106 protein-coding genes, 1 tRNA gene and 2 pseudogenes (2 of these 109 running past the window's edge) are annotated in these 111637 nt (G+C 62.8%); 61 read left to right on the forward strand and 48 right to left on the reverse strand.

All coding sequences use genetic code 11. The features are described from left to right. Positions 1–705, forward strand: the 3' portion of a protein-coding gene (locus ACMCNM_RS18775) for a phosphoethanolamine transferase CptA (protein WP_412765147.1). 1074 nt of this gene lie to the left of the window's left edge; 705 of the gene's 1779 nt are visible here — the last part of the coding sequence; the start codon falls outside the window, past its left edge; it ends in the stop codon at positions 703–705. Between the two features lie 54 nt (positions 706–759). Here ACMCNM_RS18775 and ACMCNM_RS18780 read toward each other — a convergent pair whose 3' ends face one another. Further along, positions 760–1971, reverse strand: coding sequence for an MFS transporter (locus ACMCNM_RS18780; RefSeq protein ID WP_412765148.1), 1212 nt, complete (start codon positions 1969–1971; stop codon positions 760–762). 103 nt (positions 1972–2074) lie between these two features. Between ACMCNM_RS18780 and ACMCNM_RS18785 the strand changes: the two genes are divergently transcribed. Both ACMCNM_RS18785 and ACMCNM_RS18790 read left to right on the forward strand, forming a co-directional pair. Continuing rightward, on the forward strand, positions 2075–2662 hold the full coding sequence (locus ACMCNM_RS18785; RefSeq protein ID WP_027596221.1) for a TetR/AcrR family transcriptional regulator: 588 nt from the start codon (positions 2075–2077) through the stop codon (positions 2660–2662). Positions 2663–2720: 58 nt separating this feature from the next. After that, positions 2721–3194: a hypothetical protein gene (locus ACMCNM_RS18790; RefSeq protein ID WP_412765149.1), complete on the forward strand. Its 474-nt coding sequence runs from the start codon at positions 2721–2723 to the stop codon at positions 3192–3194. Between the two features lie 35 nt (positions 3195–3229). Here ACMCNM_RS18790 and ACMCNM_RS18795 read toward each other — a convergent pair whose 3' ends face one another. Next, positions 3230–4135, reverse strand: a complete 906-nt coding sequence (locus ACMCNM_RS18795; protein ID WP_027596219.1) for a LysR family transcriptional regulator — start codon at positions 4133–4135, stop codon at positions 3230–3232. 500 nt (positions 4136–4635) lie between these two features. On the opposite strand from ACMCNM_RS18795, the gene ACMCNM_RS18800 reads away from it, so the two are divergent. Together ACMCNM_RS18800 and ACMCNM_RS18805 are read left to right on the forward strand one after the other, a co-directional pair. Then, a complete protein-coding gene (locus tag ACMCNM_RS18800; protein ID WP_027596218.1) occupies positions 4636–5022 on the forward strand; it encodes a VOC family protein in 387 nt (128 codons plus the stop codon). 85 nt (positions 5023–5107) lie between these two features. Next, positions 5108–5677: a hypothetical protein gene (locus ACMCNM_RS18805; protein ID WP_186703197.1), complete on the forward strand. Its 570-nt coding sequence runs from the start codon at positions 5108–5110 to the stop codon at positions 5675–5677. Between the two features lie 133 nt (positions 5678–5810). Here the strand turns inward: ACMCNM_RS18805 and ACMCNM_RS18810 are convergent, their stop codons facing one another. After that, positions 5811–7490 carry an MFS transporter gene (locus ACMCNM_RS18810; protein ID WP_412765150.1) on the reverse strand — a complete coding sequence of 560 codons (1680 nt, stop codon included), beginning with the start codon at positions 7488–7490 and terminating at the stop codon, positions 5811–5813. 199 nt (positions 7491–7689) lie between these two features. Here ACMCNM_RS18810 and ACMCNM_RS18815 point away from each other — a divergent pair, with 199 nt between their 5' ends. Next, positions 7690–8373, forward strand: a complete 684-nt coding sequence (locus tag ACMCNM_RS18815) for a helix-turn-helix domain-containing protein (RefSeq protein ID WP_412765151.1) — start codon at positions 7690–7692, stop codon at positions 8371–8373. On the opposite strand, the gene ACMCNM_RS18820 is transcribed toward ACMCNM_RS18815, so the two are convergent. From ACMCNM_RS18820 to ACMCNM_RS18830, 3 genes are all read right to left on the reverse strand, one after another. Next, positions 8356–9246 (reverse strand): sterol desaturase family protein, encoded by an 891-nt coding sequence (locus ACMCNM_RS18820; RefSeq protein ID WP_412765152.1) that lies wholly within the window; start codon positions 9244–9246, stop codon positions 8356–8358. The two genes, ACMCNM_RS18815 and ACMCNM_RS18820, sit on opposite strands and share 18 nt — an antisense overlap. Before the next feature lie 411 nt (positions 9247–9657). Next, positions 9658–10077 (reverse strand): VOC family protein, encoded by a 420-nt coding sequence (locus ACMCNM_RS18825; protein ID WP_412765153.1) that lies wholly within the window; start codon positions 10075–10077, stop codon positions 9658–9660. Between the two features lie 66 nt (positions 10078–10143). Continuing rightward, positions 10144–11070, reverse strand: a complete 927-nt coding sequence (locus ACMCNM_RS18830) for an alpha/beta fold hydrolase (RefSeq protein WP_186703201.1) — start codon at positions 11068–11070, stop codon at positions 10144–10146. Between the two features lie 185 nt (positions 11071–11255). Here ACMCNM_RS18830 and ACMCNM_RS18835 point away from each other — a divergent pair, with 185 nt between their 5' ends. Beyond that, a complete protein-coding gene (locus tag ACMCNM_RS18835) occupies positions 11256–16136 on the forward strand; it encodes an NEL-type E3 ubiquitin ligase domain-containing protein (protein ID WP_412765154.1) in 4881 nt (1626 codons plus the stop codon). A gap of 7 nt (positions 16137–16143) precedes the next feature. Here the strand turns inward: ACMCNM_RS18835 and ACMCNM_RS18840 are convergent, their stop codons facing one another. Next, a complete protein-coding gene (locus ACMCNM_RS18840) occupies positions 16144–18615 on the reverse strand; it encodes a UvrD-helicase domain-containing protein (protein ID WP_412765938.1) in 2472 nt (823 codons plus the stop codon). Between the two features lie 221 nt (positions 18616–18836). Between ACMCNM_RS18840 and ACMCNM_RS18845 the strand changes: the two genes are divergently transcribed. After that, positions 18837–19535: a pirin family protein gene (locus ACMCNM_RS18845; protein ID WP_027596211.1), complete on the forward strand. Its 699-nt coding sequence runs from the start codon at positions 18837–18839 to the stop codon at positions 19533–19535. Positions 19536–19765: 230 nt separating this feature from the next. On the opposite strand, the pseudogene ACMCNM_RS18850 reads toward ACMCNM_RS18845, so the two are convergent. Continuing rightward, positions 19766–19909 (reverse strand): annotated as a pseudogene (locus ACMCNM_RS18850) (transporter); the annotation flags it as partial. 1 nt (position 19910) lies between these two features. On the opposite strand from ACMCNM_RS18850, the pseudogene ACMCNM_RS18855 reads away from it, so the two are divergent. The 5 genes and pseudogenes from ACMCNM_RS18855 to ACMCNM_RS18875 all read left to right on the forward strand — a co-directional run. Next, a pseudogene (locus ACMCNM_RS18855) lies at positions 19911–20075 on the forward strand (helix-turn-helix domain-containing protein); the annotation flags it as partial. A gap of 222 nt (positions 20076–20297) precedes the next feature. After that, positions 20298–23090, forward strand: coding sequence for an amino acid adenylation domain-containing protein (locus tag ACMCNM_RS18860; protein ID WP_412765155.1), 2793 nt, complete (start codon positions 20298–20300; stop codon positions 23088–23090). A gap of 97 nt (positions 23091–23187) precedes the next feature. Continuing rightward, positions 23188–23718 (forward strand): sigma-70 family RNA polymerase sigma factor, encoded by a 531-nt coding sequence (locus ACMCNM_RS18865; protein WP_412765156.1) that lies wholly within the window; start codon positions 23188–23190, stop codon positions 23716–23718. 2 nt (positions 23719–23720) lie between these two features. Next, a complete protein-coding gene (locus tag ACMCNM_RS18870; protein ID WP_412765157.1) occupies positions 23721–24668 on the forward strand; it encodes a FecR domain-containing protein in 948 nt (315 codons plus the stop codon). Between the two features lie 96 nt (positions 24669–24764). Continuing rightward, complete coding sequence (locus ACMCNM_RS18875) at positions 24765–27215, forward strand: TonB-dependent siderophore receptor (protein ID WP_412765158.1); 2451 nt, start codon at positions 24765–24767, stop codon at positions 27213–27215. A 132-nt stretch (positions 27216–27347) separates the two neighbouring features. Here ACMCNM_RS18875 and ACMCNM_RS18880 read toward each other — a convergent pair whose 3' ends face one another. Continuing rightward, the gene (locus tag ACMCNM_RS18880) at positions 27348–27803 is read right to left on the reverse strand and encodes a hypothetical protein (RefSeq protein ID WP_027596198.1); all 456 of its coding nucleotides are present in this window, start codon (positions 27801–27803) and stop codon (positions 27348–27350) included. A 199-nt stretch (positions 27804–28002) separates the two neighbouring features. Between ACMCNM_RS18880 and ACMCNM_RS18885 the strand changes: the two genes are divergently transcribed. From ACMCNM_RS18885 to ACMCNM_RS18925, 9 genes are all read left to right on the forward strand, one after another. Then, entirely contained in the window at positions 28003–29337 is a 1335-nt protein-coding gene (locus ACMCNM_RS18885; RefSeq protein WP_186679808.1) for a lysine N(6)-hydroxylase/L-ornithine N(5)-oxygenase family protein, read from the forward strand. A gap of 167 nt (positions 29338–29504) precedes the next feature. Beyond that, positions 29505–30698, forward strand: coding sequence for a PepSY-associated TM helix domain-containing protein (locus tag ACMCNM_RS18890; protein ID WP_027596196.1), 1194 nt, complete (start codon positions 29505–29507; stop codon positions 30696–30698). Beyond that, on the forward strand, positions 30695–31234 hold the full coding sequence (locus ACMCNM_RS18895; protein WP_027596195.1) for a hypothetical protein: 540 nt from the start codon (positions 30695–30697) through the stop codon (positions 31232–31234). The genes ACMCNM_RS18890 and ACMCNM_RS18895 overlap by 4 nt, the downstream gene beginning before the upstream one ends. Then, positions 31231–31551, forward strand: a complete 321-nt coding sequence (locus tag ACMCNM_RS18900; protein ID WP_027596194.1) for a hypothetical protein — start codon at positions 31231–31233, stop codon at positions 31549–31551. Before ACMCNM_RS18895 ends, ACMCNM_RS18900 begins: the two co-directional genes overlap by 4 nt. A gap of 26 nt (positions 31552–31577) precedes the next feature. Then, a complete protein-coding gene (locus tag ACMCNM_RS18905; RefSeq protein WP_099428923.1) occupies positions 31578–32147 on the forward strand; it encodes a DUF6162 family protein in 570 nt (189 codons plus the stop codon). 16 nt (positions 32148–32163) lie between these two features. Beyond that, positions 32164–33066 carry a metal ABC transporter substrate-binding protein gene (locus ACMCNM_RS18910; RefSeq protein WP_099428922.1) on the forward strand — a complete coding sequence of 301 codons (903 nt, stop codon included), beginning with the start codon at positions 32164–32166 and terminating at the stop codon, positions 33064–33066. Further along, positions 33063–33812, forward strand: a complete 750-nt coding sequence (locus ACMCNM_RS18915; protein ID WP_412765159.1) for a metal ABC transporter ATP-binding protein — start codon at positions 33063–33065, stop codon at positions 33810–33812. The genes ACMCNM_RS18910 and ACMCNM_RS18915 overlap by 4 nt, the downstream gene beginning before the upstream one ends. Next, positions 33809–34708 (forward strand): metal ABC transporter permease, encoded by a 900-nt coding sequence (locus ACMCNM_RS18920; RefSeq protein WP_027596190.1) that lies wholly within the window; start codon positions 33809–33811, stop codon positions 34706–34708. The genes ACMCNM_RS18915 and ACMCNM_RS18920 overlap by 4 nt, the downstream gene beginning before the upstream one ends. Then, complete coding sequence (locus ACMCNM_RS18925; protein ID WP_412765160.1) at positions 34705–35574, forward strand: metal ABC transporter substrate-binding protein; 870 nt, start codon at positions 34705–34707, stop codon at positions 35572–35574. Before ACMCNM_RS18920 ends, ACMCNM_RS18925 begins: the two co-directional genes overlap by 4 nt. Positions 35575–35672: 98 nt before the next feature. Here the strand turns inward: ACMCNM_RS18925 and ACMCNM_RS18930 are convergent, their stop codons facing one another. The 5 genes from ACMCNM_RS18930 to ACMCNM_RS18950 form a co-directional block, all read right to left on the reverse strand. Beyond that, entirely contained in the window at positions 35673–36725 is a 1053-nt protein-coding gene (locus ACMCNM_RS18930; RefSeq protein ID WP_412765161.1) for a DUF1615 domain-containing protein, read from the reverse strand. A 26-nt stretch (positions 36726–36751) separates the two neighbouring features. After that, the gene (locus ACMCNM_RS18935) at positions 36752–37303 is read right to left on the reverse strand and encodes a hydrolase (protein ID WP_027596187.1); all 552 of its coding nucleotides are present in this window, start codon (positions 37301–37303) and stop codon (positions 36752–36754) included. A 57-nt stretch (positions 37304–37360) separates the two neighbouring features. Next, positions 37361–38080, reverse strand: coding sequence for a thioesterase II family protein (locus ACMCNM_RS18940; RefSeq protein WP_412765162.1), 720 nt, complete (start codon positions 38078–38080; stop codon positions 37361–37363). After that, positions 38077–38298 (reverse strand): MbtH family protein, encoded by a 222-nt coding sequence (locus tag ACMCNM_RS18945; protein ID WP_412765163.1) that lies wholly within the window; start codon positions 38296–38298, stop codon positions 38077–38079. Before ACMCNM_RS18945 ends, ACMCNM_RS18940 begins: the two co-directional genes overlap by 4 nt. A gap of 153 nt (positions 38299–38451) precedes the next feature. Further along, positions 38452–38853 carry a hypothetical protein gene (locus tag ACMCNM_RS18950; protein ID WP_186679829.1) on the reverse strand — a complete coding sequence of 134 codons (402 nt, stop codon included), beginning with the start codon at positions 38851–38853 and terminating at the stop codon, positions 38452–38454. Positions 38854–39198: 345 nt separating this feature from the next. Between ACMCNM_RS18950 and purU the strand changes: the two genes are divergently transcribed. Genes purU through ACMCNM_RS18980 form a run of 6 tightly spaced genes read left to right on the forward strand, consistent with a single transcriptional unit; the run spans position 39199 to position 46020 of the window. Then, on the forward strand, positions 39199–40065 hold the full coding sequence (gene purU / locus ACMCNM_RS18955) for a formyltetrahydrofolate deformylase (RefSeq protein WP_027596184.1): 867 nt from the start codon (positions 39199–39201) through the stop codon (positions 40063–40065). Beyond that, positions 40062–40973, forward strand: a complete 912-nt coding sequence (gene folD / locus ACMCNM_RS18960) for a bifunctional methylenetetrahydrofolate dehydrogenase/methenyltetrahydrofolate cyclohydrolase FolD (RefSeq protein WP_027596183.1) — start codon at positions 40062–40064, stop codon at positions 40971–40973. Before purU ends, folD begins: the two co-directional genes overlap by 4 nt. After that, positions 40955–42196 carry an FAD-dependent oxidoreductase gene (locus ACMCNM_RS18965; protein WP_412765164.1) on the forward strand — a complete coding sequence of 414 codons (1242 nt, stop codon included), beginning with the start codon at positions 40955–40957 and terminating at the stop codon, positions 42194–42196. The genes folD and ACMCNM_RS18965 overlap by 19 nt, the downstream gene beginning before the upstream one ends. Before the next feature lie 12 nt (positions 42197–42208). Then, on the forward strand, positions 42209–42514 hold the full coding sequence (locus tag ACMCNM_RS18970; protein ID WP_186679833.1) for a sarcosine oxidase subunit delta: 306 nt from the start codon (positions 42209–42211) through the stop codon (positions 42512–42514). After that, positions 42511–45414, forward strand: coding sequence for a 2Fe-2S iron-sulfur cluster-binding protein (locus ACMCNM_RS18975; RefSeq protein ID WP_412765165.1), 2904 nt, complete (start codon positions 42511–42513; stop codon positions 45412–45414). The genes ACMCNM_RS18970 and ACMCNM_RS18975 overlap by 4 nt, the downstream gene beginning before the upstream one ends. A gap of 3 nt (positions 45415–45417) precedes the next feature. After that, on the forward strand, positions 45418–46020 hold the full coding sequence (locus ACMCNM_RS18980) for a sarcosine oxidase subunit gamma (protein WP_412765166.1): 603 nt from the start codon (positions 45418–45420) through the stop codon (positions 46018–46020). A gap of 115 nt (positions 46021–46135) precedes the next feature. On the opposite strand, the gene ACMCNM_RS18985 is transcribed toward ACMCNM_RS18980, so the two are convergent. Next, positions 46136–47311, reverse strand: coding sequence for an MFS transporter (locus tag ACMCNM_RS18985; RefSeq protein ID WP_099428912.1), 1176 nt, complete (start codon positions 47309–47311; stop codon positions 46136–46138). A gap of 95 nt (positions 47312–47406) precedes the next feature. Here ACMCNM_RS18985 and ACMCNM_RS18990 point away from each other — a divergent pair, with 95 nt between their 5' ends. The 5 genes from ACMCNM_RS18990 to ACMCNM_RS19010 all read left to right on the forward strand — a co-directional run bounded on the left by ACMCNM_RS18990 (position 47407) and on the right by ACMCNM_RS19010 (position 53453). Continuing rightward, positions 47407–48336, forward strand: a complete 930-nt coding sequence (locus ACMCNM_RS18990) for a LysR family transcriptional regulator (RefSeq protein WP_085273121.1) — start codon at positions 47407–47409, stop codon at positions 48334–48336. Positions 48337–48460: 124 nt separating this feature from the next. Beyond that, a complete protein-coding gene (locus tag ACMCNM_RS18995) occupies positions 48461–49192 on the forward strand; it encodes an AraC family transcriptional regulator (RefSeq protein ID WP_412765167.1) in 732 nt (243 codons plus the stop codon). A 112-nt stretch (positions 49193–49304) separates the two neighbouring features. After that, complete coding sequence (locus ACMCNM_RS19000) at positions 49305–50795, forward strand: efflux transporter outer membrane subunit (protein ID WP_412765168.1); 1491 nt, start codon at positions 49305–49307, stop codon at positions 50793–50795. Then, positions 50792–51949, forward strand: a complete 1158-nt coding sequence (locus tag ACMCNM_RS19005) for an HlyD family secretion protein (protein ID WP_412765169.1) — start codon at positions 50792–50794, stop codon at positions 51947–51949. The genes ACMCNM_RS19000 and ACMCNM_RS19005 overlap by 4 nt, the downstream gene beginning before the upstream one ends. Then, positions 51939–53453: a DHA2 family efflux MFS transporter permease subunit gene (locus ACMCNM_RS19010; RefSeq protein WP_412765170.1), complete on the forward strand. Its 1515-nt coding sequence runs from the start codon at positions 51939–51941 to the stop codon at positions 53451–53453. Before ACMCNM_RS19005 ends, ACMCNM_RS19010 begins: the two co-directional genes overlap by 11 nt. Positions 53454–53512: 59 nt before the next feature. Here ACMCNM_RS19010 and adhP read toward each other — a convergent pair whose 3' ends face one another. Continuing rightward, complete coding sequence (gene adhP, locus ACMCNM_RS19015; protein WP_085273116.1) at positions 53513–54523, reverse strand: alcohol dehydrogenase AdhP; 1011 nt, start codon at positions 54521–54523, stop codon at positions 53513–53515. Positions 54524–54917: 394 nt separating this feature from the next. Between adhP and ACMCNM_RS19020 the strand changes: the two genes are divergently transcribed. The 3 genes from ACMCNM_RS19020 (at position 54918) to ACMCNM_RS19030 (ending at position 56720) form a co-directional block, all read left to right on the forward strand. Continuing rightward, positions 54918–55913, forward strand: coding sequence for a 5'-nucleotidase (locus tag ACMCNM_RS19020; protein WP_412765171.1), 996 nt, complete (start codon positions 54918–54920; stop codon positions 55911–55913). Between the two features lie 64 nt (positions 55914–55977). Continuing rightward, complete coding sequence (locus ACMCNM_RS19025; RefSeq protein WP_099454602.1) at positions 55978–56238, forward strand: Pathogenicity locus; 261 nt, start codon at positions 55978–55980, stop codon at positions 56236–56238. Further along, positions 56235–56720, forward strand: a complete 486-nt coding sequence (locus ACMCNM_RS19030; RefSeq protein ID WP_412765172.1) for an N-acetyltransferase family protein — start codon at positions 56235–56237, stop codon at positions 56718–56720. The genes ACMCNM_RS19025 and ACMCNM_RS19030 overlap by 4 nt, the downstream gene beginning before the upstream one ends. 161 nt (positions 56721–56881) lie before the next feature. On the opposite strand, the gene ACMCNM_RS19035 is transcribed toward ACMCNM_RS19030, so the two are convergent. Beyond that, positions 56882–57349: an anti-virulence regulator CigR family protein gene (locus ACMCNM_RS19035; protein WP_412765173.1), complete on the reverse strand. Its 468-nt coding sequence runs from the start codon at positions 57347–57349 to the stop codon at positions 56882–56884. A 391-nt stretch (positions 57350–57740) separates the two neighbouring features. Then, positions 57741–58427 (reverse strand): hypothetical protein, encoded by a 687-nt coding sequence (locus ACMCNM_RS19040; protein ID WP_412765939.1) that lies wholly within the window; start codon positions 58425–58427, stop codon positions 57741–57743. A 174-nt stretch (positions 58428–58601) separates the two neighbouring features. Between ACMCNM_RS19040 and ACMCNM_RS19045 the strand changes: the two genes are divergently transcribed. The 4 genes from ACMCNM_RS19045 (at position 58602) to ACMCNM_RS19060 (ending at position 63513) form a co-directional block, all read left to right on the forward strand. Beyond that, positions 58602–59426, forward strand: coding sequence for an AraC family transcriptional regulator (locus tag ACMCNM_RS19045; protein WP_186679890.1), 825 nt, complete (start codon positions 58602–58604; stop codon positions 59424–59426). A gap of 72 nt (positions 59427–59498) precedes the next feature. Then, positions 59499–59873 (forward strand): cupin domain-containing protein, encoded by a 375-nt coding sequence (locus ACMCNM_RS19050; RefSeq protein ID WP_099428897.1) that lies wholly within the window; start codon positions 59499–59501, stop codon positions 59871–59873. 192 nt (positions 59874–60065) lie between these two features. Continuing rightward, positions 60066–61229 (forward strand): AAA family ATPase, encoded by a 1164-nt coding sequence (locus ACMCNM_RS19055; RefSeq protein WP_186679892.1) that lies wholly within the window; start codon positions 60066–60068, stop codon positions 61227–61229. A 238-nt stretch (positions 61230–61467) separates the two neighbouring features. Then, complete coding sequence (locus ACMCNM_RS19060; protein ID WP_412765174.1) at positions 61468–63513, forward strand: TonB-dependent receptor domain-containing protein; 2046 nt, start codon at positions 61468–61470, stop codon at positions 63511–63513. A 72-nt stretch (positions 63514–63585) separates the two neighbouring features. Here ACMCNM_RS19060 and ACMCNM_RS19065 read toward each other — a convergent pair whose 3' ends face one another. Beyond that, positions 63586–65751, reverse strand: coding sequence for a methyl-accepting chemotaxis protein (locus ACMCNM_RS19065; protein WP_412765175.1), 2166 nt, complete (start codon positions 65749–65751; stop codon positions 63586–63588). Between the two features lie 1245 nt (positions 65752–66996). Here ACMCNM_RS19065 and ACMCNM_RS19070 point away from each other — a divergent pair. After that, the gene (locus ACMCNM_RS19070; RefSeq protein ID WP_412765176.1) at positions 66997–67239 is read left to right on the forward strand and encodes a hypothetical protein; all 243 of its coding nucleotides are present in this window, start codon (positions 66997–66999) and stop codon (positions 67237–67239) included. Positions 67240–67253: 14 nt separating this feature from the next. Beyond that, the gene (locus ACMCNM_RS19075) at positions 67254–67523 is read left to right on the forward strand and encodes a DUF3077 domain-containing protein (RefSeq protein WP_412765177.1); all 270 of its coding nucleotides are present in this window, start codon (positions 67254–67256) and stop codon (positions 67521–67523) included. Positions 67524–67690: 167 nt separating this feature from the next. Here the strand turns inward: ACMCNM_RS19075 and ACMCNM_RS19080 are convergent, their stop codons facing one another. The 4 genes from ACMCNM_RS19080 to ACMCNM_RS19095 form a co-directional block, all read right to left on the reverse strand. Then, the gene (locus tag ACMCNM_RS19080; protein ID WP_412765178.1) at positions 67691–68158 is read right to left on the reverse strand and encodes a lysozyme inhibitor LprI family protein; all 468 of its coding nucleotides are present in this window, start codon (positions 68156–68158) and stop codon (positions 67691–67693) included. 72 nt (positions 68159–68230) lie between these two features. After that, entirely contained in the window at positions 68231–68701 is a 471-nt protein-coding gene (locus tag ACMCNM_RS19085) for a lysozyme inhibitor LprI family protein (protein ID WP_186703218.1), read from the reverse strand. Between the two features lie 802 nt (positions 68702–69503). Continuing rightward, on the reverse strand, positions 69504–69722 hold the full coding sequence (gene trbK, locus ACMCNM_RS19090; protein ID WP_412765179.1) for an entry exclusion lipoprotein TrbK: 219 nt from the start codon (positions 69720–69722) through the stop codon (positions 69504–69506). Positions 69723–69882: 160 nt separating this feature from the next. Then, complete coding sequence (locus ACMCNM_RS19095) at positions 69883–70911, reverse strand: hypothetical protein (RefSeq protein ID WP_412765180.1); 1029 nt, start codon at positions 70909–70911, stop codon at positions 69883–69885. Positions 70912–71127: 216 nt separating this feature from the next. Between ACMCNM_RS19095 and ACMCNM_RS19100 the strand changes: the two genes are divergently transcribed. Beyond that, positions 71128–71388 (forward strand): hypothetical protein, encoded by a 261-nt coding sequence (locus tag ACMCNM_RS19100; protein ID WP_186680082.1) that lies wholly within the window; start codon positions 71128–71130, stop codon positions 71386–71388. Positions 71389–71465: 77 nt separating this feature from the next. Here ACMCNM_RS19100 and ACMCNM_RS19105 read toward each other — a convergent pair. From ACMCNM_RS19105 to thrS, 9 genes are all read right to left on the reverse strand, one after another. Next, positions 71466–71542 (reverse strand) — tRNA-Pro (locus ACMCNM_RS19105). A gap of 99 nt (positions 71543–71641) precedes the next feature. Then, positions 71642–71998, reverse strand: a complete 357-nt coding sequence (locus tag ACMCNM_RS19110) for a MerR family transcriptional regulator (RefSeq protein WP_008100384.1) — start codon at positions 71996–71998, stop codon at positions 71642–71644. Continuing rightward, entirely contained in the window at positions 71979–72281 is a 303-nt protein-coding gene (gene ihfA / locus ACMCNM_RS19115) for an integration host factor subunit alpha (RefSeq protein ID WP_003250679.1), read from the reverse strand. The genes ACMCNM_RS19110 and ihfA overlap by 20 nt, the downstream gene beginning before the upstream one ends. A gap of 4 nt (positions 72282–72285) precedes the next feature. Next, entirely contained in the window at positions 72286–74667 is a 2382-nt protein-coding gene (gene pheT / locus ACMCNM_RS19120; protein ID WP_412765181.1) for a phenylalanine--tRNA ligase subunit beta, read from the reverse strand. Between the two features lie 33 nt (positions 74668–74700). Continuing rightward, on the reverse strand, positions 74701–75717 hold the full coding sequence (gene pheS, locus ACMCNM_RS19125; RefSeq protein WP_027596148.1) for a phenylalanine--tRNA ligase subunit alpha: 1017 nt from the start codon (positions 75715–75717) through the stop codon (positions 74701–74703). A gap of 109 nt (positions 75718–75826) precedes the next feature. Next, positions 75827–76183, reverse strand: a complete 357-nt coding sequence (gene rplT / locus ACMCNM_RS19130; protein ID WP_003250671.1) for a 50S ribosomal protein L20 — start codon at positions 76181–76183, stop codon at positions 75827–75829. A 28-nt stretch (positions 76184–76211) separates the two neighbouring features. Beyond that, positions 76212–76406, reverse strand: a complete 195-nt coding sequence (gene rpmI / locus ACMCNM_RS19135) for a 50S ribosomal protein L35 (RefSeq protein ID WP_008100408.1) — start codon at positions 76404–76406, stop codon at positions 76212–76214. A 60-nt stretch (positions 76407–76466) separates the two neighbouring features. After that, on the reverse strand, positions 76467–77018 hold the full coding sequence (infC, locus tag ACMCNM_RS19140) for a translation initiation factor IF-3 (protein ID WP_016487884.1): 552 nt from the start codon (positions 77016–77018) through the stop codon (positions 76467–76469). After that, positions 77018–78940, reverse strand: a complete 1923-nt coding sequence (thrS, locus tag ACMCNM_RS19145) for a threonine--tRNA ligase (RefSeq protein WP_027596147.1) — start codon at positions 78938–78940, stop codon at positions 77018–77020. Before thrS ends, infC begins: the two co-directional genes overlap by 1 nt. Positions 78941–79274: 334 nt before the next feature. Here thrS and ACMCNM_RS19150 point away from each other — a divergent pair, with 334 nt between their 5' ends. Together ACMCNM_RS19150 and ACMCNM_RS19155 are read left to right on the forward strand one after the other, a co-directional pair. Next, the gene (locus ACMCNM_RS19150) at positions 79275–79577 is read left to right on the forward strand and encodes a hypothetical protein (protein WP_099454632.1); all 303 of its coding nucleotides are present in this window, start codon (positions 79275–79277) and stop codon (positions 79575–79577) included. 162 nt (positions 79578–79739) lie between these two features. Next, positions 79740–79952, forward strand: coding sequence for a cold-shock protein (locus tag ACMCNM_RS19155; protein WP_027596145.1), 213 nt, complete (start codon positions 79740–79742; stop codon positions 79950–79952). 61 nt (positions 79953–80013) lie between these two features. On the opposite strand, the gene ACMCNM_RS19160 is transcribed toward ACMCNM_RS19155, so the two are convergent. Next, positions 80014–80331 carry an I78 family peptidase inhibitor gene (locus ACMCNM_RS19160; protein ID WP_027596144.1) on the reverse strand — a complete coding sequence of 106 codons (318 nt, stop codon included), beginning with the start codon at positions 80329–80331 and terminating at the stop codon, positions 80014–80016. A gap of 288 nt (positions 80332–80619) precedes the next feature. Here ACMCNM_RS19160 and ACMCNM_RS19165 point away from each other — a divergent pair, with 288 nt between their 5' ends. Further along, positions 80620–80832 (forward strand): hypothetical protein, encoded by a 213-nt coding sequence (locus ACMCNM_RS19165; RefSeq protein WP_027596143.1) that lies wholly within the window; start codon positions 80620–80622, stop codon positions 80830–80832. Here ACMCNM_RS19165 and ACMCNM_RS19170 read toward each other — a convergent pair. The 7 genes from ACMCNM_RS19170 to ACMCNM_RS19200 form a co-directional block, all read right to left on the reverse strand. Next, positions 80804–81811: a nucleoside hydrolase gene (locus tag ACMCNM_RS19170; protein WP_412765182.1), complete on the reverse strand. Its 1008-nt coding sequence runs from the start codon at positions 81809–81811 to the stop codon at positions 80804–80806. The two genes, ACMCNM_RS19165 and ACMCNM_RS19170, sit on opposite strands and share 29 nt — an antisense overlap. Positions 81812–81962: 151 nt before the next feature. Next, positions 81963–82361, reverse strand: coding sequence for a D-ribose pyranase (rbsD, locus tag ACMCNM_RS19175; RefSeq protein WP_027596141.1), 399 nt, complete (start codon positions 82359–82361; stop codon positions 81963–81965). Beyond that, positions 82358–83266, reverse strand: coding sequence for a ribokinase (gene rbsK, locus ACMCNM_RS19180; protein ID WP_412765183.1), 909 nt, complete (start codon positions 83264–83266; stop codon positions 82358–82360). The genes rbsD and rbsK overlap by 4 nt, the downstream gene beginning before the upstream one ends. Positions 83267–83275: 9 nt before the next feature. Continuing rightward, entirely contained in the window at positions 83276–84298 is a 1023-nt protein-coding gene (locus ACMCNM_RS19185; RefSeq protein ID WP_412765184.1) for a LacI family DNA-binding transcriptional regulator, read from the reverse strand. 4 nt (positions 84299–84302) lie between these two features. After that, complete coding sequence (locus ACMCNM_RS19190) at positions 84303–85298, reverse strand: ABC transporter permease (RefSeq protein WP_186679988.1); 996 nt, start codon at positions 85296–85298, stop codon at positions 84303–84305. Beyond that, positions 85295–86848, reverse strand: coding sequence for a sugar ABC transporter ATP-binding protein (locus tag ACMCNM_RS19195; protein ID WP_099454637.1), 1554 nt, complete (start codon positions 86846–86848; stop codon positions 85295–85297). The genes ACMCNM_RS19190 and ACMCNM_RS19195 overlap by 4 nt, the downstream gene beginning before the upstream one ends. Positions 86849–86869: 21 nt before the next feature. Continuing rightward, positions 86870–87826: a sugar ABC transporter substrate-binding protein gene (locus ACMCNM_RS19200; RefSeq protein WP_412765185.1), complete on the reverse strand. Its 957-nt coding sequence runs from the start codon at positions 87824–87826 to the stop codon at positions 86870–86872. 403 nt (positions 87827–88229) lie between these two features. On the opposite strand from ACMCNM_RS19200, the gene ACMCNM_RS19205 reads away from it, so the two are divergent. Further along, positions 88230–89318 carry an asparaginase gene (locus ACMCNM_RS19205; protein ID WP_027596135.1) on the forward strand — a complete coding sequence of 363 codons (1089 nt, stop codon included), beginning with the start codon at positions 88230–88232 and terminating at the stop codon, positions 89316–89318. Between the two features lie 57 nt (positions 89319–89375). On the opposite strand, the gene hpaR (ACMCNM_RS19210) is transcribed toward ACMCNM_RS19205, so the two are convergent. Further along, a complete protein-coding gene (gene hpaR, locus ACMCNM_RS19210) occupies positions 89376–89798 on the reverse strand; it encodes a homoprotocatechuate degradation operon regulator HpaR (RefSeq protein WP_265967860.1) in 423 nt (140 codons plus the stop codon). Positions 89799–89973: 175 nt separating this feature from the next. After that, positions 89974–90879: a 4-hydroxyphenylacetate catabolism regulatory protein HpaA gene (hpaA, locus tag ACMCNM_RS19215; RefSeq protein ID WP_027596133.1), complete on the reverse strand. Its 906-nt coding sequence runs from the start codon at positions 90877–90879 to the stop codon at positions 89974–89976. 172 nt (positions 90880–91051) lie between these two features. Here hpaA and ACMCNM_RS19220 point away from each other — a divergent pair, with 172 nt between their 5' ends. The 8 genes from ACMCNM_RS19220 to hpaI all read left to right on the forward strand — a co-directional run bounded on the left by ACMCNM_RS19220 (position 91052) and on the right by hpaI (position 98434). Next, positions 91052–91711: a fumarylacetoacetate hydrolase family protein gene (locus ACMCNM_RS19220; RefSeq protein WP_099454640.1), complete on the forward strand. Its 660-nt coding sequence runs from the start codon at positions 91052–91054 to the stop codon at positions 91709–91711. A gap of 11 nt (positions 91712–91722) precedes the next feature. Further along, the gene (locus ACMCNM_RS19225) at positions 91723–92487 is read left to right on the forward strand and encodes a fumarylacetoacetate hydrolase family protein (protein WP_027596131.1); all 765 of its coding nucleotides are present in this window, start codon (positions 91723–91725) and stop codon (positions 92485–92487) included. A gap of 5 nt (positions 92488–92492) precedes the next feature. Then, entirely contained in the window at positions 92493–93953 is a 1461-nt protein-coding gene (gene hpaE / locus ACMCNM_RS19230; RefSeq protein ID WP_027596130.1) for a 5-carboxymethyl-2-hydroxymuconate semialdehyde dehydrogenase, read from the forward strand. A gap of 93 nt (positions 93954–94046) precedes the next feature. Further along, a complete protein-coding gene (hpaD, locus tag ACMCNM_RS19235) occupies positions 94047–94970 on the forward strand; it encodes a 3,4-dihydroxyphenylacetate 2,3-dioxygenase (RefSeq protein ID WP_412765186.1) in 924 nt (307 codons plus the stop codon). 59 nt (positions 94971–95029) lie between these two features. Continuing rightward, positions 95030–95440 carry a 5-carboxymethyl-2-hydroxymuconate isomerase gene (locus ACMCNM_RS19240; protein ID WP_186680005.1) on the forward strand — a complete coding sequence of 137 codons (411 nt, stop codon included), beginning with the start codon at positions 95030–95032 and terminating at the stop codon, positions 95438–95440. A 51-nt stretch (positions 95441–95491) separates the two neighbouring features. Further along, a complete protein-coding gene (locus tag ACMCNM_RS19245) occupies positions 95492–96799 on the forward strand; it encodes an MFS transporter (RefSeq protein WP_412765187.1) in 1308 nt (435 codons plus the stop codon). Between the two features lie 17 nt (positions 96800–96816). Next, positions 96817–97620: a 2-oxo-hept-4-ene-1,7-dioate hydratase gene (hpaH, locus tag ACMCNM_RS19250; RefSeq protein WP_412765188.1), complete on the forward strand. Its 804-nt coding sequence runs from the start codon at positions 96817–96819 to the stop codon at positions 97618–97620. Positions 97621–97630: 10 nt separating this feature from the next. Then, positions 97631–98434 (forward strand): 4-hydroxy-2-oxoheptanedioate aldolase, encoded by an 804-nt coding sequence (hpaI, locus tag ACMCNM_RS19255; RefSeq protein WP_412765189.1) that lies wholly within the window; start codon positions 97631–97633, stop codon positions 98432–98434. Positions 98435–98540: 106 nt separating this feature from the next. Here hpaI and ACMCNM_RS19260 read toward each other — a convergent pair whose 3' ends face one another. From ACMCNM_RS19260 to hpaR (ACMCNM_RS19270), 3 genes are all read right to left on the reverse strand, one after another. Next, positions 98541–99479: a p-hydroxyphenylacetate 3-hydroxylase reductase component gene (locus ACMCNM_RS19260; protein WP_412765190.1), complete on the reverse strand. Its 939-nt coding sequence runs from the start codon at positions 99477–99479 to the stop codon at positions 98541–98543. Positions 99480–99554: 75 nt separating this feature from the next. Then, the gene (locus tag ACMCNM_RS19265; RefSeq protein ID WP_027596123.1) at positions 99555–100724 is read right to left on the reverse strand and encodes a p-hydroxyphenylacetate 3-hydroxylase oxygenase component; all 1170 of its coding nucleotides are present in this window, start codon (positions 100722–100724) and stop codon (positions 99555–99557) included. 203 nt (positions 100725–100927) lie between these two features. Beyond that, positions 100928–101350 carry a homoprotocatechuate degradation operon regulator HpaR gene (gene hpaR, locus ACMCNM_RS19270; protein ID WP_085273095.1) on the reverse strand — a complete coding sequence of 141 codons (423 nt, stop codon included), beginning with the start codon at positions 101348–101350 and terminating at the stop codon, positions 100928–100930. A 240-nt stretch (positions 101351–101590) separates the two neighbouring features. Between hpaR (ACMCNM_RS19270) and ACMCNM_RS19275 the strand changes: the two genes are divergently transcribed. Continuing rightward, positions 101591–102889, forward strand: coding sequence for an NAD(P)/FAD-dependent oxidoreductase (locus ACMCNM_RS19275; RefSeq protein WP_085273094.1), 1299 nt, complete (start codon positions 101591–101593; stop codon positions 102887–102889). 30 nt (positions 102890–102919) lie between these two features. After that, positions 102920–103285, forward strand: a complete 366-nt coding sequence (locus ACMCNM_RS19280; RefSeq protein WP_027596120.1) for a cupin domain-containing protein — start codon at positions 102920–102922, stop codon at positions 103283–103285. A 143-nt stretch (positions 103286–103428) separates the two neighbouring features. Here ACMCNM_RS19280 and feaR read toward each other — a convergent pair whose 3' ends face one another. The 3 genes from feaR to ACMCNM_RS19295 form a co-directional block, all read right to left on the reverse strand. Then, entirely contained in the window at positions 103429–104370 is a 942-nt protein-coding gene (feaR, locus tag ACMCNM_RS19285; RefSeq protein ID WP_412765191.1) for a transcriptional regulator FeaR, read from the reverse strand. Between the two features lie 114 nt (positions 104371–104484). After that, positions 104485–105069, reverse strand: coding sequence for a DUF3156 family protein (locus ACMCNM_RS19290; protein WP_412765192.1), 585 nt, complete (start codon positions 105067–105069; stop codon positions 104485–104487). Further along, the gene (locus tag ACMCNM_RS19295) at positions 105050–106546 is read right to left on the reverse strand and encodes an APC family permease (RefSeq protein ID WP_027596117.1); all 1497 of its coding nucleotides are present in this window, start codon (positions 106544–106546) and stop codon (positions 105050–105052) included. Before ACMCNM_RS19295 ends, ACMCNM_RS19290 begins: the two co-directional genes overlap by 20 nt. A 276-nt stretch (positions 106547–106822) precedes the next feature. Here ACMCNM_RS19295 and ACMCNM_RS19300 point away from each other — a divergent pair, with 276 nt between their 5' ends. The 4 genes from ACMCNM_RS19300 to ACMCNM_RS19315 form a co-directional block, all read left to right on the forward strand. Further along, entirely contained in the window at positions 106823–108310 is a 1488-nt protein-coding gene (locus ACMCNM_RS19300; protein WP_412765193.1) for an aldehyde dehydrogenase family protein, read from the forward strand. Positions 108311–108498: 188 nt separating this feature from the next. Further along, a complete protein-coding gene (locus ACMCNM_RS19305) occupies positions 108499–109809 on the forward strand; it encodes a hypothetical protein (protein ID WP_412765194.1) in 1311 nt (436 codons plus the stop codon). A 258-nt stretch (positions 109810–110067) separates the two neighbouring features. Then, the gene (locus ACMCNM_RS19310) at positions 110068–111207 is read left to right on the forward strand and encodes a tyramine oxidase subunit B (RefSeq protein WP_099454650.1); all 1140 of its coding nucleotides are present in this window, start codon (positions 110068–110070) and stop codon (positions 111205–111207) included. A 29-nt stretch (positions 111208–111236) separates the two neighbouring features. Then, positions 111237–111637, forward strand: partial view of a RidA family protein gene (locus ACMCNM_RS19315; RefSeq protein WP_099428869.1) — the 5' portion only. 22 nt of this gene lie beyond the right edge of the window; 401 of the gene's 423 nt are visible here — the first part of the coding sequence; its start codon is at positions 111237–111239; its stop codon lies off the right edge, out of view.

Consider the following 111637-nt stretch of genomic DNA (forward strand, 5'->3'; position numbering starts at 1 on the left):
AACCAGAACGCCAGCCAGTACGACGAAGTGGTGCTGGACCCGTTCGAGAAAGCCCTGCAAGACCCTGCGCCGAACAAGTTCATCATCATCCATCTGCTGGGCACGCACATGGATTACCGCTACCGCTACCCCAATGCCTTCCAGCATTTCAGCGATCGCCAGGGCGTGCCGGCCAAGCTTTCGCCCAGCGAGGTGGAAACCTACAACTTCTATGACAACGCAGTGCGCTACAACGACCACGTGGTGTCGAGCCTGATCAAGCGCTACTCGGCCACCACCCCCAACGGCTTCTTGCTGTACCTCTCCGACCACGGTGAGGATGTTTACAGCTCGGGCGATCACGACCGCCTGGGGCGCAACGAAGGCGCCCCAACCCGGCCGATGTACACCATCCCGTTCCTGCTGTGGACCTCACCGAGCTGGCAAGCGGCCCACCCGCGCGACCTGCAGGCCACGGCCAACCGTGCCTACAGCAGTTCGCACCTGATTCACACGCTGTCCGATCTGGCCGGGCTCAGCTATGACCTGTACGAGCCTGCCAAAAGCATCGTCAACCCGCAGTTTGAGGTTGTGCCACGCTGGATCGGTGACCCCTACCGCAACAACGGCCTGCGCGAGTTCGACCACCTGCCACAGGACAAGGCCGAACGCGTGCAAGACACCGCCAGCAGCGCCAAGGTCCAGCCGGGCAGCAACATGAACTGATGCGCGCCTGCAGCCACTTGGGGCGGCCTTGCAACGTGCCCGGTTGCAGCCTGATCACCCAAGTGGCATTCGCCTTGCGAAGGCTACTGTGCCCAGCCGTCGGTAGCTGCATAGCGCCACCAACGCGACCGCTACACCCGCGACCACCGCGACTTGGTAACCCGCCTTGGCGCCCAGCAGGTCGACCACCTGCCCTGACGCCAACGCCCCCAGCGCGACACCGACATTCAACCCCGCCAGCAGCCAGGTCATGCCCTCGGTGAGCTGCTGTGCGGGCACACGGCGCTCCACCAGCGACATCGCCACGATCAGCGTCGGCGCAAAGAACAGGCCCGCCAGCAGAACGGCAGCAGCTAGGCCAAAGACGCTGTCAGCCAGCAGCAACGGCAAGGTCGTCACTGCAGTCGCCAGGCCGCCCAGCAACAGCAGCCGGTGCAAGGGCGTTGGCAATTTCAAGGCCCCGAATACCAGGCCAGCAGCGCAGGAACCGACGGCATAGCACGCCAATACCACGCTGGCCGCTGCCGGCATGCCGGCCTGTTCGGCAAAGGCCACGCTGACGATGTCGACGCTGCCGACGATCACGCCCATGGCCACCATCAGCAACGCCAGCAGCCGAACATCCCAGTGCTGCAACACCGAGCCCTGGCCTTTCGATGCACCCGCGTCTGCATCCACGGGCGGTTCGCTGCCGGTTTGAGCAACCAAGGCGAACACCCCGATCGCCAACAGCAGCGCCGCGACCAATGGCCCGGCCTGGGGCAGCACGCCCACGCAGAGCCCCACCGACACCGGTGGCCCAGCAATGAACGTGACCTCGTCGAGCACCGTCTCCAGGGAATACGCCACCTGCAACTGCGGCGTGCCCCGGTATAGCGCCGTCCAGCGCGCACGGACCATCGCCGACATGCTCGGCATGAAGCCTGCCAACGCGGCCCCGACGAACAGCCCCCAATCGGGCGCTTGCCACCAAGTACAGGCCAGCAGCACCAGCAGGCCCATTACACACAAGCCTGCAGCGGCGGGCAGCACACGGCGCTGCCCGTGCCGGTCGACCAAGCGGGAAACCTGCGGCGACATCAGCGCATAGGTCAATACAAACGTCGCTGCCACGGCCCCCGCCAGGGCATAGCTACCGCGTAGCTGCGAGAGCAGGGTGATGATGCCGATGCCCGTCATCGGCAAAGGCAAACGTGCCACCAGGCCTGCCAAGGCAAAGCCGGCCGTGCCTTTTGCCTGGAACAGCTGGCGGTAAGGGTTGAGCATGATCGACTCTCCGTATCGAAAAAAGCGGCTTACATACAAGCCGTATGATTAAAACCCTATTATCATACGCACTGAATGTAAAGCCGCATTTCCAGGAGCCCCAATGGTCAGACGTACCCGCGCCGACATGGAACAGACCCGCGCCACCCTGCTGGAGACCGCTCGCCAGGTTTTCAGCGAACGTGGCTATGGTGAGACATCGATGGACGACCTGACGGCCCAGGCCAACCTAACCCGTGGCGCCCTTTATCATCACTTCGGCGACAAGAAGGGCCTTTTGGCCGCCGTTATCGCGCAGATCGACGCAGAAATGGACGCGCGACTGCATGCGATCTCTGACACGGCCAGCGACCCCTGGGAGGGCTTTCGCAACCGCTGCCGCGCCTACCTGGAAATGGCCCGCGAGCCGGAGATTCAGCGCATCGTGTTGCGCGATGGGCGTGCCGTATTGGGTGCCCCTACCCCGCAAGCGCAGCTGCACTGCGTCGCCTCGCTGCGCAGCATGCTGGAGCAGTTGATGGCGCAGGGCGTGGTCGCCCAGGCCAATCCACAGGCGTTGGCGTCGCTGATCTGCGGGGGCCTGGCAGAAACGGCATTCTGGATTGCCGAAGAAGAGGGCCAAGGCCAACGGCTTGAGCAGGCCCTGGACGCCATGGAACTGATGCTCAAGGGGCTGCGCAACCCCTGCTGAAAATCCGCCCAGGCGGACTATCCTGTGAGAGGGGGTTCACGCCCACAGGAGGTGTGCCATGCATTCGCTCACATGGAGTTACCTGCTGGTGCTGCTGTGCACAGCACCTGCCGCCCAGGCGCAGTCAGTGGTACCGCTGAAAGGCCAGAGCAGCCAGCAGATGCAACTGGACATCAATGATTGCAATACCGTCGCCACCAATGCCGCGAACAGCGCCTCGACATCCAGCGATGCCCACGTCGGTGGCCGGGTGCGCGGCGCGGCAGCCGGCGCAGCTGCAGGTGCCGTGGGTGCGCAAGTCCGCGGCAATCAGCATGAAGAGCTGTATGACCGGGCCAGTGACGATGCCAAGCAGCAACACCGGCAAAACCGCGCCGGTGAAACCGCCGCTGCCGGTGCGGCAGTGGGGGGCATGCGCCAGCGCCAGGATCGCCGCCAGGACCGGCGTACCCAGGGCGAAGCACAGAGCTCGGCCCATGCCAGCGCGTACAGCGGTTGCCTGCAAGGGCGTGGGTACCAGGTCAACCCTTGAACGTTGATGCACCAAGGTCAGGCCGACGGCAGGCATTAGAACTTGGCCAGTTCTTCCCGGCAAAACTCGACGAACAGTTGTGCCGGTTTGGTCAACTGAACCCGCTTCAAGCGGGCTGCCGCCAGCCCCGACAGCGCCACAGGTTCGGCGATATCGACCATCGCCAAGCGCTGCCCGTCATAGGTGCATTCCGAATGTGGGCGGGTCACCAACAGCGAAAAACCGAACCCCTGCCCCACCATCCCGCGCACCATCTCGATCGACGGTGAGCTGAAGACGATGTTCGGGGTAAGGCCCATTTCGTTGAACAAGCTGACGAAGTAGGTCCGGCTGGGCGCCACGTCCAGCAAAATCATCGGCTCGGGGCAGAGATCGCGCAGCGAGACTTGGCTTTGCCCGGCAAAGCGGTGCTTTTCGGGCAACAGTACATAGGGTTTTTGCGGCGGCATCAGCGGCTCGGCCTCGATGGTGCCGTCCAGGTCGTGGTCGTAGAGAAACGCCAGGTCGAAGGTGCCGGCGGTCAGGCCCTGGATCAGGTCCTGCTGCTCGCCATCGCGCAGGCGGATGTCGACGCCTGGGTAGCGTTCGCGAAAGCCGGCGATCAGGCGCGGCAGGTACAGTGGCGCCACTGTCTCGAAACAGCCGATGTCGATTTGCCCAGCCACGGTGTCGTTGTCGGCCAAGGCGTTCTGCTCGAACTCATGGGCCATCTGCAGCAGCGATTTGGTCTTGGCGTAGAAGCGCTTGCCGCTGGGCGTCAGCGACACACCTTGGGCGTGGTGGCGGATGAACAGCTGCACGCCAAAGCTTTCTTCCAGGCTCTTGATGGCCGTAGAAATCGACGGCTGGGCGATGTACAGCTGGCGCGAGGCCTCGGCGACGCTACCGGCCTCCACGGTGGTGACGAAATACTTGAGTTGTCGCAAGGTATAAGAAGCCACAGGCACCTCTCCGGCGCCGCCTGGGCGCGCTGGTATTTTGCCTGTCACTTTAACGTGGCGCCTGGCTGCCGGGGGATTGGGTGATGAAGGATTTACCTATGGCTTGAGCATGTTTTTTAGTGGGGGGCGCCATGCGCCCCCCGTTACGCGGCTCACTCAAAGGGAATGTTCGCTAACACGCACTCGTCACCGACGCGCTTGTAGCCTGGTGCACAAGGCGCGCCGACTACAGGGGCTGCACCTCGGGTACGCCACGATACGGTTTTCTGAGTTACCACTTCCTCCACGTGCTCGAGGTGATCAAGGGATGGCGATTCGTTCTTCGGTTCATCTTGCATGGTCATTTCTCCGGTTTATGTGAACTGCCCATTCAAGCTACAACCTGCTTGCGCCCATACCCACCGGGAAATGCCCCAGCCCCTACACACTGAAATGAACCCCGGCGCTGCCCAAAAGGTCTTTAATGAAAGTGGACAAGTCCCAAAAAACGGTGTGCGCCTATGAAGATCGTTGTCACCAGTATTCTTGTCGACGACCAGGCCAAGGCCTTGGCTTTCTATCACTACGTGCTCGGTTTCATGCCCAAACATGACATCCCCCTGGGCCGGCACCGCTGGCTTACCCTCACCTCACCCCACGAGCCAAACGGCGTCGAGCTGCTGCTGGAGCCTGATGCCCACCCTGCGGCCAAAGTGTACAAGGCTGCGCTCAAGCAGGACGGCATCCCCGTCACCTCGTTCGGCGTGCGCGACATCCAGGCTGAATACACCCGTCTGTGCGCGGCCGGCGTGCAGTTCACTCAACCGCCAACCGCCGCAGGGCCAGTGACCGTGGCCGTGTTCGACGACACCTGCGGCAACCTGATCCAGATCGCACAGAAACACTAGCGGTCACCCCCGCCTGGCGGGCACGCGTGGCCCGCCCTCCGCTATAGTTGCCTTTGCTTACTTGCGCAGCCAACAAGGAAAACAAATGCGCCACGAATTCAGTGAGGTCCTCAACGACCTGATCGATTACTTCCTGGTCGGCGACATTCAGTTGCTCGAGCGTTTTAAGCAAGAGAACGATTTGGCGGACGACTTGGCCCACGCATTCACCCATGACGACAGCGGTGACAAGGCGGTGCGCGAAGGTGTGGTACTGCCCATTGCCGGCATCGATAACCTGCCCTACCGGATCATCTTCACCCTCGATGGCCACACCCCTGCCCTGCGCGAGCCGGGTAGCCGCCTGAAGCATCAGCGTTCCGGCTACGTACTGCGCGTTGAGCACCGCGCGTTGATGCTGTACACCTGGCGCATCCTGCAGCACTTCACCAACAAGGCCCTCGGTGATCTATTGGCACGCTACCAGGCGCCTGGGCGGCCGATCATCGAGCTGGACAACGGCTGGTATGACGTGGAGGTGCTCGGCGGTGCGGTGGTGCGGGACGGGTTGTACGAGCCGGCGTTCGAGTTCGTGTTGAAGAAGCGCTGGAGCCGCGGGGAAGCCACCGGGGTGGACACCGGGTACGCCTTTACCCTGCGAGGGTATTTTGACTGAGGCAGGTCATGCACGCTTCGGTAGGCGCAGCCTTGTGCTGCGAAGAGGCCGGGGATAGCAGCGAAGATCTTCGTTGTTATCACCGGCCTCTTCGCAGCACAAGGCTGCTCCTACACGGGTTTCATGGCCTGACTCAGGTGTGGCTGATATCGCGGTCCTTGGTCTCCGGCATGAAGAAGATCCCCAGCACCGCCGTCATCAGCGCAATCACGATCGGGTACCACAAGCCGTAGTAGATATCCCCGGTCGCCGCCACCATGGCAAACGCCACAGTCGGCAGGAAGCCGCCGAACCAACCGTTGCCAATGTGGTACGGCAACGACATCGAGGTGTAGCGGATGCGCGCCGGGAACAGCTCGACCAGCCAGGCCGCAATCGGCCCATAGACCATGGTCACGTAGATCACCAGGATGGTCAGCAGCAACAGCACCATCGGGTAGTGAATCTTCGCCGGGTCAGCCTTCTCGGGGTAGCCCGCCTCCTTCAGCGCCCCGACGAGGGTGGCGGTAAAAGCATCGCTCTGCGTCTTGAGGTCGGCTGCGGCCAGGCTGCGGCCATCAAAGCTCGGGATAACCCGCTCGCCAATACGGATCTGCGCCACGCTGCCGGGCTCGGCCTTCTCGTTCGAATACGGGATCGCCCGCTTGGCCAGCAGGCTCTTGGCGATGTCGCAGGAGCTGGTGAATTTGGCCTTGCCCACCGGGTCGAACTGGAACGCGCACTGGCCAGGGTCAGCCACTACCACGACCGGGTTCTGCTCCTGGGCGACGAATACGTCCGGGTTGCCGTACTCGGTCAGCGCCTTGAAGATCGGGAAGTAGGTCAGCGCGGCGATGATGCAACCGGCCATGATGATCTTCTTGCGGCCGATACGGTCCGACAGGCTGCCAAAGATGATGAAGAACGGCGTGCCGATCAGCAGCGAACCTGCGATGAGCAAGTTGGCAGTCTGCGGGTCGATCTTGAGCGTCTGCAACAGGAAGAACAGCGCATAGAACTGCCCGGTGTACCACACCACCGCCTGGCCGGCGGTGCCGCCAAGCAGCGACATGATCACCACCTTGAGGTTTTCCCAACGGGCGAACGACTCGGTCAACGGCGCCTTGGACGCCTTGCCCTCGGCCTTCATCTTCAAGAACACCGGCGACTCGTTGAGCTGCATGCGGATGTACACCGAAATAGCCAACAGCAGGATCGACAGCAAGAACGGAATGCGCCAGCCCCACGCCTCGAACGCCTCGGTGCCCATGGCCGTGCGGCAGGCCAGGATCACCAGCAGCGACAGGAACAGCCCCAGGGTCGCGGTGGTCTGGATCCAGGCGGTAAAGAAGCCACGCCGGCCCTTGGGTGCATGTTCGGCCACATAGGTCGCCGCGCCCCCGTATTCCCCGCCCAGTGCCAGGCCCTGCAGCAGGCGCAGGCTGATCAGGATGACCGGCGCCGCCACGCCAATCGAGGCATAGCTGGGCAACAGCCCGACCAGCGCGGTAGACAGGCCCATGATGACGATGGTGATCAGGAAGGTGTGCTTGCGCCCGATCAAGTCACCGAGGCGGCCGAACACAATGGCCCCGAACGGCCGCACGGCAAAGCCTGCGGCAAACGCCAAGAGGGCGAAGATGAACGAGGTGGTTTCATTGACGCCGGCAAAGAAGTGCTTGGCGATGATCGCGGCCAGTGAGCCGTACAGGTAAAAGTCGTACCATTCGAACACCGTGCCCAAGGATGATGCGAAGATGACCTTGCGCTCCTCCCGGGTGATACCGCGTTGGGGCGCGCTACTGCCCGTGGATGCGCTGTCGAGAACCGCCATGGGTTGCCTCCGTCTTGTTGTTATCGCAGGCCGGAGTACCTCACACCCATTTCACCGTCGCACCCAGGCCCTAGGGCTTGCATTGGTTGCGCGAAGCACGACGAGGCAGGCCGCCTCGAATCGCAGCAAGGTATCTGAAGCATAATCGGCTTTGCTGGGATATCCACTCGCTTGATGGCGAGCGGCCACAGGGGGATGCATGAGCGAACGGACAATAGGCTGGCAAGGCGAGATCTGGCTGGGCAGTGATCATTGCCTGCTGGTGAGTACCCTCGGCACTACCGACAGCCATGTCCACTATGCCCATCAGGTGCTGGTCGCCCTCGACGGCGAGGTCGAGGTACAGCTTGGCGATCAGTACCACAGCGGCGCGCTCGTCATGATCCCTTCGCAGCAACCGCATGCGATCATCAGCCAGGGCGTGCCTTGCCTGACGCTCTTCGCCGAGCCACTTGCCTTCGACCTGGCCGACCTTGGCCAGGCTTGCCGGCAAGCCGATAACAACCCTCAGCGCCTGGCCGAATGCCTGCGGCAATGGCCGCGCCGGGCCCTGGACCCTCGCCTGGCGAAAGCGCTGCAACGTGTGCGTGCCCTGGACGAACAGGCGCTTTCGGCACGTGAGCTGGCAAATACCGCGGCCTTATCGATCAGCCAACTGGAGCGGCTGTTCAGCGGCGCACTTAAATTGTCGGTCCGTCGTCTGGTGCTGTGGCAGCGCCTGCGCGTGGCGTTGCGCCTGGCACTAAGCGGCGTCAGCCTCACAGACGCCGCATTGGCCGCGGGGTTTGCCGACTCTGCGCACTTCGCGCGTAGCGTCCGCCGCCAGTTCGGGCTCAGCCCCAGCACCGCACTGCGCCAATTGCGCTTACGACCGCTTGCCTAACGCCGTGCGCAGTGCCGCAGGCAGTACCGCCGGCGGCTGGGCGTCGCCTTCGGCCCACGGCTCACGCAATTGAGCGAGATAGGCCTGCGGGTAATCGGGGCGGTCGCCAATGCCCATGTCATCGTCCGCCAGCGCATAGCCCGGCAGGTACAGGGCCGTACCGAGCAGGCGATCCCACAGCGGGAAGAACAGCGCGAAGTTGACGTCGCCGGCGCTGCCATACTTCAAGTGGTGCAGCCGATGCACTGGCGCCCAGGCGAACACATGGCGCAGCCAGCCGATGCGCATGTCCACATTGCTGTGCTGCAGCAGCAATTGGATAGACACGCTGAAAGCCAGCAACAAAGCCACGTCCCAAGGCAGGCCGACCAACAACAACGGCAGCGTGCCCGCCAGGGCTTCAAGCAGTTGGTGCAGGGGGTGTTTCATCAAGCCATTGAAACCGTACAGACGGGTCACACTGTGGTGCACCGCATGCAAACGCCAGAGCAATGGGCTGCGGTGGCTGGCGTAGTGCACCAAGGTAATCCCCAGGTCGGCCACGGCGATGGCCAGCAGCAACTGCAACGCAAGCGGCCACTGCGCAGGCCACAGGCCCGTCATCGGTAGCCAACCGGCCAGCAACGGAATGGTCGCCACACTGCCGATGTTGAGGCATTCGTTGACCAGGGCATGGCAAAGATCTCGGCTGCCCTCGCCTTGAGGTTGGTTCCAGGCTGGCTTGTACGGGAACAACCGTTCACAGGTGAAGGACAGCCCGACAGCAGCGGCCAGCAGCAGGAGCAACCATAAGGGGCTGGCATGACTGGCGACGAGCCAGAGTGCGGCGCTGATGAAACCGAACAAAAAGACCGGGGCATAGAGGGTACGCATGAGCGACTCCAGGAAAGTTGGAGCCGCCAGTGTTTAGGCAAGTGCCGGGGGAGCGCTTGAACGAACGGCGCAGATGCGCACTGTGTACATTATTGAAGATCAGGCAAAGGGAAGCGGCTGTAATGGGGCCCGCAACCTCTGACCTGGAATTTACCGCAGAAAGCGCCCGATTTCTGCCAACACCCCATCAGCCTGTTTCCGGTGTGGCACATGCCCACAGCCCGGTATCAGCCGCAACACGCCGGGGCCCGACGTAAGCGCGACAAGGCGCTCGGGGTGAGACTGGGAGCCGAACTCGTCATTATGGTCCGCGAATGATGGGGGCACCCTGCGCCTGCAACGGCGACCACTCTTGGGCGAACAGCGTGCCTTAAGTCGTGGCGATCCAGTGCTCGTGCGTCTGCAAACCCGTCATGACGCCTCCAGCACCGGCCCTTTGAGCTCGACCTGGTTGCCATCGGGGTCGAAGCAGTACAACGACGGCCCTTCGCCTTCGGCGCCGTAGCGTTTCTCGGCAGGCTCCACCGTTACACCCGCAGCGCGCAGGTAAGCGGCCAATGCCGGCTCATCGAAGGGCTCGATACGCAGGCACAAATGATGCAGGTTACGCCCCTCTGCGCCCGGCGCGGCGCCACCCGGCTGCCCCAGCACACCGTCCAGCGTGACCAGGTCGATCATGGCAGTGCCCGTCGCCAGGTGGACCATGCCCAGGTCTTCACGCACCTTGCTGACCGTGCAGCCCAGCACGTCCACATAAAAGGCGAGGCTGCGTGGCAGGTCGCTGACCCGCAGGACGAGGTGGTCGATGTGCTTGATGGCGAACGGTCGCATGCCGGGGACTCCTTGTGGCGTGTGCGCAGGTCAGACGCCACCATAGCCCACTATTCGGCGTGCTCGCTACTCATTGACCAAGCGCTGTAACTGGCCACCTTCATGACGTGCCAGCAGCCGCAGCAACTGATCGACCAACGCCCGGTCCGGTGCCTCAAGGTGGAAATGGTGCCCGCCAGGGTGCCATGAAACCCGCGCATGGCCAGGCAAAGCCGCTTCACGCTGGGCGTACGCATTGCCGCTAAAGGCCCCTTGTCGGCCGAACATCAGGTACAGCGGGCATTGGATCTGGCTGAGCAGGTCACAGGCTTCGCGCTCGGTCAACGGCATGGGTTCGGGCAGCACCAAGCGTGGATCGTGGCGCCAGCAATAGCCGTCGCCTACCTGCAGCAGGTCACGACGGGCCAGCAACCGCGCAGCGTCCTCCGACAGCTCGCCGTCCAGGCGCTGGCGGCGCTGCTGCAAGGCCGCTTCAATCGTGTCGAAGCGGCTCGCGTCGGGTTCGCCAAAACCCTGTAGCTGGCTGCGCTGGACCATCCGTTTAAGCCGGTAGGAGCGCGCCAGATGCTGCACGCGGTCATCCTCCGCGACCGTGAACGGCGCGCCCATGCCATCGAGGAAGGTCATGCTGGAAATGCCGCTGGACAGGGCGGCAAGCAACGAGGCGATGCCGCTGCCCATACCGTGGGCCAGCACATGGAAGTGCGCCAGGCCCAGGCTGTCAACCACCGCCAGCATATCCTCGGCATGCTCCCAGAGGTAATAGCCGCTGTCGTGGCGCCGATGGCTGGAGCGGCCATGGCCGACCAAGTCCGGCGCCACCACGAAACAGCCGTCGAGCAACGGCCCGAGCCGATCGAACGAGGCGGCGTTGTCCAACCACCCATGCAAGGCCAGCACCGGGATACCGTCTTCCGGCCCCCAAGTGCGTACCGCTATTTCAATACCGTCGAGGTCAAGCAAATGATCCTTGGGACCGCACAGCGAACGCATAGAAGCTCCCCTTGGCTGCAAACCGGCCGCCATGGCCTACCCCACCCTCTCGCAGATGCACCTGCACTGTTGGCCCCTCACCGACCCGTACATGCGCGAGACCGACCGCTGCCGGCAATTATCTACCGCACCCCGGCACACGGATGAGGGTCGACTACCGCCTCCCTGCTCAAGAGGTCGGTACCATGACAAGCACTCCACCCTTACATCACGCGCAGATCACGCGCACGCTGCCGCTATGGAGCAAAGCCCTGCACCCCGGCCATGCCGAACGCGTCGTGCAGCGGGTACGCAAGGATTACCTGGCGGCCGATGGCACGCCTTACAGCTGGTACGCCAGCGCCGAACCCGAGCAGCGCCAGCAACTGCGACTGCTTGTCGAGACCCGTAACACCTGCCTCGCCCAGCTCCGCCAGGCATTGCCCGGCTTCAAAGGCATCATCGAATTCTGCCGACCGCTGCTGACCGAGCGCCTAGGCCTGAACGTGGCGGTGGACCAGGCACAGTATGTGTTCCAGCCCTTCGAGCCCATCAGCAACCCATGGGTCGGCGTGCCCGACCCACAATACCCGTTGGTACCGGAGCAGCCGATAGACGTGCTCGCTACCCGCCCCGTCGGCGCGCCGCAACCGCGCAGCTTGTTGGAAGCCGCCCTGCACAACTTCGAGGGCCTCACGGAAGTCGGTGCCTATAGCCGGCTGACCCGCGGCGCCGGCGATGAGTCACCCTTGCAGGGCCTGACCATGGCCAGTTTCGTTCAGCAGTGCCGGGCGCTGGACCTGGGCCAACAGTACCAAGGCCACCTTAAGTCTACCCATGAAGGCGCGAACCGGCTGGAAGTCGAGCGCTTGTCGATTCAGGCGAGCCGCGAGTGCTTGCGGGTGCAGGCGCAGGTTGCCTGGCTCAAGGGCCTGCTGAGCGAACGCGGGCGCACCGCGCTGATGCAACTGTGCAGCAATGTCACCGCACCGACCTATGGTGAGCACAGGCTGCAGTGCTGGCGTTTCAGCCTGTTCGATATTCCTCTGCACGAAATCCTGCTTATCGGGCCTGATGCCCCAAATCAGAGCAACCCTTGCATCCTCTACATCCCGGACGACAGCGTGCACTCGGTGCGCGAGTTTGCTTCGGTCCAGGCGGTCGGGCAGCACCTGCGGCACCGGTTGCAGCGCAGCGAATTCCGCCGTGCGTTGCTGCAGTTCGCCTATAAAGACCGGCAAGTGGAACTGACGGCCAAACTGGAGCACGCGCTGTTCGAGGTGGATGCGGCCGGCAACCGCAGGCTGCGCAGCAATCCGCTTTTGCACGTTACCCCTTCGCCCTTGGGCAATGCGCCCTGGCCGACGCTGTACAGAGCGCACCTGGCACGCATGAAGGCCGACGCCAAAACCATCGCTGTGCCCACCGCCGAAGTTGACGCCAAAGCGCGTAACGCGCGCCTGCAACACTGGTTCGAACTGGGCATGAACGTACTCAACGTCGCCGCGTTCTTCGTCCCAGGGTTGAACACCGCCATGCTCGGGGTATTTGCCTATGACCTGATGAGTTCGGTGTTCACCGGTTTCGAAGCCTGGGAGGAAGGCGACACCGCGCAGGCGCTGCAGCAGGTGCAATCGTTGGCCATCAATGCCGCAGTGCTCGCCGGGTTCGCCGCCGGCGCCAAGGTCATCCAGGCGTCCGGTTTCGTCGATGCGCTGAAGGCAGTGTGGCAGGAAGACCGCGAACTGCTGTGGCACCCAAACATGGCGCCGTATGCCAGCAGTGTGGTGCTTGCCGAAGGTGCAAAGCCCGATGCACTCGGGCTTCACCAACACCAGGGCAAGGCCTACGTGGCGCTGGAGGGCACCCTGTATGAAGTGTTCCAGGACCCTGAACAGCACTGGCGCGTGCGTCACCCCGACTCCCCTCAGGCTTATGCGCCGCACGTGCGGCCGATCGGCGACGGCCGCTGGCAGCTGGCCCATGAACATACTCACGAATGGGACGACATACAGCTGCTGCGCCGTCTCGGCCATCGCAGCCACGGGCTGGACGATGCGCAATTACTCACCGCCCTACGCAGCACCGGCACCGACACGGCCAGCCTGCGCCGTGCCCATGCTGCTGGCGTACGCCCCCCAGCATTGCTGGTCGACACGCTGCTGCGCCTGCAACTGGACAACGAAGTGGGCACTCTCATAGAACACGTACGCCACGGCCTACCGCTCGCGGCCCACAAAAACTATGCCCTGCCCGAACTGCTCAACCTGCCGAAGTGGCCGCAGGATCACGTGCTCAAAGTCTTCGAAGGCCCAGAGCCGTGGGGCAAGGCAGTGCGCTACGGGCCGCCCGTCTCACCGGGGCAGATTGAGATCGAGATCACCCGCGCCGACCTCGACAGTGGCGCACTGAGCCAGACGGTGTTGGCGCAGATGGATGAGCCCACGGTGCAATCGATGCTTGGCGATACCCCGCACGCTCAACGCGCCTCGGTACTGAACGACACGCTTGCTGAGCACCTGGCCAACCGCCGCGGGGCGATATTCGACAGTTTGCAGCAAGGCCATCGTCAACCGCAGAGCCCAGCAGCGCAGGCCCTTGCCCGCCAGTTCCCAGGCCTGCCGGACAGCGCCCTCGACGAAATCCTCGACCATGCCAACAGCATTGAACGTCAGCGCCTGGCCGCAGGCCGAGTGCCCCTGCGCATCGGCGAAGAAGCCCGATTGCTGCAAGCTCGCGCCAGGCTGGACCGAGCCCTCATCGGGCTGTACCGGCACAGCCTGGCCAATGCAGACAGTGAACGATTGCAACAGGCCTTGCACGCCGAACACCCATTGGCCACTGCGGCCGAACGGTTCGAGATCGCGCTTGCCGATCGGCAGCACTGTGCCGCCCTGCTGGGTCAGCAACCGATCAAACCGGGGTTCCGCTCGCCCATGCGCCTGGCCAATGGCAGGCTCGGTTACCCGCTCAGTGGCCGTGGTCAAACAGGGGCGGCAGCGCGTCGTTTGCGGGCGCTATATCCAGAACTCGATACTGCGCAAATCAGCGCATTGCAATCCGAGCTGGCAGAGGCCGGCGACCTGGGCACAACGATCAACCGCTTGGAAGCTGAGCAGCGCAGCCTGGACCGTGATCTGGGCCGCTGGATCGAGAACGCGCACGACTTGGAAGACCGCCGAAACCGCCAGCAATGCGCCGAGCGCCTGATGAGCGCCTGCCGCCGTGAGGGCGGTGAACAACGCAACCTGTTATGGCTGGAGCGTATTCGCTTGCGCGAGCTGCCAACCCTGACTGCCGCCATGCCGCATATTCATGAATTGAGGCTCGACGGCTTGCGCCTGGAGCGCCTGGAAGGCGCTTTCCTGGCCAACTTCCCTCACCTGCAGGCATTGGACGTGACCAACAATCCGCACATGAATGCCGAAGCCTTGTTCGAGGCGCTGCGGTCCGCCCCCCGGCTGCGCGATCTGAACCTGACCGGCAATGCCCTGCGGGCTCTCACGCCTGCGGCTCGGCAAGCCATTGGCGCGATGCCGGGCCTGCGCATACTCAATTTGCGCAGTAACTTTCTGGAACTGGATGACGCCAGTTTGCAATTTCTGACCCGCCTGCGCCTGGACGCACTGGGCCTTGGGGACAACCACATCACCTTGGATCAAAGGCTTGCCGCACGCTTCCAGGACATGGTCCACCCTCAGGTGTTACACCTGGATTTCAACCCGCTACAAGTCGCCCCCGACCTGCGCTTCATGGCCCGCCTCAGCCACCTCAACCTGCACCGCTGCGACTTGCAGCAATGGCCCGAAGGCCTGACCACCCTGATGAGCCAGCCACAGTATCGGCTGCGCTACCTTGACCTGTCTTACAATCGCATCCGCAACGTGCCCGACCTGCCTGGGGTACTACGTACACCGTTTGCCCGTGATGTCTCAGCGCGTTTGCCTGAACGCCGCTGGCTGTTCAACTACAACAACCTGGAGGCCGAAACACGTACACGCCTGGGTGACAGCGGTGTCAACGTTTTTGAACACGCGGGGGCGATGCCCGAGTGGCAAGCGCTGTGGCGCAACCCGGCGAGCGACGCCCAAGAGCAACTGTGGCGCGATCTGTTCGAGCAGGGGGAGAACAACGACCTGCAAGGTGTCCTGGAACGCCTGAGCCAATCCGCTGAAGCACAGCGCGATGCGCAGAGCCTGCGCAACCGTGTCTGGGCGTTGCTGGAAAAAGCGGCTGGGGACAGTGCGCTGCGCGAACGCCTGAACACGGTGGCCCAAGACTTCCCGCCCACCTGCGGGGATGCCGGGGCCGACGCCTTCAGTGCCCTGGAGATCGAAGTGCTGGCTTACGAGGCGGCGGGCGGCGCCGGTACTCGCCCTGGCGAGTTGCTGGCGCTGTATCGGAAGCTGTACCGGCGCGATCAGGTCAACCAGTTGGCTGACCGCATCAGTGTCCGCCGGTCGCTACGCAAACAGGCGCTGCAAAACCATGAATTCGACGAAGCACTGCCGCCTCACGATGTGCTTGATGACCCCGCAGCGTTTCCCGACGGCGAATTGCAAAACGGCCTGGTGGACGATATCGAGCTTCGCCTGGCCTTGCGCCAATCCCTGGCCGGGCCGCTGGGCTTTCCCGAGCCTAGCCACGGCATGCGCTACCGTGACACGGCCCAAGTCAACCAGGTCATCATCGACAGGGTCGAGGCCGCCGTACTCGCCCTGGACGCCGACACCAATGCCCGGCTGCAATGGCTTATCGAACAGCCGGGGTGGGTAAGCTACCTAAAGCGCGAGTATGCCGCACAGTTCACGTTGCTCACCGACTTCTGGCGACAGGGCCACGACTACCTCTTCTACTGCCTGGATGAGACCCAGGAAGCCGTTACCCGTCTGGACAGTTCGGTGATACGTGCGTTGATCGAAGCCCTGCCAGCCTCGCCCGTGGACGAGCAAGGCAACCTTCACCGCGTGCCACTCAACGATGGGCAGTTCGACCGCGCCATGCGTGCATTGACCGCTGAACAGCAAGCGGTGGAAGCGGGCCTGCTGGCCAGCCTCACCCGACAGGCGCAAACCCTGGGCGGTTAAGCAGCACTCATTGGCCACGCAGGTCTTCGAAGAAGGCCTGCCGGCCATCTACCTGGCTCGAGGCACGCGGCGCCGCCGGCGCTTCACTGTTGGCCGCTTCCACGTGCCAGTAGCAGTGCCTGACCGCACGCGTGACCGCAACATAGGCCAAGCGCTGTACTTCTTCCTTCTGCGCGGTATCGAATGCCTGGGCATCACCGGCCTTACCTAGGCCGGCCAGGCGATAGACCTGGTTCTTGTAAGGCGAGCTGGTCAGGTACTGGCAGTCACCAAGCATGAACACCGCATCGGCCTGCAAGCCTTTGGCGCTGTGGTAGGTCAACTGCCGCAGCCGGCGTTGCTCGGCCGGCAGTGCTGCCTCAGCGTGCAGCACGGCCTGCAGGTGGTCGTTCATCAGGGCTTTGTCGCTGCCCTTGCGGTACAGCATCATCACCGTCTCACCCCGTTGATAATGCTCGATCAGGGTCTCGCCCAGCGCGGCCTCGTCGCGGTCGAACACCTTGACCGGCGAGCCCGGCAACTCGGCTGCCGGGCCACTGGCGCGGGCCTTCTTGCCGGTGATCGCGGGCGTGCCTTTGACCAGAAATTCCGCCGCATCGATGACCAGCTGCTGGCACCGGTAGTTCTCGACCATCATCACCCGCGTGTTGGCCGGTGACACAAAGGCCTTGGTGAATTCCATGAAGTACTTCGGCGAACTGCCGCGCCAGCCATAGATCGATTGCCAGTCGTCACCCACGCACAACAGCGACGAATGCTGGGCATTACGGCCGGTGTGCATCGACGGCCCACGCCGGCGGATCTCGGCAAGGCAGGCACGCAGCCAACTGACGATTTGCGGCGAAACGTCCTGGAACTCATCGATCATCAAATGCGCCAGGGGCCTGAGCAATGGGTCGGGCAGCAGTTGCAGATTTTCCGGGTTGTTCTCGCCAAACAGGGCAAACATGCGGTTGTAGCTCATCACCGGCGGCGACTGGTCCAGCAGGTGCGCCTCCAGGGCCTTCCAGTACAGCGCCAAAGCTTCGAAGAACAGGCCGTCGCTGTCGCCTGCCGGGAAGCTCATCGCCGCCACGGCGCTGTTCACGTCAAGCCCCAGGTTCTCGATGAAGTTGGCGGCACCGACAAAGGCATCGAGCAGCGGTGCCGGGGCCAGTTCGCCCTTGACCTTGTACTCGAAGCCGGGGCCAGCCACCGCATCACCGGCCAGGGAGGCAGCCAAGCGCCGCGCGGCGGCGTAGTTGTCCAGCCAGATCAGTGGTTTGTCGCAGAAGGCCTGCAGCAGGGTGCGCTTGACCGCCCACTCGGCGCGCACCGCCAGCTTGGCGCCGGGGCGCTGGTACTGGGCGCTTTCCGCGGGGTCGAAACCCAACACCACCCAAGGCCCCTGCCCCTCAAGGCGGCCATGCACATGGAAACGGCTGCCACGGATTTCGACCGTGTCGCGGCACGGCTCGATGCCTTTGATCGGCCAAGCGCCTGCGGCGAACCACAGGTCTTCGATGACATCGCACAGCTCTTCGTCGCGCTGGGCGGCCAACTGGGTCACCTGCGCACGCTTTTGCACGTCCGGGTGGTTAGGGTCCACCGGCTTGAGCTGCAACGCTTCGCTGCGCAGCAGGCCAATGAGTTCGGCAAAGCGCGGGTTATCGCCCAGCAAGGTGCTGTAGCAGAGGTTCAGTTGTTGGCGCTGTGCATCGTTCAGACGCAGGTCGAACAGGTTGCTCTCAGCTTCGGCCTCGCGGCCCGCCGGCATCTCGTTGCCCAGTGTCTCGAACGCGCGCACCTGGCCAAAGCCTGGCAGGCTGCGCACCAGCGGCAAGATGCGCGAATGGAAGGTGCGTACCAGCTCGCGGGCCAGCGCGGGCTGCAGGTCGATCTGCCACAGGGCGAACACCTGCAGCAGGCGTTTGATGAAGTCTTTGCGCGATTCGCGGGTGAAGGTGACCACGGTCATCGCGTCCAGCTCGTAGCCCAGGTAATGGCGCAGCAGCAGAATGCGCAACACCAGCGAGGTGGACTTGCCCGCCCCTGCCCCCGCCACCACACAGGTGGACGGCGTGTCGCTGAAAATCAGCTTCCACTGGGCCGCACTGGGTTGCGCCTCGGCAGGCAAGCGCTGGGCCACATCGGCCTTGAAGCGCTTCTTCAATTCGGCGGTCAACGGCAGGCGCCAATCGTCAAAGAGGTTGTCGTCCTGGCCGGGTACGGCGGCGGTGTCAGGGCGGGTATCGCGGATGACCAGCACCTGGCGCCCCGCCTCGTACCCTTCCACACGCCCGCGCTCGAAGCCTTCGCGCAACCCGTCGGCATGGCCACTGCGCTGGCCTATGGCGTGGCCGAGGAACCAGGAGTCGCGATGCTGGGCTTGCAAGCGGGTCAGGCCCCGCCCCAAAAGGCGGGCGGCCAGGCGGCGAAACCACGGTAACTGGGCAGGTGGGGTCAGGTCGGCAGGCGCCTGGGGATGCTCGTGGGCCACGGTCACTCCGATGGAATACAAAATCAGCGTGCCATGTTCGCCGCATCCACTGAAAATCACCAGCGAATGCTTGCAGATCAGTGGATTAGGCGATGAAACGGATAAAAATTCGCAGCCTTACAGATCTATCAATTCGATTGTTATAAGTCGATATTTACGCTTATTTTCGATCTTTCTTTGTCGCATCATGGCGTCATTCCACTGATTCAAGGAGCACGACCATGCTGCAACTGCGACCGTTCGAAAGCCTCGGCCACGCCAACCACGGCTGGCTTGATGCCCACCACCATTTCTCGTTTGCCGAGTACTATGATCCTGCTCGCATGCACTGGGGCAACTTGCGGGTCTGGAACGATGACCTGATCGCCGCCGGCAGCGGTTTCCCGCCGCACCCGCACCGTGACATGGAAATCATCACCTATGTCCGTGAAGGCGCGATCACCCACCAGGACAGCCTGGGCAACAAAGGTCGTACCGAAGCGGGTGACGTGCAGGTGATGAGTGCAGGCTCCGGCATCGTGCACAGCGAGTACAACCTGGAGGACGTCGATACGCGGATTTTCCAGATCTGGGTAGTGCCTGAGCGAGTGGGCGATGCGCCGACCTGGGGTACCCGCCCTTTCCCCACAGGCGAGCGTGGCGAAGGCTTCGTGACCCTGGCCAGCGGGCGTGAAGGTGACGAAGACAGTTTGCAGATTCGCACCGATGCCCGGCTGGTGGCCGCGACCCTGCGTGCAGGTGAAAGCGCCGAATACCGCTTCGATGCCGGGCGCCGTGGTTACCTGGTGCCGGCCAAGGGATTGGTAGAGGTCAACGGCCTGCAGGCCAAAGCGCGCGATGGGGTGGCGATCGAGCAAGAGGACGTGTTGCGGGTGACGGCCATCGAGGACAGCGAGATCGTGCTGGTGGATGTCGCCTGAATCTATTGCCTGCTCTGGCCTCATCGCAGGCAAGCCACACAGATGCGGCTCTAGACTTGGAGGCTACACAGTTCTGCCCGGAGCGGCGGTGCGGCGATCCGACTTGTCCCGCGAATGGGGCTACGAGGTGCATGGCACCGGCTTCGCCGGTGTTCGCGGGGCAAGCCCGCTCCCACGTCAATTTTTAGAAATTGCGCAAGACAGTTGCTCCCACAGGAATAACGCCAGCCTCAAAGTCGGCGTTGTACCTGTAGGAGTTGGCTTGTCGGGGCGCGGTTACGCACTTCGGTTTCCTTCGACCATTTCGCTGTCACAAACCACCCTCCCTCGCCGCTGTACTTGATCGACGGCCCGATGGCAAAGCTGCGCCCTTTGAGCGGCACCGGCCTGGATGCCGTCGAGGAGGCGCTGATGCAAGAGGCCGTGGCACGCTGCCGGCAAGACGTTTCGGAAGCGGCGCGGCTGCTCGGCATGACCCGCCCTGCCCTGGTTTATCGGCTGAAAAAGGCACCCGGCGAGAGCGTGGCCGGTAAGCCCTGAGCATTTGGGGCTGCTTGGCAGCCCATCGCGGCGCAAGGCCGCTCCTACAACAGAACGCATCCCCCTGTGGGAGCGGCCTTGCGCCGCGATGGGCCGCAAAGCGGCCCCAACATTTCAGCGCCCACGCAAATACCGCAAGCGTATTGGCGCCATTCGCTGCCCTGCACTAGCGTTGTGCTATCCAGCCAGCCACTTGCCGTTCATGCGGAGCGAACACACAACATGCCGGATCTGCGCCCGAACCCGACGCTGAGCCTTGAGTACCGTGCCGAACGGCCGATCTTCCAGGCCTTTGTGGAGCAGGCGAGTCGCTCGCCCGAGGCAATCGCGATCATTGCCCACGAAGCCACCTGCAGCTATCGACAACTTGAGCAGATCAGCCAGGGCATCGCCACGTACCTGCTCGAAAATGGCGCCATCGGTGCCGATCGGGTAGTGATTGTCGCAACTCGCGGCGCGGCGCTGGTCTATGCCATGCTCGGCGCCTTGCGCGCCGGGCTGACCTTTACCGTTGCCGACGCCGCGTACCCGGCTGCACGTATCGGCCAGATCATCCGCACCCTCGAACCTGCCTTTGTATTGCGCTGTGGCGACGCCGAGGTCGAACCTGGCCATGCGCACTGCGTGAACGTGCCGTACGCCCCCGCCGATGCCCTGCAACACTTCGCCAGCCAGCCAGCGCCCCTGCCCGCAGTGAGCCCTGCTCAGCCGGCCTACATCACCTTCACCTCGGGCAGCACTGGCGAACCGAAGGGCATCGTCACCCATCATGCGCCACTGGTGCACTTCGTCGACTGGCACGTGCAGCAGCATGGTTTTACCCAGGAGGACCGCTTTTCGCTGCTATCCGGCCTGGGCCACGACCCGGTTTACCGCGATGTATTCACGCCACTGTCGATTGGCGCCACCCTCATCTGCCCGGCCCAGTCCACCCTGACCGACCCGTCGCGCCTGGCTGCGTGGATACACGACCACGGCGTGTCCGTCATCCACCTGACGCCGCCTTTGGGCAAACTGATCGAAACCGGCGCACGGATGAACGGGCTGCTGTTCGAACGCTTGCGTTACCTGTTCTGGGGCGGCGATGCGCTCATCCCTACGCTGTACCAGCAGATGTGTGCGATTGCACCACACGCCACCAGCGTGAACTTCTACGGCACCACCGAAACACCACAGGCCATGGCCTTCCACGTGCTTGACCCGCACGCGGACAACAGCAAAATCCCGTTGGGCAAAGGCATAGGCGGCGCGCAACTGTTGCTCGTCAACGAAGCCAACCATCTGGTCGAAGCCGGCGAAGTCGGGGAAATCCTGATCCGCAGCCCCTACCTGTCGCTGGGGTATTGGGGCGACCCGGCACTGACCCAGGAAAAGTTCGTGGTAAACCCGTTCACCGGCGCCCCGGCCGACCGCTGCTACCGCACCGGCGACCTGGGCACTTACCTGGCCGATGGCAGCGCCACTTTTTTAGGGCGCGGCGACAGCCAGGTGAAAATCCGCGGCCATCGCATCGAACTGGCGGAGATCGAAAACGCCATCACTCGACAGCCGCGCATCAAGCAATGCGTGGTGCTGGCCAACCATGACAACGCAAGTGTCAGGCTGGTCGCCTATTGCGTCGCCGATCAGCCCATAGCGACCGCTGAACTGCGCCAGGCCATCGCAGGCATGCTGCCGGACTACATGGTGCCGGCGATGTTCCTGTTCGTGCCGAGCATTCCGCTCACGCCCAACGGCAAGATCGACAAGCGCGCCTTGCCTGCGGCTTTCGATGACAGCGCCTCCAGCACCCCGCAGGCGCTGTCACCGCTGGCGTTGAAACTGACCGAGGCCTGGGCGCAGATACTGCAGGCTCCGCACATCGATGCCCGCCTCACCTTCGTGGAGCTCGGCGGCGACTCGCTGTCCTTCGTCCGCGCCTCGATGGTGCTCGAAGCGCTGATTGGCCACTTGCCGGATCGCTGGGAAATGATCCCGGTACAGGACCTGGCCGACCTGGCCGAACCAGGCACCCCGGCCAACACGTGGTCGATGCGGGTCATGGAAGTGCCGGTGTTCCTGCGCATGGTCGCCATTTTGCTGATTGTCGTCGGGCATTTGAATGTGTTTTCCGAGTGGCGCATTGCAGGCGAGACGTCGGTGCTGTTCCTGATCTCCGGCATCAGCCTGGCCAGGTTCCAGTTCAAGGCCATCGATGAGCGCGGCGATGCGCGCATGCTGCTCAAGTCGCTAGCCGCCATCGCGGTGCCGACGATTCTGTACACAGTACTGGTGCAGGCGGTGTTCGACCGAGTCCACTGGCAATCACTGCTGTTGATCTCCAACTGGTTCCCGCCCGACAAGGTCGGCGTGTTCAATTACTGGTACATCGAAGTGTTGGTGCAGATGCTGCTGATCCTCGGTGTCGTGTTGTCGATCAAGCGTGTGCGCAAGGCGATCATCGCCAACCCGTTCCCCTGCCTGGTCATGGCCTCGTGCGCACTGGTGGCGGCGGATGTGCTGCTCAGCCGCTTCGTGTTCGACACCACAGCCCTGCTCAACCGGGTACCTCAGCATTACCTGGCCGTGATGGTGCTGGGCATGGCCATTCACTACGCCGATACGACGCTGCGCAAAGCGGTCGCCAGTGCGGTGGCGCTGCTGCTGATTGCCGAGCTCGACCTGGTGGCCCTTGCAGGTCTCGGCTGGCAGGCGTTTGCCCGTTACATCGATATCGCCCTGCCGGCGATGCTGGCCTTGATCTGGTTCCGGTCCGTGCCCGTGCCGGGCGTGATCGCCAGAGCGGGCGCGATGATCGCCTCGTCCACCTTGTTCATCTACCTGACGCACTTCCAGTTCCAGTCGCTGGCACGGCGCATCGTCGATCAGCCGTTGTTCGCGGTGGCCTTGGCCCTTGTCGGTGGCGTGCTGGTGACGTACTGCTGGAACACGCTGACCCGGCGAGTCATTACACGCGTTAGCGGGCGGCGCAAGACGCGTGGGGCACAGGCCGTGGAACGCGCGACCTCCCCTTGAAGGGGTAACCCTGTCGGCCCGCGGGTCATTGCCAAGCCTGAAACAGTTTGCATAAAATGCGAACCATTAACATTTGCAACTCTTTCAGGCGGCATGGATGAGCACCCCGGACGTAGCCCTCAACACCCAAGTCACCCAGCTCTACCGCGCGCAGAGCAAGTGGTTGCACGGTTGGCTGAAACCCCGGGTCAACTGCACCCACCTGGCCGCAGACCTGGTCCAGGACGTGTTCGTTCGGGTGATGTCGGCCGCCGACGCTGCGGCCAAGCTCGAAGCGGTACGTGAACCCAAGGGCTACTTGGCCACCATCGCCCGTCGCCTGATGATCGACCACCTGCGCCGCGTGCACTTGGAACGGGCCTGGTTGCAGGTACTGGCCGAGCAACCCGAAGCGTTGGACATCTCGGCAGAACAGCGTGTTGCCCTGCTGCAGACCTTGTTCGAGCTCGATGCGATGCTGGCAGCGCTCGGCACCAAGGTGCGTGAGGCGTTCTTGCTTTCGCAGGTCGATGGCCTGCCCTACAAACACATCGCCACCCAGTTGGGCATCTCTGAAGTGACGGTGCGCCGCTACGTTGCCAAGGCGGCCGAGCACTGCATGATCTACAGCCTGACGCACGGCCAGTGAGCATGGCCCTGAGTACCGAGCAACTCGCGGCCCTGCGCCAGGCCGCGCACTGGTACAGCCAGCTCAACAGCGGTGAGGCGCAGCCCAGTGAGTACAGTGCCTGGCAGGCGTGGCTGAACGCTGCGCCGGTCAATGCCTGGGCCTGGCAGCAAGCCGAGCGTTTGCAGACACGCATGAGTACGCCCCATGCCCCAGCCACCACGCGGGTGTTGGCCGTGGCCGCACACGGCCGCCACGCCTCCCGCCGCCGCGTGGTCAAGGCCGGCCTGGTGTTGCTTGGGGGCAGTGCCCTGGGCCTGGGCAGCTATCGCGAAATGCAGCACGCGCCGCTGTTGCCAGACGTGCGCAGTGGCGTGGGCGAACAGCGCTGGCTGACCTTGAAAAACGGCAGCAGGGTGCTGCTCAACACCGCCTCCTCCGTTGACATCGACGAGACCGGCGAACAGCCGTCGGTGCGGCTGCGCCAAGGCGAAATCATGGTCGAGGTGCCCGCGCAGCAACGCTGCAGCGTGATGACCCGGCACGGCACCGTAGAGGCTGGCCACAGCCGCTTTTCCGTGCGGTTGCTGGACGACGCCGGCAAGCTCGAGGTGTTTGGCCAACAGGCACGCGTGGTGCTTGCCGCTGGCCAGGCAATGGCGCTCAAAAGCGGCCAGGCCTGCCAGTTCAATGGCCAGGGCTTTTCTGCCGTGCAGGCCTTGGCCAGTGCCGCAGACGCCTGGAGCCGCGGCTTGCTAATCGTGAACGACCAGCGCCTCGACACCTTCATCAACGACCTCGCGCGCTATCGGCCCGGTTGGCTGCGCTGCGCGCCCTCGGTGGCCGGCCTGCGCATCAGCGGCACCTACCGGCTCAATGACACCGACCAGATACTGCGGGCGCTGACCACGTCCCTGCCGGTGCAGGTGCAGGCCCGCACCCGCTACTGGGTCACCGTCACCGCCGCATAAAAAAATGGCCAAGGCCTGATCACTTTACCGCGGCTCATCCGACTCATAGGTAACCCCAGCCCTGGCTGACTCTTTACCTTTCAGAGAACAACGACGATGACCTGCCGCTTCACTCTCAGGCCGTTCAGCGCGCCAGACCTGCGCACCTGCCTGTTGCTGACTGCATTGCTCGGCGGGCCAGGCTCAGCCTGTGCCGCGCAAGCGCATGACTACCACCTGCCGCAGGGCGACCTGGGCGAGACACTCACCCGGTTTGCCGCAGCGTCTGGCATCGTCTTGTCGTTCGACACCCAATGGACGCGCGGCAAACGCTCCCCAGCCTTGAATGGCCAGTACCCGGTGGACCAGGCTCTGCAGATGCTGCTGAGCGGCACCGGCCTGCAGGCCGCACAGGAAAGCGACGGCCGCTACTCGCTGCTGCAAACCCACCACCAGGGTGACGTGGTAGAGCTGGCCCCCAGCCGCATCGACGGCCAGGGCCTGGGCAACATTACCGAAGGCACTGGCGCCTACACCACCGGCGGTTCGACCACCGCGACCAAGCTGCCGCTGACCCTGCGCGAAACGCCGCAGTCCGTCAGCGTGATCACCCGCCAGGCCATCGACGACCACGGCTCGCAAGACATCGGCGAAGTGCTGCGCAATACGCCCGGGGTTTCGGTGCAGGCATATGACAGCGAACGTATGGAATACTCCGCACGCGGCTTTGCCATCACCAACTACCAGTACGATGGCGTCAACACCATCTATGACGGGGTTTATGACGAAGGTGCGACCCACGTCGACATGGCCGCCTACGACCGCGTCGAGGTCATCAAGGGCGCGACCGGGCTAATGACCGGCTCCGGTGACCCCTCCGCCACGGTCAACTTGATCCGCAAGAAGCCCACCCACGACTTCAAGGCCTCGATCACCGCCAGCGCCGGTTCCTGGGACAACTACCGCACCGAAGGTGATATCGCCGGCCCGCTCAACGCCAGCGGCAGCGTGCGCGGCCGCTTGGTCGGCGCGTACCAGGACCGCAAGTCTTACCTGGATCACTACAAACAGAAGAAGGACGTCTACTACGGCATTCTCGAAGCCGACCTGACGCCCGACACCCTGCTGACCTTCGGCATCGACAACCAGACCACCACGCCGCGTGGCGCTTCCTGGACTGGCAACCCGACCTACTTTGCCGACGGCAGCCGCACCGACTTTTCGCGGTCGCACAACCCCGGTGCCGACTGGAGCCGCCGCGACTTTCAGTCCACCACCTACTTCGGCTCGCTGGAGCAGGCCCTGGCCAATGACTGGAAGGTCAAGCTCAGCCTCAACCACATGATCAGCGACCATGACACCCGCCTGGCCTCGGCCAGCGGCGGCAACCCCAACCCCGCAACCGGCGAAGACATGTTCTTCTACTGGGGGCGCTGGGAAGGCCACCGTGTGCAGAACACCGCCGACCTGAATGTGTCCGGGCCCTTCACCCTGTTCGGCCGCCAGAATGACCTGGTCGCAGGCTTCATGACCTCGCATTCGCGCCAGACCGGCGACACCTTCGACGGCAGTGCCTTCGCCCAGGTACCGGGCTCGATCTTCGACTGGAACGGCAAGATTGCGGTACAGGACTTCCCGAAAAACGGCGACTACACCACCACCCAGAGCCAGAACGGCGCTTACGTGGCCACGCGCCTGAGGCCAACTGACAACCTGTCGCTGATCCTCGGTACCCGGGTCAGCACCTTCAAATACAACGACGACCAGGATTACTACCCGACCTCGTCCCTGGATGACACCCACGCCAGCTACAAGCAACACGGCGTCGTCACCCCGTATGCCGGCGTGGTCTATGACCTGGACGATACTTACTCGGTGTACGCCAGCTACACCTCGATCTACCAGCCGCAGGTGTACAAGGACGTCAATGGCGCCACCCTCGACCCGGTGGAAGGCGATGGTTATGAAGCGGGCATGAAGGCGGCCTATTTCGATGGTCGGCTCAACGCTACCCTGGCGTTTTTCCGGATCGAACAAGACAACGTCGCCTCCTCCGTCGGCACCAACCCGGTCACCAACGAGGGCATCTACACAGCGATCGACGGCGCCACGACCCAGGGCGTCGAACTGGAGCTGGCCGGTGAACTGGCCCCAGGCTGGAACATCACCGCCGGCTACACCTACGCCCGTACCCGCGACGCCGACGACAACCGCCTGTTCGGCTTCCCGCTGGCGACCACCAAGCCTGAGCATGTGGCGCGGCTGTTCAACACCTACCGGCTGCCCGGCGCGCTGGACCGTGTCACCGTCGGTGGTGGGCTACGTTGGCAGAGCGCGTTCTACGGCACTATCTACAGCCCGACGGCTGGCGACTACACGCGCATCAAGCAAGGGGGTTACACCTTGGTGGACCTGATGACGCGCTACCAGTACAGCGAGCACCTGAGCTTCACGGTGAATGCCAACAACGTGTTCGACAAGGTGTACCTGACCGGGCTGGGCAACTTCGACACCACCTACTACGGCGAGCCACGCAACCTGATGGTCACGACCCGCTGGGATTTCTGAGGCTACGGGTGTAGGAGCAGCCTTGTGCTGCGAAGAGGCCGGTGCATAAGGCCTAGATGTGAGGGGCCTGCACTGGCCTCTTCGCAGCGCAAGGCTGCTCCTACAAACAGCCCTAGGCCTGTCAGTTAGGGCCTAGGCCTGGGTACTGACCATCCCACCCGCGCTGCTGCCACCGCTCTCTTGCAGCGCTTCGAGCAGTTGCGCGGTCGCCTGCATGATTTGCCCAGTCAGGGTGGCGATGCTGGCCTGCTTGGCGCTCACCGCTGCGGCCTTGGCAGTCTCTTCCATCTTCGATGCCATCAATGCGGCCAACTGCTTCTGCTCTTCAGCCAGCTGCTTTTGCAGTTCCTTGATCATCTGCCGCAACTGCTGCACCGCTGCCGACTCGTCGCTGCTCTCGCTGCCTTGGGCCGACTCCGCCTGGCCACCGCCACCCACCTTCAAGGTGTCGCCACTGATGCTCAAAGGCCCGCCTTTTTCGCTCTGCGCGGCCTGCTTGGCCTGCTCGCGCTCGGCGGCCGCTGCGGCGCTCATCGCCTGGGCGGAAACTCCATTGATGTGGAGGTTACTCAAAGATATTGCTGTCATGCCGATTCCCTGCCTTCAGGTGAGTCCTTGCCTTGGCTCCCCTATCGGCCGCCGGACGCAGTTCTTTAGCCAGCGGTGACAAAACCCTCTAACCCCACCAGTAAATTCCCCCTCGTGTGGCTCGTTCCAACACATGTACTTGCGCAGGAGCCGGAGCCCCGGCGGGCGTCCACATTCGACCATTCAGGGAATCGCAGCCATGAGCCAGTCCTCACAGCAGGAAACAATCAAAGATCTGATCGGCGTGGGCTTCGGCCCTTCCAACCTGGCCTTGGCCATCGCCCTGGAAGAGCTCGCTCAGTCCCAGGGCCATGCCCTGGACGCGCTGTTCATCGACAAGCAGAAAGACTACCGCTGGCACGGCGAGACCCTGGCGACCCAAAGCGAGCTGCAGATTTCGTTTCTCAAGGACCTGGTCTCGCTGCGCAACCCCACCAGCCCTTACAGCTTCGTCAATTACCTGCACCAGAAGCAGCGCCTGGCCGACTTCATCAACCTCGGCACCTTCTACCCCTGCCGCCTGGAGTACAACGACTACCTGCGCTGGGCCGCCGAGCACTTCGCCACCCAGGCGGTGTATGGCGAAGAAGTGGTGCGTATCGAGCCCGAAGTGACGGCCGGCCGGGTAGAGCACCTGCGCTTGGTCTCGCGTGACCAACAAGGCCGCGAATACAGCCGCCGCACCCGCTCGGTAGTGGTCGGCAGCGGCGGCACGCCGAAAATTCCGGAAAAGTTCGGTGCCTTCAAAGATGACCCGCGCGTCTTCCACCACTCCCAGTACCTCAGCAGCCTGAACAAACTGCCGTGCACTGAAGGCAAGCCGATGCGCATCGCGGTGATCGGCTCTGGCCAGAGCGCCGCCGAGGCCTTCATCGACCTCAACGACAGCTACCCGTCGGTCAAGGTCGACATGATCCTGCGCGGCTCGGCACTCAAGCCGGCCGACGACAGCCCGTTCGTCAACGAGATCTTCTCCCCAGGCTATACCGACCTGGTCTACAACGAGCCGGCCGACCAACGCAGCAAGCTGCTGGGCGAGTACCACAACACCAACTACTCGGTGGTCGACCTGAACCTGATCGAACGCATCTACGGCATCCTCTACCGCCAGAAGGTCGCCCACCAGTTCCGCCACAACGTGCTGTGCCGGCGCCAAGTGGAAGCGGTGGTGGCCACCCGCGAAGGCCTGGAACTGACCCTGCGCGATCTCGCCACTGGCCAGTACCAGACCCACCGCTACGATGCGGTGATCCTGGCCACCGGTTACGAGCGCCGCTCGCACCGCGACCTGCTGGCACCACTGGCGGGTTACCTGGACGACTTCAGCGTCGACCGCAACTACCGGGTACTGGCCAGCCCAGACCTGCAGGCGTCGGTTTACCTGCAAGGTTTCTGCGAGAACAGCCACGGCCTGAGCGACACCTTGCTCTCGGTGTTGCCCGCCCGCGCCGCCGAGATCGGCCAGGCGCTGTACCAGGACCTGTCGCGCTTCAATGGCCGTTCGCAACCGGCTGTCGCCCTGACCAGCGCCTGATTCCCGCCTTCACTCGCCGGCCTGTCGCCCTGCGCGAAGGCCGGCTTGCGCTTTCTGAAACATTTGCTTGCATTTAAAACGGCAGGATTTCCATTCTCATTCGTCTTTATAAGTGCAGCCCTCTTGGTTGGGCACAAGCTCGACTACACATTTCAGAAGACGATCAGATGGCCAAATCCCCGAAAAAATCCAAATCCAAGTTGTGGTTCCTGGTCCACAGCTGGCTCGCCCTCCCGATCTGGTTCTTCGTGCTGATCGTCTGCTTTACCGGCATGCTCGCCGTGGTCAGCCAGGAGATTGTCTGGCTGGCCAACCCGGACGTGCGCGCCAGCAAGCCTGACGGCGATGCCGAACGCCTGAGTTACCAGCAGGTGCTCGATGCCCTGCACAAGGCCGAGCCGGACATGGCCGTTGAGTCGCTGAGGCAGCCGGATGGCTCGCACTTCGCCCTGACCGCCGATGTGACCTTCCCCGACGGCACCAGCCCAACGCTCTACGTCAACCCGTACACCGGGGCCATCCAGGGCAAGAGCCCGGACTTCAACTTCGAAGGCTTCACCCGCGCCTTGCATGGCTGGTGGCTGGTGCCCTTCACCAATGGCTTCAGCTGGGGTTGGTACCTGGTCTCGATACTCGGCCTGCCGATGCTGGCCTCGCTGGTCACAGGCCTGGTGGTCTACAAGAAATTCTGGAAGGGCTTCTTCAAGCCCGTTCGCACCGGCCATGGCTCGCGCATCTTCTGGGGTGACCTGCACCGGCTGGCCGGGGTTTGGTCGATCTGGTTCATCGCGGTCATTTCCATTACCGGTACCTGGTTCCTGATCCAGGCGATTTTGTTCGACAACAACATCAGCATCTCCAGCCGACCTATCGTGCCGGTCATCGCCCGTGAGGATGTGCCGCAGACAGCCGATGGCAGCCAGGCACCGCGCATCGATGTGGATGAAGCGGCGCGCATCGCCGGCTTGGCGATCCCGGGCCTGGAGATCAGCTCCGTCTCACTGCCGGCTACTGCCTACAGCCATGTCACCCTGGGTGGCCGCGGCTGGTACCCGCTGATGTTCCAGTCGGCCGCCGTCAACCCCTACACCAGCAACGTCGACAGCCAGTTCCTGATCAGCGACCGCTCCGCCCTGGAGTTCGTCACCGAGTCCATGCGCCCCCTGCACACCGGCGACTTTGGCGGCCTGGCGATCAAGCTGATCTGGTTCTTCTTTGGCCTGGTCCTCACCCTGATGGTGTTCAGCGGCCTGTTGATCTGGACCAAACGCACCGCCCAGGCGACCGCCGCCGCCCTCAAGCGCAGCGAGCGTGCGCCACGCGCGGCCAGCCGTGAAACCACCGTGGAGATCCGCCCATGAGCCAGGCCAAGACCCTGCCCGCCAGCCCGCTCAAGCAGTGGTGGCTGAAATGGCGCTTCCACCTGAACATCCTGCTGATCCTCATCCCGCTGGGTTTCATGCCCAAGTACTTCGAAAACGCCAGACTGTTCCGCGGCGACGCCGGGCTGGGGGCGAACGTGATCAGCGACATCCAGGTCGGCCCCTACAGCCTGAACTTGGCCGAACTGCGCGACGAGGCACCACGCGCCGACGGCCCCGCCGGCCATTTCAAGTCATTCAGCGCCTCGCTGTGCAAGGCCTGCATCAATGACGTCAAGGCCGTCTACCTGCGCATCGGCAAGCCGCGCAGCCTGCGCGCTGCTGGCACCATTTTCTTCGGCGCGCCGTACCGCATGGGCACCAACCTGCTGATACCGCCGCGCACCCAGCCTGATGCACAGATCTGGATCACCCTCGAAGGCTGGGACGGCAGCATGCACCAGGCTTCGGTCCCCCTGGCCAAGGCATCGCCCGCCACCGTGGCCTGGCTCGAGAAACAAGGAGGCAAGAAATGAAACACCTGATGCGTAAGCTCGCCCTGCCCTTGCTGGTACTGGCCGCAGGCCCTGCCCTGGCCCACAACCCGATGTGCGAATGCGAAGAAGTGGCCAGCGGCCAGGTCAAATGCACCGGCGGTTTCTCGGATGGCAGCGGCGCCCCTGGGGTGACCCTGGATGTGATCGGCTATGACGAGCAGGTGCTGGTCGGCGGCAAGCTCGGCGACGACTCGACCCTCACCTTCAAACGCCCCGACGGTGAGTTCTACGTGCTGTTCGATGCAGGCCCTGGGCATGTCGTCGAAGTCGACTACGCCGACATTGCCCAACCATGAACAGCCCGGCCATGAATAGCCCAGCCATGAACCGCGCCCAGGTAGTCCGCCCGGCCGGCGCCGGCCACGAAACCCTGTACGTGCTGCTGGTCAGCCTGCTGATCGTGGTGCTTGCCGCCACGGTGGTGATGCTGCGTGGCGAACGCGAGGACGAACAGACCATCGCCAGCCACCAGATCGACGCCCGCCGCGACCTGACCCCCGCCGAACAAGGCCTGTACACCGACCTGCGCGTGGCCTTCGACGAGATCCAGTTGCTGCGCGAGGAAACCGCCGCCGTGCCCAGCGTACAAGCCCTGGCCGACGACGGCTTGCCACCTTTTGTGGTCGATGCGGGCAGCCAGAGCCGCGGTGGCCACCAGTGGTCGTGGCTGGCAACTGGCGCCTACCTGGGCCGCAGCCAGGCCCCTCAGGTGGCCGGCAGCCTGCTGCTGATTCTGCCTGACGACAGCACTGGCCAGCCGGATGTGTGGCTACGCCGCGACAGCGCCGCCGTTACGCCGGACGACCTGGGCCACGCCGCCCTGATCGCCGCCGGCTGGCAACAGGTGGTCAGCCACTACGACGCCGGGGTCACCCGCGAACACCGTCACTGAACCCAAGGACTCCCCCATGTTCCGCTCCGCCCTCGCCCTGCTCCTGGCCCTTGCCCTGCCGGCACTGGCCCTGGCCGATAACGGCAAGCCCCTGCGCATCGGCATTACCCTGCACCCGTACTACAGCTACGTCAGCAACATTGTCGGTGACAAGGCCGAAGTAGTGCCGCTGATCCCGGCGGGCTTCAACCCGCATGCCTACGAGCCGCGCGCGGAGGACATCAAACGCATAGGCACGCTGGACGTGGTGGTACTCAACGGTGTGGGCCATGACGACTTCGCCGACCGCATGATCGCGGCCAGCGAAAAACCCGGCATCGCCACCATCGAGGCCAACCAGAATGTGCCGTTGCTAGCCGCCACCGGCATCGCCGCGCGTGGCGCCGGCAAGGTGGTCAACCCGCACACTTTCCTGTCGATCAGCACCACCATCGCTCAGGTCAACAACATTGCCCGCGAACTGGGCAAGCTCGACCCGGACAACGCCAAGCTCTACACGCAAAATGCCCGTGCCTATGCCAAACGCCTACGCGCCCTGCGCGCCGAGGCCCTGGCCAAGGTCACCGAAGCGCCCAGCGCGACCTTCCGCGTGGCGACCATCCATGCGGCCTACGACTACCTGGTGCGTGACTTTGGCCTCGAGGTCACTGCTGTGGTCGAACCGGCGCACGGCATCGAGCCAAGCCCGGCCCAGCTGAAAAAGACCATCGACCAGCTCAAGGCGCTGGACGTGAAGGTGATCTTCTCGGAGATGGACTTCCCGTCCGCCTATGTCGAGACCATTCAGCGCGAATCGGGCGTGCGCCTGTACCCGCTGACGCACATTTCCTACGGTGACTACACCAAGGAAAAGTACGAAGTGGAGATGAAGCGCAACCTCGACACCGTGGTCCGCGCCATCCAGGAGAACCGCGCATGACCGCCGCCGCCCACCTCGCCGCGGCCAATGGGCCGCGCATCGAGTTTGCCGGCATCGACCTGACCTTGGGCCGCACCCGCATTCTCGAACAAGTCAGCTTCAGCGTGGCGGCCGGCAGCGTGCATGCGATCGTCGGCCCCAACGGCGGCGGCAAAAGCTCGCTGATCAAGACCCTACTCGGGCAGATGCCGCACCAGGGCCAACTGACCCTGCACTGGCCGACCCCCCACGAAGTGATCGGCTACGTGCCCCAGGCGCTAGAGTTCGACCGTGGCCTGCCGATGACCGTGGACGACTTCATGGCCGCCATGTGCCAGCGCCGGCCCGCCTTCCTCGGCCTGTCACGCCGCGTGCAACCGGCCATCGATGCCGCGTTGGCCCGGGTCGGCATGCTCGACAAGCGCAAGCGGCGCATGGGCGCGCTGTCCGGCGGTGAACGCCAGCGCGTGCTGCTGGCACAGGGGTTGATTCCCGAGCCGCAACTACTGGTGCTGGATGAACCCATGTCGGCCCTCGACGAAGCGGGCATTCAGGTGTTCGAGCAGCTGCTGCACGGCTGGCGCCAGGCTGGCACCACCGTGTTGTGGATCGAGCACGACCTGGAGGCCGTGCTGCGCCTGGCCGACCGGGTCACTGGCCTGAGCCGCCAGGTGCTGTTCGACGCCCCACCCGCACAGGCCCTGACCCCAGAGCGCCTGCTTGGCCTGTTCTCCGTTCACCCGCGCAGCGAGAGCCTTGCCTCATGAGTTTTGAAGCATTTCGCCAACTGGTCCAAGAATGGGCCAACACCGGCTACCTGCCCGAGGCGCTGGCCTACGGGTTCGTGGTCAATGCCCTGTTGGCCGGCCTGATGATCGGCCCGGTGCTGGGCGGCCTGGGCACCCTGGTGGTGGTCAAGCGCTTTGCCTTCTTCTCCGAAGCGGTCGGCCATGCCGCGCTTACGGGGGTTGCCATCGGCATCCTGCTGGGTGAGCCGTATACCGGCCCTTATGGCAGCCTGTTTGGTTACTGCCTGCTGTTCGGCATCCTGCTCAACTTCCTGCGTAACCGCACCGGGTTGTCGCCGGATACGCTGATCGGCGTGTTCCTGTCGGTGTCCCTGGCCCTGGGTGCGAGCCTGCTGCTGATGCTGGCGGGCAAGATCAACGTGCACATCCTCGAGAACGTGCTGTTCGGCTCGGTACTGACGGTCAGCGCCCAGGACCTGGTGGTGCTGGGTATCGTCGCGGTGCTGGTGCTGGCGCTGGCCTTGCCACTGTACAACCGCATCATGCTGGCCAGTTTCAACCCGCAACTGGCGGCGGTACGCGGGGTGGCGGTGAAGACCCTGGACTACCTGTTCGTGGTGCTGGTGACCCTGGTCACGGTGGCGTCGGTGAAGGTGATCGGGGCGATTCTGGTCGGTGCGCTGCTGGTGATTCCGGCGGCTGCGGCACGCCTGGTCAGCCAGTCGCTCAAGGGCTTTTTCTTCATTTCGGTGCTGATCGCCACGCTGAGCACCCTGCTCGGCATCTTGTTGCCGATCGTTTGCGACCTGCCGGTACCTTCCGGCGCTGCGATCATCCTGGTCGCCGGCATCTGCTTCGCACTGGCCGCGCTGGCCCGTGCGCTTGTTCCACGCCTGCAAGGAAACCCGGCATGAACCTGAAACAGCTGACCTTGGCACTGACCCTGGCGGGCCTGCCTTCGCTCTCTTTTGCCACGCAAGTGCTCACCACCTTGCCCGTGACCCACAGCCTGGCCACCGCCCTGCTCGACGGCACTTCGGTGCAGCTCAAGCGCGCAGCGCCTGCCAACCTGCCAGCCAGCCGCCAACCTTCGTACTTCAGCAGCCGCGGCGGCGAAAGCCTGGCAAACGCCGCGCAACAGGCCGACGCGGTGATCGGTGTACGCTCGATCTGGCGTGACGACCCCCTCTACCCGATGGCCCGGCGCAGCAATATCCGCATCGTCGAAATTGATGCAGCGCGCCCGGTGGACGGCGCCTTGCCAGGGATTGCGGTGACCGGCGACGACGCCTACGGCGCCTACCCGTGGCTGAACCCGACCAACCTTGGGCGCATGGCCGATGTGGTGGCCAATGACCTGGAACGGTTGTCGCCGGCCGACAAGGCGAAGATCCAAGGCAACCTGGCCGGCCTCAAGCGCCAGCTGCTGGAGCTGACGGCCAGCAGCCAGACCCAGCTGGCCGAGGTAGACAACTTGACCGTGGTCAGCCTGTCCGAGCGCTTGGGTTACCTGGCCAGCGGGTTAAACCTGGATGTGGTGGAACAGGCGCTGCCGGCCGAGGGCAAGTGGGATGCGGCGGCGCTCAAGGCGCTGGGGGAAAACCTGAAAAGTCAGGACGTGGCATTGGTGCTGGACCATCGCCAGCCGGAGCCGGCGGTGGCCGAGGTGATCAAGGCTGCAGGAGCCCGGTTGGTGGTGGTGGACAGTGATGCCAATGATGCGGTGGCGGGGTTTAAGGCCAGTGTTGACCAAGTGGTTGGCGCCTTGAGCGAAAGCTGATGCCGCCTGTACTGGCCTCTTCGCGGGTAAACCCGCTCCCACAGGCCTCCGTCGGTGACGGGCCTGGCCGGGAAGAGGCCGGCACAGGCCATCGACATTCAGCGCTTCATGCACCGCTGATACCGCTCATCCACCCTGCCCGCAAACCACGCGGTGGTGAGCTTGCGGGTAATCTTCGGGCTCTTCAGCTCGATCCCCGGCAAGACCGCACGCGCCACCGGTTTACCTCCCGCCGCATCCGCCAGCTCGAACACACCCCTGTACAGCTTGCTGTCTTCAAAGGCCAGGCTGTCACCCGACTCCAACTGGCTGCGAATCTGTGGGTTGCGCAAACCCAGCTTCACCCCCAATTTGCGCGCCGCCAGCTCGGTGGTACCGGGCATGATCGCGCCGGGGGCAATCAGGTCGCCATCCAGCGCCAGGCTGGTGCCCGTCACCTTGCTCAGCGCCCCCTGGAACGCCGCATTGCGGCTGGCGTACCAGCCTGCATTGAAATCAGCGAAGCGGTACAGCTGGCGATCGTAATGCGCCGGGTAGCCCAGCAAGTGGGCAATGCCGAAATACAGGCCGCCACGGCGGCTGAACACTTCCTGGCGGATCGTGCCTTCATAGCTGTAGGGGTAGTCCTTGGCGTGCTTTTCGGCGAAGTCGATGCTGACCTGCATCGGCCCGCCGGTGTGCACCGGGTTGAGCCCACCCAGCAAGGTCTTGCCCAGTGGCAGGCGGGCGATGACTTCGTCGTACAGCGCACTCAGTTGCTTCTCGCTGCGCACGGCCAGCAGCCGCTGCTGGTAGCTCTGGCCGTTGCCGGAAGGCGTCTTCAGCGCGCCATCCACCAGCAGGCGGGGAATGTGCAGGCGCGCGGCGCGACGGTCGATTTCGTCGCGAGCGATGCGCCCGAGGTTGGGCACCTGTGGGTCGGCGTTGAAGGTCGACTCCTGCTCGGTCACTGCCAGTACCGCGCACAGGTTGCTTTTGCTAGGCGCAATGCGCTGGGCTTCGAAGGCCTGTTGAATGTCCTTGGCCCAGCCTGCACGGTCTTTGGCTTGCGCGGGTAATAAGCGCATCAGTTGGGCGCGCACCTTGGCCGGGTCCGCTTCAGGCTCTTCTTCGCGACGCCCCGCGCAGCCTTGCAGCAGCGCCAGGGCCATCAGGGCCGTCGCCAGTAACCGCGCGTTCAGGGCTGCTCACCGACCAGGTAGGTCTTGCTGATATGGCGGAACTGCGGGTGGCTGGCACTGCCCATCAGTTCGAACAGCACCATCTCACGGGTGACGATGTGCGCCCCGGCTGCGCGCATGCGCGCCAGGCCCGCGGCCTTGCTGGCTGCGGTGCGGCTGTCACAGGCATCCTCGACCACGAACACCTGCTTGCCCAACGCCAGCAGGCCGAGCACAGTTTGCAGCACACAGACGTGGGTCTCCATACCGCAGACGATCACCTGCTCACGTCCCATCAAACTGGCCGGCAAGCACTCGGCGGCCACACAGGAGAAATGGCTTTTTTCCACTACCTGGGCAGCAGGCGCTGCAGCGGTCAGTTCCGCCAAGGTAGGGCCAAGCCCTTTGGGGTACTGTTCGGAAATGACCGTCGGCAGTTCCAGCTCCGCAGTCGCCGCCAGCAACCAGCGCGCTCGCGCCCGAGTGCCTTCGGGGTCGCTCATGGCGCCGATGAGTTTTTCCTGGATGTCGACGACCAGCAGCGTGGCCTTGTGTGGATCGATCAGCATTGTCTGCCCCTTGCCTGGGAAAAGGCCTAGCCTCCCCCAGGCAAGCGGTGACGTCAATCAGGCCGAAAGCCGATGTGGCTCAAGCGACGCGGCCAGCACGCCGAGCACACGGTCTTCGTGTTCGTGGATGAAGAAGTGGCTGCCGGGGAATATGTCCAACGAAAAGTCGCCCAGGGTTTCCTTGCGCCAGGCCCGCAGTTGCTCCTCGCTGGCCCGGTCGTCTTCGCCGCCCAGCACGTGCAGCGGGCATTGCAACGCTGGCCGCTGACGATAGGCATAGCGGCCGCACAGCAAAAAGTCGGCGCGCAGGATCGGCAAGGTCAGGCTCATCAACTCGGCATTGCCCAGCACTTCCTCTGGCGTACCGTTGAGTTCGCGCAATTCGCTGATAAGCTCATCGTCGCGCTTTGGGTCGCGCCAATTCTTACCATCGTAGTCTTCGCGCCGGGTGGGGGCGGCGGTGCCGCAGGCGAACAACGCCAACGGCGGCGCACACCCCAGCGCCTGTAGCTCATGGGCCAGCTCGAAGGCCAGCAGCGCGCCCAGGCTATGACCGAGCAAGGCATACGGCGCGCTGGCGGCCAGGCGTTGCTCGGCCGCCAATTGCCGCGCAAGTGCCTGCATGTCGGTCTGCAGCGGTTCGCCCATGCGCGCACCGCGCCCAGGCAGCTCCACCGGCCGCACCTGCAACCAGGCCGGCAGCTTGCGCCGCCAGCGGCTGTAAACCATGGCGCTGGCCCCGGAATACGGCAGGCACAGCAGGTTCATCGAGGTCACTGCGCTGCGGCTTCGGCCATCTTCTGGCGCAGGCTCAGCGGGCGCATGTCGGTCCAGACCTCGTCGATGTAGGCCAGGCAGTCTTTCTTCAGGCCGCTCTTGCCTACTGCTCGCCAGCCAATGGGGATTGCCTTGTAGTCGGGCCAGATCGAGTACTGCTCTTCGTGGTTGACCACTACCTGGAACTGGATATCGTCGCGGTCGAATACGGAAGTCATTGCCTGTCTCCTTGAGTGATAGGTGCCGGTACGCGCTTGGCGTAGGACGGCTCTCAAGTAGACGTAAGGCGGTGCGGAAAAATTAGGGGGTGATTGATAGGGGGCATGGCGTTGTTTTTGCAGCGCCTGGGAGATCGAGCGCCGCCCATCCCCTCACGCCCCCCGCAGCAAGTCATGGTCATCCAGCAACCGATAAGCCACCTGCGGATTACGCTCCAACCCCCGCCGAATCGCCGCCGGTATCAACTGCCGGGTCTTGCGACAAAGCCCCGGTTGTTCATCCAGCTCGATGACAATCCCGCGCATGGTCCGCACCTCATTGAACCCTGGGGCAATGTGCACACGGATGCCAAGGTTTTCATACATCCGCTGTTGCAGGCGCTGCAGGTCATCCAGGTCTTTGAGGTTCTCCAACCGCTCGAGCAGGCGCTTCTCCTCCTGCCGCGTGAGCAGGAGGATGCGCTGCGCCGCTGACGGCTGCTCGGCCAGGTGCTCGCGGCCGCAGTTACAGGCGCCAGGGGGGCACGGTTGGCGAAGGTTGGGTGGTGTGCTCATGGGGCAAGCATAGCCTTCTTCGCCATCAAGCCCCAATTCGAACCTGTTAGGGCCAAAAGGGCCGCTGCGCGCCCCATCGCCGGCAAGCCAGCTCCCACGAGAATGCGCGGTTCCTGTGGGAGCCGGCTTGCCGGCGATGAGCTGCACAGCAGTCCCAGTGCCTCAAAATCCACTTTATTTCCTATCAGGCAAAAAAAATTCACAAAGCGCTAGACCTCAACCCATCACTTCGCCTATAAATCGCCTAAAGGAAATTTATATTCCTACGAAGAAACACTCTTCGCCATCCCGCGAACCCCTTTGCCCTTGTGCCCGACCTGCCCCACTCCACCACGAGGCCCCGACATGCATCCCGCTCCCGATCATTTCATCCTGCGCGTCAGTTGCCCGGCCGTGTCCGGCATCGTCGCCGCGGTGACCACCTACCTGGCCGAGCAAGGTTGCTACATCAGCGAGATGGCGCAGTTCGACGACGAGGACAATGGCCGCTTCTTCATGCGCGCCGTGTTCCGCTACAACACCGGTGTCAGCGGTGACACGCCGCAACTGGAAGCGGGCTTTGCCGACGTCGCCCAGCGCTTCGACATGCAATGGAGCCTGCACAGCAGCGCCCGGCCGATGCGTGTGTTGCTGATGGTCAGCAAGTTCGACCACTGCCTGTCCGACCTGCTCTACCGCCACGCCAAGGGCGAACTGGACATGCACATCACTGCCGTGGTTTCGAACCACCTGGACCTGCGCCCCATGGCCGAACGCCAGGGCATCCGTTTCGTCTACCTGCCAGTAACCAAAGAAACCAAGGCCGAGCAGGAGGCCGCGCTGATGCGCATCGTCGAGGACACCGGCACCGAGCTGGTGGTGCTGGCGCGCTACATGCAAATCCTCTCCGACGACCTGTGCCGGCAACTGTCGGGCCGGGCGATCAATATTCACCATTCGTTCCTGCCCGGTTTCAAAGGGGCCAAGCCTTACCACCAGGCTTACCAACGCGGGGTCAAGCTGATCGGCGCCACCGCACACTACGTCACCAGCGACCTCGACGAAGGGCCGATCATCGAGCAGGAAGTGCAGCGCGTGGACCACGCCTACGCCCCTGACAACCTGGTAGCCATCGGCCGTGACACCGAGACCATCGCCCTGTCGCGTGCGGTGAAGTACCACCTGGAACACCGGGTGTTCCTCAACCACGACCGCACGGTGATCTTCAAATGAATGCCCTCCCCAGCGTCAAGCTGATCGACGGCAAGGCCACGGCGGCGCGGGTGCTGGCCGAGGTCCGCGAGCAGGTGCATACCCTGCGCCAGGGCGGTGTGCAACCAGGCCTGGCCGTGGTGCTGGTAGGCGCCGACGCCGCCAGCCAGGTGTATGTACGCAACAAGGTGCTGCGCGCCGAGGAAGTGGGCATCCGCTCCCTGGAACATCGCCTGCCGGCAGACACGTCTCAAGCCCACCTGCTGACCCTGATCGACCGGCTCAACCGTGACAACGCGGTCAACGGCATCCTCGTGCAACTGCCCTTGCCGGCACACATCGACGCGCACCGCGTGCTGCAAGCCATCAGCCCGCTCAAGGACGTGGACGGCTTCCACAGCGAGAACGTCGGCGGCCTGGCCCAGGGCCGCGACGTGCTCACCCCCTGCACCCCCAGTGGCTGCATGCGCCTGTTGCGCGATGCTTGCGGTGAGTTGCGCGGCAAGCATGCGGTGGTGGTGGGGCGTTCGAACATTGTCGGCAAACCCATGGCCGCCCTGCTGCTGCAAGCCGACTGCACGGTGACCGTGGTGCACTCGCGCAGCCACGACCTGCCGGCGTTGTGCCGCCAGGCCGACATCCTCGTTGCTGCGGTGGGCAAGCCGCGCCTGATCGGCGCCGACTGGCTCAAGCCCGGCGCAGTGGTGATCGACGTCGGCATCAACCGCATCGATGAAGACGGCCGCAGCCGCCTGGTCGGCGACGTCGATTTTGCTGCCGCCCTGCCCCAGGTCGCCGGCATCACCCCAGTGCCCGGTGGCGTCGGCCCGATGACCATCGCCTACCTGATGAAAAACACCCTGCTCGCCCTCGACCTACAACAACAGGCCGCCCAACAGGAGCGCACCGCATGCCTTTCGCCCTGCTGAAATACGGCCTGAGCGCCGACTACCCGGTGGAGGTCGACCTGCCGCCACCCTGCGAACTCAAACCGCGCTACGACGTAGTGATCATCGGCGGCGGCGGCCACGGCCTGGCCATCGCCTACTACCTGGCCAAGTACCACGGCATCACCAACGTCGCGGTGCTGGAAAAGGCCTACCTGGGTGGCGGTAATACCGCACGCAACACGGCGGTGATTCGCTCCAACTACCTCACCAGTGAAGGCGTGCGCTTTTACGCAGAATCGGTGCGGATGTTCCAGAACCTGTCCAACGAGTTCGACTTCAACATCATGTACTCCGAGCGCGGCCAGCTGACCCTGGCGCACACCGACGCCACCGTGCGCGCCTTCCGCCAGCGTGCCGAGGTCAACAAGCACTTTGGCGGGCGCACCGAGATGATCGACCGCCAGCAGATCCGCGAACTGGTGCCGAGCCTGAACCTCGACCCCGGCCACCTGCCGGTGCTGGCCGGGCTGTGGCACATCGACGGCGCCACCGCACGCCACGACGCGGTGGCCTGGGGCTACGCCAAGCAGGCTGCCAAGCGCGGGGTCGAGATTCATCAACTGACCGAGGTGCAGGACCTGCTGATCCGCAATGGCCGCATCGAAGCGGTGAAGACCAACCGCGGCACCGTGCAGTGCGGCTGCGTGGTGCAGGCCGTGGCCGGGGCCAGTTCGCTGTTGATGGCCAAGGCCGGCATCCGTGCGCCGATCCACACCTACCCGCTGCAGGCCATGGTCACCCAGCCGTTCAAACCGTTTCTCGATCCGCTGGTCAGCTCGTCAGCACTGCACTGCTACGTGCAGCAGACCAGCCGTGGCGAGATCGTCTTCGGCGGCGGCTCCGACCCCTACCCGTTGTACAACACCCGCTCCACCCTCGATTTGAAGGAAAGCCTACTGGCCCACGCCATCGAGATGTTCCCGTTCATGGCCAACGCCAAACTGATGCGCCAATGGGCCGGGATGACCGACATGACGCCGGACTACAGCCCGATCATGGGCCTGTCGCCGGTCGACAACTACTACCTGGACGCCGGCTGGGGTACCTGGGGTTTCAAGGCCACGCCCATCTGCGGCAAGACCATGGCCGAGCTGGTCGCCAGTGGCGGCAAGGTGCCAGAGATGATCGCGCCCTTCGCCCTGGAGCGCTTCAGCCGCCTCCAGCAAGTCAACGAAATGGGCGCGACCGCCGCCAGCCACTGAAAGGAACGCACGATGAAGATCCTGACCTGCCCCTTGAACGGCCCGCGCAACATCAGCGAATTCACCTACGGCGGCGAGTTCAAGCATATGCCCGACCCGGCCGCCTGCAGCGATGCCGAATGGGCCGACTACGTGTTCAACAGCGACAACCACGCCGGTGTGGTCATCGAGTGGTGGCTGCACAACGCCTCCAGCTACTGGTTCCTGGCCGAGCGCCACACCGTCAGCGACCAGGTGCTGCGCACCTTCGACCCGAAAGAACGGTTCGACCGCCGCGTCGACTTTACCCCCGCCGCCACCCCGGAGATCGCCGGATGAACAGCCACACTCGCCTCCCCGCGCCCATGGGCCTGCTGATCGACCGCGAGCGGCCCCTGCGTTTCAACTTCGATGGCCAGGCCTGCTCAGGCTTTGCCGGTGACAGTATCGCCAGCGCCCTGCTCGGCAACGGCCGCTGGTTGCTGTCGCGCTCGTTCAAGTACCACCGTCCACGTGGCCCGCTGAGCCTCGCCGGGCAGGATGCCAACACCCTGGTGCAACTGCCCGACGAACCCAACGTGCTGGCCGACATGGAGGCGGCGCGTGATGGGCAGGTGGTCGAGGGGCAGAACTTCAACGGCAGCCTGGAACACGACCGTGACGCCTACCTGGGCACGTTTTCGCGGTTCATGCCGGTAGGCTTCTATTACCGCTCGTTCTACAAGCCCAAGGGCATGTGGAAGGTCTGGGAGCCGCTGATTCGCAAGAAGGCCGGCCTCGGCGTGCTGGACCTCGGCTTCAAGCCGCAGTACTACGACAAGGCCTATCTGTTCGTCGATGTGGCGGTGATCGGCGGTGGCCCTGCCGGTTTGCGCGCGGCGCTGGACGCAGCCAACGCCGGGGCCAAGGTGCTGCTGATCGAGCAACAGCCGGTGCTGGGAGGCTCGCTGACCTACGCCCGCTTCGACATTGCCGGCACCCGCGCAGCCAGCCTGCGCCAGGAGCTGCTGGCGGCTGTCGAGGGCCATCCGAACATCCACCTGCTGCTTGAGGCCACCTGCAACGGCTGGTTCACCGACAACTACCTGCCGGTGATACAGCACAAGCGCCTGTACAAGGTACGCGCCACGCGCTGCCTGGTGGCGGCGGGTTCGTTCGACCAGCCGGTGGTGTTTCGCAACAACGACTTGCCCGGGGTGATGCTGACCAGCGCCGCGCAACGGCTGATGAAGCTCTACGCGGTCAAGCCGGGGCAACGGGCGGTGATCCTCACGGGGCACGATGACGGCTACCTGGCCGCGCTCGACCTGCAGGAGCAAGGTGTGGCCATTGCCGCCCTGGTGGACATGCGCGCCGCGCCCGCCGATGCCGCGCTGGCTGCCGAATTGAAACGGCGTGATATCCCCATTCATCTGGGCAGCACCGTCTATGAAGCCCTGCACGACAAGGGCATGCGCCATGTGACTGGCGTCGATATCCGCCCGATCACCGGCCAGGGCAAGGTCGGCGACCATGGCCTGCGCCTGGCTTGCGACCTGCTGTGCATGTCGGCCGGCTACATGCCGGTGTACCAACTGCTGTGCCAGGCTGGCGGCAAGCTGGCCTATGACGTCAACCGCGACGAGTTCACCCTCAGTAACCTGCCGGCCGGGCTGGATATCGCAGGCTCGGTGAACGGCCGGCATGTGCTAAGCAATGTGCTCACGGACGCCACACGCGCAGCTAGCGAGGCCCTGGCGGCGCTTGGCCTGGAGGCCCCTGCGCAGGCAAGCTTCGTCGCAGAGGCCAAGGTCAATCATCCGTGGCCGATCTTCCCGCACCCCAAGGGCAAGGATTTTGTCGACTTCGACGAAGACTTGCAGGTGCGCGATATCGTCAACGCCACCCGCAGCGGCTATCGCGATGTGCAACTGGTCAAACGCTTTTCCACGGTCGGCATGGGCCCGTCCCAAGGCCGTCACTCGGCGCTGCCCACCGCGCGCTTAGTGGCCCAGGCCACGGGCCGCAGCATCAGCGAAACCGGCGTGACCACAGCACGGCCACCGTTCCAGGCCGAGAAACTGGCCCATGTGGCGGGCCGCGCATTCGACCCCTATCGGCAAACACCGATGCACCGCCGCCACCTGCAAGCAGGCGCGAAAATGATGCCCGCCGGCATCTGGCACCGCCCGGCCTACTACGGCAAACCCGAGGACCGCGAACGCTGCATGCAGGAAGAAGCGCGGCATGTGCGCGAGAAGGTCGGGCTGATCGACGTCTCCACCCTCGGCGGCCTCGACGTGCGCGGCCCGGACGCGGCCGAGCTGCTCGAGCGCCTGTACACCTTCGGCTTCGCCAAACTGGCGATCGGCCGCACCCGCTATGCACTGATGACCAACGAGCACGGCGTGGTGATCGATGACGGCGTCTGCGCCCGCCTGGCCGAGCAGCACTTCTATGTCAGCGCCACCACCAGTGGCGTCGACCGTATCTACCAGCAGATGCTCAAATGGAACGCGCAGTGGCGCCTGGACGTCGACATCACCAACGTCACCGCCGCCCTGGCCGCCGTCAACCTGGCCGGCCCCTTGTCGCGCCAGGTGCTGGCCAAGGTGTGCGAAGGCGTGGAACTGTCGGCCACGGCCTTCCCTTACCTGGGCGTACGCCTGGGCAAGGTGGCGGGCATTTCGGCGCGCATCCTGCGGGTCGGTTTCGTCGGCGAGCTGGGCTATGAAATCCATGTGCCGGCACGCCATGCCGAACGCCTGTGGGACGCCTTGATGCAAGCAGGCGCCGGGCTGGGCATTCGCCCGTTCGGGGTCGAGACCCAGCGCCTGCTGCGGCTGGAAAAAGGCCATGTGATCATCAGCCAGGACACTGATGGCATGACCCACCCCGCCGAAATCGACATGCAGTGGGCGATCGGCCGCAAGAAACCGTTCTTCGTCGGCAAGCGCTCGATCGAGATCCTCGAAGCGCAGCCGCTCAAGCGCAAGCTGGTCGGGTTCACGCTGCCCAAGGGCAGCCCGCAGCCACTGGAAGGCCACCTGGTACTGGACGGCCCGGACATCAGTGGCAACGTCACCTCGTGCGAGTACTCGCAAACCCTGGGTCAGATCATCGGCCTGGCTTACGCCGGCGCCCACCAAGCCACCCCCGGCATGCACATCCCAATCCGCGTGGAGGGCGGTGTGATGGTCAATGCCAAGGTGGTGCAACTGCCCTTCCATGATCCCGACAACCTGCGCCAGGAGCTGTGAGCCATGACTAGCCTGAAGACAGAACAGCGCTTCTCTCCCCAGCCACAGGCCGAGCCACTGCTGACCTGCGCGCTGACCGACCTGACCGACCTGGCGCGGGTGGGTTTTCGTGGCGCCGACACCTCGGCCTACCTGCAAGCACGCGGCTATCGTTTGCCGCCACAGCCCAACCAGGCGCTGCGCCAGGACGACGGTAGCTGGGTGGCGCGGCTGTCGGCCACCGAATACCTGCTGCTGGGCAGTTTCGCCGACCAAGGGGCGCGGATTGCCGCCGAAGAGGCCGACTGGGTGCAGGACGCCCAGCGCAACTACCTGCTGCCGCGCCAGGACAGCCACGCCTGGCTGCAGCTGTCGGGGCAGCATTGCAGCGCGGTGATGGCCAAGCTATGCGGGGTTGACCTGCGTGCCCAGGCGTTCCCGGTCGGGGCCGTGGCGCAGACATCGGCGGCGCGGATCAATGTGATCGTGGTGAATGTCGGGCGTGAAGCGGTGCCGGCCTTGCAACTGCTGTTTGACCGGGCTTCGCGGGCGTATTTTTGCGAAGCGATGCGCGATGCGATGGCGGAATTTGAAGGGGTGGAGATTGCACTGGACGCTGCGTACTAGCGGCAGGCGCGATTGAGGTAGGAGCAGCCTTGTGCTGCGAAGAGGCCCGTACCCGCAGCGAAGATCCACGGTGTTGCCACCGGCCTCTTCGCAGCGCAAGGCTGCTCCTACACCCTTAAAGCGTGGCCAGCGGTGAGGCCTGGACGGCCCGCGAGCGCCAGGCAAACAGCAACACCATCACCAGGCCCAACCCCGCCATCAACGCACCCGCCAGGGAAATCGCCGGGTAACCCAACCCTGCATTGATCACCGCGCCACCCAGCGCGGCACCGATCGCATTGCCCAGGTTGAACGCCCCGATATTCACCGCAGACGCCAGGTTGGGCGCCTCCTTGGCGGCCTCCATCACGCGCATCTGCAGCGGCGGTACCAGGGCAAAACTGGCAGCGCCCCACACCAGCACCGCCAGTGCGGTAGGCAGTGCCCAGGGCATCAACAGCGGGAACACCAGCAACACGGCAATCAGCACCGCCAACGAGACGATCAGCGTGCGGTCAACCGAACGGTCCGCCGCCTTGCCACCCCACACGTTGCCCAGCGTCAGGCCAATACCGAACAACACCAGCATGGCGGTGATGAACGGTGTGGAGGCCTGGGCTTCACTGTGCAGGATTGGCGCAATGTAGGTAAAGACGGTAAACATCGCACTGGAACCCACCACGGTCAGTGCCAGCGCCGCCAGTACCGGGCCACGGCCCAGCACGCGGATCTCGGCCATCACCCCATCGCTTTTCGGCAGCGGCACATTAGGCAGTGCGTACCACAGTGTCGTCATCGCAATCAGCCCCAGGCCCGCAATGCCCCAGAAGGCCGTACGCCACCCCAGCAATTCGCCAAACCAGGTGGCCAGCGGCACACCGCCGATGGTCGCCAGTGTCAGCCCCATGAACATGGCCGCCACGGCCCCTGCCCGTTTTTCAGGGGGCACCACGCTGGCCGCGACGATCGAGCCAATGCCAAAGAACGCGCCATGGTTGAGCGAGGTCACCACGCGGGCAACCATCAGGCTGGCGTAGTCGGTCGCCAGGGCCGACATCAGGTTACCCAGGGTGAAAATGGCCATCAGCCCGATCAGCAGGTAACGCCGTGGCACCCTGCCGGTGGCCAAGGTCATCAGCGGGGCACCGATCAGCACGCCGAGAGCGTAGGCACTGACCAGCAGCCCGGCTGCGGGGATCGACACGCCAAGGTCAGTGGCAATACTGGGCAACATGCCCATGGGGGCGAACTCGGTGACGCCGATGCCAAAGGCACCGATGGCGAGTGCGACGAGGGGTGGATTGATGCGCATGAAACGGCTCCTTATCTGTGCATGAAATGCTACGATCCGTTTCATGCGGGCACTAGTCTGCATTTTTGCCAACCACCTTTGCGCATGAGGCACAAATGGACTTCACCGGAAGGTCTGGAGAGATGGAGATTTTTGCCAAGGTGGCGCAAGAAGGCAGCTTGTCTGCGGCGGCGCGGGCGCTGGGGCTGACGCCGTCGGCGGTCAGCCGGATCATCGCGCGTACCGAGCAGCGCCTAGGCACTCGCCTGCTGTTGCGCACCACCCGCGCCATCACGCTGACCCCAGAGGGCGACGCCTACCTGCGCGGCGCACGGCGCATCCTGGCCGATCTGGATGAGGTCGAGGATGCCATCACCGACCAAGGTGTACCGCGGGGCCGGCTGCGAGTCAGTGCCGCACTGGGCCATGCGCGACTGACGGTGGTGCCTTTGCTGGCGCAGTTCAGCGCCCTGTACCCGCAAGTGCTGGTCGACCTTACGCTCAGCGACGAAGTGGTCGACATCGCCGGCGGCCAGGCCGATGTCGCGCTGCGTTTCGGCCACCTGCCGGACAGCTCGCTGAGCGCCCGCTACATTGGCGACACCGGCCAAGTGATCGTCGCCTCGCCCGACTACCTGCAACGCTGCGGTACCCCCGTGGCACCTGAAGACCTGGCCCGCCACAACTGTTTGCGCTTCAACTTCCGCCGCGCTGAAGCCGACTGGCCGTTTCGCCGGGACGGGCAGGCCTTTGCCCTGAAAGTCACCGGTAACCTGGAGTGCAGCAGCGGCGAGGCACTGGCCCAATTCGCCAGGCTGGGGGCCGGCATCGCGCGCATCGGCACCTTCACAGTGGCCGATGACCTCAACAACGGGCAACTGGTGCCCGTGCTGGAAGCCTACAACCCCGGCGACCGCGAGCCGATACACGCCGTATTCGTCGGTGGCCCGGCGATGCCGGCACGGGTGCGGGTGTTCGTGGACTTCCTGGTCCAGCATCACCAGGGCTGGCCAACCCGCCACGAACAGCCACGATTTACACCCTGAGCGCAATTCATGCGCATATTTCTGCGTTGCACGCGAACACTTAGCAACCCCGCCTGACTGCCTTGCGATAGCATTGGATCCAATCGTTACCCCTGCTCGCCCCACACGGCTCGAGGAGATTGGCATGCAAGCTTTGGGAATGGACTACCGACACGGCGAAGTGGTTGCCAGCCACTGCCATGCCGAAGATCAACTGATGTATGCCGCCAACGGCGTGATGCGCGTGTACAGCGATGGCGGCAACTGGGTGATACCGCGCGGGCAGGCGCTGTGGATACCTGCCGGCATGAGCCACGAAGTGCGCATGCAAGGCGAAGTGTCGATGCGCACCTTGCTGCTGGGGTCGCACGTGACTCGCTGCCATGTGATCGCGGTCTCCGGCCTGCTGCGCGAGTTGATCCTGGCGGGGTCACGGATGTTGCAACGCGACGAGCCGCTGGGCGAGCACGCTCGGGCACTGATCCAGCGTGAACTGGAGACCGCCGAGCGCATCGACGCCTATGTGCCGGTACCGCAGCATGCGCGGCTGCGCGCCTGGTGCGAGGGGTTTCTCGAAGACCCGGCCCAGGACCTGACGCTGGAGCAGTGTGGCGCGCAGTTGAACATGAGTGCCCGCACCCTGGCGCGGTTGTTTCAGCGTGAGGTGGGAATGTCGTATGGCGAGTGGCGGGCCCGCACCCGCATGATCCTCAGCCAGCAGTGCCTGGCCGATGGCAAGCCGATCCTGAACGTGGCGCTGGAGCACGGCTACCAGAGCGCCAGCGCATTCGCCGCGATGTTCAAGCGCATCCTTGGCTACAACCCCAGCGCCTGGCAAATCAGCGTGCTCGGCACCGGCACCGCGCCCACGCACTGACCGCCGAGGCTGAGGTTGTCCCAGTTGCGCGCACGGTTGTCCCGCTTGCGGCAGCGGGGCCGCCCTACCCCTCGATAAGCTGGCTTCACGACCCCTCATACGACTTTGCGTGATGCCAATACGATCCCTTTCCTGCCCTGCCGGGCGCGCCGCCGCCCTCGGTTTGTTCGGCGTGCTGACGGCTTGCACCGGGCACCCCACAAACGCTGTGCCCCCCACTGCATACCAGGCAACCCCTGCACTGCACCTGCCTGCCGGCGTCAGCGACCAGGCGCTGCCCGCGCGCTGGTGGGCGCTGTACCACGACCCGCAGCTCAATGCCTGGGTGCTGCAAGCCTTGGCGCACAACCAGGACTTGGCGCAGGCCGAAGCCAACGTGCAGGCCATGCTCGCCGGCATTGGCGAGTTCGATGCCCGGCGCTGGCCGTCCACCTCCATTGGCATGGGCGCGAGCTATGGCAAGAGCGCCGATGACCAGACCCTGGCCGAGGCAACCGACAGCCATGCGCCCTCGCAATGGGCTTTCAACCCGGCCATCGAGCTGGCTTACCAGGTCGATGTCTGGGGCCAGGTGCGCGCCGCCCTCGAGCGGGCGCGGGTGCAGGCCGAGGCCAGCCGCGATGCCCTGGACCTGGTGCAGCTGCACGTGGTCAGCCAGACCACCCGGGCCTACATCGACCAGTGCGTGTACGGTGCCCGCATCGCCGCGGCCAGGCAGTCCCTGAGCACTCTGGAGCGCAGTGTGCAGCTCAGCGACCGCCAGCGGCAGGCCGGGGTCGCTACGGAGCTCGATAGCGTGCGCCTGCTGGGGTTGCGCGAGCAGGTGCGGGCGCAACTGCCGATGCTGGAGGCACGTCGGCAGATGGCGCTGTACGAACTGAGCATGCTCAGTGGCCAGGACCCGACAACGCTCACGGACGACACTGACACCTGCCAGCGCATCCCGACCCTCGCCGCGCCGTTGCCCGCTGGCGACGCCTGGCGCCTGCTCGAACGCCGGCCCGACGTGCGCAAGGCCGAGCGCGAACTGCAGGCTGCCGCCCTGGAAGTCGATATCGTCAAGGCCGACCTGTATCCGAAAGTCAGCTTCGGTGCCTCGCTGACCTCGTCGGACCACCACCTTGCCAACCTGGGTGACAGCCGCGCGGTGATGTTTGCCCTCGGGCCGTTGATCAGCTGGGAATTCCCCAATATCAAAGCCAACCGGGCACGGGTGAACAAGGCCCAGGCCTTGCAAAACGCGCAGGTCGCCCATTACCGCGGGGTAGCGCTGGCGGCCCTCAAGGATGTGCGCCAGGCGCTGGCGCGCCTTGAGGGTGAGCGCCAACGGGCCTTGGCCCTGGGTGCGGCCCTGGCGCAAGGCGAGCGTGGCTTTGCCCTTGCGCAACGCAACTATCAGGCAGGCACCGTTGATGCATTGGCGTTGCTCGACAGCGAGCGCGACCTGATCCAGGTCAGGGCCAGCCACGTCGAGGCCCAAGGCCGCCTGGCGCGTGCCCAGATCAACCTGTTCCGCGCCCTCGGCGGGCGCTGGCAGTCGTCACCAGCACCGGCCCCAAGCCAGGTGCACCGCTCCACCCCCGAGACTGGAAGCCAATCATGAATGTTGCCGTTAGCAAGAACCCGCTGCCCGATGACCAGGCCCAGGCAGTTGCCACCGCCCCCAGGCCTACCCGTCGCCGCCTGGCGCTGTACGCCGGTGGTGGCCTGACGGTGCTGGCAGCGCTGGCATTCAGCGGGTACTGGTTGACCACGGGGCGCTACCTGGAAACCACCGATGACGCTTACGTGCGTGCCGACTGGGTGGCCTTGAGCGCGCGCGTGGCCGGTTATGTGGCCAAGGTGGAAGTAGAGGACGACCAGGCCGTCAAAGCCGGCGATGTGCTGGTACGCCTGCAGCACCGCGACTACCGCGCCCGCCTCGACCAGGCCACTGCCGGCGTGGCCGAAGCGCACGCCGCGTTGGCCGCCGCCCAGGCACGCCAGCACGTGGCCGCCGAACGCATCAACCAGCAGCAGCAGGCCATCGTCCAGGCTGAAGCGGCCGTGCACAGTGCCAGCGCCGAGCGCCAGCGCAGCGAGCTGGACATGCAGCGCTACCGTGGCTTGGTGCGCGATGACGCAGCCACCGTGCAGCGCCTGGAAGCCGCCCACGCCAACGCCGTGCAAGCCGGTGCCGCGCTGCAAGGCGCGCAGGCACATTTGCGTGAACAGCGCTCGCAGCTGGCGATGGCCAAGGCACAGGCGCTGGCGGCCGATGCCGACATCAAGCAACGGGCAGCAGGCCTGAGCCGTGCCCAGGCCCGGCAGGCGCTGGCCGACCAGGACGCACAGGACACCGTCCTGCGCGCGCCCATCGACGGCGTGGTCGGCCAGCGCCGTGTGCGCGCCGGGCAGTACGTGGTGCCTGGGCAGCCGCTGCTGGCGGTGGTGCCGTTGCAACAGACCTACGTGGTTGCCAACTACAAGGAAACCCAGCTGGCACACATGCGCCCAGGGCAACCGGTGCAGGTCCGTGTCGACAGCTTTTCCAGCCAGCCTGTGCAAGGCCACGTGGCCAGCTTCTCGCCGGCGTCCGGCAACGTCTTCGCACTGCTGCCATCGGACAACGCTACCGGCAACTTCACCAAGATCGTCCAGCGTTTTCCGGTGCGCATCGTCCTCGACCGGCCAGCAGACGGCCTGCAGATATTGCCCGGCATGTCGGTGGTGACCACGGTCGACACCCGCCCCGTGGAGCCTGCCGATGAGCAATGAGCAACGCGTACCGTTACGCGCCTGGGTGGCCGTGTTCGGCGGCCTGCTCGGTTGCTTCATGGCCGGCATGAACGTGCACGTCACCAGCGCGGCGCTGCCCGAGATCCGCGGCTCGCTGGGCGCGAGCTTCGAGGAAGGCTCGTGGATTTCCACCGCGTACCTGGTGGCGGAAATCGTCATGATTCCGCTGACGGCCTGGCTGGTCGAAGTGTTTTCCATGCGCCGGGTGATGTGGACGGGTTCGTTCATCTTCCTGCTGGCGTCAATCGCCTGCTCGTGGGCCCCCAACCTTGAGGCGATGATCACCCTCAGGGTGATTCAGGGCGCTGCCGGCGCCGTGCTGATCCCCCTCTCCTTCCAGCTGATCATCACCGAACTGCCCGCCAGCAAGATGGCCATGGGCATGGCCCTGTTCAGCCTGGCCAACAGCGTGGCCCAGGCGGCCGGCCCTTCCATTGGCGGCTGGTTGACCGATGTCTATTCGTGGCGCTGGATCTTCTACCTGCAGCTGTTCCCCGGTATCGCCTTGCTGCTCGCCATCGCCTGGTCGATCGAGGCCAAACCCCTGCAACTGACCCTGTTGCGCCGTGGCGATTGGCTGGGCATCACGGCCATGGTCGTTGGCCTGGGCGGCCTGCAGATCGTGCTGGAAGAAGGCAGCCGGCTGGACTGGTTCGGTTCGACATTCATCGTCGGCATGTCAATCATCGCCGGCCTGGCGCTGGCGGTGTTCGTCTACACGCAGCTGTACGGCCAACGCGCGTTCATCAACTTGCGCTTGCTGGGGCGGTACAACTTCGGGGTGGCCAGCGTTGCCATGTTCATCTTTGGCGGGGCTACCTTTGGCCTGGTGTTCCTGGTGCCCAACTACCTCTCCCAACTGCAGGGCTACAGCGCCCGCGACGTGGGGGTGGCGCTGATCGCCTATGGCGTGGTGCAACTGCTGCTGGCGCCATTGATGCCACGGCTGATGGCCTGGACCAACGCCAAGTTCATGGTGGCCAGCGGTTTTCTGATCATGGCCGCCGGCTGCTGGCTGGGCGCGAGCCTGACAGCCGACAGCGCCGACAACGTCATCATCCCATCCACGGTGGTACGCGGCATTGGCCAGCCGTTCATCATGGTGGCGCTGTCGGTACTGGCGGTGGCGGGGTTGGAAAAGCGAGAAGCGGGCTCCGCTTCGGCGGTGTTTTCCATGCTGCGCAACCTCGGGGGCGCCATCGGCACTGCGGCACTGACGCAGATCGTGGCCACGCGCGAGCGTTACCACAGCGAGCGCATTCACGAGCATGTGACGGTGTTTGCGCCCAGCGTTCAGGAGCGCATCAGCCAAACCGTGCAGAGCTGGCTGCCGGCCCAGCAGCAGGCGCTGGAGGGGGTGGCGGCGACCATTCGGCGCGAGGCCTACCTGATGGCTTACAGCGATGCGTTCTACCTGGCGTGCCTGGCGCTGATAGGCTGCGCGGTGGCGGCGTTACTGTTGCGGACCCAGCGATCGGCTTGAACCCACCCTGAAAACGGCCCGCACACGCGGGCCGGCTTCATTTGGGCAGGCAGCAGCCTTCAATCGGCGAAGTGGATCACCATGCGGCCTTTGATCTTGCCCGCTTGCATCTCTTCGAAGATGTCATTGATGTCTTCGATCGGGCGCAGGGTCACCTTCGGCACCACCTTGCCTTGGGCGGCAAACTCGAAGGCTTCGTGTAGGTCTTGGCGGGTGCCGACCAGCGAACCGACAACCTCGATACCGTCGAGTACCAGGCGTGGAATATCCAGGCTCATGGCTTCTGGCGGCAGCCCCACAGCTACGAGGCGACCGCCCGCGCGCAGTGCATCCACTGCAGAGTTGAACGCGCTCTTGGCCACTGCCGTGACCACGGCAGCATGGGCGCCCCCGGTCTTGGCCTGGATGACTTTCGCGGCGTCTTCGTCGCGCGGGTTGACCACCAGGTCGGCGCCCATTTCGCGGGCGAAGGCCAATTGATCATCGTTGACGTCGATGGCAATGACCCGGGCGTTGAAGACGTTTTTGGCGTACTGCAGGGCGAGGTTGCCCAGGCCGCCAAGGCCGTAGATGGCCAGCCATTGCCCAGGGCGGATATTCGATGATTTCACCGCCTTGTAGGTGGTCACGCCGGCGCAGGTGATGCTGCTGGCGGCCGCTGAATCCAGCCCATCCGGCACTTTAACCGCGTAGTCGGCCACCACGATGCACGCCTCGGCCATGCCACCGTCGACCGTATAGCCGGAGTTTTTCACCTCACGGCACAGCGTCTCGTTGCCGCTGTTGCAATATTCGCAGTGCCCGCAGCCCTGGAAGAACCACGCCACACTGGCCCGGTCACCCGGCTTGAGCGACGTGACACCCGGCCCCACTTCCACGACCACGCCAATCCCTTCGTGGCCCAGAATTACACCCGTCTTGTCGCCGAAATCGCCATTCTTGACATGCAGGTCGGTATGGCAAACGCCACAGCACTGCATCTTCAGCAACGCTTCACCGTGCGCCAGCGGCCGCAGTGTTTTCTCCACCACGTCCACGCGACGCCCTTTGGCAACGACAGCAGCTTTCATAAACACCTCCGTGTCTGTCTGAGTGAGCTTGAGAGAATGCCCGGATCAGCATAGTGGCGGATGGGGGAAGAGGCGTTGCTTCAGGTCAGGTTTTGAACGGGGGAGCGAGTTTACCCTAATGCCAGTCAGTTAAGCCCAATGGGTCCGCTGCGCGGCCCATCGCTGGCAAGCCAGCTCCCACGGTGCGGCGATGCGACTTGTCCCGCGAATGGGGCTACGCGGTGCATGGCACCGGCTTCGCCGGTGTTCGCGGGGCAAGCCCGCTCCCACAGAGCCCCCGCTCACCCTGTGGGAGCGGGCTTGCCCGCGAAGGGGCGCGGAGCGGCCCCAGTTAACCATCACCCGCCTGCATACCCGTATACTCGTCACCTGCACCCCTCAAGGAGCACGCTCAATGCCCTACCCCATCGAACACAAGCTGGTCATTGGCGTGGCCTCCAGTGCACTTTTCGACCTCACCGTGTCTGACGACATCTACAAGGCCGACGGCGTCGAGGCTTACCGCCAGCACCAAGAGCAAAACCTGGATGAGCCCTTCCCGAGGGGCGTTGCGTTCCCGTTCATTCGCCGCTTCCTCAGCATCAACCAGGCCTTCCCCGACCAACTTCCCGTGGAAGTGGTGTTGCTCTCGCGCAACTCGCCCGAAACGGGCTTGCGCGTGTTCCGCTCCATCAGCCATTACCAACTGGACATCACCCGCGCCGCCTTTATGTCCGGCCGCTCGCCCCACGAGTACATCCCGGCCTTCAACGCCTCGTTGTTTCTCAGCGCCAACGAAGACGACGTGCAGCGCGCCATCGACGCCAGCTACCCCGCTGGCCTGGTGCTGCCGACCCGCATCTACGACGATGAGATTGACACCGAGCTGCGCGTGGCCTTCGACTTTGACGGCGTGATCGCCGATGACGAAGCGGAAAGCGTGTACAAACAGAACGACAACCTGGACGACTTCCAGGCCCACGAGCGGGCCCGCAAGGCCATCCCCCACCAGCCCGGGCCACTGGCGGACCTGTACCGCAAGCTCTCCCACATTCGCACGCTCGAAGACCAGAAGCTGGCACAAGACCCGAACTACAAACGCATCTTGCGCATCGCCATCGTGACCGCGCGCAACGCGCCGTCGCACGAGCGGGTGGTGACCACGTTGAAGGATTGGGGTGTGTCGCCTGATGAGTGCTTCTTCCTAGGCGGGATGGAAAAACCCCGGGTGTTGTCGATTCTCAAACCCCACGTGTTCTTCGATGATCAACGCAGCCACCTGCAGTCACCGGCCGGCGACCTGCCGATGGTGCATGTGCCGTTTGGGGTGGCAAACAGAAGTGGGCCGAAGCGGTTATCAAAACAGCCGCTGGAAACACCAAAAAGCAACGCACTGGAGAAACTTGATTAGCCCCAGCAGGCCAGCGAGTTGGTAAACTCCAGCGGCAGCATTTGCCGATAACAGGAGTTTACGGATGCCATTTCCACTGACGGAACACACAGCATTACTGGCCCTCAAGGGCGTAGGGCCAACCGTTATCGCTCGCCTTGAGCAGATGGGGATTGATTCGCTGGCGATGCTTAGCGAAGCGAATGTCGATGACATTTTGGCCCAGGCATCAGCGGCCGTTGGCTCGACATGCTGGAAGAACAGCCCCCAAGCGCGTGCTGCGATCAATGCGGCCATTCAGTTGGCGAAGGAAACTCAGTCGCGTGCATTAAGGGCGCGAGAGTGAGTTGCCCTATTCGCTTGGCGAATGCAGACGACGCCGGGGGTATAAGCCGAGTCGTGATAGCGGCCTTACGCCAGTCGAACGCGGCTGACTATGATGCCGAGACTATCTCGCGCATCGAGGCGTCTTTCAGTACGGCGGCCATTCTTGAGATGCTGACTCGGCGGTTGGTGTATGTGGCATTGATTGAGGATGAGGTGATTGCCACGGCCAGTCTTGACGGGGATGTGGTCAGAAGTGTGTTTGTCGAACCCCAGCATCAAGGGCTTGGGGTCGGGAAACAGCTGATGGCAGTGATTGAAGATGAAGCGATTGCGCGTGGGCTGGAGGTGTTGCGTGTGCCCTCCTCCATTACGGCGGAAAGGTTTTATGCAAGGTTGGGGTTTTGCACAGTGCGGGATGCGTTTTATGGGGAGGAGCGGACGGTTGTCATGCAGAAAACGCTTCCAGCCTTTGACCCTTCAGGCGGGTCGCGTTTTGTGTGAGATCAACCGAGACCTTGCGCTGGAGATGCCGTCAAGCCCATCGCAGCGGTTCAGCTGCCCTCACTTTAAAACTCGCGCTACGCCGACCATTCCCTGATAGCAAGCTCTACCTGAGATGGGAAAGAAAGAGAAAAGGGTACAGGTGGCGTCTTATGGGCGGCTCAATCAAACGCCCCGTTCACAACCTCATAAATAATCCCGGTAGCAACCGCCACGAGTATCAAATCCACCCCCGCCTGCATCCACTCGTAACCCTCATAGTGAGGCAGTTGCCCCAGCAATCTGCCATCCAGCTTCTTGGCGATGCCCGGCGGCAGCGGCTTCCCCCGCGCCAGGTTCTTCTGAATGCCGGGCGGCAATGCAGCGCCAGGGTTCCAATAGCTGCGGTGGCCACTCAAAATGCCGAGGACATCGCCCCGGTCTATCGATGGACCACCCGGCCACTCACCAGCCTGCGAGCCGTTTTTCTTACCCCCCGCATTGCCCTGCCCCTGGGAGTGCTGCGCCTGACCCTTGCCTTGTCCATGCCCCTTGCTATTGCCGTTACCCGGATCGGCGTACGAAGCAGCAGAAGCCACTAACAGCGCCACTGAAGTGACTGCGGCAATCAACGCGTGTGACTTGGCCATTGCGACATCCTTTTTCAGTGAAACGGTTGGAATTTCTATTCCTTGACCTGGCAAACACCATTGGCTCTGTTCTTACCGGTGTACGAGACATCCGCCGTGCCGTCAAGGTTAGCTAAGTTATCGCCCGGGGTTGCATGACAGCCCCGAACCGCCCAGCCTCACTCAGCACCCGGCGGGATTCCATCCTTGTTCTTGTCCTTAAGCTTGGCCTTTTCCGCTTCCGTGGAATGCGCCGGTACTTGGCTTTGTTGCTTCTGGTCGTCTTTGCGCTCAGTCATCTTGCTACCCTCTAATTGATGTTCGTTAGGCACCCCTGCAGTTGGGCAGTTCAAATATAGGGGCGCAGCACCACGGCGGTGGATTGCCCCTCCATGCCGATAAAGGCATTACCTCATGGCCGCATCAAAGGCTCGATACCGATCCATTTCTTCACAGGTTGGTAGCAGAGTTTGATCGGTGGAATCGGCAGCTTCTGGCCTTGAACCTCCAGCGCGCCCAGGTGGATGGTCCACTTGGAATTGGCATCGAACTTGTCCGTTTGGAAAATCACATAGGCGGAGCCGTAGCGTTTGTTGTTGGTGATCTTGGGGATGTTGCGGTGTACTTCGTCGCTGTTGATGTCGTAGGGCGATGGGCGCGCGGCGGTTGGGTAAACGAGCGGATAGTCGTAGGTTTTGTCGATGCCCAGGTACACCTCGGGCCGCGCCTGCAGGCGTGAGCCATCTTCGAAGGTGATATAAGCCTGGCGACTGTCGTAGAGGACCGGGATCGGTTGCTCGCCGCGGTTGGAGCTGGACGATGGGCGCTGGCGGTTTTTGTTGTAGGCGATCAGTTGCACATAGAATTCACGCCGCGCGTATTTTTCGCCGGGGTATTCAACGTGCAGGACTTGCTCGATTGGCCGGTCGCTCCAGTGGGCGGCGTGGTCGTAGAGGTAGGTTTCCAGGTAGAGGGTGGTCTCCCCTTGCGGGCCTGGCACTTTGAATTGAAATTCGGACTGGCAAAGGTCTGCGTAGGCGGGGCGCTCGCGCTTCCAGGGGACGCAGGCGGCGAGCGTGGCCGCTGCCAGCAATAGCATAAGCGATTGGGTGCATTTCACGTTGGACATAACCCTCCTTGGTTCGCGTTTTCTGTACGCTAGGACCCCCAATCTGGCTCAGGGGTTCAGGCCTCTGACCTGAGTGCAGCTTTAATCAGTAGGCAACCGTTTTCAAGTGACATTCACGCAGGGAACCCGGCAGGAAAGCCCCCCATGGAACGTAAAACAGCCCACGCAGCCACCTCGGACTGGGTCATACGCAGCGCTCAACCCGGCAGCGTAGAGCGGATCGAAGCATGGTTCGGTAGCCATGGCTACGATCCGCATCGTCACGACACCTATTCGATCGGCCGCACCCTTGCCGGCGTGCAGAGCTTTCACTACAAGGGGGCACTGTGCCACGGCGTACCCGGTAATACGCTGGTCCTGCACCCTGATGAAGTGCATGACGGCATGGCCGGCACGGAGGCGGGCTTTCGCTACCGCATGGCCTACATCGACCCGGCGCTGATCCAAAACGTGCTCAGCGGTGAGCCGTTACCCTTCATAGCTGGCGGGCTGTCCAGCGACCCGCGCCTGTACCGCGCCAGTGAAGCCTTCGTGCAGGCACTGGACCACCCCCTGGAAACACTGGAAGAGCAGGACGCCGTCTACGACCTGGCCATGGCCTTGCGTGCGGTCGGCGGCAAGCCACGTGGTCGCAAACGCCTGGACTATCGCTCGGCCGAGCGCGCCCGGGCATTCATCATGGAGCACCTGCACCTGGGCATCACCCTGGAAATGCTCGAACAGGCCAGCGGGCGCGAGCAATGGAGCTTGTCACGGGACTTCCGCGCCCTTTACGGCACCAGCCCCTATCGCTTTGTCACGCTGCGGCGCCTGGACACTGTTCGGCGGCTGATGCTGGATGGCTTCACGCTGGTTGATGCAGCCCTGGCTGCGGGCTTTCACGATCAAAGCCACATGACCCGGCACTTCACCCGCAGCTATGGCGTGTCGCCTTTGCGCTGGCTGGAACGGCTGCGGCCTGCGCGCTGACTTGCAGGATCGTACAAGCGCCGCGCGCTTCGGGTTCGATAGGCTGACTACCTCAACTACAGAGGATCCGTCATGACCAACGCCAACTTGCAACCTGTGAACCTGGCCCAAAAGGCTTCGCTGATCGATCGACAGTGGAGCCCGAGGGTGGTCGCCGAAATGAACGACTATCAGTTCAAGGTCGTGCGAATCGAGGGTGAATTCATCTGGCACTCGCACCCAGAGACCGACGAAGCGTTTCTTGTGCTTGAAGGCACGTTACGCATCGACCTACCCGAGGGCTGCGTCTATGTGAACCCGGGCGAACTGTATGTGGTGCCACGTGGGGTAGAGCACAGGACAGCGGCCCAGGGCGAAGCGAAACTGATGATGATCGAGCCACGCGGCGTGCTGAATACCGGCCATGAAGGGGGTGAGCGCACAGCCTTGAACGACGTGTGGATCTGAGTCGGCGCTGCTTCAGGGGCGGCATTACGGCAGAGTAACAGGCTCAACGCCGCCCCCTGTAGGAGCGGCCTTGTGCCGCGAAAGGGCCGCATAGCGGCCCCAGCGTTTCAAGAAAAGGCCCACGTTGAGCGGTAGTAAGGCCGCTCCAGTTCCGCCACAATCGGCCACTCAGTTCAAGCTGGGACGCCCCGCATGCTCACCACCCTCGCCATCGGTAACTACCGCTCGATCAACCACCTTGTGTTGCCATTGGGCCAACTCAACTTGGTGACCGGTGCCAACGGCAGCGGCAAATCCAACCTGTACAAAGCCCTGCGCCTGCTCGCCGAAACCGCTCAGGGCGGCGTGATCGAAGCGCTCGCTCGCGAAGGCGGACTGGATTCGACCTGGTGGGCGGGGCCTGAGATGAGCGCACGCATGAAGCGCGGTGAAGTGCCCATCCAAGGCCAGCACCCGAGCGACGCCAAACGCCTGCGCCTCGGCTTCGCCACCGAGGATTTCGGCTTTGCCATCTCACTCGGCCTGCCGATTCCCCTGCCCTATCCCAGCGCATTCATGCTCGACCCCGAGATCAAAACCGAAGCCATCTGGGCCGCCGGCGCGTACCGGCCATCGTCCTTGCTGGTTGAACGTAAAAACGCGATGGTTCGTGCCCGGGAGGGAAACAGTTGGACGGTACTCGATCAACATGCCGACAGCTGTGAGAGCTTTTTCAACATCGTAGGCCGGCCACGCCAGGCACCCGAGATCGGGGAGCTGCGGGCGTTCATCAACAGCTGGCGGTTCTACGATCACTTCCGCATCGACCGTGACGCGCCTTGCCGTCAACCACAGCTCGGGACTCGCTCGCCGGTTCTGCATCACGATGGGCGCAACCTTGCCTCGGCATTGCAGACCATCATCGAGATTGGTGAGGTTGAGGACCTCGTAGCGGCACTGGATGACGCGTTTCCTGGGAGTCGCCTGGCGATTGATGCACCGCCGGGTGGGCTGTTCAGCGTACAGCTCCATCAGCATGGGCTTTTGCGCCCGCTGGGGGGTGCTGAATTGTCGGATGGGACCCTGCGTTATCTGCTGTTGATGGCAGCACTGCTGACGCCACGGCCGCCGTCATTGATGGTGCTGAACGAGCCGGAAACCAGCTTGCATGCTGACCTGCTTCCTGCGCTAGCGCGGTTGATCATTCGCGCTTCGCGTCGTAGCCAAGTTTGGGTTGTGTCTCACAGCGCCCCGTTGATAGAGGCGCTGTCGGCCTGTGATGGCTGCAATGTGCTGGAGCTGGAGAAGATCCAGGGGCAAACGCAGCTGCGCGGTGTTGGGCTGTTAGATGAGCCGCTGTGGCGCTGGGTGGATTGATCGCGACCTGAATGCTCTTTCGGGACTGTCAGATTCTTGGTGTGCGGGCCGGTAACGGCCTGCCGTCAGGTAGCCGTGGCTGCAAGCCTGGAATGCCCCTTCGCTGGGTCAATTTTTTGTAAATTTTCAGTAAATTATTTTTAACATTTTCTTTTAAACAATTCTCATTTGCGTTAGTGTCCTGCCCCGATTGCATTCTGCCCCTGGAATCCAACCGCTCGACAAGGACTGTTTCACGATGCCATGCCCACCTTTTTCCCGTGCCCTGCTCACCGTCGCACTGCTCACCGCGACTGCCGTCCAGGCCGAGGAAGCCCATGAGCTTGAACCGCTCCCCGCTACAGAACTGGAAGCTTCGTTCGTCACCGCCACGGGCGGCGGCACTGATGTGCGCGACGCGCCGGCCAGTGTCAGCGTCATTACCCGGGAAGAAATCGAGCGACAGCCGGTCTACGACCTGAACACCCTGCTACGCCGCATACCCGGCGTCACCGGGGGCTACGGCCCGGTGGGCGAGCAGTCGAAAATCAAGCTGCGCGGCCTCGACGACAAATACACCTTGATCCTGGTGGACGGTAAACGCGTCGGCAGTTCCGCCGACACCCATTACCGCCGTGATCTGGGTCGCCAGGACATCAACTGGATCTCGCCGAACATGATTGAGCGGATCGAGATCGTGCGCGGGCCGATGTCATCGTTGTATGGGTCAGACGCCATGGGCGGCGTGATCAATATCATCACTCGCAAAGTGTCCCGTGAGTGGAGCGGCTCGCTCAACGTCAACACCACGATCCCGGAAGACTCCGACCGTGGTCAGACCAACCAGACCAGCGTTAACCTTTCTGGCCCTTTGACCGACTCCCTGGGGCTGCGCCTGGGCGCCAACCTGACTCGGCGCGCTGCCGACGAAGCCGCGCCGCGCCTCGACGCACTGGGTGACTTCGTTTACAACGACGGCGCCGGCGGCGCCAAAGACCACAGCGTCAACGCGTTGCTTAATTGGCAGATCAACGAAAACCATGAGTTGTCCTTCGAAGCGATCCAAGGCGTCGAGCGTTCGTGGTCGTCGAAGAAAACCTACGGCGACTGGGGTGACACGGTAGGTGAAGCCTTCGGTGCCGGACGCCTCACCCGTGATAGCTTCGTGGTCTCTCACCACGGCGACTGGGGCTTTGGCACCTCGCGTATCGACGCTTACCTGAACAAGTTCAACAACGACCTCAGCGAGGGCAAGGCTAACTCGGAAGAAAAAATCGTCGAGGGTAGCCTTAACATCCCGTTTGACCTGTTGGTAAACCAGCGCCTCACCGTTGGCGGCCAGTGGAAGCGTGAGCAACTGACCAACACCGACACGCTGGGCACCGTACCCGTTGATTACCAAGGGGCAGCGGTGGGCGGCGCGGATCTTGAGGGCGACTACTCTGCGCTGTTCGTCGAGGACGAGCTGTTTCTGCTCGATAACCTGTCGCTGACGTTGGGGAACCGCTTCGACCACAGCGACGAATACGGCAACCATAACAGCCCACGTGCTTATCTGGTCTATCACCCTCACCCTGACTGGACGGTGCGCGGTGGCGTGTCACGAGGTTTCCGTGCCCCCAGCCTGAAAGAAGGCAGTGCTGGCGCGGCGACCAACTCGGGCGGTCGCGGTTGTACATCGCTACGCCCGCTGGGTTACGTGACCGGCAGTTGCTGGATGGCCGGCAACCCGAACCTACGCCCAGAAATCAGCACCAACAAGGAGATTGGTGTCTCCTTCGACCGCGACGGTTGGGAGGCCAGCCTCACTTACTTCCACACCGACTTCGAGGACAAAATCGAGTACGCGCCGCTGGGGTATTTCCAGGGCCGCTGGTGGACCATGCTTGAAAATGCTGAGGAGGCCCGCACCCGCGGCTGGGAAGGCAGCACCAAAGTGCCGTTGTGGGAAAATGCCAGCTGGCGCACCAACGCCACCTACATGCTCGAAAGCCGCAACCTGTCGACCGGTGAAGACCTGATCAGCTCGCCGAAGCTGTCGTTGTTCAGCGCCATCGACTGGCAGATCACCGAACGGATCGGCACAGAATTGTCAGCTCAGCACGTGGGCAAGCAACGCGGCCTGGGCACCGACTTCGTCAAGTCGTACACCACGTACGATCTGACCGCCAACTGGTCAGCAACCCGCTGGCTGACCCTGAACGTCGGCGTGCAGAACCTGTTGGATGAAGACCCACGTGATGACTCGACCAGCTTTTACGTACCCGGTCGGGCGTACTTCGCCGGTGTAACTACCTACTTCTAATTGGAAGCGTAAACCCCAGAATTCGCGCTCTTACACGAATTCTGGGTGAGTTGAGTGAGGCGCCGTCGGCGCTCAAGCGGCAGCGACCCGTTCGCCATCACCGCTGACCTCGAACTGCCCCACCAGCTTCTGCAGCTTGCCGGCATCCACCTTCACCTTCTGCGCGCTGTTTTGCAGCACCACTGCGGTTTGGCGCATCTCGCTGGAGGAGTGGTTAACCTGCTCGATGGTCTTGCCGTACTCGATGCTGCGGCGGTTGAGCTGCTGGATGATGGCGAACATGCCCTCCACCGCCTGATGAAGTTGAACGTTCTCCGACGATGCATCCTCGGCCAGGCGCAAACTATCATCGACGTTCTGCACGCCCTCCTCCATAAAACTCACCGCTAGCTGCGTTTCGTTCTGCAGGCCTTCAACCATGTGCCGGATATCGTCGGCCGCCCGCGCGGTGCGGGCCGCCAGGCTGCGCACTTCATCGGCCACCACCGCGAACCCACGGCCATGCTCGCCCGCCCGTGCCGCCTCAATGGCGGCATTTAGCGCCAGTAGGTTGGTCTGGTTGGTGATGTCGCTGATCAGCCCGGTGATATTGCCAATCTGCGCCATGCGGCTGTCGAGCAGCTGCACACTGGAGGCCGAGCGGGCCACCACATCGCGAATCGATTGGGTGCCCGCCTGCACAGCCAGGTACTGTTCGCGGGCGCGGCAGACCACCTCGTCCATGGCCTGCTTCATCTGTTCGGCGCTGACCGAAGCCTGCTGCAGCTCACCGAGCTGCTCCTCCATGATGATCATCATCTGGTGCACCGCATCGGCCACCTCGACAGAGCTCACGCTCGCTTCCTGGCTGCGCCCGAGCATCATCTGGTTGGTGCTGCCAACCGTGCGGCTGGCCTTGACCACCTGCCCCACCACGGCATCCAAGCGGTCGATGAAACTGTTGATCCAGCGCGCCATGTCGCCACTCTCGTCATTGGCCAGGGCGCCCGTGTCCAGGCGCTGGCGCAGGTTGCCCTCACCCTCGGCGATGGTACGCAGTACACCGCTCATGCCGTTCAACCTCGCCGCCAGGCGCCTGGGCCCGAGCACGCCGAACAGCAGCGTAGCGCCGACCATGCTGAGGGCCTGGATGGCGTCGTTCACCCCCTGTGGCAATCCGGCGTAATGCTGCACCAGGTAATTACAGCCGAACAGCCCAACCATGCTCGCCACGTAGGGTTTCATCAACCGGTAGCTCAGCGAACGGCGGCGGTAGACCTCCTCCAAGTCTGCCTCGCACATCATGCCCCAGCGGTCGGGCGACCCTGGTAACTGGAAGGTCACGCCCTTGCCGACCACGGGCACATGGCGGTAGTCCGAATAACCCGGGTACGTCACGAACAGGTTGGCGCCACGCCGTATGGTTTCCCGCACGCCGGGGTGCAGTTCACGCGTCGCGGGGTCGGTGAAGCGCAGCTCCAACTCGGTATGGCGCTGCACCTGCACAGTGCTCCAGGGCGTGCGCACGCCGCTCTTGAGGTTTTCACCATGGGTAAACGTCCCGTCTTCGAAGCGCGAACGGGACAAGGCGATGCCTGGCTGCACGGTCGGGTCGAAGCGTGACTGCACCATGAACAGGTAATTGTCGCCCGACTCGGCATAGATATGCCCGGCCTCGCGCTGGATCAGGTCGCCCAGCACATCATTGGGGACCCGACCACACAGGCAACCCAGGACTTTGCCCGCGTGCCTGATCGGCTGATAGAACATCAGCGTCACCTCATCGTGAAAACGCGACGAGGATGGGCCGATCTGCAAGGTCAACGGGTCGCTGTACGGCCCGTGAAGAAACGGCGCTTTCAAACCATGGGCCAACGCCGCGAGCTGCTCGATCTGCGTGCTGCCACGCTTTGGCCAAGTGGATACCCTGACGTTGCCCGTGCTGTCGATCACACTCAGTTCGGAAAAGTCTTCGGCCTGTGCCAGTTTGTCGAGTAGTGCCGAAGGCTGCACATGAGCGAAGTCTGCTGCCAGGTATTCCGCCAACTCTGCCAAGTGATCCCATTGTTCGCGCGCCCAGTTGTGCAGCAACTGCACCCGCGTCTGGGCAATGGCTTCGAACGTCTGCTCGATTTCTCCATAGTTCGAACGATTGAGGCGGCACGCCCACCCCATGCTGAACTTGCCGGCTTTGCCAAACCAGGGCAGCCAGCCCCGCTCGCTCGATGACAACTGCATGGAACTACTTGAAAGCGACATTAAGTTCACCACATGCGACACAGATATCAAAATGCCAGCAACTTCCACGCCAACTGTAATCCAAGCGTATTGAGGGGTAGTAGCTGGCACTGGACGCTTACTGATGGTGCATAAAGGCTGTTATTTCAGGCCACTTTGCACCCTGAAGGGGCGCGGGGAGAATGAAGCGATCGTTGTGGGAGCAACTGTCTTGTGGTGCTTGTGCCGGCCTCATCGCTGGCAAGCCAGCTCCCACAGGTGCGGCGCTAGCCTTTGAGACTACACATTTCGGGTGGGAGCGGCCTTGTGCCGCGATGGGCCGCAAAGCGGCCCCACTACAGGCTATGAATAACTTACTGAACAGCACTACGGACTAGGCGGGCTCTAACGACTATTGAGGTGTACGTTAGGAAGGCTGGAATCTCGTGTTGCAGGCATGGCACAGCCAGGTACGACGCCACTCTTCGTACTGATCATATTGCACAACGTTGTGCCGCCAGTGCCGCACAAATCCGATCACACCGATGGTGATGAACGTGACACCAATGAAGAACCTGGTCCAGTCCACTTCCCAGGACAATTTAAGCCCATCGTAAAGGATGATGCCCCCCACCACTGTAAGCACTATCGGGCCACGCAGACGTTTAGCGCCTGGAGGTGCGACGCTAGCGCTCAAGTTAGTCTGCTGGCGCCCGGTCGTTTCAACAGTTACACGCGGCCCGAACCCTGAGTGCGCCTCATGAGTGGCTTGGAAATGAGAGGTTCCGGCGGCATGAATGACAGAAAGAAGCTGTACGTTTTGACCCTGACAGTGTGGGCAGGTGATGGCATTTTGACTTACCACAAATTCAGTCCTTTGAGATGGTAGAGGCGCGAATTTTAAACTAATTCTGAATATCCGTGCACTCACATGGAGTTACGTTTCCCTGAGCGGTGAGCGCGATACATGTAGTTACGCCTAACCGATGAAAAATCAGATTTAGCCCCTTTCTTGTAGGGCATTTCCCAAAGATACTCGCGACGCCTTTTTTTCGTTGCGCACGCAAAACGTGAGTCATAGTCTCGGCCTGTCGCTGCCAATCCAGCGACCGGTTTTGACAGGCCGTCGATTGTTGTCCGTGTGCATACGCTTATGGCGGCTGTACGTGCGGGCACCCTCGTGTGCGCCGAGTGCCAACAATCTCGGTCTGTCAACCCGCGTACAGCTGCCACCTTCTTGTTTGACAGCGAGGCGGGCTGCAGCTCAACCATTGTTGGAGCGTAAGCATGCTGAAGATAGTCCCCGATCCACCCCACAACTTCCACTCCCTGGAAGACACGCTAATGATGGCTGCAGACTACGCACTCTGTGCCGAAGCCGTCGCCCAGCAGGCGATGATGATGCAACCCAAGTCGTCCTCCTCCTTGTTGATCATGGCCTCAGTGCACGAACTCGAAGCCCTGCGCAGAATGCTTGAAGTGGCATTGGCACAGCTGCAAATGCCGACGGGTCCGACGAGCCAGCACTGATGGGAGATCAAACCATGGCCACCGAAGAAACCAAATTCACTGTCGGCAAAACCACCTTCTACCAAGGTGAAAACCAGACCCACCCGCTGTTCCGCATCGAACCCGGCATCCCCTGCCAAAGCGCCCGCGAACAAGCCTCGGAACTGATGGGCTATGCCCGCGACCTCTCCATCGACGGCCTCATGGAAGGCAAACCCCAACTGCTCTGGGCCTCGCACTACCTCTGCGCCCTGGCCAAAGCGCTGCTCGACGATGCTGAACTTGGAATGATGGCCACCTCTTGATCACAACCTCTCTAAAGGCCCAACGCCCTATCTGTATGAGCGGCCCGGGCACCGGACCGGTCGGAAAGGGCCGCAAAGCGGCCCCAGCGATCCAAGCACAATCGCAGATGCCTCCCCCAGAAAAAGCCACTAACGGCCGAGTATTGAAGGGCGGAAGACCAAAGGCTTTAGAACCATTCATCTAGTGCGCGCAGGCGATGAAGTGCGTGTTTGTATTCGCAAAAGAGGGATTCACCAGAGCGAGCGGTTCCAGCCGCGTTCTCCGCGTAAATTCCGTCGCAGTCAGTTTTGACATACTGCTCCCACAGCGCCTGAGAGCCTTTGAGCATTGAAGGAACTTTCTCGTAGGATGCAAACCTATCTGGGTGCTCGGCCATATCCTGAGCGGTCACCATTTTTTCCTGATACTTCTTTTTGACTCCTTCATTCGCCGCCTGCACCATCGCTAACAGGCACAGATCACTATCTTGCGTCGTACGCGTGTTCGGCTTTCTTAAGCACTGTTGCCACTCGGTTTCAATCTTCGCAGCGAACTGACGCACTGCCTCATCTAGGGCCTCTTCCCTCCCAACATCAGCATGCACCATGCCGGCTGCCAACAAAGCCAGAAAACCTGCTTTAATAATCCTTTTCATAGATCTCACTCCTTGAGGTGAAAATTCGCCGGCTGCATCGTGTTGGAGAAGCACGTTGTATCCCAACTAATATTAGTACCAACCGTCGAGTGCACGCAGTCGCTGGAGCGCGTGTTTGTACTCACACAAAAGTGCATTAGTAGACCGAGCGGTTCCAGCTACGCTCTCTTCGTAAATCCCATCACAATCAGATTTGACATATTCCTTCCACCGTACCTGAGAAGCCTTAAGCATGACAGGGACTTTCTCATAAGATGAAAATATGTCAGGACTCTCAGTCATTTGCTGAGCCTTAACCAGTTTTTCCTGGTACTTAACCTCCACTTTCTCGTTACTTGTGCGCACCATCGCGGAGAGACACATGTCGCTATCATTCGTAGTGTGCACGTCTGGTCTACTTAGGCACTGCTGCCACACCGCCTCCACCTTTGCTGCGAACTGACGGACCGCATCATCCAGCTCTTCCTCGCGGCCAACATCAGCATGGGCAGCACCCATCACGATCAACAACCCTATGCAGATTCCTTGAAACAACCCTTTCACGCGCCTCACTCCTTGAGATGTCTATTAGGGACTGCATATTGCTGCAAAAAGAGATTGCGCACTACCAAGCGGCGTCCATTTACTTGTAGCGCAGCTACGGCGGTGCTCGATTCAGGGCCTCGGCAGCCTGGTTAGCAGTAGTCGCGGCCTTCCGGGACAGCTCATCTACGCGCTTGTCACGCTCGGCCATAGCGGCCTCATGGGCTTTGCAGATCTGGGCCATCGGGCCGCCCTATTGCGCCCCGCTAATCCGAACCGGCGTAGATCCTCAAGAGTAATAAAACTGCCCTTGTCGTTGTAGAACTCTTTGAGCTTGCCTTGGCGCAGAAGCTTGCCGCGCTCCGGCCCGAGGATCTCGTCCTGACGCACTGCCGATTGCTTCCCGTTCCATTCGGCATAGGTGGTCGACTCCGGCACCTGGCCGTCCCTACTCGCCCGCGTTGCGCCAGCGCTGACTCCGGCGCGGCCCGCCAGCGCCTCAACGCTTATCGTGCAGCTCTGGTGGCCAAGCGCTGAAGAACCCTATGATTCCCGGCATCATTACGTAGATCCAGTGCTTGCCAGGGTATACGCAGATACCGACAGCCCAGATAGCTAACAACGCTCCACCCGCTCGCCTCCTACGCTTAGGCGTGAACCACTCCTGAAACGCCTTATGTCTCTCCCGCAATCCCATTACCACTCTCCTTGTTTGGTAAGGGGCGAAGCTTACCACCACGAATTGCGGCGCTCCTCGCCAGCGCCATACACGCTAACGAAAACGCCGCCTGATGAGGCGGCGCTGACTGACGAAGATCGGACGTTACCAGGTCTTCGGCTCTGACTTCTTGTACGAACCACCGGTCATGCACTTCTCGACCAAGTCTTCGCGAGCCTTGTTGTCCGGAAGCGTTTTCAGGTAATCGGGCTGGCAGTGTTCTGCAGTGGGCTCGTAGGAAGCAGTGTCGGCGGCGTCTTCTTTGCAGCCGGCCAAGCCAATAGCGAGTGCGGCAACGAAGAGCGGAGCAATGGCTAGTTTCATGAGGGTCCTTCCTGTGAAATGGCCGGGCGTTATAGCAAAGATCCACCCCTCCCGCAAAATGTGACTCAACTCTAGCCCAATCAGAATCGCGCCACCCCAGCGAGGGCGGCGCCCTCAGTCGAAATTGCCTTGCCGCAGATCACGACCAAAAAATGGGGGTTCAAGGGCTCAGGGTGAGGAATAGAAGTTTCCCGCTCCGATTACCCGTGCGGACCACCTGCAAGGTCACCAATTTGCCGTTGCTCAAGGCCTGAATGCCCTCGTTCTCGACGGTGTCAGCCTGAATTCCCATCGCTGATAGCTGTGAAACCAGGGCCTCAGGGGCAATGTATTCCGACTTGACGATCTTGCCGTGCCGGTCAAACAGGTTCACGCCGAAATAGTGGTACGGGGTTGCCTTCATGCGCGACGACCAATAGCCGCCCATGGTCATTGCATAGCCGTTATCTGTTACCGCGAAACCCTGGTGCTTGGGTAGATTGAGCTGCTCAGAATTTCGGTACCCGGAGTACTGCGGCGCAAAATTCACGTACCGAACGTGTTTGAAGCTGCTGTCGAGCACCGAGTACTGGCCGCGGCTCTGCCCAAGGGCGTCTTCCGGCGTCTTGAACTTTTCGACATACCACTCGCCACCTTTGTGATAGAAACTCTGGGCAACGTTGCTTGCAACCGCCTCAAGCTTTTGCGTGGTGCCGAAACCGGATTGATCATCTACAAGACGGTAGCGCGTAAGGGCGCTATCGGACCGCAGGAAGGCAACATCACCACCCTCTTCCTGGGTCACCACAAGGCCCTCGGACACCGAGGCCTGAGGCTCAGGAATGATGTAGGTCGAGAGCAATTCACCAGAGCTCCACCGGTACTTCTCAATCACGGCGCGAGCAGGCCGGCCATTGGAGTACCGCAGAACGTACAGCAGGTCACGTTGCTCATCGATTTCAAAGCCTTGTGGGTACGTGAATCGAACACCAAGACGCTGAACCGTCTCCTGATAGCTTTGGGACTTGAAGTCCAGCGCTTTCAAGATTGAAAAGTTGGGCTCCGCATGGGTCGCCACCGACGCCTCGAACGCGCTCATGATTTGAGAATGGGCAGCGATTGCCGCAGCCGAGCCCGCCTGAGCATGGCTAAACGAGCTGACGAAGATTGTGCTGACGCCGATGAGTAACAATCTCGAAAGAGTCGCCATGTTCTGTTTCTCCTTCATGAGTATCGAAAGCGCCGCATCCCACGCTGGAAACCTCAGCGATCCGTAACACGCCACTGTGCCACAACCCCTTGTTGCTCCCGTAGCAGCCTCTGGATTGCCTTCCGTTGGGCAGCCAGCGCGTTTGGCAGTTCAGACAACCTTTCCTATCGACGATAACGCCACCCCAGCGAGGGCGGCGCATGCATGGAGAAAGCTATGATTGAAGCCACCGAGAAGCAGCTCGGCCTGCTCTGGCTCACCCTTGGCTTGTGCGCTGAATGCTCAGACCGACACAGCATCAGCCGCAGCCACTTCCTCACAAGCCCGGGCTACGAGGACTCGAACAACCTTGATGTGCTGGTGGCGACCGGCCTGAACAAGCGGGCGGAGAAAGATGGCCAGAAGATCGCGGGGCATACGACTGACGGTATGACCAGGAACTACCAGAAGCTGGATAGTGGCGAATTCGCCGGATAGTTTTGCGCCCATTTTGCGCAGAGCCGCCCATAAAAAAATCCAGTCACCGCGAAGTGACTGGATTTTTTAGGGATTTTTGGTCGGGACGGAGTGATTCGAACACTCGACCCCTTGCACCCCATGCAAGTGCGCTACCGGGCTGCGCTACGCCCCGACTCTATTCTCGATACCGCTGAGAACGTTGAAGAATCTACCCTAACCTTTTGATAAATGAAAGCTTTTTCTCAAAAAAATTTCCATTCGTCGGAGCAAATCACTTCTTCAACACCACCAACACATCCTCCAACTCAACAATCATCTGCCGAATCAGTTGCTTGTACTGGCTTGACTCATCTTTCACCTCATCACTGGAGAGCCGCAACCGCGCCCCGCCAATGGTGAACCCCTGGTCATACAGCAGCGCTCGAATCTGGCGGATCATCAGCACGTCCTGGCGCTGGTAATACCGCCGATTCCCCCGCCGCTTCACGGGGTTCAACTGAGGGAACTCCTGCTCCCAATACCGCAGCACGTGCGGCTTTACCGCGCAAAGCTCGCTGACTTCACCAATGGTGAAGTAGCGTTTGCCCGGTATGGGGGGCAGTTCGTCGTTATGGCTTGGTTCCAGCATAGGCCTCAACCCGGGCCTTCAACTTCTGCCCTGGACGAAAGGTGACGACGCGGCGAGCGGTGATCGGGATCTCTTCCCCTGTCTTGGGGTTGCGGCCCGGCCGCTGGCGTTTGTCGCGGAGGTCGAAGTTGCCGAAGCCGGACAGCTTGACCTGCTCGTTCTCTTCAAGTGCGTGCCGAATTTCTTCGAAAAACAGCTCGACCAACTCCTTGGCCTCACGCTTGTTAAGCCCCAGCTCCTCGTACAGCCTTTCGGCCATCTCAGCTTTCGTCAGAGCACCCATGCCGTTATTTCCTTAACGTGGTGTTCAACCTTTGTTCGAGCGAGGTGAGGATATTTTGCAGGGTAACGTTCACCTCATCGTCGTTAAGAGTGCGCGATGGATGCTGCCAGGTCAAGCCGACGGCCAGGCTTTTTCTATCAGGATCAATGCCTTTACCTTGGTAGACATCAAACAGCCTGAGGTCTGTGAGCCATTCGCCTGCATTGTCACGAATTAATTCAAGCACCGCGTTAGAAGCTACATCACGTCCTGCAATCAACGCCAGGTCACGACGGGTTTCTGGGAACTTGGACAGTTCGCTGAACTTCGGCAGGCGGCCTTCGACCACCTCACCCAATACCAGCTCGAACAGGAACACCGGGCGATCCAGGCCCAGGGCTTTGGCAAGCTCAGGGTGAATGGCGCCGAGGTGGCCGACGGGCTTGCCGTCGCGCTCGATGAGGGCGGTTTGGCCTGGGTGCAGGGCGGGGTGTTTGCCGGCGCTGAAGGTGAAGTCGCTCAGCGCGCCGGAGTAACCCAGCAGGGCTTCCACGTCGGCTTTGACGTCGAAGAAGTCGATGCCGTCGCGGCCGTTGGCCCAGCCTTCTGGCAGGCGGCTGCCGGTGACGACGCCAGCGATCATCGGTTGCTGCTCGAGGTTACCGAGCTGGCCGACGAAGCGCAGGCCGCTTTCGAACAGGCGTACGCGGTCTTGCTGGCGGTTGAGGTTGTGCTGCAGCGCCTTGACCAGGCCCGGCCACAGGGACGCGCGCATGGCGGCCATGTCGCTGGAGATGGGGTTGGCCAGCAGCAGCGGCTCGACGCCAGGGGTGAACAGCTCGAACAACTTCGGGTCGATGAAGCTGTAGGTGATGGCTTCCTGGTAGCCGCGGGCGACCAGCAGGCGGCGCAGGTTCGGCAGGTCACCGCGGGTTTCCGGCTTGCCCTGGGGCGCGAGGCGCGCCTGTGGGTAGCGGACCGGCAGGTTGTTGTAGCCGTACAGGCGGGCCAGCTCTTCGATCAGGTCGACTTCCAGGCTGATGTCGAAGCGGTGGCTTGGGACGTTGACGGTCCACTGCCCTGCCCCGTTCGCCGTGGTGGTCAGCTCCAGGGCGTTGAGCAGTTGCTCGACCTGGGCGGCTTCCAGCTCCATGCCAAGCATCTGGGTGATGCGTTCGGCGCGCAGTGTTACCGGGGCGACGTTCGGCAGGTGCTGTTCGCTGACGGCTTCGACGATCGGGCCGGCTTCGCCGCCGACGATTTCCAGGATCAGCGCGGTGGCGCGTTCCATGGCTTCGCGGGCCAGCTGCGAGTCGACGCCGCGCTCGTAGCGGTGCGAGGCATCGGTGTGCAGGCCGTAGGAACGGGCCTTGCCAGCAACGGAGATCGGCTCGAAGAAAGCGCTCTCGAGGAACAGGTCGCGGGTTTTTTCGGTGTTGACGCCGCTGTGCTCACCACCCATGACGCCAGCAATGGCCAGGGCGCGGGTGTGGTCGGCGATGACCAGGGTGTCGGCACGCAGGGCGACTTCCTGGCCGTCGAGCAGAACGAGTTTTTCGCCCTCTTCGGCCATGCGGACGCGGATGCCGCCGTTGATTTCGGCAAGGTCGAAGGCGTGCATCGGCTGGCCGAGTTCGAGCATCACGTAGTTGGTGATGTCGACGGCGGCGTCGATGCTGCGCACGTCACTGCGGCGCAGGCGTTCGACCATCCACAGCGGGGTCGGCTTGGACAGGTCGACGTTGCGGATAACGCGGCCCAGGTAGCGTGGGCAGGCAGCCGGGGCAGTCACTTCGACCGGGCGCACTTCGTCGTGGGCAGCCGGTACAGCCGGGACGACTGGGCGGGTGACCGGGACGTTGTACAGGGCGCTGACATCGCGGGCCAGGCCGGCCAGGGACAGGCAGTCGCCGCGGTTCGGGGTCAGGCCGATTTCGATGCTGGCGTCGTCCAGGCTCAGGTACTGGCGAATGTCTTCGCCAACCGGGGCGTCATCCGCCAGTTCCAGCAGGCCGTCGTTTTCTTCGCTGATCTGCAGCTCGGCCGCCGAGCACAGCATGCCGAACGACTCGACGCCGCGCAGCTTGGCCTTCTTGATCTTGAAGTCACCTGGCAGTTCGGCACCGATCATGGCGAACGGGATCTTGATGCCCGGGCGCGCATTGGGGGCGCCGCAGACGACCTGGAAGGTTTCCTGGCCGTTGCTGACCTGGCAGACGCGCAGCTTGTCGGCGTCCGGGTGTTGCTCGGTGGCGAGGATTTCGCCCACGACGATGCCGCTGAACTGGCCGGCAGCGGGGGTTACGCTGTCGACTTCGAGGCCGGCCATGGACAGGCGGGCGACCAGTTCGTCACGGGAGACTTGCGGGTTTACCCAACCGCGCAGCCACTGTTCACTGAATTTCATGCTGTTCTCCTGAAAGTTGCGTCGGGCATTGACCTAGCGGAATTGCGCGAGGAAGCGCAGGTCGTTGTCGAAGAACAGACGCAAATCGTTGACGCCATAGCGCAGCATGGCCAGGCGCTCGGCGCCCATGCCGAAGGCGAAGCCCTGGAATTCTTCAGGGTCGATGCCGGACATGCGCAGCACGTTCGGGTGGACCATGCCGCAGCCCATGACTTCGAGCCAGCCGGTCTGCTTGCAGACGCGGCAGCCTTTGCCAGAACACATCACGCACTGGATGTCGACTTCAGCGGACGGCTCGGTGAAGGGGAAGAACGACGGGCGGAAGCGCACAGCCAGTTCTTTTTCGAAGAAGACGCGCAGGAATTCTTCGATGGTGCCCTTGAGGTCGGCGAAGTTGATATCGCGATCGATCAGCAGGCCTTCGACCTGGTGGAACATCGGCGAGTGGGTGATATCCGAGTCGCAGCGGTAGACGCGGCCCGGGCAGACAATGCGAATGGGCGGCTGGCTGGACTCCATGGTCCGCACCTGCACCGGCGAGGTGTGGGTGCGCAGCAGCATGTTGGCATTGAAATAGAAGGTGTCGTGCATCGCCCGCGCCGGGTGGTGGCCGGGGATGTTGAGCGCTTCGAAGTTGTGGTAATCGTCTTCGACCTCTGGGCCTTCGGCAATGCCGTAGCCGATGTGGGTGAAGAACTGCTCGATGCGCTCGAGTGTACGGGTAATCGGGTGCAGGCCACCGGTGGTCTGGCCACGGCCTGGCAGGGTCACGTCAATGCATTCGGCAGCCAGGCGAGCGCTGAGCTCGGCTTCTTCATAGGCGGCCTTGCGTGCGTTGAGCACCTCGGTGACGCGTTCCTTGGCATCGTTGATCAGCGCGCCGACTTTCGGCCGCTCTTCGGCTGGCAGGTTGCCCAGGGTCTTCATCACCTGGGTCAGCTCGCCTTTCTTGCCGAGATATTGAACCCGGATCTGTTCCAGGGCATTGATGTCTTCAGCGCGCTCTACGGCCTCAAGGGCTTGCGAGACCAGCGCATCCAGGTTTTCCATGTACAGACTCCAGATACGAAAATAGGGGAAGAGCTTTGAAGGCTCTTCCCCTATCGATGACGTTCAATGCCCGGCGACGCTAGCGCCGCCGGGTGATTGTCGCGGGTACTTAAGCCAGAACGGCTTTAGCTTTCTCGACAATCGCAGCAAACGCCGCTTTTTCGTTCACTGCCAGATCGGCCAGAACCTTACGGTCGATTTCGATCGACGCCTTTTTCAGGCCAGCAATCAGACGGCTGTAAGACAGACCGTTGGTGCGGGCACCGGCGTTGATACGAGCGATCCACAGTGCGCGGAACTGACGCTTCTTCTGGCGACGGTCACGGTAGGCGTATTGACCGGCCTTGATGACAGCCTGCTTGGCTACGCGGAATACGCGCGAGCGTGCACCGTAGTAACCTTTAGCCAGTTTCAGAATTTTTTTGTGACGCTTACGAGCGATAACGCCGCGCTTTACACGAGCCATGAGTAACTTCCTCTATCTTTGACCAGAATTAACGAACGCGCAGCATGCGCGCGACTTTCGCGACGTCAGACGGGTGCAGCAAGCTGCTACCACGCAGTTGACGCTTACGCTTGGTCGACATTTTGGTCAGGATGTGGCTCTTGAAAGCGTGCTTGTGCTTGAAGCCCGAAGCTGTTTTCAGGAAACGCTTCGCAGCACCGCTCTTGGTTTTCATTTTTGGCATGTTGGAACTCCGCATTCGATAAAATTACACATAATCATCAGGCCTGCCGTGCCCGGGAGATTACTTCTTTTTCTTGGGGGCGATGACCATCATAAGCTGGCGTCCTTCCATCTTAGGATGCTGCTCAACGGTGCCGTATTCAAGCAGGTCATTTTCAACCCGCTTCAACAGCTCCATGCCCAGCTCCTGGTGGGCCATCTCACGACCACGGAATCTCAGAGAGATCTTGGCCTTGTCCCCATCGGTAAGGAAACGTACCAGGTTGCGTAGTTTTACCTGGTAATCCCCATCCTCCGTCCCTGGACGAAACTTGATTTCTTTGATCTGGATCTGCTTCTGGTTTTTCTTGGCTTCGTTAGCCTGCTTCTTCTTTTCGAAGAGGTGCTTGCCGTAGTCCATGACCTTGCAGACCGGCGGTACCGCGTCTGCAGAGATTTCCACCAGATCCAGCTTCGCTTCATCAGCGATACGCAGCGCTTCATCAATCGAGACGATGCCAACCTGCTCGCCGTCTGCGCCAATTAACCGAACCTCGCGGGCCGAGATATTCTCGTTGATCGGGGCCTTCGGTACAGCACGTTTATCGTTTCTCATTTCACGCTTAATAGTCATTACTCCGATTCTTGGCGACCACGCCGGGAAACCGCTTGTGTCAGGAGCTCAGCGAATTGCGCGACGGGCATGGAGCCCAGGTCTGCGCCTTCGCGAGTACGCACAGCGACGGTTTGCGTTTCGACTTCGCGGTCCCCTATAACCAAAAGGTACGGGACCTTGAGCAAAGTATGCTCGCGGATTTTAAAGCCGATCTTCTCATTTCTCAAGTCCGACTTGGCACGGAAACCGCTACCGTTCAGAGATTTCTCAACTTCAAGGGCGAAATCGGCCTGTTTGTCGGTGATATTCATGACCACTGCCTGGGTCGGCGCCAGCCATGCCGGGAACACACCCGCGTAATGCTCGATGAGCATGCCGATGAAGCGTTCGAACGAACCGAGGATGGCGCGGTGCAGCATTACCGGGCGCTTGCGGCTATTGTCTTCGGCGATGTAGCTGGCGTCCAGACGCTCTGGCAAGTTCGGATCGTACTGCAGGGTACCACACTGCCAGTTACGGCCGAGGCAGTCGCGCAGGGTAAATTCGATCTTCGGACCGTAGAACGCGCCCTCGCCCGGCTGGTATTCCCACTCCAGGCCAGACTCGTTCAGGGCATCGGCCAGGGCGCCTTCGGCGCGGTCCCACAGCTCTTCAGAGCCCACGCGCTTGGCTGGGCGGGTCGAGAGCTTCATGGCGATGTCACTGAAACCGAAGTCCTTGTAGACGTCCAGGGTCAGCTTGATGAAGTCGGCGGCTTCTTTCTTCACCTGATCTTCGGTGCAGAAGATGTGCGCGTCGTCCTGGGTGAAGCCACGCACACGCATGATGCCGTGCAGGGCGCCGGACGGCTCATTACGGTGGCAAGCACCGAACTCGGCCAGGCGCATCGGCAGGTCGCGGTACGACTTCAGGCCCTGGTTGAACACCTGCACGTGGCACGGGCAGTTCATCGGCTTGACCGCGTAGTCACGGTTTTCCGACGACGTGGTGAACATGTTCTCGGCGTAGTTGGACCAGTGGCCGGAACGCTCCCACAGAATACGGTCAACGACCTGCGGGGTCTTGATTTCGAGGTAGTTGTTGTCGCGCTGAACCTTGCGCATGTACTGCTCGAGCACCTGATAGACGGTCCAGCCGTCCGGGTGCCAGAACACCATGCCTGGGGCTTCCTCCTGCAGGTGGAAGAGGTCGAGCTGCTTGCCGATCTTGCGGTGGTCGCGTTTTTCGGCTTCTTCGATGCGCTGGATATAGGCGGCCAGCTGCTTCTTGTCAGCCCAGGCGGTGCCGTAGACGCGTTGCAGCTGCTCGTTCTTGGCATCGCCGCGCCAGTAGGCGCCGGACAGCTTGGTCAGCTTGAATGCCTTGAGGAAGCGCGTGTTCGGCACGTGCGGGCCACGGCACATGTCGACGTATTCTTCGTGGTAGTACAGGCCCATGGCCTGTTCATCCGGCATGTCTTCGACCAGGCGCAGCTTGTAGTCTTCGCCACGGGCCTTGAACACGTCGATGACTTCGGCGCGCGGGGTCATCTTCTTGACGACGTCGTAATCCTTCTCGATCAGCTGCAGCATGCGCTTTTCGATGGCGGCCATGTCTTCTGGGGTGAAGGGGCGCTCATAGGCGATGTCGTAATAGAAGCCTTCGTCGATCACCGGGCCGATCACCATCTTGGCGGTCGGGTACAGCTGTTTCACCGCGTGGCCGATCAAGTGGGCGCACGAGTGACGGATGATCTCCAGTCCCTCTTCATCTTTAGGGGTGATGATCTGCAGGGTGGCGTCGTGGGTGATCAGGTCGCAGGCGTCGACCAGCTTGCCGTCGACCTTGCCGGCCAGGGTGGCCTTGGCCAGGCCGGCACCAATAGAGGCGGCGACGTCGGCTACGGATACGGCGTGATCAAACGAACGTTGACTGCCATCGGGAAGAGTAATAGTGGGCATGGCGCCTCCTCTCCTAGTGGTGACCCCTACCAAAGGTCACGTGGGTTGGGATGAGCCAGTACAAGATCCGCGCTGTCTTTCTCGAGAGAAAGCCTGCCTCACAGTGGCAGAAGCCTTTCGGCTTACCAGGGGCGAACCAGAGTGACTGGAAGGTAAAAAACAGGTGAGCTGCACGTTGTCAGCTACAAGCCGAGCATGCTAGCACGCGGGGTTGGGCACGATGCAGAAATATTTGGAAATTACACAACCGGGGTGAACTTACACGGAAAAATTCCTATCAGACTTTGGGAAGCATCCTACTCTTGATGAGACCTAAACCAAGGAGTGTCTGGTTATGAGATTTCCGTCTCTTCTGGCCCTGAGCGTTGCTGGCGCCCTGCTGCTGCCGGTTGCGGCCAACGCGGGTTCGTTCCCGGCTGGCGCGAAGCAAAACTACATGTCCCAGTGCACCAAGGTCGCCTCTGGCCAGGGCCTGGACGCCAAGGCGGCGCAGCAGCACTGCACCTGTGGCGCAACAGCTATCGAAAAGAACTTCAGCGATGAAGAGATCAAGGACCTGAACAGCAGTGATGGCGTGGACGCCAAACTGATGCAGAAAGCTCAAACGGTTGTTAAGCAAGCATGCACGAAGGGCTGAAACCATAAAGCCGGGGTTCGCCACCCATTGTTTGCGCTGGATCAACATCTGGCGAACGTAAAAGGCGCTAGATGCGCAGAATTAGACTATGATGTTGCCGGTGCTTCGGAGCCTCGGCAACATCGCACCACTGAAAAAATCAAATGTCTGGAGATTCACCCCATGTCCAATCGCCAAAACGGCACCGTCAAATGGTTCAATGATGAAAAAGGCTACGGCTTCATCACCCCACAAAGCGGCGGCGACGACCTCTTCGTACACTTCAAGGCCATCGAATCTGACGGCTTCAAGAGCCTGAAAGAAGGCCAGGCTGTTTCCTTCGTGGCCGAAAAAGGCCAGAAAGGTATGCAGGCTGCACAGGTTCGTCCGGAGTAATTCGGACAGCTGTAAAAAAACCCGCCCAAGTGGCGGGTTTTTTTATGGGGTTCGCAACGGCTTAGCCGCAGTTGACGCGGGTTACCACACCTTGCTCATCCACATTCAGGTTAAGGCGCTCGGAGCGGTACTCCAGGGTCACCACGTCGTGCGGCTTGAGAATACGCGCCATCTGCGAACCACTGGCCTTGCGGGCCTGCTCCAGCAGGTCTGGGCTGCCCGGCTTGCCAATGGCAAAATCGGCACCGCTGGCTTCGCAGCGACCGTCGTTGCCTGCCGGTGCGGCAGGCGCACTGCCCGCAGAATTGCCACCTGTACTGCAACCAGCCAGCACAGCAGCCACCGCCAGGGTCGCCAGGTAAGCACGGGTACGGAACATGAATCCTCCTAAAATCGATCTGGGCACTGTCTGATCCGACAGCTGCGCGCATTGTTTGTTGCAAAACCGCACAAGTCTGCCTGAACATGCCGGTGGAGGCGAAATGCAATCGTGACTGGATTTTGCACAATACGCTTGGTTTGCCGCGCAAAGCTTTTTATTCTTATGTCGCAGAGTCATTGACGCAAAGGCATGATTTACTGCAAGAAGTGGAGCGCGCCGTGCCTCCCTCGAACATCAGGATCCGGTGTTCGCCCCTTCGTCCCAGGCCCCCAGTGAGAGCCTTTCATGAGCAGCCACAGCATCGACGCCGATATCAAGGTCAAATGGGCGGAGGGCCAGAGTGCCTACAGCCCCAGCACGCCGGAGGAGTTGCTACTGATTGCCATCGACCTGCTGGTGCGCGACCGCGGCAGCGAAGCGGCGCGCAGCTTTATGGACCAAGCGTTCGAGCGCTTCGCCAGGCATTCCCCTATTGCAATCGAGCCAGGCGCGCGCTGAGCAGGTCGAAAAAGCCCTGAGCATCCCCCTCCTCTACCCACATGACGTTGGCGGGCTGTTTCAGCACGCCATACCAGTCGGCGATGGTCTGGCCAAAGGTCGGGCCCTCGCGGCTGTCGATGACCATGTGAATGCGTCGCCCACTGAATAGCTCGGGTTTTAGCAGGTAGGCAATGACACTGGCGTCGTGCACCGGGCCGCCAGGCATGCCGTACAGGTCCATGTCGTGGGTGATGTAGGCATTGAGAATATCCACGACCCGCTTGCTGGCCTGGTTGTTGACCGCCGCGAGTTGCTTGAGGCGTGCTTCGCTGGTCAGCAGCTTGTGGGTGACGTCCAGCGGCAGGTAAGTCAGTTGTACGCCACTGGCCAGCACCACCTCGGCGGCATGCGGGTCGGCGTACAGGTTGAATTCGGCTGCAGGGGTGATGTTGCCGCCGTTGAAATGGGCGCCGCCCATGACCACGACTTCTTTGATGCCTTGGGCGATCTCCGGGCGCTGGATAAGCGCCAGGGCCAGGTTGGTCTGTGGGCCGAGCATGGCCAGGGTGATGCTGTGAGGTTGTGCGCTGCCGAGAGTGTCGACCAGGTATTGCACGGCATTGCCTTGGGCCAGCGGCTTTTGCGGCGCGTGGACTTGCACACCGGTCAGGCCTTCTTCGCCATGCACTTCGGCGGCGTAGATGGGCGTGCGCACCAGCGGGCGGCCGGCCCCGGCGTACACGGGGATGTCTTCGCGGCCAGCCCATTCGCGGGCCAGGCGGGCGTTGCGTGAGGTTTTATCGAGGCGCACGTTGCCGGCCACGGTGGTGATGGCGCGGATGTTCAGCTCATCGGGCGAGGCCATGGCCAGGAACAGCGCGACCACGTCGTCGGCACCGGGGTCGGTGTCGATGATCAGATCGCGCGGGGCGGCCTGGAGGGTGGTGGTGGTGGCTGCGGCCATGAGGGTGAGTCCTTGTAACAGCGGTTTGAGCATGGGGCACTCCTGTTGCCTTGGTAACGGTTGCGGGGCCGCTTTGCGGCCCAATCGCCGGCAAGCCAGCTCCTACAGAGATTGTGAATACTTCGGCAAACTGCACAGGACCTGTGGGAGCCGGCTTGCCGGCGATCGAGGGCAGCGCCCTCGGCTAAAAGGTCACCCCGGATATCAGGGCAATGTTGCTGTACGGCTGGCACTCCCCCGTGCGCACCACGGCACGCGCACTGCGTGACAGCACTTTGAATTCCTCATGGCTCATCCACTCCCGCTTGCCCAGCTTACCGCGCAAGCGCTCAATCTCGACCAGCCCGGGCGGCACCACTTTCTGCATCTCCTCGGCCAGCACATGCCGCTCTACCTGCATCTCGCTCAGCACCACCCGCAGCACACTGGCAAAGTCCGGTATGCCCGGCGTCAGCGCCAGGTCGATCAGCTCGACGCCAGGCGGCACCGGCAGCCCGGCATCGCCAATCACCAGAATGTCGCCATGCCCCAACCCGGCAATGGTCCGTGACAGGGCGATATTGAGCAGCGCGGTCTTTTTCATGGCTGCAACTCCGAGAGGTAGGGAATCGACGGCTGCGCCCCCACGCGAGTGACCGACAATGCGGCGGCGCGCTGGCCGAAAGCGATTGCCTCGCCCTCCTCCAGGCCCCGCACCAAAGCTGCGGCAAAACCACCTACGAAGGTGTCGCCAGCGGCCGTGGTGTCCACCGGCTGCACCACCGGCGCAGGGAAGTGCTGATGGCCCTGCGCGGTCACCAACAGGGCGCCTTGGGCGCCGAGGGTGATGATCACTTTGCCAGCGCCCAGTTGCAGCAATCGCTCACCGGCGCGCAGGGCGCTGCCCTGGTCGGTGACAGTGATACCGGTCAGTGCTTCGGCCTCGCTTTCGTTTGGGGTCAGGTAATCGATATGGCCGAACCAGGTTGAGGGCAGCGGGCCTGTAGCAGGCGCCGGATTGAGGATGACACGCTTGCCCAGTTCGTGCCCCCTGGCCAAGGCCCAGGCCACGGTTTCGGCCGGCACTTCCAACTGACAGATGATGACGTCGGCCGCCTGCAGCAACGTGTCGAAGCGCTGCACCGACTGCGGCGTTAGCAGGCCATTACCACCCGGGATGATGACGATGCAGTTCTGACTGGCGGCGTCGACGGTGATCAGCGCCACACCGCTGGAAACCCCTTGGCACACGCTCACCGCCTGGCAATCAACGCCTTCGCGCTCCAGCGCCTTGCGCAGTTGCTGGCCATAGGCGTCATCGCCGACGTTGCCGACCATTGCCACACCGCCACCCAACCGTGCCACCGCCACTGCCTGGTTGGCGCCCTTGCCGCCGGGCGCCGTGAAAAACGCCTCGCCAGGCAAGGTTTCGCCCGCCCTTGGCAAACGCTGGGCGCGGGCGACCAAGTCCATGTTGAGGCTACCGACCACCACTACCTTGGCATGCATAAGCGCTCCTTAGCGGTAATCATTGAACAGGTCCGGGCGTGGCCCGGTGGACTCGCGCTGCACGATGCGCGGGGCGACGATGCGCTGCTCTGCCGTACCCTGGCGAGGCGTGGCGATGCGCGAGAGCAGCAACGCGGCGGCGTTTTCGCCCAGCTCGCGGATCGACTGGCCCACGGTGGTCAGCGGCGGGTAGACGTAACGGCTGAGCTCGATGTCATCGAAGCCAATCACCGACAGTTCACCCGGTACGTTGATGTTGCGCTCGGCGGCGGCGCGCAGCACGCCAAAGCCGATCATGTCGTTACCGGCGAAGATCGCCGTCGGCCGGTTGCCGTCCAGCAACTGTGCGGCCGCGCCGTGGCCGCCTGGGCTGGTGAAATCGCAATGCAGCACGCGGCTGGGCTCCGCCTCTACCCCCGCCTCTTGCAGCGCCCGACTGAAACCGGCCAGGCGCAGTTGGCTGACACCGGTTTCGGCCGGGCCGCCGATGTAGGCGATGTCGCGATGGCCAAGCTCAAGCAGGTGCCGGGTGGCCAGGTAAGCGCCGTGCTCGTGGTCGATGCGCACCAGGTCGGCGTCGACGCCGTCCAGCTCGCGGTCGACGATGACCATGGGTGTGCGCACGCAGGCCAGGCTTTGCAACAGGTCGCTGTCTTCACCTACAGACGCTACAACCAAGCCATCGATGCGTTTTTCCAGCAGCACACGCAGGTAGCTGCGCTGCTTTTGCGGGTTGTCGTCGGAGTTGCACAGGATCACGCAGTAGCCGTTGCGTTCGCAGGCGTCTTCGATCCCTCGGGCCAGTTCGGCGAAGTACGGGTTGACGCTGTTGGGCACCAGCAAGCCGATGGTGGCAGTGCTGCGCGCCTTGAGCGAGCGCGCCACCGCGCTGGGTACGTAGTCGAGCTCGACGATGGCGGCCTCGACCTTGAGCCGCACCTGTTCACTGACAGGGCGGGTCTTGTTCAACACATGGGACACGGTGGTGTAAGAAATACCCGCCAGTGCCGCGACGTCTTTAATGGTTGCCATGTTTTCAGTTCCGCCGGCCTGCACGCCGGCTACGGTAAGTGTCGAGCACCACGGCGATGACGATGACCGCCCCGGTGATGATGCGTTTTGTGGGTTCCGATGCGCCGATCTGCGCCAGACCTGCGGCCAGCACCGAAATGATCAACACGCCAAAGAAAGTACTGATGACCGAACCGCGGCCACCCATCAGGCTGGTGCCGCCGATCACCACGGCGGCAATCACCTGCAGCTCAAGGCCGGACCCGGCATTGGGGTCGGCTGCTTCGAGGCGCGAAATCTGGAACAGCGCAGCCAGGCCGGCGAGCAGCCCCATCAGGGCGAACACCAGCACTTTGTAGGGGCGCGGGTCGATGCCCGCCAGGCGCACGGCCTCTTCGTTGGTGCCGATGCCGATCAGGTAGCGGCCGAACACCGTGCGGGTCAGCACCAGTTGGGCCAGTACGATTACCAGCAAGGCGATGAGGAATGCCGGCGAAATACCGAACGCAATCGGGTTGGAGAACCAGGCGTAGGCATCGCCGATATAGGCGGTGCGCGAGTCGGTGAACTGGTAGGCCAGGCCGCGGGCCATCTCCAGCACACCGAGCGAGACAATAAATGACGGGATGCGCCAGGCCACGGTAACGCCGCCGGTGATGCTACCGGCCAGGGCTGCCACGGCCATGCCGAGCAGCGCCGAGGGCAGCACGCCCCAGCCCCAGCCGAGAATGGCCACGCTGACCGTCGAGGCCGCCAGCGCCAGCACCGAGCCGACCGACAGGTCGATGCCGCCGATGATCAGCACGAAGGTCATGCCGACCGCCAGCACCATCAAGTCGGGAATCTGGTTGGCCAGAGTGCTGAAGGTGGCATAGGACCAGAAGTGGCTACTGAGGAACGAGAACAGCACGATCATCGCCAGCAGCGCGCCGGCCAGGCCCAGGTAAGTGCCCAGGCCGAAGTACGTGCCACTGCGGCGCACGGGGGCGGCGTTTTGGTTGTCGAGGGGGGTGGTTTTCATGCATCCATCCTGGGTGCTGCGTCATGCAGCAGTGCGTCACGTGTCTGATAGCCGGCAAAGGCTGCGGCAAGCAGCTGGTCCTGGCTCCAATGGTCGCGCTCGAAGGTGTCGATCAGGCGGCCGGCCGAGAGCACGGCAATGCGGTCGCAGATCAGCATCAGTTCGCGCAGGTCGCTGGACACCACCACCAAGGCCTTGCCTTGGCGCGCCAGTTCGGCCAGCAAACCGTAGATGTCGAACTTGGCGCCGACGTCGATGCCTCGGGTTGGCTCATCGAACAACAGCACCTGGCAATCACGCTCTAGCCAACGGCCGATCACCACCTTCTGCTGGTTGCCACCGGACAGTTCGCCAACAGCCTGGTGCGGGCCGGCGCTGCGGATGCGCATGGCCTGGATCTGGCGTTCGGCCAGGGCCATTTCAGCCTCGCTGTCGAGCACACCGGCGCGCGATACCGCGCCAAGGTTGCCCAAGGCGATATTGGCGCTGATCGACTGGGTTAACAGCAGGCCTTCGCCTTTGCGGTCTTCAGTGATCAGGGCGATACCGGCTTTGACGGCGGCTTTGGGTGAGTCGATGGTCACTGCCTGTGGCGGCTGGCCCAGGGCGATGCTGCCACTGTCGGCGCGGTCGGCACCGTAGATCAGGCGCAGCAGCTCGGTGCGGCCGGCGCCGATCAGGCCAGAGATACCGAAGATCTCCCCTGCCCTGACCTCGAACGACACCTCACGCACCTTGTCGCCCCGGCTAAGCCGGTCGACCTTCAGCAACGGCGCGCCAATCTCGCGGCGGCCCAGGTCGATGTGTTCGCCCAGCTCACGGCCGACCATCAGGTTGACCAGCTCGGCGCTGCTGTAGCGCTGGATCGGCTCGTCGCACACCAGCTTGCCGTCACGCAGCACGACGATGCGCTGGGCCACGCGCTGCAGTTCTTCGAGGCGATGGGAGATATAAACGATGGCCACGCCGCGCTGGCGCAGGCGTTCGATCTGGGTGAACAGCAGTTCCACTTCACGCGCAGTGAGCATGGCGGTGGGTTCGTCGAAGATCAGCACATGGCAATCGCCGATCAGGTTGCGGGCGATTTCGACCATCTGCTGATGGCCGATGCCCAGCTCGCCGACCGGGGTGTCCGGGTCGATGGCGTCCAGCCCGACCTGGGCCATGGCAGCGGTGGCCAGTTGGCGCAGGCGCTTGTGGCTGATCCAGCCGAAGCGGCTGGGCAGGTTGTCGAGGAACAGGTTTTCGGCCACGGTCAGGGTTGGCAGCAGGTTGAGTTCCTGCATGACCATGCGCACACCGAGGCGCTCGGCCTCGCTGCGGCTACCGGGCGCGTAAGCCTGGCCGCGGTAGGTCATGTGCCCGGTGGTGGGCACCTCAAGGCCACTGATGAGCTTGGACAACGTGCTCTTGCCAGCGCCGTTCTCGCCCGTCAGGGCCAGTACCTCACCAGCGCGCAGGCTCAGGCCGACGTCACCGAGCACCGGCTGGGCGTAGGTCTTGCCCAGCCCGCTGGCGGCGAGCACCACTTCATTGGCCGTTGCAGGCATGGCCCTCTCTCCTGGCGGGTATCAGGGCTGGGTGATGAGCGTGACGGGGGTCTGGATGACATTGTCGGCATCCACGCCCGGCTGCTCACCGTTGATCATCTTCAGCGCCGCCTGGATACCGAACACCGCCTGCTGGCTGGCGGCTTGGTCGAGGGTGGCGAGTACGCGGCCGTCCTTGAGCATGGGTTTGATGGCATTGATGTTGTCGTAACCGACCACTTGCACCTGGCCGGCCTTGCCTGCGGCGCGCACGGCCGACACGGCGCCCAGGGCCATGCTGTCGTTACCGGCCAGCAGGGCCTTGAGCTCGGGGTATTCGTTGAGCATGGAGGCGGCGACGGCGTTGCCTTTGTCAATTTCCCAGTTGCCGGACTGCACCGAAACGATCTTCATCTGCGCGGCCTCCATGGCGTCCTTGAAGCCGGCGGTGCGCTGCTGGGCGTTGGTGGTGGTCGGCACGCCTTCGATGATGCCGACTTGGTCACCGGCCTTGAGCTTCTGCTGCGCCAGGTAGTCGCCCACCAGGCGGGCGCCTTTGCGGTTGTCGGGGCCTACGAAGGGTACTCTGATGCCTTTGCTCTTGAGCAGTTCGGGGTCTAGGCGGTTGTCGATGTTGATCACCACCACGCCTTGGTCCATAGCCTTTTTAACGGCTGAAACCAGGGCTTTGGAGTCCGCTGGCGCAATTACCAGGGCTTTGGCCCCTGCGTTGACCATCTGCTCGACGATGCGGATTTGTTCGCCGGTGTCGGTTTCGTTCTTGATGCCGTTGGCAATCAGGTCGAAATCATTGGCGTGGCTTTTTTGATAATCCTTGGCGCCGTCTTCCATGGTGCGGAAGAATTCATTGGCGAGGGACTTCATCACCAAGGCGACTTTGGGCTTTTCTTCGGCGTGCGCAGCACTGAGCGGCAGGGCCAGGGAAAGTGACGAGACGACAGCGAGGGCCAGCAGACGACCGGGGAACGGCAGTTTCATGGACGATGACTCCGAATTTTGTGTTTTTTATCGGATCGCAAACGTTTGCGTTGACTCACTATGGAAACAGGATCTGGTTTTGTCAAATCCGTTTAGCTGTTAAGGGCGAGTCACGCCTGGCGCAGATTATCCGGAATTTTTCCGAAAAACCGAACAGGTTTTCCTATGCTTGTTCGGAAAACCGAATAAAACACATGCCCTGTAGGAGCGGCCTTGCGTCGCGAAAGGGCTGCGCAGCAGCCCCAAGATTTCAGCAAAACCCATAGATTGCTGGGGCCGCTGCGCAGCCCTTTCGCGACGCAAGGCCGCTCCTACACAAGCCGCATCTTTGCTGGTACGGAATATGCGTTGTTTCTTGTGCGATACAGCAATCGCCTCAATAGGAAGAGAGAGAACAATAACTATGAATGCTGCACTTAAATCCTTCGCCCCCAGCGCACTCGCGTTGCTGCTGATCCTGCCGACCGCCGTTTCGGCCAAAGAAGCCGAAACCCAACAGAAGCTGGCCAATGTGGTCATCCTCGCCACCGGCGGCACCATTGCCGGCGCGGGCGCCAGCGCGGCCAACAGCGCTACCTACCAAGCGGCCAAACTGGGCGTCGACAAGCTCATCGCCGGTGTGCCCGAACTGGCCGACCTGGCCAACGTACGCGGTGAACAGGTGATGCAGATCGCCTCCGAAAGCATCACCAACGAAGACCTCCTGAAACTGGGCAAGCGCGTCGCCGAATTGGCCGACAGCAACGACGTCGACGGCATCGTCATCACCCACGGCACCGACACCCTGGAAGAGACCGCCTTCTTCCTTAACCTGGTGGAAAAAACCGACAAGCCAATCGTGGTGGTCGGCTCGATGCGCCCTGGCACCGCCATGTCGGCAGACGGCATGCTCAACCTGTACAACGCCGTGGCCGTGGCCAGCGACAAGCAGTCGCGTGGCAAGGGCGTGCTGGTGACCATGAACGATGAGATCCAGTCTGGCCGCGATGTCAGCAAGTCGGTCAACATCAAGACCGAAGCGTTCAAGAGCGCCTGGGGCCCAATGGGCATGGTCGTTGAAGGTAAATCCTACTGGTTCCGCCTGCCGGCCAAGCGCCATACGGTCAATTCGGAATTCGACATCAAGCAGATCAGCAGCCTGCCGGCCGTGGACATCGCCTACGGTTATGGCAACGTGACCGACACCGCCTACAAGGCACTGGCGCAGAACGGCGCCAAGGCGATCATCCATGCCGGTACCGGCAATGGCTCGGTGTCGTCGCGGGTAGTACCGGCGCTGCAAGAGCTGCGCAAGAACGGCGTGCAGATCATCCGTTCGTCCCACGTCAACCAAGGCGGTTTCGTACTGCGTAACGCCGAGCAGCCGGACGACAAGAACGATTGGGTCGTGGCCCATGACCTGAACCCACAAAAAGCCCGCATCCTGGCCATGGTCGCAATGACCAAGACCCAGGACAGCAAAGAGCTGCAGCGGATTTTCTGGGAATACTGAGTGCTGTAATGCCAAGGCCGGTGCACGGGTTGCACCGGCCCTCCCCCGCAGCCCGGCCTACGGCTCGATGCGTTTGAGCTCGTTCAACAACCCCATCAGTTGCGCCAACTTGTCTTCGCCGAACTGCGCCTGGATCTTGCGGTAGTTGGCCTCCATGCCCTCGCGCATCGACTCGAAACAGGCCTCGCCGCGTTCGGTGAGGGTCACGAACACGCGCCGCGCGTCCTGCGCGGCCTTCTGCCGGCGCACCAGGCCATCGCGCTCCAAACGGCTCAACACCCCGGTCATGCTCGGTTTGAGGATGCACGCCAGGTGGGCGAGCTGGTAGCTCTCCAACTCACCTTGCTGGCTAAGAATACGAATGACTCGCCACTGTTGCTCGGTCAGGTCGTGTTCGTTCAGCAACGGCCTGAAAAATGCCATTGCGGCTTCCCGGGCCTGCAGCAGGCTCAATGTCAGCGAGGGTTGCGTCTTGGTCATGTGGGCGCCTGTGTTTGGGGTACGACTGGCAAGATTAGGGGCATAGGCAAAAAGGGACAAGGCGCCTGGAAAGTGCAAGCTCTTCCATGGAAAACCCATTCAAGGCCGCCCGCCAGGCTGCGACCATCCGGATCAAACAACAACGACGCGATCCGGGCGGTAAGCCATGGCCCTCTCACAACAACTCCGCTTGCCGCTGGCGGTATTCGCCGGGCGTGAGCTTGGCGTAACGGTTGAAGAATCGGCTGAAATAAGCCGGGTCCTTGAAGCCCAGCTGGTAGCAGATTTCGTTTGCCGTGCTGCCGGAGAACAACAGCAGGCGCTTGGCTTCCTGCATCACGCGTTCAAGCACCAGGCGCTTGGACGGCAAGTCGGCGATGCGCCGGCACACATCGTTCAGCCGCGCCTCGGTCACGCCGATCTGCTGCGCATAGCGCGCCAGGGGCCAGTGCTCAAGGTAATGCGCTTCGATCAGCGCGTTGAAGCGGTGGAAAATTTTCAGGTCTTCGTGCCTGGCCGGGGTGGCCTCGCGCGAGTTGGGGCACAGCCGCAGCAAGCTGATCATGATCAGCCGGGTCAGCGACTGCAGCGCCGCATCGCGCCCCGGATGGGGCGTGGCAACTTCGTCGCTGAGCGCTTCCAGCCAGCGCTCGAGCCTGCGCGCCTCGGCCTTGTACGCAGCCGGCACCTTGGCCAGGGCAACGCAGGCAGGCCGCACCTGCACGCCGGCCGGCAACAGGCTGGCGTCGGCTTCGATCAGCTGCCAGACCAGTTGCTGACGCACCGTCAGCACATGGCCGTCGCTGTCTGGCTCGGTGACGAAGGCATGCGCCACCGTCGGCGGCGTCAGGAAGAACATCGGCCCGGCCTCGATGTACTGCTGATCATCCAGGTACACCCTCACCGTACCGGACTTCACGTAATGCACCTGGAAAAACCGGTCGTGCCGGTGAACGGGCATGTTGCGCCCGAAAAACCCGGCAAGGTTGCCCAGCCGGTCGTAGTGCACCTCGCTGTCGCTGTAGCGCTGGTCGTAGACCTGGCCGATGTTGATGTTCGGAATGGGATGCCGATCACTCATGACTGCTTACCCGCAAAGCGCTTGCCCGTATTTACGATCACCCATGGTGCCCCGGCTGCTTGGCAGATGCCACTGGGTGAAGCCTTGACCTTCGTTAACATATTAACTATAACATTAACACATTAACAATCTCGGCAGGACGACCCTCGCCCTGCACCGCCTGGAGAAAAGCATGAGCCATGCCCTGCATGACGTTGCGACCGGCACCCTGTTCGGCGTTGCGCTGAACTACCAGGGTCTGCTGCAGCAGCACGAAGCGGCGTTTCACGAAGCGCCCTACAAACAACCGCCCGTCAAGCCGGTGCTGTTCGTCAAGACGCCCAACACCCGCAACCACCATGAAGGCAACGTGGTGTTTCCGGCCGGTGTCGAGCGCCTGCAACCGGGCCCTGCCCTGGGCGTGGTGATCGGCAAGGACGCCAGCCGGGTCAGCGCCGAAGACGCGCTGGGCTACGTGGCGGGCTACACCATCGTCAACGAAGTCAGCCTGCCTGAGACCAGCTACTACCGCCCTGCGGTCAAGGCCAAGTGCCGCGATGGCTTCTGCCCGGTCGGCCCCGCCCTGGTACCGGCTGCACAGGTGGCCAACCCCGATGCCCTGGGCCTGCGCCTGCGGGTCAACGGTGAAGTGCGCCAGCAGAACACCACCGCCAACTGCGTGCGCACGGTTGCCCAGCTGATCGCCGAGATCAGCGAATTCATGACCCTGCATGCGGGCGACATCCTGATTACCGGCACCCCCGAGGGGCGCGTCGATGTGCAGCCAGGCGACCGCGTCGATGTCGAGATCGATGGCCTGGGCACGCTCACCAACCACATCGTCGCCGAATGAGGATTGCACCTGTGAAACACGCCCGTATCCAGTTCGACGGCCAGGTCCATAACGTCACCGTCGAAGACGACCACCTGCGCCTGGCCGACGGCCGCCTGGTGCATGAGGACCAGGTGACCTGGCTGCCACCTGCCACCGGCAGCATGTTCGCCCTGGGCCTGAACTACGCCGACCACGCCGCGGAACTCGCCTTCACGCCGCCCACCGAGCCGCTGGCGTTCATCAAGTCGCCGGGCACCTACACCGGCCACAAGCAGGTCACCTGGCGCCCGGACAACGTCGCCTACATGCACTACGAGTGCGAGCTGGTGGCGGTGATCGGCAAGCAGGCACGTAACGTCAAGCGCGAAGACGCCCTGCAGTACCTGGCCGGCTACACCGTGTGCAACGACTACGCCATCCGCGACTACCTGGAAAACTACTACCGCCCCAACCTGCGGGTGAAAAACCGCGACGCCACCACCCCGGTCGGCCCGTGGATCGTCGATGCGGCCGACGTGCCGGACCCGTCCAACCTGAAGCTGCGCACCTGGATCAACGGTGAGCTGAAACAGGAAGGCAGCACCTCGGACATGATTTTCGACATCCCTTACCTGATCGAATATTTCTCCAGCTTCATGACCCTGCAACCGGGCGACATGATCGCAACCGGCACCCCAGAAGGCCTGGCCGACGTAGTGCCAGGCGATGAAGTGGTGGTGGAAGTGGAAGGCGTCGGTCGCCTGGTCAACCGCATCGTCAGCGAAGCTGACTTCTTCAAGAACAACAAGGCATGAGCAGCATGATCAAGCACTGGATCAACGGCCGTGAGGTCGAGAGCAAAGACACCTTCGTCAACTACAACCCAGCCACCGGTGACGCGATTTGCGAAGTCGCTAGCGGCGGTGCCGAAGAGGTCGCGCAGGCGGTTGCGGCGGCCAAGGAAGCCTTCCCGAAATGGGCCAACACCCCAGCCAAGGAACGTGCCCGTCTGATGCGCAAGCTGGGCGAACTGATCGACCAAAACGTGCCGAAACTGGCCGAACTGGAAACCCTCGATACCGGCCTGCCGATCCACCAGACCAAGAACGTGCTGATCCCGCGTGCCTCGCACAACTTCGACTTCTTCGCCGAAGTGTGCACACGCATGGATGGCCACACCTACCCGGTCGACGACCAGATGCTCAACTACACCCTGTACCAGCCGGTGGGTGTATGCGGACTGGTGAGCCCCTGGAACGTGCCGTTCATGACGGCCACCTGGAAGACTGCGCCGTGCCTGGCCCTGGGCAACACCGCCGTCTTGAAAATGAGCGAATTGTCGCCGCTGACTGCCAACGAACTCGGTCGCCTGGCCGTTGAAGCCGGCATCCCCAACGGCGTGCTCAACGTGATCCAAGGCTACGGCGCCACCGCTGGCGATGCACTGGTGCGTCACCCCGATGTGCGTGCAATTTCCTTTACCGGCGGCACCGCCACCGGCAAGAAGATCATGCAGACCGCCGGCCTTAAAAAATACTCGATGGAGCTGGGTGGCAAGTCGCCGGTGGTGATCTTCGAAGACGCCGACCTGGAACGCGCCCTGGATGCAGCGCTGTTCACCATCTTCTCGCTCAATGGCGAGCGCTGCACGGCCGGCAGCCGCATTTTCATTCAGGAAAGCGTTTACCCACAGTTCGTCGCCGAGTTTGCCGCCCGCGCCAAGCGCCTGATCGTGGGTGACCCGACCGACCCGAAAACGCAAGTAGGCTCGATGATCACCCAGCAGCACTATGACAAGGTCACCGGGTACATCCGCATCGGCATCGAAGAAGGCGCACGCCTGGTTGCCGGCGGCCTGGAGCGCCCGGCCAATCTGCCGGCGCACTTGGCCAAGGGGCAGTTCATTCAGCCCACCGTGTTCGCCGACGTGAACAACAGCATGCGCATCGCCCAGGAAGAAATCTTCGGCCCAGTGGTGTGCCTGATCCCGTTCAAGGACGAGGCCGAAGCGCTGCAACTGGCCAACGACACCGAATACGGCCTGGCCTCGTACATCTGGACCCAGGACATCGGCAAGGCGCACCGCCTGGCGCGTGGCATCGAAGCTGGCATGGTCTTCATCAACAGCCAGAACGTGCGCGACCTACGCCAGCCGTTCGGCGGCGTGAAAGGCTCCGGCACCGGGCGTGAAGGTGGGCAATACAGCTTCGAAGTGTTCGCCGAGATCAAGAACGTGTGCATTTCCATGGGCAGCCACCACATCCCGCGCTGGGGTGTATAAACCGTCTCGATCAAGCGGGTAACCCTGTGGGGCGGGCTTGCCCGCTCCCACAGGCATCTACACCCTAACAACATCCTCTTACCGGAGATTTCCATGGGCAAACTCGCTCTCGCTGCCAAGATTACCCATGTACCGTCCATGTACCTGTCCGAGCTGCCTGGCCCGCGTCAGGGCTTTCGGCAAGCCGCCATCGACGGGCACTACGAGATCAGCCGACGCTGCCGAGAGCTTGGGGTCGACACGATTGTCGTGTTCGACACCCACTGGTTGGTCAATGCCAACTACCACGTGCTCTGCGGCCCGCATTTCAAGGGCGTCTACACCAGCAACGAACTGCCACACTTCATCAGCAACATGGAATACGAGTTCCCGGGCAACACTGCACTCGGCCAACTGCTGGCAGCCGAATGCAACCGCTTCAACGTCGAGACCATGGCCCACCACGCCACCACCCTGGGCCCTGAGTACGGCACCCTGGTGCCGATGCGCTACATGAACCAGGACCAGCACTTCAAGGTGGTTTCGGTCTCGGCGCTGTGCACCTCCCACTACCTGGCCGACAGCGCACGCCTCGGCTGGGCCATGCGCAAGGCCGTGGAAGAGCACTACGACGGCACCGTGGCGTTCCTGGCCAGTGGCTCGCTGTCACACCGCTTTGCGCAGAACGGCCAGGCGCCGGATTTCGCCACCAAGGTGTGGAGCCCGTTCCTGGAAACCCTGGACCAACGCGTGGTGAAGATGTGGGAGAACGCTGAATGGGAAGAATTCTGCGGGATGCTCCCCGAATACGCCGCCAAGGGCCACGGTGAAGGGTTCATGCATGACACCGCGATGCTGCTCGGTGCCCTGGGCTGGTCGAAGTACGACGGCAAGGCCGACGTGGTAACGCCCTACTTCGGCTCGTCGGGCACCGGCCAGATCAACGCGATCTTCCCGGTCACCCCGCAGGAGGGTGCTGCCATCCCCGCCGCGCAGGCCGCCAACCCGGCCGCGGTGGTGTCCACCAGCCGCCTGTAGTTCCGCTGCCTGGCCGCTCTGCCGGGCGGCCAGGCGTTTCTGCCAAGAGGATGCCCTTCATGCCACACCTGGTTCTGCTCTACACCCCCGACCTGGAAACAGACGCCGACATCCCGGGCCTGTGCCGTGCCCTGGCCAACACCATGCTCGAACAGCGCGATGCCGCCGGCAAGGCCGTGTTCCCCACCGGCGGCACCCGCGTGTTGGCCTACCCCGCCGCGCACTGCGCAGTGGCGGATGGCAACGGCGACTATGGCTTTTTGTACGCCAACCTGCGGATGGCCAACGGCCGCTCCGCGGAGGTTCACAAAACAGTCGGCGACAGCCTGTTGCACGTGCTCAAGCAGCACCTGGACGCGCTGCTCCAGCAGCGCCCCATCGGCATCACCCTGCAGATCGACGAGAGCAACGCGCAGGTCTACGACGCCAAGCACAGCACCCTGCACCCGCTGTTCAACAAACCGGCCTGAGCCAACGGCCGACACCTTTCACCGTCTCATCACACAACAAGTACAACAAATATGAGCACACTCGAGCACGCCTCGCGCAGCACGGCGCAAGCCACACTCATGGACAGTACACACCGGGCCGTCACCTGGCGGCTGATGCCGTTGCTGCTGGTGTGTTACCTGTTCGCCCACCTGGACCGCATCAACATCGGCTTCGCCAAGATGCAGATGAGCCAGGACCTGCACCTGTCCGACACGGTCTACGGGCTGGGCGCCGGGCTGTTTTTCATCGCCTATGCGTTGTTTGGCGTACCCAGCAACCTGATGCTCGACCGCGTCGGCCCGCGCCGCTGGATCGCCAGCCTGATGGTGGTGTGGGGCACCCTGTCGACCTGCATGCTGCTGATCGAGAGCAGCAGCGCGTTCTACCTGCTGCGGTTTGCCCTGGGCGCAGCGGAAGCCGGGTTTTTCCCAGGCATTCTGGTGTACCTCAACCGCTGGTACCCCGCGGGCCGCCGTGCCCAGGTCACGGCATTGTTCGCCATTGCCGTGCCGCTGGCAGGCGTGGTCGGCGGGCCGCTGTCGGGCAGCATTTTGGCGTTCATGCATGACACTGCGGGCCTGCGTGGCTGGCAGTGGATGTTCCTGATAGAAGGCGCCCCGGTGATCCTGCTCGGCCTGGTGGTGCTGGCAGTCCTGCCCGAGCGTTTCGAACAGGTGGCCTGGCTCGACGCCCAGCAAAAAGCCGCGCTGCGCGCCCAGTTCGGCCAGGAAGAACAGCGCAAGCCGGTCACCTCGTTCGCCGGTATCCTCGCCAGCCCTGCCGTGTGGCTGCTGGTGGCGGTGTACTGCGCAGTCATGCTGGCGGTGAACACGCTGGCGTTCTGGATGCCCAGCCTGATCCACACCGCCGGCATCGGCAGCGACGCCAGTGTCGGCCTGCTCAGCGCGGTGCCGTACTTGGCCGGCTGCGTGTTCATGCTGGCCTGCGGACGCTCGTCCGACCGCCACCGCGAGCGCCGTTGGCACCTGTCCATCCCCCTGCTGATGGCCGCGGCGGGTATCGCGATCGCTGCCCTCGCGCCCAACCAGGCACTGCCCGTATTGGCCGGCCTGGTGCTGGCAGGCATGGGGGCAAGCGCAGCCCTGCCGATGTTCTGGCAACTGCCTACGGCGTTTCTCAATGACCGCACACAGGCTGCCGGCATCGCCCTGATCAGCTCGCTGGGCAGCATTGCCTCGTTCGCCACGCCCTATTTCATCGGCTGGGTCCGCGACACCACGCAAAGCGCCAGCCTCGCGCTGTATGTGCTGGCTGCGTTTATCACCCTCGGTGGCCTGCTGGTGCTGCGTACTCGCGCCGCCATCGTCAACCCTTGAACCTTGAGACTTCAACCATGCTCGATAACGCATTCATCCAACAGGCCGCCGAGCGGCTCGACCAGGCCGAGCGCTCGCGCGAACAGGTGCGCCAGTTCTCACTCGACCAGCCTGCCATCACTATCGAAGATGCCTACGCCATCCAGCGTGCCTGGGTGGCCAAGAAGCTCGCCGCCGGGCGCAAGCTGGTCGGCCACAAGATCGGCCTGACCTCCCGCGCCATGCAGGTTTCGTCGAACATTACCGAGCCTGACTACGGCGCGCTGCTGGACGACATGCTGTTCGATGAAGGCAGCGACATTCCGTTTGAGCGTTTCATCGTGCCGCGCGTCGAGGTCGAGCTGGCTTTCATTCTCGGCAAGCCGCTCAAGGGCCCGAATGTGACGGTGTTCGACGTGTTGGACGCCACCGAGTGGGTCATCCCGGCGCTGGAAATCATCGACGCGCGCATTCAACAGGTCGACCCCCAGACCCAGGCCACGCGCAAAGTGTTCGACACCATCTCCGACAACGCCGCCAACGCCGGCGTGGTCATGGGCGGGCGCGCGGTACGGCCCACCGGGATCGACCTGCGCAAGGTGCCGGCCGTGCTTTACCGCAACGGTGTGATCGAAGAGTCCGGGGTAAGCGCCGCGGTGCTCAACCACCCGGCCAAGGGTGTCGCGTGGCTGGCCAACAAGCTGGCCGCGTACGACGTCACCCTGCAGCCGGGCCAGATCATCCTCGGTGGCTCCTTCACTCGCCCAGTAGCCGCACGGCCTGGCGACACCTTCCACGTCGACTATGACCTGCTCGGCTCGATTGCCTGCCGTTTCGTTTGAGGACTTGCCCATGGACATGCCCGTCAACCGCTTCAAACAACGCCTGCGCAGTGGCGAGCCGCAGATCGGCCTGTGGCTCGGCCTGGCCGATGCATACTGCGCGGAGCTGGCGGCCAATGCCGGCTTCGACTGGTTGCTGATTGACGGCGAGCACGCGCCGAACGACCTGCGCGGCATGCTCGCGCAGTTGCAGGCGGTGGCGCCCTACCCGAGCCAGGCGGTAATTCGCCCGGTCATTGGTGACACAGCGTTGATCAAGCAAGTGCTGGATATCGGCGCGCAGACCCTGCTGGTACCCATGGTGGAAACCGCCGCGCAAGCACGCCAGCTGGTGCAGGCCATGCAGTACCCGCCCATGGGTATACGCGGCGTGGGCAGCGCTCTGGCGCGGGCGTCGCGCTGGAACAGCATCCCGGGTTACCTCGACCAAGCCGACGCGCAGATGTGCTTACTGGTGCAGATCGAGAACAAACAAGGGCTGGCCAACCTGGATGAGATCGTTGCGGTCGAGGGGGTCGATGGCGTGTTCATCGGCCCGGCCGACCTGAGCGCCGCCATGGGCCACCGCGGCAACCCTGGGCACCCTGAGGTGCAGGCAGCCATCGAGGACGCGATCGTGCGCATCGGCAAGGCAGGCAAAGCGGCGGGTATTCTCAGTGCGGACGAGACGCTGGCGCGGCGCTACATCGCCTTGGGCGCGGCGTTTGTGGCGGTGGGGGTGGATACCACGGTGCTGATGCGTGGGCTGCAGGATCTGGCGGGGAAGTTCAAAGGTACGTCGGCGTCGGTGAGTGACGGGGGCGGGGTTTACTGAAAAGCAATGGGCTGCTTTGCAGCCCTTTCGCGAGCGAGCTCGCTCCTACAGGGACCGCGTGATCCCTGGGGCGATGGGCCGCAAAGCGGCCCCGGTTATCAAAGGCTCACATCTGAATGATCGCCTTCAACACCGTCTTGAAGGTATCCAGCTGCTCTTCACTGAACTGCCCAAACACCTTGTCCTGCTGCTCCCTGGCAATGGTCCACAGCGCCTCGGTCTCATCCACACCTTTCACCGAAAGCCGCACCCGCCCCTCATCGTCAGCAATCAGGCCCTTGCGCTTGAGGTTGGCAACCGCTTCCTCGATCTCACGCGCAGGCATCGCCACTTCGCGCTGCAGGTCGTTGAGGCTGAGCCCGGCATCGTTCTCCAGCACCATCACCATGCGCGCCTCACTGGTACGCAACCCGGTGCTCAGTTGACGTGGCTGGTAATCACCCTGGTAGGCACGCAACGCCTGGGTCATCAGGTAGTACAGGTTGTGCTGCAGGCGGCCCTGGAAGTGGCTGCTCGGCGCTTGGCCCTCTGCACGCTGGGTCATGCGCGTGTGGGGCAGCACCATCGAATAGGCGCCTTGGTGGTACAGCAACGGCGAGCGACCGAAGTCATCGAACGCCACCACCTTGCCCACCAGAATCCAGTGGTCGCCGCCGTCCAATTGCTGAAACTTCTCACACTGGAAGCGCGCCGAGCAGTCAGCCAACAGCGGTGCGCCCCCCGCCCCTTGCTGGTAATCGATGCCTGCGAACCGATCGTCCTTGGGCCGCGCGAAGTTGTTGGACAGCTCAATCTGGTCCGCCGCCAGAATGTTCACGGCAAAGTGCGACGCTTCTTCGAATACTTCATGGCTGGTGGAGCGTTTGTCGATGCTCCACAGGATCAACGCAGGCTCCAGCGAGACCGAGTTGAAGCTGTTGGCGGTGACGCCGACCTTGCGCCCGCTGGCGCCAGCGGCGGTGACTACGGTGACGCCGGTGGCGAAGTTGCCCAGCGCGCGGCGGAAGGCTCGGCTATCGAAGGCCGTGGTGTTTTCAGTGGACATGCAAGACTCCCGGGCAGGCCAAGGGCCTGCCCTGTTTGTTGTTGTGGTTGTAAGGGGAATTGACCCGCGCGCGGGTCAGACCATCGCCGGATCAGGCTCCAGGCCCATCAGTTCGCGCCCGAGGATCTGCGCGCAAACGTCATAGTCGGTGTAGGCGTGGGCACCGGTCAGGTGCGCATCACGGAACAGCCGCTGCATCTCGTTGCTTTCAAACCAGGCGCCGCCGCCGGACGCTTCCATCAGCCGGTCTACCGCCTGGATACACATCTTCACGGCATAACCCTGGTTGGTCCGCCAAAACGCCAGCGTGGCGCGTGTGGGGTATTCGTGGCGCTCGCTGTACTCGGCGATTTCATCCCAGCTTTTTTCCAGCAGGGCACGGGCGGCGGCCACTTGATGGGTGGACTCGGCCAGGCGCATCAGCGCAGGGGTTGCAGCCCCCACTGCGGCGCCGGTGTAGGCACGTACGCGGTTGCGGGTTTTCTCGCGGAACACCTCCAGCATGCGCTCGGCGACACCGAGGCTGACGGTGGAAAAACCACTGGCGAAATACGGGCGGTACGGGGCGAAGAAGATCTTGCTGTCTGGGTACAGACCAAAGCCTGCCGACTTGCCTTCCATCATGTCTTTGGCCTTCTGGATGCGGTGCTCCGGCACGAAGGCATCACGCACGATCAAGGTCTTGCTGCCGCTGCCGCGCATGCCCACGGCATACCAGTCATCACGGATTTCGTAGTCGCTGCGCGGCAGAACGGCAAAGCAGTAGTCCTGCGTGCCTTCGGCATTCTTGCGGCGGAACCCCATGATCGCCCACTCGGCATGGTCACAGCCGGAACTCCAGCCCATTTCGCCGCTGAAGGTCACGCCGCCTTCGACTTCCTCGGTACGGCCAAAGGGCGCGATGCTGCTGCTGGCCGTGGCATCCGGGTTGGTTTGCCAGACCTCCTGCTGCAGCGTGGGCGAGAACATCGCCATCTGATGGCTGTGGGTGCACAGCAGGCTCATGGCCCACGCGGTGCTGGCGCAGGCGCCTGCCAGCAAGGCGATGCACTGGGCAAACTGCGGCAGCGAGATCTCCATGCCGCCATAGTGTTTAGGCAAAAAGGCACGGTGCATGCCGATGCTCTTGAGCAGCGCGATATTCTCTGCCGGGACACTGCGATCTTGCTCTGCACGCACCGCATTCGCAGCAATTGTCGGCAGGATCGACTTGAGGTCTTCCAGCAGGGGATTTGGCTTTTTCATGAACGGTCTCTTTATTATTGGAGAGTCAGCTGCGGCTGCGCACGCCCTGTGGCACAGGCGTTACGGTGCTATGGCACAGCCGGCAAGTCAGTAAAGACACGTTCAGTATGTGAGGTGCGAGTGCGCCTCGAAATGCACGTTACGGCGGGAAAATTGCACTTTCCATGGTGTTGATCAGCCGAGGTGCGGTGGGCTCTGGCGGGTCACGGTTTGATCTTTTTCATTTCGTTGAGCAGCTGCATCAGTTGCTGCAGTTTGTCTTCGCCGAACTGGCTGAGGATCCGTTCATAGTTGCGGGCCATTTCCTCGCTCATGGCCATGAACGCCTGCTGCCCCTTGTCGGTCAGGCTGATGAACACCCGGCGCTGGTCTTCTGGCGACTTGCGCCGGGCGACGACCCCATCGCGCTCGAGCCGCTTGAGCACACCACTCATGCTGGGCTTGAGGATGCAGGCAAGCTCGGCAAGCTGATGGCTTTCCAGTTCGCCTTGCTGGTGCAGGATACGAATCACCCGCCACTGCTGTTCGGTCAGGTCATGGGCATTCAATGCCGGCCGAAAGAACGCCATCGTGGCTTCGCGAGCCTGCAGCAGGGTAAGGGTCAGAGAGGGTCTTGGTGTGGTCATGCGTGCCCGAGCATCATGGAAAGTGGCGAGCAGGCCAGTATGCCAGCACGGGCTCATTAATACATTAACCAATCAGCCGCTGGCAGCCCTGTGCAACCGCTGCCAGTGGCACTGGCAGGCTGGTTACACTCGCTGGCAGGCAAGGACAAGACACCCGCCAATGTTCAAGCGCTCAATGGCCTCATGTGCCAGAGCGCTTGCCAAATGGCCCTATCACACTTCTATACAGCAGGCGGCGTCATGATCACCCTCGAGAGCCCGACCTATTACTCCGCGACCAAAAAGTACAACCTGAACTTCCCCACGCTGGAACGTGACATCGACGCCGATGTCGTGGTCATCGGGGGCGGCTTTTCCGGCATCAACACCGCGCTGGAGCTGGCGGAAAAAGGCGTGACCAACATCGTCGTGCTCGAAGCGCGCTACCTGGGTTACGGCGGCACCGGGCGCAACGGCGGGCAGATCATGGCGGGCATCGGCCATGACCTTGAGAAGATCCGGCGCAGTGTCGGCGACAAGGGCCTGCAGGAGATCTTCGCGATCAGCGAACTGGGCGCCGGCATCATCAAGGCACGTATCGCCCGCTACGACATCGACGCCGACTTCTGCCACGGCTATGGCTACATGGGCTTCAACAGCCGGCAGGAAAAGACCCTGCGCGCCTGGGAAAAGCAATTCAAGGCCATCAACCCACATGACGAAATCCGTTTTCTGGGCGGCTCGGAAGTGCGGCAGATCATCGGCAGCGACGCCTACAGCAGCGCCCTGCTGCACATGGGCGGTGGCCACGTGCATTCGCTCAACCTGCTGCTCGGCGAAGCCCAGGCCCTGGTCGGCCACGGTGCGCGCATCTTCGAGCACAGCCCGGCGCTGGAGGTGACCTACGGTGAGCGTATCAAGGTGCGTACCGGGCGCGGCTCGGTGCGCGCCAGCAAGCTGCTGTGGGCCTGCGACAGCTTCCTCAACAAGCTGGAGCCCGAACTGCACAGCCGCACCATCAACACCTACGCCTTCCAGATGATGACCGAGCCTCTGCCGGAGGCGCTGATCGACCGCATCAGCCCGATCCGCGGTGCCTACAGCGATATCCGACCGGTGATCGACTACTACCGGGTCACCCGCGATAACCGCCTGCTGTTCGGCGCTGCCACGTCCTGCATCGAGCATATCCCGCTGGACCTCAAGGCGTGGAACCGTGCACTGATGCTGAAGATCTTCCCGTACCTCAAGGACGTGCGCATTGACCTGGCCTGGGGCGGCCCGATGGCCACCAGCGCCAACCTGTTCCCGCAGATCGGCACGCTGAGCAACCGCCCCAATGCGTTCTATGTGCAGGGCTATTCAGGCTTTGGCGTGACGCCTAGCCACATCATTTGCAAGATCCTCGCCGAAGGCATGCACGAAGGGTCCGCACGCTATGGCCTGCTCAGCTCGGTCAAGCATGCGCGAATCCTCGGCAAAGACCATTTCCGCCCGCTGCTGCTCACCGCCGGTAAGGCCGCGCACCAGCTGTCGGGCTATTTCAACGGCCGCCGTTGAACCTTTCCCTCTCATCACTGGAGCACTGCCATGACCCTCACCGCCGCCAAACAAGGCGTCCAATTGTCCGAACTCGACCCGTGGGGCAGCGTTGCTGACTTGGGCTCGGAGATTCTCGAAGGCGACGTCAACGCCTTCGGCAAGATGACCCACGGCGCGCCGACTGACCCAGTCAGCAGCGCCTACTTCGGCACCACGCGTGGCAAGTTCCGCATGGTCTACCCGTTCGACGAGCAGGCGGTGATCGTCACCGGCGAAATCCAGCTGACCGATGAATCCACGGGGCAAGTCACCCGCTTCAAGGCCGGTGATGCCTGGTTCGTCAGCAAAGGTACGCCGGTGCTGTGGGAGGTGCTGAGCGAATCGTTCGTCAAGCATTACCTGGCAGTGGCCTGAGGTTTGCCCCCGGATTGACACGACCTGGGTAGGAGCAGCCTTGTGCGGCGAAGAGGCCGGTGAAAACACAGTGAACTTTCACTGCTTTCACCGGCCTCTTCGCAGCACAAGGCTGCTCCTACCTGGGTCGCGGTAAGCGCGTGTCAGGCCATGGCCTGGGCGCGGAAGTCCTTGGGCGATTGCTCGAACTGCTTTTTGAACGAGCGGCTGAAATGCGCCGAGTCGGTAAAGCCCCACTTGTAGGCGATCGAGGTGATCGACTCGCGCTTGAAGAACGGGTTGGCCAGGTCGTCCGCGCTGCGCTTCAGGCGCGCACGCTGGATGTAGCGGCAGACGCTGTCACCCTCCTCCTCGAACAGGCGGTACAAATGCCGAACCGAAATGTTCAGCCGGCCGGCCAGGTTGGCCGGTGTCAGCCCGGGCTGTGACAGGGACTCGTCAATCACCTGCTGCACATAGCTGCGCAGGTTGGCACCACTGAGCGGGCCAAGGGTGTGCGGTGAGTCGCCATTGCGCTCGAAACCGGGCTCCAGCAATGCAATGAATGCCGTCTGCAACGCATCGCCTTGCGCACCATCGCCACTGGCATGGTCGTCCTTGCACAGTTGGTCCATCAAAACATGCAGCATGCGCCCGCAGGCATTGGATGAGGAAATCTTGCCGAACATCCCACCGCTGCCTTGCACATGCTTGCGCACCTGCTCGCGGGAAAGGGCCAGCGAAACATGCTCGATCAACCCACTGGGGGTGATCTCGCAACGCCCGACAGAGTCCATCAGCAGCAACTCGCCCGGCGCCAGGCTGACCTGCATGCCATCCTGCGCCACCGTCGAGTAGCCCATGCGCTGGCTGACCAGAAAACAATGCTGGTCATCGTCGAGAGTCGGGTTGTCGCCCAGGCGGCGGATGTTGCCGGCATTGGTGCGCAGATTGGCCAGTGGTAACCCCGCGCGGGAGAACGTCGACACTTCGCCGATGAACAACGCAGGGTTGGAGGCCAGCTCGGTCTCGAAACGGCCGCAGATCTGCTGCATGGCCGTGGTCCAGCGTTCCAGCCCCTGACGGTTGGGTTGTTGAGTGTGCATGGATGCCCTCGACGCAGAATTTGTTGTTATGCAGCCATTGTTAACATGTTATCAATGACCGCACAACTGTGATCTCTCGTCTGAAGCTTGAGCAAGGCACGTGCCAAAAAAAGCTTAGAGACGCGGCAGCGATTGCCCGAACAGGCCGAGGCAGGCCATCAGGTGCGCGCGTTGCGGCGGGCTGATCTGAATGTAGCGACGAAACGCTGGCCTGCGGTTGACCACTTCGCTGCCGCCCATGTGTTCCAAGGTCAGCCACCAGTGGCCATCGCGGCATTCCAGGGTCAGGCGCTTGAAATCCAGCGGCATCAGGGCGGCGGTCAGTTGCGCATTGTTCAGCAGTTGCTCACGTACCTGGGTGAAACGCGCCTTGTCGCCGCCGCGGTACACGCACGCCAGGCCAGTACGACGGATTGCACCCGCATGACGCATTTCAAGCGTTACCCCGCCCCCTTGCAGGGCAGGCAGGCACAGGCGGAATTCGCAGGTGACCACATGCATCAGCAAGTGTGCCTCGACACACTCACGTACCTCGGCACGACAGCCCAGCGCCGGGTTGTCGATCACCCCGCGGGCGGGTTCCAGCAACTGCATGTGCACCTGCCCCAGGTTACGCGACAGCAGCCCCAGCGTGGCCCCGGGCTGGTAGCCGGCCGGGGCACGCGGCGCCAGCAGGCGATCACGCAAACGTCTGATCATGGTGCAGGTGCTCCACTGCATGGCCCGGCTCTGCCGCAAATTCTTTTTCCAGCACATCCTCGACCCGCGCCGGCTTGAACGGGTTGACCTTCTGCACGCACAGCGTCCAGAACAGCGCATAGGTGGCGGTGCCGGCCAGCATGATGGCGAACGGCACATAGATGTCGGCCGGGTTCATGCCTGGTGGGGTGATGAACGCCATGCCAATGACGATACCGCCACTGGAAATGATCTGCGGCAGCGGGAACAGTGGCGAGCGGTAGGCCCGTGGCAGATCGGGCCGGCGGATGCGCAGGATCACCACCGACAGCGTCACCAGCAGGTATGCCGTGCTCCAGGCACACACTGCCGCCAGCACCAGGTGCAGGATGTTGTCCGGGTTGCCGCCCAGGTACCAGGCGTGCAGGCAAGGGATCAGGGCAACCACGAGAATGCACAGCAAGGGCGTCTTGAACCGCGGGTGCAGGTAGGCGAAGGCCTTGGGCAGCGCGCCGTCCACCGCCATGCCGTACAGGATGCGAGGCACCCCGGCCATCAAGGTGTTGATGGTGGCGGCGCCGGCAAATAAAAAGCCGATACCCAGCCACACCGGGCCGATATCGCCCATCACCTGTTCAGCGAAACGCGGGATGGCCATGGGCGTGTCGAGCAAGTGCACGCCGCTGGCGGCATCGAGCACGACGTTTTCCACCTGGCGCTTCATGGCTGCGCCATAGATGAACATGCAGCTGGCCACACCAAACAGGCCCAGCGCCATGGCCCGCGGCAACACCCAGGCCGAACGGCGCAGCTCCGGCGCCAGCGGCGTGACGAACTCACAGCCGACGAACATGAACATGGCCATGCCGATCAGCGAGAGGATGGTCATCAGGTCGGTGCCGACCAGCGACGCCCCGAACGGCCCTTCCAGCTCGACCGCCGGTGCGGCGATCAGGCCCAGCACGCCGAACACCATCAGCGTGGTCCACATGCCGAAGGTCAGGATCACTTCGGCCCGGCTGAACGCACTGACCCCGAAGGCATTGAGCACGGCGAACGCCAACACGAAGCAGACACCCAGCAGCCACGAACCGCCCGCCGACTCAGCCAGGGTGTTGAGGTGCTCGAAGTTCACCAGCGCCATGACCCCCGACAGGATGGTTTCGGCAGTACCGGCGAACACGTGCACGATCAGGTAGGCCGACAACGTGCCGGTGATGGCGAAGAAGCGGCCCATGCCGCAGTTGATGTAGTCGTAGACCGACCCTGTGGTTGGCAAGATCGAGGCCGCTTCGGCAAAGGTGGTCGACTGCGCCAGCATCATCAATGCCGCGATGACCATGGCCAAGGCGAAGGCACTGCCACCAATGCCAAACCCCATGGTCGCGGTGAGGATCACCGGGCTGGCCATGATCAGCCCGACGGTGCTGGCCAGCGCCGTAGGAAAACCGACACTGCCCCGGTTGAGATGCTCGGTGAGCTTATTGTTGAGTGACATCGTTATGCCCCGGCTTGTTTTGTGGCGTTGAACGCGGCAAGTGAACCTGCACGCACGGCTGTTGTTTGCCTCCCTGCGTCATCACTGTGCGCCGCAGCCGGCGGGGCGTCTTGCCCATGGCTGCCGTGGCCCTTGTTGCTGCCTGCCAGCACCTGCATGCCTGGCAGGCAGCGTCATGCCGCCGTCAGGGAGATGCAAGATCAGCACCGGGCCCGTTCACTATGCTCGACGCTTTGGCGGCCGGTCAGGCCGCGTTCCTCTGCCTCAGGAGCCAGCATGAGCGACATTACCCTTCTTCCCACGGTCACGGCATTCTTGGCCCGCCAACATGGCGTGTTCATTCACGGCCACTCCATCGCCAGCCAATCCGCCTCGACCCTTGCCGTGATCAACCCGGCCAATGGCGAAACCCTCGCGCGCATCGCCGATGCCAACCAGGCCGACATTGACCATGCCGTGAGCTCGGCGCGCCAAGGCTTCAGCACCTGGTCGTGCACCAGCCCGGCCGCCCGCGCCGGCGTGCTGTTCAAGCTGGCCGACCTGCTGGAAGCCAACCGCGAAGAATTGGCCCAGCTAGAGACCTTGCAGTCGGGCAAGCTGATCGGCATCGCGCGCGCGTTCGAGGTAGAGCAGGCCGCGCATTTCTTGCGCTACTACGCAGGCTGGGCCACCAAGATCACCGGCCAAACCATCACCCCGTCCCTGCCCTCGTTCGCCGGTGAGCGCTACAGCGCCTTCACCCTGCGCGAACCGATCGGCGTGGTGGTGGGCATCGTGCCGTGGAACTTCGCCACCATGATCGCCATCTGGAAGCTGGCCTCGGCGCTGACCACCGGCTGCAGCATCATTCTCAAACCCAGCGAGTTCACGCCCCTGACGCTGCTGCGCATCGCCGAACTGGCCAGCGAGGCCGGCCTACCGCCAGGCGCCCTCAACGTACTGACCGGCGGCGGCCTGGTGGGCAAGGCGCTGGTCGAGCACCCCGGTACCGACAAGGTCTCGTTCACCGGCTCCGTGCCCACCGGCATCGCCGTCGGCAAGGCCGCCATGGGTGCCAAGCTGACCCGTGCGACGCTGGAACTGGGCGGCAAGAACTCGGTAGCGTTCCTGCCCGATGTAGCGCTCGACAAAGCCGTCGACGGCATCATTGAAGCTGGCTTTCTGCATTCCGGGCAGATCTGCGCCGCCGGTGAGCGCTTCTTCGTCCACCGCTCGCGCATCGACCCACTGCTTGACGCACTGTGCCAACGCCTGGGCCAGCTGAAGGTCGGCTCGCCGCTGGATGAATCGACCCAGTTCGGCCCGGTAGCCAACAAGCCACACCAGCAGAAGCTGGCCGAATTGTTCGCCACCGCACGCGCCGAAGGCAGCCAGATCATTCATGGTGGGCACATTGGCGATGGCCCAGGCTGCTTTGTCGAGCCGACGGTGATTCTCGCCAAGGGCGCCAGCGACACCCTGCTCAACCAGGAAACCTTCGGCCCGGTGGCGACCTTCTTGCCGTACGACGACGAAGACGAACTGTTGCACCTGATGAACGCAACGCCCTACGGCCTCAGCGCCAGCCTGTGGACCAACGACCTGGGCAAAGCCATGCGGATGGTCCCGCAAATCCAGGCCGGTACGCTGTGGGTCAACATGCACACCCTGCTCGACCCCGCCGTGCCTTTCGGCGGTATCAAGGCGTCCGGCATCGGCCGCGAGTTCGGCTCGGCGTTCATCGATGATTTCACCGAGCTCAAGTCGGTGATGATCCGTTACTGAAGCGCCCTGCTGCATGCACCTGGCCAAGGCGGGCAAGCGCCTTGGCAGCCACGAACAAGACCCCACCCAGCCATCCACGCACTAATAGGCCGTCGCAGCCAACCGCGACGGCGCCTCGCCCCAACGAGGCTGCCCCCGAACAACAAAGGCCGCCTTGCGAGGTGCCGAGAACAATCGAGGGAAGTGCAATGTTCAAACCGCAACGGCTGTCCACCCTGGCCCTGGCCACGCTGCTGGCCAGCCAGGCCGCGCCGGCCTACGAACTCAACGCCGACGACGACAGCCACGTGAATGCCGACATGCTCGCGGTGTGGGGCATGTTTAACAGCCGCAAGAATTATGACGGCACGGCCGGTGGCTCGACCTGGCGCGAGGGCTTCATCAAGTATGGCCTGAGCGGTGACCAGGGCCTGGCAGGCAACGGCAGCCTCTATGGCGCCTTGAACTGGGTGAGCTCCGCCACCTGGGGCGATGGCGATGCCGCCGGCAACACCGATGGCTCCGAGCGCACCACCAAGATCGAAGACGCCTACCTGGGCTGGCGTTCAGGCGACCTGCTGCCCTGGCTGGGCAAGGATGGCGTAGACCTTTCTGGGGGGCGGCAGGTGGTCCGCCTGGGCAGCGGCTTCCTGATCAACGACGACGGCCCGAACCTGGGCAACGGCGTGGCCGACGGCCACCTGGACCGCGGCGGCGCCTACTACCTGGCGGCGCGTCACGCCTTCGACCGCACCGCAGTACTGCGCCTGGGCGGGCAGGATGGCCTGCATGGCAGCCTGCTGTGGCTGAAGTCCGATAACCGCGCGCAGGCCGAAACCGAACTGGCCGCCGGCACCCTGGACTACACCCATGCTCTGGGCACCTTGGGGCTGACCTGGGTGCACGGTATCGACGTCACCGAGCAATGGGCCAGCGCGTTCCAGAAAGCGCGTGAGGGCATGGACGTCTACAGCCTGCGTGGTGAAGGCAACGCCGGTATCGACAATGCCAGTATCGCCTTCGAATACGCGTGGCAAGACAAGCAAGGCGGCCCGGAAAAAGCCTGGTACCTGCAGGCCGGCTATACCTTCGCCGACCTGCCTTGGGCACCCCAGGTGACCTACCGCTACACCCGCTACTCGGCAGGCTGGGACGCGCTGTTCAGTGGCCTGTCCAGTGGCTATGGCACCTGGTTCCAGGGTGAAGTCGCCGCCAACTATGCCGGGCCCGTCAACAGCAACACCGGCATCCACCATGTCGGCGTGAAGGCGACCCCGCTGGAAAACCTCACGGTCGGTGCGCTGTATTTCGACTTCGACACGGTGCGTACCCGCGACAGCCTCAACCTCGATGCCCGGGAGCTCGACCTTTACCTGGAATGGGCGGTCAACGACCACCTGATCATCAGCCCGCTGGTGGGCCTGTATCAGCCCCGCAAGGACGAGCGCAACGGCGGCAATCAGGTGGGCGGCGACGGCACCAACGTCTACAGCCAGCTGACTGTTGCGGTGCCGTTCTAGATCAGTACATGAACCACTGTAGGAGCAGCCTTGTGCTGCGAAGAGGCCGGTGAAAACACAGTAGACCTCCGCTGCCTTCACCGGCCTATTCGCAGCACAAGGCTGCTCCACACGAAGCTCAGCCGTGGCACGGCAGGTCAAGTCGCCTGGCACGCTGACGCAAGACGGCCTGCCGCTCGTTAGCGAAACTGACACCACGAATGACAGCCCCCGCCCACAAAAACAAAACCTGACAACGGCCGCCTTGCGAGACCCGCCATGACCCTCGATACCCGCATTGACTTCATCTACCTGTCCGAACAGGACATGATCCGCGCCGGCGTGACCGACATGCCCGCCTGTGTCGATACCATGGAAGAAATGTTCGACCTGCTCTACCAGGGCGACTACCGCATGGCCGGCCCGAACAACGACTCCCACGGCGCGATGATCACCTTCCCCGAGCAATCGCCGTTCCCGCACATGCCAAAGCCGACCGCAGACCGTCGCATGATGGCCATGCCAGCGTACCTGGGCGGCAACTTCCGCACCGCGGGCGCCAAATGGTACGGCTCCAACATCGCCAACCGCGAAAAGGGCCTGCCCCGCTCGATCCTGATGTTCACCCTCAACGACGCCGACACCGGCGCCCCACTGGCACACATGTCGGCCAACCTGCTGTCGGCGTACCGCACCGGCGCCATCCCCGGGGTTGGTGCGCGCCACCTGGCCCGCAAGGACGCCAAGGTCATCGGCCTGGCTGGGCCGGGCGTGATGGGCAAGACCACGGTTGCCGCGTTCATGGCGGTGTGCCCGCTGATCGATACGATCAAGATCAAGGGCCGAGGCCAGAAGAACCTGGATGACTTCGTTGCCTGGGTCCAGGCGACCTTCCCGCAAATCACCCACATCCAGGTCGTGCAGACCCTGGAAGAAGTGGTACGTGACGCCGACCTGGTCAGCTACTGCAGCTCGGGCGAAGTCGGCGACCCCAGCACTTACCCGCTGGTGCGGCGCGAGTGGGTCAAGCCCGGTGCGTTCTTGGCCATGCCTGCCCCGTGCAGCATCGATGACGGCATGGAGCGTGCGGACGTGCGCAAGGTGGTGGACAACACAGGGCTGTACCAAGCCTGGTTCGAAGAACTGCCCAAGCCTGCGCACAACCATGTGCCGCTGGTAGGCGTGCGTTTCATGGACATGATCGCCGAAGGCAAGCTGGACGCCGCGCAGGTCGAGGACATCGGCAAGATCATCAGGGGTGATGCGCCAGGCCGTCTGAACGACGAAGAAATCATCCTCATGTCGGTGGGCGGCATGCCCGTGGAAGACGTTGCCTGGGGCACCGTCGTGTACCGCAACGCGCTCGAGAAAGGCATCGGCGTGAAGCTCAATCTCTGGGAAAAACCTGTCCTTAGCTGATTCCTCAACCACTCAAAAAAGGCTCCCCCATGACGCAGATCACCAAACTGAAAACCGGCTCGAAATTCGAAGACCTGGCCAGCTATTCCCGCCTGGTGGCGGTGGACAACTGGATCCACGTCTCTAACACCGCCGGGCGCAACCCGCAGACCCAGGTCATCCCTGAAGACGTGATCGAACAGACCCACCAGGTATTCGCCAACATCGAAACCGCACTGGCGGCAGTCGATGCCGGGCTGGGGGATGTGATCAGCTCGCGTGTGTTCATCCAGGACCCGGCCGACGTGCCAACGGTCATGGAAGTGATCGGCGAAAAATTCCGAGGCATCGACCCGGCCACCACCGTCACCTGCCCGCCCCTGGGCTCGACCGTCTACAAAGTCGAGCTGGAAGTGACGGCGTACCGGGGGGCTTCGCGCGCGCAGGTCAC

It is taken from the genome of Pseudomonas sp. NGC7, assembly GCF_047159675.1.
GTDB lineage: Bacteria > Pseudomonadota > Gammaproteobacteria > Pseudomonadales > Pseudomonadaceae > Aquipseudomonas > Aquipseudomonas kermanshahensis.

What these genes read in the sequence shown, in the direction of transcription:
- ACMCNM_RS18780 (WP_412765148.1), bottom strand. Translation starts at nt 1,971, where the DNA reads ATGCTCAACCCTTACCGCCAGCTGTTCCAGGCAAAAGGCACGGCCGGC.
- ACMCNM_RS18785 (WP_027596221.1), top strand. Translation starts at nt 2,075, where the DNA reads ATGGTCAGACGTACCCGCGCCGACATGGAACAGACCCGCGCCACCCTG.
- ACMCNM_RS18790 (WP_412765149.1), top strand. Translation starts at nt 2,721, where the DNA reads ATGCATTCGCTCACATGGAGTTACCTGCTGGTGCTGCTGTGCACAGCA.
- ACMCNM_RS18800 (WP_027596218.1), top strand. Translation starts at nt 4,636, where the DNA reads ATGAAGATCGTTGTCACCAGTATTCTTGTCGACGACCAGGCCAAGGCC.
- ACMCNM_RS18805 (WP_186703197.1), top strand. Translation starts at nt 5,108, where the DNA reads ATGCGCCACGAATTCAGTGAGGTCCTCAACGACCTGATCGATTACTTC.
- ACMCNM_RS18810 (WP_412765150.1), bottom strand. Translation starts at nt 7,490, where the DNA reads ATGGCGGTTCTCGACAGCGCATCCACGGGCAGTAGCGCGCCCCAACGC.
- ACMCNM_RS18815 (WP_412765151.1), top strand. Translation starts at nt 7,690, where the DNA reads ATGAGCGAACGGACAATAGGCTGGCAAGGCGAGATCTGGCTGGGCAGT.
- ACMCNM_RS18820 (WP_412765152.1), bottom strand. Translation starts at nt 9,246, where the DNA reads ATGCGTACCCTCTATGCCCCGGTCTTTTTGTTCGGTTTCATCAGCGCC.
- ACMCNM_RS18825 (WP_412765153.1), bottom strand. Translation starts at nt 10,077, where the DNA reads ATGCGACCGTTCGCCATCAAGCACATCGACCACCTCGTCCTGCGGGTC.
- ACMCNM_RS18830 (WP_186703201.1), bottom strand. Translation starts at nt 11,070, where the DNA reads ATGCGTTCGCTGTGCGGTCCCAAGGATCATTTGCTTGACCTCGACGGT.
- ACMCNM_RS18835 (WP_412765154.1), top strand. Translation starts at nt 11,256, where the DNA reads ATGACAAGCACTCCACCCTTACATCACGCGCAGATCACGCGCACGCTG.
- ACMCNM_RS18845 (WP_027596211.1), top strand. Translation starts at nt 18,837, where the DNA reads ATGCTGCAACTGCGACCGTTCGAAAGCCTCGGCCACGCCAACCACGGC.
- ACMCNM_RS18860 (WP_412765155.1), top strand. Translation starts at nt 20,298, where the DNA reads ATGCCGGATCTGCGCCCGAACCCGACGCTGAGCCTTGAGTACCGTGCC.
- ACMCNM_RS18865 (WP_412765156.1), top strand. Translation starts at nt 23,188, where the DNA reads ATGAGCACCCCGGACGTAGCCCTCAACACCCAAGTCACCCAGCTCTAC.
- ACMCNM_RS18870 (WP_412765157.1), top strand. Translation starts at nt 23,721, where the DNA reads ATGGCCCTGAGTACCGAGCAACTCGCGGCCCTGCGCCAGGCCGCGCAC.
- ACMCNM_RS18875 (WP_412765158.1), top strand. Translation starts at nt 24,765, where the DNA reads ATGACCTGCCGCTTCACTCTCAGGCCGTTCAGCGCGCCAGACCTGCGC.
- ACMCNM_RS18880 (WP_027596198.1), bottom strand. Translation starts at nt 27,803, where the DNA reads ATGACAGCAATATCTTTGAGTAACCTCCACATCAATGGAGTTTCCGCC.
- ACMCNM_RS18885 (WP_186679808.1), top strand. Translation starts at nt 28,003, where the DNA reads ATGAGCCAGTCCTCACAGCAGGAAACAATCAAAGATCTGATCGGCGTG.
- ACMCNM_RS18890 (WP_027596196.1), top strand. Translation starts at nt 29,505, where the DNA reads ATGGCCAAATCCCCGAAAAAATCCAAATCCAAGTTGTGGTTCCTGGTC.
- ACMCNM_RS18895 (WP_027596195.1), top strand. Translation starts at nt 30,695, where the DNA reads ATGAGCCAGGCCAAGACCCTGCCCGCCAGCCCGCTCAAGCAGTGGTGG.
- ACMCNM_RS18900 (WP_027596194.1), top strand. Translation starts at nt 31,231, where the DNA reads ATGAAACACCTGATGCGTAAGCTCGCCCTGCCCTTGCTGGTACTGGCC.
- ACMCNM_RS18905 (WP_099428923.1), top strand. Translation starts at nt 31,578, where the DNA reads ATGAACCGCGCCCAGGTAGTCCGCCCGGCCGGCGCCGGCCACGAAACC.
- ACMCNM_RS18910 (WP_099428922.1), top strand. Translation starts at nt 32,164, where the DNA reads ATGTTCCGCTCCGCCCTCGCCCTGCTCCTGGCCCTTGCCCTGCCGGCA.
- ACMCNM_RS18915 (WP_412765159.1), top strand. Translation starts at nt 33,063, where the DNA reads ATGACCGCCGCCGCCCACCTCGCCGCGGCCAATGGGCCGCGCATCGAG.
- ACMCNM_RS18920 (WP_027596190.1), top strand. Translation starts at nt 33,809, where the DNA reads ATGAGTTTTGAAGCATTTCGCCAACTGGTCCAAGAATGGGCCAACACC.
- ACMCNM_RS18925 (WP_412765160.1), top strand. Translation starts at nt 34,705, where the DNA reads ATGAACCTGAAACAGCTGACCTTGGCACTGACCCTGGCGGGCCTGCCT.
- ACMCNM_RS18930 (WP_412765161.1), bottom strand. Translation starts at nt 36,725, where the DNA reads ATGGCCCTGGCGCTGCTGCAAGGCTGCGCGGGGCGTCGCGAAGAAGAG.
- ACMCNM_RS18935 (WP_027596187.1), bottom strand. Translation starts at nt 37,303, where the DNA reads ATGCTGATCGATCCACACAAGGCCACGCTGCTGGTCGTCGACATCCAG.
- ACMCNM_RS18945 (WP_412765163.1), bottom strand. Translation starts at nt 38,298, where the DNA reads ATGACTTCCGTATTCGACCGCGACGATATCCAGTTCCAGGTAGTGGTC.
- ACMCNM_RS18950 (WP_186679829.1), bottom strand. Translation starts at nt 38,853, where the DNA reads ATGAGCACACCACCCAACCTTCGCCAACCGTGCCCCCCTGGCGCCTGT.
- purU (WP_027596184.1), top strand. Translation starts at nt 39,199, where the DNA reads ATGCATCCCGCTCCCGATCATTTCATCCTGCGCGTCAGTTGCCCGGCC.
- folD (WP_027596183.1), top strand. Translation starts at nt 40,062, where the DNA reads ATGAATGCCCTCCCCAGCGTCAAGCTGATCGACGGCAAGGCCACGGCG.
- ACMCNM_RS18965 (WP_412765164.1), top strand. Translation starts at nt 40,955, where the DNA reads ATGCCTTTCGCCCTGCTGAAATACGGCCTGAGCGCCGACTACCCGGTG.
- ACMCNM_RS18970 (WP_186679833.1), top strand. Translation starts at nt 42,209, where the DNA reads ATGAAGATCCTGACCTGCCCCTTGAACGGCCCGCGCAACATCAGCGAA.
- ACMCNM_RS18975 (WP_412765165.1), top strand. Translation starts at nt 42,511, where the DNA reads ATGAACAGCCACACTCGCCTCCCCGCGCCCATGGGCCTGCTGATCGAC.
- ACMCNM_RS18980 (WP_412765166.1), top strand. Translation starts at nt 45,418, where the DNA reads ATGACTAGCCTGAAGACAGAACAGCGCTTCTCTCCCCAGCCACAGGCC.
- ACMCNM_RS18985 (WP_099428912.1), bottom strand. Translation starts at nt 47,311, where the DNA reads ATGCGCATCAATCCACCCCTCGTCGCACTCGCCATCGGTGCCTTTGGC.
- ACMCNM_RS18990 (WP_085273121.1), top strand. Translation starts at nt 47,407, where the DNA reads ATGGACTTCACCGGAAGGTCTGGAGAGATGGAGATTTTTGCCAAGGTG.
- ACMCNM_RS18995 (WP_412765167.1), top strand. Translation starts at nt 48,461, where the DNA reads ATGCAAGCTTTGGGAATGGACTACCGACACGGCGAAGTGGTTGCCAGC.
- ACMCNM_RS19000 (WP_412765168.1), top strand. Translation starts at nt 49,305, where the DNA reads ATGCCAATACGATCCCTTTCCTGCCCTGCCGGGCGCGCCGCCGCCCTC.
- ACMCNM_RS19005 (WP_412765169.1), top strand. Translation starts at nt 50,792, where the DNA reads ATGAATGTTGCCGTTAGCAAGAACCCGCTGCCCGATGACCAGGCCCAG.
- ACMCNM_RS19010 (WP_412765170.1), top strand. Translation starts at nt 51,939, where the DNA reads ATGAGCAATGAGCAACGCGTACCGTTACGCGCCTGGGTGGCCGTGTTC.
- adhP (WP_085273116.1), bottom strand. Translation starts at nt 54,523, where the DNA reads ATGAAAGCTGCTGTCGTTGCCAAAGGGCGTCGCGTGGACGTGGTGGAG.
- ACMCNM_RS19020 (WP_412765171.1), top strand. Translation starts at nt 54,918, where the DNA reads ATGCCCTACCCCATCGAACACAAGCTGGTCATTGGCGTGGCCTCCAGT.
- ACMCNM_RS19025 (WP_099454602.1), top strand. Translation starts at nt 55,978, where the DNA reads ATGCCATTTCCACTGACGGAACACACAGCATTACTGGCCCTCAAGGGC.
- ACMCNM_RS19035 (WP_412765173.1), bottom strand. Translation starts at nt 57,349, where the DNA reads ATGGCCAAGTCACACGCGTTGATTGCCGCAGTCACTTCAGTGGCGCTG.
- ACMCNM_RS19040 (WP_412765939.1), bottom strand. Translation starts at nt 58,427, where the DNA reads ATGCTATTGCTGGCAGCGGCCACGCTCGCCGCCTGCGTCCCCTGGAAG.
- ACMCNM_RS19045 (WP_186679890.1), top strand. Translation starts at nt 58,602, where the DNA reads ATGGAACGTAAAACAGCCCACGCAGCCACCTCGGACTGGGTCATACGC.
- ACMCNM_RS19050 (WP_099428897.1), top strand. Translation starts at nt 59,499, where the DNA reads ATGACCAACGCCAACTTGCAACCTGTGAACCTGGCCCAAAAGGCTTCG.
- ACMCNM_RS19055 (WP_186679892.1), top strand. Translation starts at nt 60,066, where the DNA reads ATGCTCACCACCCTCGCCATCGGTAACTACCGCTCGATCAACCACCTT.
- ACMCNM_RS19060 (WP_412765174.1), top strand. Translation starts at nt 61,468, where the DNA reads ATGCCATGCCCACCTTTTTCCCGTGCCCTGCTCACCGTCGCACTGCTC.
- ACMCNM_RS19065 (WP_412765175.1), bottom strand. Translation starts at nt 65,751, where the DNA reads ATGTCGCTTTCAAGTAGTTCCATGCAGTTGTCATCGAGCGAGCGGGGC.
- ACMCNM_RS19070 (WP_412765176.1), top strand. Translation starts at nt 66,997, where the DNA reads ATGCTGAAGATAGTCCCCGATCCACCCCACAACTTCCACTCCCTGGAA.
- ACMCNM_RS19075 (WP_412765177.1), top strand. Translation starts at nt 67,254, where the DNA reads ATGGCCACCGAAGAAACCAAATTCACTGTCGGCAAAACCACCTTCTAC.
- ACMCNM_RS19080 (WP_412765178.1), bottom strand. Translation starts at nt 68,158, where the DNA reads ATGAAAAGGATTATTAAAGCAGGTTTTCTGGCTTTGTTGGCAGCCGGC.
- trbK (WP_412765179.1), bottom strand. Translation starts at nt 69,722, where the DNA reads ATGAAACTAGCCATTGCTCCGCTCTTCGTTGCCGCACTCGCTATTGGC.
- ACMCNM_RS19095 (WP_412765180.1), bottom strand. Translation starts at nt 70,911, where the DNA reads ATGGCGACTCTTTCGAGATTGTTACTCATCGGCGTCAGCACAATCTTC.
- ACMCNM_RS19100 (WP_186680082.1), top strand. Translation starts at nt 71,128, where the DNA reads ATGATTGAAGCCACCGAGAAGCAGCTCGGCCTGCTCTGGCTCACCCTT.
- ACMCNM_RS19110 (WP_008100384.1), bottom strand. Translation starts at nt 71,998, where the DNA reads ATGCTGGAACCAAGCCATAACGACGAACTGCCCCCCATACCGGGCAAA.
- ihfA (WP_003250679.1), bottom strand. Translation starts at nt 72,281, where the DNA reads ATGGGTGCTCTGACGAAAGCTGAGATGGCCGAAAGGCTGTACGAGGAG.
- pheT (WP_412765181.1), bottom strand. Translation starts at nt 74,667, where the DNA reads ATGAAATTCAGTGAACAGTGGCTGCGCGGTTGGGTAAACCCGCAAGTC.
- pheS (WP_027596148.1), bottom strand. Translation starts at nt 75,717, where the DNA reads ATGGAAAACCTGGATGCGCTGGTCTCGCAAGCCCTTGAGGCCGTAGAG.
- rplT (WP_003250671.1), bottom strand. Translation starts at nt 76,183, where the DNA reads ATGGCTCGTGTAAAGCGCGGCGTTATCGCTCGTAAGCGTCACAAAAAA.
- rpmI (WP_008100408.1), bottom strand. Translation starts at nt 76,406, where the DNA reads ATGCCAAAAATGAAAACCAAGAGCGGTGCTGCGAAGCGTTTCCTGAAA.
- infC (WP_016487884.1), bottom strand. Translation starts at nt 77,018, where the DNA reads ATGACTATTAAGCGTGAAATGAGAAACGATAAACGTGCTGTACCGAAG.
- thrS (WP_027596147.1), bottom strand. Translation starts at nt 78,940, where the DNA reads ATGCCCACTATTACTCTTCCCGATGGCAGTCAACGTTCGTTTGATCAC.
- ACMCNM_RS19150 (WP_099454632.1), top strand. Translation starts at nt 79,275, where the DNA reads ATGAGATTTCCGTCTCTTCTGGCCCTGAGCGTTGCTGGCGCCCTGCTG.
- ACMCNM_RS19155 (WP_027596145.1), top strand. Translation starts at nt 79,740, where the DNA reads ATGTCCAATCGCCAAAACGGCACCGTCAAATGGTTCAATGATGAAAAA.
- ACMCNM_RS19160 (WP_027596144.1), bottom strand. Translation starts at nt 80,331, where the DNA reads ATGTTCCGTACCCGTGCTTACCTGGCGACCCTGGCGGTGGCTGCTGTG.
- ACMCNM_RS19165 (WP_027596143.1), top strand. Translation starts at nt 80,620, where the DNA reads ATGAGCAGCCACAGCATCGACGCCGATATCAAGGTCAAATGGGCGGAG.
- ACMCNM_RS19170 (WP_412765182.1), bottom strand. Translation starts at nt 81,811, where the DNA reads ATGCTCAAACCGCTGTTACAAGGACTCACCCTCATGGCCGCAGCCACC.
- rbsD (WP_027596141.1), bottom strand. Translation starts at nt 82,361, where the DNA reads ATGAAAAAGACCGCGCTGCTCAATATCGCCCTGTCACGGACCATTGCC.
- rbsK (WP_412765183.1), bottom strand. Translation starts at nt 83,266, where the DNA reads ATGCATGCCAAGGTAGTGGTGGTCGGTAGCCTCAACATGGACTTGGTC.
- ACMCNM_RS19185 (WP_412765184.1), bottom strand. Translation starts at nt 84,298, where the DNA reads ATGGCAACCATTAAAGACGTCGCGGCACTGGCGGGTATTTCTTACACC.
- ACMCNM_RS19190 (WP_186679988.1), bottom strand. Translation starts at nt 85,298, where the DNA reads ATGAAAACCACCCCCCTCGACAACCAAAACGCCGCCCCCGTGCGCCGC.
- ACMCNM_RS19195 (WP_099454637.1), bottom strand. Translation starts at nt 86,848, where the DNA reads ATGCCTGCAACGGCCAATGAAGTGGTGCTCGCCGCCAGCGGGCTGGGC.
- ACMCNM_RS19200 (WP_412765185.1), bottom strand. Translation starts at nt 87,826, where the DNA reads ATGAAACTGCCGTTCCCCGGTCGTCTGCTGGCCCTCGCTGTCGTCTCG.
- ACMCNM_RS19205 (WP_027596135.1), top strand. Translation starts at nt 88,230, where the DNA reads ATGAATGCTGCACTTAAATCCTTCGCCCCCAGCGCACTCGCGTTGCTG.
- hpaR (WP_265967860.1), bottom strand. Translation starts at nt 89,798, where the DNA reads ATGACCAAGACGCAACCCTCGCTGACATTGAGCCTGCTGCAGGCCCGG.
- hpaA (WP_027596133.1), bottom strand. Translation starts at nt 90,879, where the DNA reads ATGAGTGATCGGCATCCCATTCCGAACATCAACATCGGCCAGGTCTAC.
- ACMCNM_RS19220 (WP_099454640.1), top strand. Translation starts at nt 91,052, where the DNA reads ATGAGCCATGCCCTGCATGACGTTGCGACCGGCACCCTGTTCGGCGTT.
- hpaE (WP_027596130.1), top strand. Translation starts at nt 92,493, where the DNA reads ATGATCAAGCACTGGATCAACGGCCGTGAGGTCGAGAGCAAAGACACC.
- hpaD (WP_412765186.1), top strand. Translation starts at nt 94,047, where the DNA reads ATGGGCAAACTCGCTCTCGCTGCCAAGATTACCCATGTACCGTCCATG.
- ACMCNM_RS19240 (WP_186680005.1), top strand. Translation starts at nt 95,030, where the DNA reads ATGCCACACCTGGTTCTGCTCTACACCCCCGACCTGGAAACAGACGCC.
- ACMCNM_RS19245 (WP_412765187.1), top strand. Translation starts at nt 95,492, where the DNA reads ATGAGCACACTCGAGCACGCCTCGCGCAGCACGGCGCAAGCCACACTC.
- hpaH (WP_412765188.1), top strand. Translation starts at nt 96,817, where the DNA reads ATGCTCGATAACGCATTCATCCAACAGGCCGCCGAGCGGCTCGACCAG.
- hpaI (WP_412765189.1), top strand. Translation starts at nt 97,631, where the DNA reads ATGGACATGCCCGTCAACCGCTTCAAACAACGCCTGCGCAGTGGCGAG.
- ACMCNM_RS19260 (WP_412765190.1), bottom strand. Translation starts at nt 99,479, where the DNA reads ATGTCCACTGAAAACACCACGGCCTTCGATAGCCGAGCCTTCCGCCGC.
- ACMCNM_RS19265 (WP_027596123.1), bottom strand. Translation starts at nt 100,724, where the DNA reads ATGAAAAAGCCAAATCCCCTGCTGGAAGACCTCAAGTCGATCCTGCCG.
- hpaR (WP_085273095.1), bottom strand. Translation starts at nt 101,350, where the DNA reads ATGACCACACCAAGACCCTCTCTGACCCTTACCCTGCTGCAGGCTCGC.
- ACMCNM_RS19275 (WP_085273094.1), top strand. Translation starts at nt 101,591, where the DNA reads ATGATCACCCTCGAGAGCCCGACCTATTACTCCGCGACCAAAAAGTAC.
- ACMCNM_RS19280 (WP_027596120.1), top strand. Translation starts at nt 102,920, where the DNA reads ATGACCCTCACCGCCGCCAAACAAGGCGTCCAATTGTCCGAACTCGAC.
- feaR (WP_412765191.1), bottom strand. Translation starts at nt 104,370, where the DNA reads ATGCACACTCAACAACCCAACCGTCAGGGGCTGGAACGCTGGACCACG.
- ACMCNM_RS19290 (WP_412765192.1), bottom strand. Translation starts at nt 105,069, where the DNA reads ATGATCAGACGTTTGCGTGATCGCCTGCTGGCGCCGCGTGCCCCGGCC.
- ACMCNM_RS19295 (WP_027596117.1), bottom strand. Translation starts at nt 106,546, where the DNA reads ATGTCACTCAACAATAAGCTCACCGAGCATCTCAACCGGGGCAGTGTC.
- ACMCNM_RS19300 (WP_412765193.1), top strand. Translation starts at nt 106,823, where the DNA reads ATGAGCGACATTACCCTTCTTCCCACGGTCACGGCATTCTTGGCCCGC.
- ACMCNM_RS19305 (WP_412765194.1), top strand. Translation starts at nt 108,499, where the DNA reads ATGTTCAAACCGCAACGGCTGTCCACCCTGGCCCTGGCCACGCTGCTG.
- ACMCNM_RS19310 (WP_099454650.1), top strand. Translation starts at nt 110,068, where the DNA reads ATGACCCTCGATACCCGCATTGACTTCATCTACCTGTCCGAACAGGAC.